76 protein-coding genes, 2 tRNA genes, 2 rRNA genes and 2 pseudogenes are annotated in these 82,716 nt (G+C 41.9%); 18 read left to right on the forward strand and 64 right to left on the reverse strand.

From position 1 onward, the window contains the following. Positions 1 to 212, forward strand: a pseudogene (locus G575_RS11290) (amino acid ABC transporter ATP-binding protein); the annotation flags it as partial. 59 nt (positions 213 to 271) lie between these two features. On the opposite strand, the gene G575_RS12185 reads toward G575_RS11290, so the two are convergent. From G575_RS12185 to G575_RS0107250, 16 genes are all read right to left on the reverse strand, one after another. Continuing rightward, positions 272 to 421 (reverse strand): hypothetical protein, encoded by a 150-nt coding sequence (locus G575_RS12185; protein WP_156874732.1) that lies wholly within the window; start codon positions 419 to 421, stop codon positions 272 to 274. A gap of 110 nt (positions 422 to 531) precedes the next feature. Continuing rightward, entirely contained in the window at positions 532 to 1,422 is an 891-nt protein-coding gene (locus tag G575_RS0107180; RefSeq protein WP_027972137.1) for an SPFH domain-containing protein, read from the reverse strand. 315 nt (positions 1,423 to 1,737) lie between these two features. Then, positions 1,738 to 2,988 (reverse strand): threonine ammonia-lyase IlvA, encoded by a 1,251-nt coding sequence (gene ilvA, locus G575_RS0107185; protein ID WP_027972138.1) that lies wholly within the window; start codon positions 2,986 to 2,988, stop codon positions 1,738 to 1,740. Between the two features lie 83 nt (positions 2,989 to 3,071). After that, positions 3,072 to 4,094 (reverse strand): ketol-acid reductoisomerase, encoded by a 1,023-nt coding sequence (gene ilvC, locus G575_RS0107190; RefSeq protein WP_027972139.1) that lies wholly within the window; start codon positions 4,092 to 4,094, stop codon positions 3,072 to 3,074. Positions 4,095 to 4,141: 47 nt separating this feature from the next. Continuing rightward, positions 4,142 to 4,624, reverse strand: a complete 483-nt coding sequence (ilvN, locus tag G575_RS0107195) for an acetolactate synthase small subunit (RefSeq protein WP_027972140.1) — start codon at positions 4,622 to 4,624, stop codon at positions 4,142 to 4,144. Continuing rightward, a complete protein-coding gene (locus G575_RS0107200) occupies positions 4,617 to 6,323 on the reverse strand; it encodes an acetolactate synthase large subunit (protein WP_027972141.1) in 1,707 nt (568 codons plus the stop codon). Before G575_RS0107200 ends, ilvN begins: the two co-directional genes overlap by 8 nt. Positions 6,324 to 6,478: 155 nt before the next feature. Next, a complete protein-coding gene (locus tag G575_RS0107205; RefSeq protein ID WP_027972142.1) occupies positions 6,479 to 6,859 on the reverse strand; it encodes an HIT family protein in 381 nt (126 codons plus the stop codon). Further along, positions 6,859 to 8,127: a S41 family peptidase gene (locus G575_RS0107210; protein WP_027972143.1), complete on the reverse strand. Its 1,269-nt coding sequence runs from the start codon at positions 8,125 to 8,127 to the stop codon at positions 6,859 to 6,861. The genes G575_RS0107205 and G575_RS0107210 overlap by 1 nt, the downstream gene beginning before the upstream one ends. A gap of 49 nt (positions 8,128 to 8,176) precedes the next feature. Then, positions 8,177 to 9,835 carry a DAK2 domain-containing protein gene (locus G575_RS0107215; protein ID WP_027972144.1) on the reverse strand — a complete coding sequence of 553 codons (1,659 nt, stop codon included), beginning with the start codon at positions 9,833 to 9,835 and terminating at the stop codon, positions 8,177 to 8,179. A 2-nt stretch (positions 9,836 to 9,837) separates the two neighbouring features. Next, positions 9,838 to 10,200 carry an Asp23/Gls24 family envelope stress response protein gene (locus tag G575_RS0107220; protein ID WP_027972145.1) on the reverse strand — a complete coding sequence of 121 codons (363 nt, stop codon included), beginning with the start codon at positions 10,198 to 10,200 and terminating at the stop codon, positions 9,838 to 9,840. Between the two features lie 123 nt (positions 10,201 to 10,323). Next, positions 10,324 to 10,512 (reverse strand): 50S ribosomal protein L28, encoded by a 189-nt coding sequence (rpmB, locus tag G575_RS0107225; protein ID WP_018164578.1) that lies wholly within the window; start codon positions 10,510 to 10,512, stop codon positions 10,324 to 10,326. 237 nt (positions 10,513 to 10,749) lie between these two features. Next, positions 10,750 to 11,631 (reverse strand): class II fructose-bisphosphate aldolase, encoded by an 882-nt coding sequence (locus G575_RS0107230; protein WP_027972146.1) that lies wholly within the window; start codon positions 11,629 to 11,631, stop codon positions 10,750 to 10,752. Between the two features lie 278 nt (positions 11,632 to 11,909). After that, a complete protein-coding gene (gene nagA / locus G575_RS0107235) occupies positions 11,910 to 13,061 on the reverse strand; it encodes an N-acetylglucosamine-6-phosphate deacetylase (RefSeq protein WP_027972147.1) in 1,152 nt (383 codons plus the stop codon). A gap of 81 nt (positions 13,062 to 13,142) precedes the next feature. Next, positions 13,143 to 14,777 (reverse strand): Na/Pi cotransporter family protein, encoded by a 1,635-nt coding sequence (locus G575_RS0107240; RefSeq protein ID WP_027972148.1) that lies wholly within the window; start codon positions 14,775 to 14,777, stop codon positions 13,143 to 13,145. Between the two features lie 114 nt (positions 14,778 to 14,891). Beyond that, positions 14,892 to 16,106: a pyridoxal phosphate-dependent aminotransferase gene (locus tag G575_RS0107245; protein WP_027972149.1), complete on the reverse strand. Its 1,215-nt coding sequence runs from the start codon at positions 16,104 to 16,106 to the stop codon at positions 14,892 to 14,894. An 85-nt stretch (positions 16,107 to 16,191) separates the two neighbouring features. Next, the gene (locus G575_RS0107250) at positions 16,192 to 17,589 is read right to left on the reverse strand and encodes a Cof-type HAD-IIB family hydrolase (protein WP_027972150.1); all 1,398 of its coding nucleotides are present in this window, start codon (positions 17,587 to 17,589) and stop codon (positions 16,192 to 16,194) included. Between the two features lie 95 nt (positions 17,590 to 17,684). Between G575_RS0107250 and G575_RS0107255 the strand changes: the two genes are divergently transcribed. Then, positions 17,685 to 18,650, forward strand: a complete 966-nt coding sequence (locus G575_RS0107255) for an asparaginase (RefSeq protein WP_027972151.1) — start codon at positions 17,685 to 17,687, stop codon at positions 18,648 to 18,650. 127 nt (positions 18,651 to 18,777) lie between these two features. Here the strand turns inward: G575_RS0107255 and G575_RS0107260 are convergent, their stop codons facing one another. The 18 genes from G575_RS0107260 to G575_RS0107345 all read right to left on the reverse strand — a co-directional run bounded on the left by G575_RS0107260 (position 18,778) and on the right by G575_RS0107345 (position 35,984). Further along, positions 18,778 to 19,692 (reverse strand): aldo/keto reductase, encoded by a 915-nt coding sequence (locus G575_RS0107260; RefSeq protein WP_027972152.1) that lies wholly within the window; start codon positions 19,690 to 19,692, stop codon positions 18,778 to 18,780. 191 nt (positions 19,693 to 19,883) lie between these two features. Beyond that, positions 19,884 to 20,240 (reverse strand): cupin domain-containing protein, encoded by a 357-nt coding sequence (locus G575_RS0107265; RefSeq protein ID WP_027972153.1) that lies wholly within the window; start codon positions 20,238 to 20,240, stop codon positions 19,884 to 19,886. 13 nt (positions 20,241 to 20,253) lie between these two features. Continuing rightward, on the reverse strand, positions 20,254 to 21,822 hold the full coding sequence (lsrK, locus tag G575_RS0107270) for an autoinducer-2 kinase (protein WP_027972154.1): 1,569 nt from the start codon (positions 21,820 to 21,822) through the stop codon (positions 20,254 to 20,256). Next, positions 21,815 to 22,756 carry a sugar-binding transcriptional regulator gene (locus tag G575_RS0107275; protein ID WP_027972155.1) on the reverse strand — a complete coding sequence of 314 codons (942 nt, stop codon included), beginning with the start codon at positions 22,754 to 22,756 and terminating at the stop codon, positions 21,815 to 21,817. The genes lsrK and G575_RS0107275 overlap by 8 nt, the downstream gene beginning before the upstream one ends. Positions 22,757 to 22,851: 95 nt before the next feature. Continuing rightward, on the reverse strand, positions 22,852 to 23,733 hold the full coding sequence (gene lsrF, locus G575_RS0107280; RefSeq protein WP_027972156.1) for a 3-hydroxy-5-phosphonooxypentane-2,4-dione thiolase: 882 nt from the start codon (positions 23,731 to 23,733) through the stop codon (positions 22,852 to 22,854). Positions 23,734 to 23,761: 28 nt separating this feature from the next. Beyond that, positions 23,762 to 24,856 carry a substrate-binding domain-containing protein gene (locus tag G575_RS0107285; protein ID WP_037622845.1) on the reverse strand — a complete coding sequence of 365 codons (1,095 nt, stop codon included), beginning with the start codon at positions 24,854 to 24,856 and terminating at the stop codon, positions 23,762 to 23,764. Positions 24,857 to 24,935: 79 nt separating this feature from the next. After that, entirely contained in the window at positions 24,936 to 25,967 is a 1,032-nt protein-coding gene (locus G575_RS0107290) for an ABC transporter permease (RefSeq protein WP_245562390.1), read from the reverse strand. Position 25,968: 1 nt separating this feature from the next. Beyond that, positions 25,969 to 26,958, reverse strand: a complete 990-nt coding sequence (locus tag G575_RS0107295) for an ABC transporter permease (RefSeq protein ID WP_027972159.1) — start codon at positions 26,956 to 26,958, stop codon at positions 25,969 to 25,971. Beyond that, entirely contained in the window at positions 26,955 to 28,457 is a 1,503-nt protein-coding gene (locus tag G575_RS0107300) for a sugar ABC transporter ATP-binding protein (RefSeq protein WP_027972160.1), read from the reverse strand. Before G575_RS0107300 ends, G575_RS0107295 begins: the two co-directional genes overlap by 4 nt. A gap of 442 nt (positions 28,458 to 28,899) precedes the next feature. Further along, on the reverse strand, positions 28,900 to 30,915 hold the full coding sequence (gene recG / locus G575_RS0107305; RefSeq protein WP_027972161.1) for an ATP-dependent DNA helicase RecG: 2,016 nt from the start codon (positions 30,913 to 30,915) through the stop codon (positions 28,900 to 28,902). Positions 30,916 to 31,190: 275 nt separating this feature from the next. After that, the gene (locus tag G575_RS0107310) at positions 31,191 to 32,036 is read right to left on the reverse strand and encodes a transporter substrate-binding domain-containing protein (RefSeq protein ID WP_027972162.1); all 846 of its coding nucleotides are present in this window, start codon (positions 32,034 to 32,036) and stop codon (positions 31,191 to 31,193) included. A 138-nt stretch (positions 32,037 to 32,174) separates the two neighbouring features. Continuing rightward, positions 32,175 to 32,260 (reverse strand) — tRNA-Leu (locus tag G575_RS0107315). Positions 32,261 to 32,362: 102 nt separating this feature from the next. Continuing rightward, complete coding sequence (locus G575_RS0107320) at positions 32,363 to 32,917, reverse strand: cysteine hydrolase family protein (RefSeq protein WP_027972163.1); 555 nt, start codon at positions 32,915 to 32,917, stop codon at positions 32,363 to 32,365. A gap of 44 nt (positions 32,918 to 32,961) precedes the next feature. Next, a complete protein-coding gene (gene codY / locus G575_RS0107325) occupies positions 32,962 to 33,747 on the reverse strand; it encodes a GTP-sensing pleiotropic transcriptional regulator CodY (RefSeq protein WP_027972164.1) in 786 nt (261 codons plus the stop codon). A 142-nt stretch (positions 33,748 to 33,889) separates the two neighbouring features. Then, positions 33,890 to 34,090, reverse strand: a complete 201-nt coding sequence (locus G575_RS0107330; protein ID WP_027972165.1) for a helix-turn-helix transcriptional regulator — start codon at positions 34,088 to 34,090, stop codon at positions 33,890 to 33,892. 284 nt (positions 34,091 to 34,374) lie between these two features. Continuing rightward, entirely contained in the window at positions 34,375 to 34,509 is a 135-nt protein-coding gene (gene rpmH / locus G575_RS0107335; RefSeq protein ID WP_002885866.1) for a 50S ribosomal protein L34, read from the reverse strand. A 144-nt stretch (positions 34,510 to 34,653) separates the two neighbouring features. Then, on the reverse strand, positions 34,654 to 34,980 hold the full coding sequence (locus G575_RS11665) for a VOC family protein (protein ID WP_156874733.1): 327 nt from the start codon (positions 34,978 to 34,980) through the stop codon (positions 34,654 to 34,656). 8 nt (positions 34,981 to 34,988) lie between these two features. Beyond that, positions 34,989 to 35,984, reverse strand: a complete 996-nt coding sequence (locus tag G575_RS0107345; protein ID WP_027972166.1) for a LacI family DNA-binding transcriptional regulator — start codon at positions 35,982 to 35,984, stop codon at positions 34,989 to 34,991. Positions 35,985 to 36,194: 210 nt separating this feature from the next. Between G575_RS0107345 and G575_RS0107350 the strand changes: the two genes are divergently transcribed. Both G575_RS0107350 and G575_RS11305 read left to right on the forward strand, forming a co-directional pair. Beyond that, positions 36,195 to 37,169: a dihydrodipicolinate synthase family protein gene (locus G575_RS0107350; RefSeq protein WP_027972167.1), complete on the forward strand. Its 975-nt coding sequence runs from the start codon at positions 36,195 to 36,197 to the stop codon at positions 37,167 to 37,169. Between the two features lie 23 nt (positions 37,170 to 37,192). Continuing rightward, a complete protein-coding gene (locus G575_RS11305; protein WP_211218386.1) occupies positions 37,193 to 38,374 on the forward strand; it encodes an Nramp family divalent metal transporter in 1,182 nt (393 codons plus the stop codon). 115 nt (positions 38,375 to 38,489) lie between these two features. Here G575_RS11305 and gtfA read toward each other — a convergent pair whose 3' ends face one another. The 5 genes from gtfA to G575_RS0107380 all read right to left on the reverse strand — a co-directional run bounded on the left by gtfA (position 38,490) and on the right by G575_RS0107380 (position 45,268). After that, positions 38,490 to 39,935: a sucrose phosphorylase gene (gene gtfA, locus G575_RS0107360; protein WP_027972168.1), complete on the reverse strand. Its 1,446-nt coding sequence runs from the start codon at positions 39,933 to 39,935 to the stop codon at positions 38,490 to 38,492. A gap of 30 nt (positions 39,936 to 39,965) precedes the next feature. Continuing rightward, a complete protein-coding gene (locus G575_RS0107365; RefSeq protein ID WP_027972169.1) occupies positions 39,966 to 40,793 on the reverse strand; it encodes a carbohydrate ABC transporter permease in 828 nt (275 codons plus the stop codon). 10 nt (positions 40,794 to 40,803) lie between these two features. After that, a complete protein-coding gene (locus tag G575_RS0107370) occupies positions 40,804 to 41,679 on the reverse strand; it encodes a carbohydrate ABC transporter permease (protein WP_027972170.1) in 876 nt (291 codons plus the stop codon). A 165-nt stretch (positions 41,680 to 41,844) separates the two neighbouring features. Then, the gene (locus tag G575_RS0107375; protein ID WP_027972171.1) at positions 41,845 to 43,086 is read right to left on the reverse strand and encodes an extracellular solute-binding protein; all 1,242 of its coding nucleotides are present in this window, start codon (positions 43,084 to 43,086) and stop codon (positions 41,845 to 41,847) included. Between the two features lie 10 nt (positions 43,087 to 43,096). Further along, positions 43,097 to 45,268 (reverse strand): alpha-galactosidase, encoded by a 2,172-nt coding sequence (locus G575_RS0107380; RefSeq protein WP_027972172.1) that lies wholly within the window; start codon positions 45,266 to 45,268, stop codon positions 43,097 to 43,099. A gap of 99 nt (positions 45,269 to 45,367) precedes the next feature. On the opposite strand from G575_RS0107380, the gene G575_RS0107385 reads away from it, so the two are divergent. Next, positions 45,368 to 46,222: an AraC family transcriptional regulator gene (locus tag G575_RS0107385; protein WP_051176991.1), complete on the forward strand. Its 855-nt coding sequence runs from the start codon at positions 45,368 to 45,370 to the stop codon at positions 46,220 to 46,222. 178 nt (positions 46,223 to 46,400) lie between these two features. On the opposite strand, the gene G575_RS0107390 is transcribed toward G575_RS0107385, so the two are convergent. The 9 genes from G575_RS0107390 to tsaB form a co-directional block, all read right to left on the reverse strand. Next, the gene (locus tag G575_RS0107390) at positions 46,401 to 47,432 is read right to left on the reverse strand and encodes an aldose epimerase family protein (RefSeq protein WP_027972174.1); all 1,032 of its coding nucleotides are present in this window, start codon (positions 47,430 to 47,432) and stop codon (positions 46,401 to 46,403) included. A gap of 126 nt (positions 47,433 to 47,558) precedes the next feature. Continuing rightward, positions 47,559 to 48,569, reverse strand: a complete 1,011-nt coding sequence (gap, locus tag G575_RS0107395; protein WP_027972175.1) for a type I glyceraldehyde-3-phosphate dehydrogenase — start codon at positions 48,567 to 48,569, stop codon at positions 47,559 to 47,561. Positions 48,570 to 48,808: 239 nt separating this feature from the next. Continuing rightward, positions 48,809 to 50,887, reverse strand: coding sequence for an elongation factor G (fusA, locus tag G575_RS0107400; RefSeq protein ID WP_027972176.1), 2,079 nt, complete (start codon positions 50,885 to 50,887; stop codon positions 48,809 to 48,811). Positions 50,888 to 51,019: 132 nt separating this feature from the next. Continuing rightward, entirely contained in the window at positions 51,020 to 51,490 is a 471-nt protein-coding gene (gene rpsG, locus G575_RS0107405) for a 30S ribosomal protein S7 (protein ID WP_027972177.1), read from the reverse strand. 20 nt (positions 51,491 to 51,510) lie between these two features. Continuing rightward, on the reverse strand, positions 51,511 to 51,924 hold the full coding sequence (gene rpsL, locus G575_RS0107410) for a 30S ribosomal protein S12 (protein WP_027972178.1): 414 nt from the start codon (positions 51,922 to 51,924) through the stop codon (positions 51,511 to 51,513). Between the two features lie 239 nt (positions 51,925 to 52,163). Further along, positions 52,164 to 52,580, reverse strand: coding sequence for a nucleoside-diphosphate kinase (ndk, locus tag G575_RS0107415; protein ID WP_027972179.1), 417 nt, complete (start codon positions 52,578 to 52,580; stop codon positions 52,164 to 52,166). Positions 52,581 to 52,649: 69 nt separating this feature from the next. Then, positions 52,650 to 53,672 carry a tRNA (adenosine(37)-N6)-threonylcarbamoyltransferase complex transferase subunit TsaD gene (tsaD, locus tag G575_RS0107420; protein WP_027972180.1) on the reverse strand — a complete coding sequence of 341 codons (1,023 nt, stop codon included), beginning with the start codon at positions 53,670 to 53,672 and terminating at the stop codon, positions 52,650 to 52,652. Next, positions 53,662 to 54,078, reverse strand: coding sequence for a ribosomal protein S18-alanine N-acetyltransferase (gene rimI, locus G575_RS0107425; RefSeq protein WP_027972181.1), 417 nt, complete (start codon positions 54,076 to 54,078; stop codon positions 53,662 to 53,664). The genes tsaD and rimI overlap by 11 nt, the downstream gene beginning before the upstream one ends. Before the next feature lie 2 nt (positions 54,079 to 54,080). Further along, positions 54,081 to 54,761 (reverse strand): tRNA (adenosine(37)-N6)-threonylcarbamoyltransferase complex dimerization subunit type 1 TsaB, encoded by a 681-nt coding sequence (tsaB, locus tag G575_RS0107430; protein WP_027972182.1) that lies wholly within the window; start codon positions 54,759 to 54,761, stop codon positions 54,081 to 54,083. Positions 54,762 to 54,979: 218 nt separating this feature from the next. Here tsaB and G575_RS0107435 point away from each other — a divergent pair, with 218 nt between their 5' ends. Together G575_RS0107435 and rnjA are read left to right on the forward strand one after the other, a co-directional pair. Then, positions 54,980 to 55,210 carry an RNA polymerase epsilon subunit gene (locus G575_RS0107435; protein WP_027972183.1) on the forward strand — a complete coding sequence of 77 codons (231 nt, stop codon included), beginning with the start codon at positions 54,980 to 54,982 and terminating at the stop codon, positions 55,208 to 55,210. 1 nt (position 55,211) lies between these two features. Beyond that, positions 55,212 to 56,894 carry a ribonuclease J1 gene (gene rnjA, locus G575_RS0107440; protein WP_027972184.1) on the forward strand — a complete coding sequence of 561 codons (1,683 nt, stop codon included), beginning with the start codon at positions 55,212 to 55,214 and terminating at the stop codon, positions 56,892 to 56,894. Between the two features lie 52 nt (positions 56,895 to 56,946). Here rnjA and G575_RS0107445 read toward each other — a convergent pair whose 3' ends face one another. The 6 genes from G575_RS0107445 to G575_RS0107470 form a co-directional block, all read right to left on the reverse strand. Continuing rightward, on the reverse strand, positions 56,947 to 57,543 hold the full coding sequence (locus G575_RS0107445; RefSeq protein ID WP_027972185.1) for a hypothetical protein: 597 nt from the start codon (positions 57,541 to 57,543) through the stop codon (positions 56,947 to 56,949). A 176-nt stretch (positions 57,544 to 57,719) separates the two neighbouring features. Beyond that, entirely contained in the window at positions 57,720 to 59,066 is a 1,347-nt protein-coding gene (gene glnA / locus G575_RS0107450; protein ID WP_027972186.1) for a type I glutamate--ammonia ligase, read from the reverse strand. Positions 59,067 to 59,101: 35 nt separating this feature from the next. Then, positions 59,102 to 59,470 carry a MerR family transcriptional regulator gene (locus tag G575_RS0107455; RefSeq protein WP_027972187.1) on the reverse strand — a complete coding sequence of 123 codons (369 nt, stop codon included), beginning with the start codon at positions 59,468 to 59,470 and terminating at the stop codon, positions 59,102 to 59,104. Positions 59,471 to 59,548: 78 nt separating this feature from the next. After that, on the reverse strand, positions 59,549 to 60,070 hold the full coding sequence (locus tag G575_RS0107460; protein ID WP_027972188.1) for an FUSC family protein: 522 nt from the start codon (positions 60,068 to 60,070) through the stop codon (positions 59,549 to 59,551). Between the two features lie 94 nt (positions 60,071 to 60,164). Next, the gene (locus tag G575_RS11670) at positions 60,165 to 60,695 is read right to left on the reverse strand and encodes a 2'-5' RNA ligase family protein (RefSeq protein ID WP_051176993.1); all 531 of its coding nucleotides are present in this window, start codon (positions 60,693 to 60,695) and stop codon (positions 60,165 to 60,167) included. Between the two features lie 111 nt (positions 60,696 to 60,806). Then, positions 60,807 to 62,006, reverse strand: coding sequence for a phosphoglycerate kinase (locus G575_RS0107470; protein WP_027972189.1), 1,200 nt, complete (start codon positions 62,004 to 62,006; stop codon positions 60,807 to 60,809). A gap of 218 nt (positions 62,007 to 62,224) precedes the next feature. Between G575_RS0107470 and tgt the strand changes: the two genes are divergently transcribed. From tgt to G575_RS0107485, 3 genes are all read left to right on the forward strand, one after another. Continuing rightward, positions 62,225 to 63,367 carry a tRNA guanosine(34) transglycosylase Tgt gene (tgt, locus tag G575_RS0107475; protein ID WP_027972190.1) on the forward strand — a complete coding sequence of 381 codons (1,143 nt, stop codon included), beginning with the start codon at positions 62,225 to 62,227 and terminating at the stop codon, positions 63,365 to 63,367. Between the two features lie 239 nt (positions 63,368 to 63,606). Beyond that, positions 63,607 to 63,924, forward strand: a complete 318-nt coding sequence (locus G575_RS0107480) for a CHY zinc finger protein (RefSeq protein ID WP_027972191.1) — start codon at positions 63,607 to 63,609, stop codon at positions 63,922 to 63,924. Next, complete coding sequence (locus G575_RS0107485; protein ID WP_027972192.1) at positions 63,914 to 64,456, forward strand: biotin transporter BioY; 543 nt, start codon at positions 63,914 to 63,916, stop codon at positions 64,454 to 64,456. The genes G575_RS0107480 and G575_RS0107485 overlap by 11 nt, the downstream gene beginning before the upstream one ends. 46 nt (positions 64,457 to 64,502) lie before the next feature. On the opposite strand, the gene treC is transcribed toward G575_RS0107485, so the two are convergent. Further along, entirely contained in the window at positions 64,503 to 66,125 is a 1,623-nt protein-coding gene (treC, locus tag G575_RS0107490; RefSeq protein WP_027972193.1) for an alpha,alpha-phosphotrehalase, read from the reverse strand. A gap of 176 nt (positions 66,126 to 66,301) precedes the next feature. Then, positions 66,302 to 68,314 (reverse strand): PTS system trehalose-specific EIIBC component, encoded by a 2,013-nt coding sequence (treP, locus tag G575_RS0107495; RefSeq protein WP_027972194.1) that lies wholly within the window; start codon positions 68,312 to 68,314, stop codon positions 66,302 to 66,304. 160 nt (positions 68,315 to 68,474) lie between these two features. On the opposite strand from treP, the gene treR reads away from it, so the two are divergent. Further along, complete coding sequence (gene treR / locus G575_RS0107500) at positions 68,475 to 69,185, forward strand: trehalose operon repressor (RefSeq protein WP_027972195.1); 711 nt, start codon at positions 68,475 to 68,477, stop codon at positions 69,183 to 69,185. 225 nt (positions 69,186 to 69,410) lie between these two features. Here the strand turns inward: treR and G575_RS0107505 are convergent, their stop codons facing one another. The 3 genes from G575_RS0107505 to G575_RS0107515 all read right to left on the reverse strand — a co-directional run bounded on the left by G575_RS0107505 (position 69,411) and on the right by G575_RS0107515 (position 72,574). Continuing rightward, positions 69,411 to 69,743: a hypothetical protein gene (locus G575_RS0107505; protein WP_245562394.1), complete on the reverse strand. Its 333-nt coding sequence runs from the start codon at positions 69,741 to 69,743 to the stop codon at positions 69,411 to 69,413. A 92-nt stretch (positions 69,744 to 69,835) separates the two neighbouring features. Continuing rightward, positions 69,836 to 70,279, reverse strand: a complete 444-nt coding sequence (gene dtd / locus G575_RS0107510; RefSeq protein ID WP_027972197.1) for a D-aminoacyl-tRNA deacylase — start codon at positions 70,277 to 70,279, stop codon at positions 69,836 to 69,838. A 75-nt stretch (positions 70,280 to 70,354) separates the two neighbouring features. Then, the gene (locus tag G575_RS0107515) at positions 70,355 to 72,574 is read right to left on the reverse strand and encodes a RelA/SpoT family protein (protein WP_027972198.1); all 2,220 of its coding nucleotides are present in this window, start codon (positions 72,572 to 72,574) and stop codon (positions 70,355 to 70,357) included. Positions 72,575 to 72,797: 223 nt separating this feature from the next. On the opposite strand from G575_RS0107515, the gene G575_RS0107520 reads away from it, so the two are divergent. From G575_RS0107520 to G575_RS0107550, 7 genes and pseudogenes are all read left to right on the forward strand, one after another. After that, positions 72,798 to 75,137 carry a bifunctional 2',3'-cyclic-nucleotide 2'-phosphodiesterase/3'-nucleotidase gene (locus G575_RS0107520; protein WP_027972199.1) on the forward strand — a complete coding sequence of 780 codons (2,340 nt, stop codon included), beginning with the start codon at positions 72,798 to 72,800 and terminating at the stop codon, positions 75,135 to 75,137. 402 nt (positions 75,138 to 75,539) lie between these two features. Next, entirely contained in the window at positions 75,540 to 76,409 is an 870-nt protein-coding gene (rsgA, locus tag G575_RS11315) for a ribosome small subunit-dependent GTPase A (protein WP_156874734.1), read from the forward strand. A 60-nt stretch (positions 76,410 to 76,469) separates the two neighbouring features. Then, positions 76,470 to 76,937, forward strand: a complete 468-nt coding sequence (gene nrdI, locus G575_RS0107530) for a class Ib ribonucleoside-diphosphate reductase assembly flavoprotein NrdI (RefSeq protein ID WP_027972200.1) — start codon at positions 76,470 to 76,472, stop codon at positions 76,935 to 76,937. Positions 76,938 to 76,991: 54 nt separating this feature from the next. After that, positions 76,992 to 77,279 (forward strand): annotated as a pseudogene (locus G575_RS12455) (GNAT family N-acetyltransferase); the annotation flags it as partial. Positions 77,280 to 77,429: 150 nt separating this feature from the next. Further along, the gene (locus tag G575_RS0107535) at positions 77,430 to 78,464 is read left to right on the forward strand and encodes a M42 family metallopeptidase (protein ID WP_027972201.1); all 1,035 of its coding nucleotides are present in this window, start codon (positions 77,430 to 77,432) and stop codon (positions 78,462 to 78,464) included. 189 nt (positions 78,465 to 78,653) lie between these two features. Then, a complete protein-coding gene (locus G575_RS0107545; RefSeq protein ID WP_027972202.1) occupies positions 78,654 to 79,196 on the forward strand; it encodes a GNAT family N-acetyltransferase in 543 nt (180 codons plus the stop codon). Then, on the forward strand, positions 79,193 to 79,690 hold the full coding sequence (locus G575_RS0107550) for an AAA family ATPase (RefSeq protein WP_027972203.1): 498 nt from the start codon (positions 79,193 to 79,195) through the stop codon (positions 79,688 to 79,690). Before G575_RS0107545 ends, G575_RS0107550 begins: the two co-directional genes overlap by 4 nt. 22 nt (positions 79,691 to 79,712) lie before the next feature. Here G575_RS0107550 and G575_RS0107555 read toward each other — a convergent pair whose 3' ends face one another. The 5 genes from G575_RS0107555 to G575_RS0107575 form a co-directional block, all read right to left on the reverse strand. Beyond that, positions 79,713 to 81,029: a uracil-xanthine permease family protein gene (locus tag G575_RS0107555; protein ID WP_027972204.1), complete on the reverse strand. Its 1,317-nt coding sequence runs from the start codon at positions 81,027 to 81,029 to the stop codon at positions 79,713 to 79,715. 613 nt (positions 81,030 to 81,642) lie between these two features. Further along, on the reverse strand, positions 81,643 to 82,158 hold the full coding sequence (locus tag G575_RS11320) for a sigma-70 RNA polymerase sigma factor region 4 domain-containing protein (protein WP_051176997.1): 516 nt from the start codon (positions 82,156 to 82,158) through the stop codon (positions 81,643 to 81,645). Positions 82,159 to 82,296: 138 nt separating this feature from the next. Continuing rightward, a tRNA-Asn gene (locus G575_RS0107565) sits at positions 82,297 to 82,369 on the reverse strand. A 5-nt stretch (positions 82,370 to 82,374) separates the two neighbouring features. After that, positions 82,375 to 82,490 (reverse strand): 5S ribosomal RNA (rrf, locus tag G575_RS0107570). Between the two features lie 80 nt (positions 82,491 to 82,570). After that, positions 82,571 to 82,716: ribosomal RNA gene (locus tag G575_RS0107575) — 23S ribosomal RNA — on the reverse strand; the annotation flags it as partial.

Consider the following 82,716-nt stretch of genomic DNA (forward strand, 5'->3'; position numbering starts at 1 on the left):
TAGGCGAAGTTCTCAAAACCATGAAAGCATTAGCCGAATCTGGATTAACCATGCTGATTGTCACCCATGAGATGGAATTTGCTAAGGAAGTATCAGACCGTGTCATTTTTATGGACAAAGGCCTCATCGCCGAGCAAGGCACTCCCGAACAAATCTTTGAAACCCCTCAAGAAGAACGCACCAAAGAATTTTTGAAACGTTTTTTGAAATAGCTAAAGAGCAGGTTCCTAAGAACCCGCTCTTTTAGTTATTGTTTCGCCATTTCCCACATCTAATGTCGAAAGATGTTAGAAGCCGCCATCATAATCAGGAAAACCAGAACCAAGGGATGATTCCCTTCAAAAGCATAAGCTGACAAAATATAAGCTAGAAAAAAGACAACTGCTAGTAAATTCGATGGCGTCACGACTTTCTTCACCATTTCTCCATTTTTTACAGAAGCTCTGACAAAATGACCATCTGAACAAGTCGTGTGATGACTCTTTTACCAGACCATAACCTAACTCCTTTGTCTTGACAGCGTAGCTATCCCTATTTCGCTTTCAAAGCCGACAAGACTTGTGTTCGAATATCTTCCACACCATTTGGGGTATTGGGTAGGAAAATGGTTTGATTGCCCTTAGTGGCAAATTGGTTGAGGGTATCAAGGTATTGGTTCGTCAATAGAATAGACATGATTTGCTCTTCTGTCATACCGACATTAGCTTCTTTGAGTTCAGCGATGGATTCAGCCAAGCCATCCACGATAGCCTTACGTTGTTGGGCGATACCGACACCATGGAGACGGTCTTTTTCTGCTTCGGCTTCAGCGGCAGTGACGATTTTAATCTTATCCGCTTCTGCTAGTTCTTGAGCAGCAACGCGTTTTCGTTGCGCAGCATTGATTTCATTCATAGACTGCTTGACTTCGGCGTCTGGTTCAACCTTGGTAATCAAGGTTTTCACGATAATGTAACCGTAAGTTGACATTTCTTCAGCCACTTGGTGTTGAACTTCAAGTGCGATTTCATCTTTCTTTTCAAACAATTCGTCCAGCGTCAACTTTGGTACTGATGAGCGCAAAGCGTCTTCGATATAAGATTTGATTTGCGCTTCTGGTTTCATGAGTTTGTAATAAGCGTCTGTGACATTTTGCTCATTGACACGGTATTGGGTCGCCACATTCAAGGTCACAAAGACATTGTCCTTGGTCTTGGTCTCAACGACAATCTCACTTTGAAGCATACGTAGTTGCACGCGCGCTGCAATGCGATCAATACCAAAAGGCATGCGCATATGAATACCCGACGCTGCTGTTTTTTGGTACTTACCAAACCGCTCGATGATAGCGACGGATTGCTGACGCACCACATAAAGCGTGCTAATGATAATCAATAAGGTGATAAGAAACAAAAATCCGATAAGTATTAAGACTGGTAACATGGAAAGTCCTCCTTAATTTTTCTTGTTAGCCCAAAAACTACCTGCGATAGCAATAAAAACAAAAATCCAAAAGTAAAATGGCATAGCTGAACTCCTTTGTATTATTTTATTAAGTCAATTTTAGCAAAATCACCTTCCATTGTCAACCGTTTTTCTCAACAGCCTTCTAGCATCTCTTGCAAGAGAAAAGAGTTTGTCCCCGATGTGACAAACTCCTCTAAAGTCATATATGATAAGGTTATTATATCTCTTTTTTTCACACAGTCAAGCTAAAATAGGGTAACCGCTGTTGATTCTCTGACCAATAGTGACCAATCACACCAGCATATTGTATAGGCTCTCATTACCATGGAGGTTAATGTAGGCCGGATCAAAAGCCGATAGGCGTTCAATCAATCCTTGGTAATCCGCCTTATCCGCCAAGGCAATCCCAATCAAAACTGGCCCTGTCCCTTTATTCGCACGCTTGATGTACTCAAAGCGTGTGATATCATCACTTGGACCTAGAATATCATTCACAAACTCTCGTAGTGCACCTGGTCGCTGCGGAAAATTAACCACAAAATAATGCTTGAGACCTGCGTAAATCAGCGCTCGCTCTTCCATCTCCTGCATACGGTTGATGTCGTTGTTGCCACCAGAAATGATGCAAACCAAGGTCTTTCCGACAATATCATCTTTCATCACTTCTAGCGCAGCAATCGTCGCAGCTCCCGCAGGTTCCGCGACAATCCCTTGTTTAGAGTACATGTCAATTAAGGTTTCTGAAATCAACCCCTCATCAACGCCAACCAATTGATCCACATATTTACGAGCCACTTCGTAAGTCTTAGCACCAACTTTTTGTACCGCAATACCGTCTGCAAACTTGTCAATTTCTGCTAATGCTACAGGGTGTCCTTTATCAAAAGCTGCGCGCATAGACCGCGCCCCCGAAGCCTCAACCCCGACAATTTCAAGCTCTGGAGCAACATCTTTTAAATAGGCTGATACCCCTGCAATGAGACCTCCCCCACCAACAGGAACTAAGATCTTATCGAAGCTCACGTTGTGCTCTTGACCTTGTTGATAGATTTCATAGCCCACAGTCCCTTGCCCAGCCTGGACATGCTCATCATCAAAGGGATCGATAAAAGTTTGTCCTTCTGCTTTTGTAAATTCCTGAGCCGCTTTAGCAGAGGCATCAAAGGTATCACCAACCAACTTAATCGTGACATATGCTCCACCAAAAAACTTAACCTGACCGATTTTCTGTTGCGGAGTCGTCACCGGCATAAAAATAGTAGCTGGAATTTTCATTTCATTACAAGTATAAGCCACGCCTTGAGCATGGTTGCCTGCCGAAGCACAAACCACCCCTCGCGCTTTTTCTTCCGCTGTCAATTGGGAAATGGCGTAGTAGGCACCTCGAATTTTAAAAGAGCGTACTTTTTGCATGTTTTCTTTTTTAAGGTAAATCGTAGCCCCGTATTTTTCAGATAAATAGCGGTCAAAATCAAGTGGCGTTTCCACAACAACCTCTTTAAGAACGTCATAGGCTTTACCGATGTCTCTTGCTGTAATCATTTTACACCCTCTTTTTTTGAAATTTTCAGTAAATTCATTATAACAGAAAAAACACTGTTGTAACAGCGTTTTTCACATTTTCATTAGTTATAAATTTTGAAAGCATCATCATCGTTATTTCCAACAAATGGCATTGCTTTACGAAGGTCTGCTCCTACTTTCTCAATGTCAAGGTTTGCAGCTGCTTCACGGTAAGCTGTTAGTTTTGGACGACCATTTTTGTAGTCTGTCACAAAATCATCTGCAAATTTACCTGATTGAATATCAGCAAGGACGGCTTTCATATTTTCTTTCACTTGATCTGTGATGACACGTGGACCAGCTACGTAGTCACCAAACTCAGCAGTGTTTGAAATGGATTGACGCATTTTCTTGAAGCCGCCCTCGTAGATAAGGTCAACAATCAATTTCATTTCATGAAGGGTCTCAAAGTAAGCCAATTCAGGAGCGTAACCTGCTTCAGTAAGCACTTCAAAACCTGCTTGGATAAGGGCAGTCAAACCACCACAAAGTACAGCTTGTTCACCAAAAAGATCTTCTTCTGTTTCTTCTTTAAAGGTTGTCTCAAGCAAGCCAACACGTGCTGAACCTACACCTTTAGCCCATGACATCGCAATATCTTTGGCATGTCCAGTCGCATCTTGATAAACGGCATAAAGTGCTGGCACACCAAAACCTTCAGTATAAGTACGGCGTACAAGGTGACCAGGTCCTTTAGGCGCACACATGAAAACGTCAACGCTTTCTGGTGCTTTAATGTAACCAAAGTGAATGTTAAAGCCGTGTGCAAATCCAAGAGCCGCTCCGTCTTTAAGGTTTGGAGCGATTTCAGTTTCATAGATGTCAGCTTGGATTTCATCTGGAGCAAGAATCATGATGACATCGGCCTGTTTAACAGCTTCTGCCACTTCAAAGGTTTCGAAGCCATCTTCTTTTGCTTTGTCAAATGATTTACCAGCACGCACACCGATAATCACATCCTGACCTGAATCACGCAAGTTTTGTGCATGGGCATGGCCTTGTGAACCATAACCGATAACGGCAATTTTTTTGCCATCAAGAGCTGCTACTGTTACGTCGTTTTCATATTCCATTGTTACTGCCATCGTTTTTTCTCTTTTCTATTTATTATTTTTTAATGAAGTGTCTGGGACTAAGACATGTCTCGTGAGAAACCTGTGGCTCCTGTGCGAGCGATGTTTTGAATGCCATAAGGCTTGATAATTCGAAGCAAGGCCTCAATTTTATCAGCATCACCAGTCATCTGAATGGTGATGGATTTTGGTGCGACATCAACCACGCTTGCTCGGAAGGGTTGAATCATGGCTAAAATTTCTGCTCGTTTGGCAACAGGCGCAGCGATTTTAACCAAAAGCACCTCACGTTCCAAGTGCGGAATATCCGTAATGTCACGAACCCGAACCACATCGATTAGGCGGTTGAGCTGTTTGATGATTTGCTCCGCTTCATCTAGGGTCTCCACATCAATGATAATGGTGATTCGAGAGATTTTGGGATCGTCTGTTGGCCCCACAGAAATCGACTCGATATTGACTTGTCGACGTGAGAGAACACCTGTAAAACGATTGAGCACCCCTGTTGAATTTTGGAGTTTGGCTGTTAACATTCTACGCATTAAACGTCACCCCCAACATCTCATGATTGGCCTTACCGGCAGGCACCATCGGAAGCACATGCTCTCGATTTGAAATACAAATTTCAATCAGCATCGGTTTATTTTCCAAAATAACCTTCAAATCTTCTGCTAAGCTAGCCGGGTCTGTCAAGCGGTAGCTTGCAATCTGATAAGCCTGAGCTAGCAATTGGAAGTTTGGCTCATCGTCAAAGGTAGATTGACTGCGACGTTCCTCATAAAAAGACTCTTGCCACTGACGTACCATCCCAAGAGAGTGGTTATTGAGAAGAACCACCTTTATGGGGACCCCATAACCATTTAGAATAGCCAACTCTTGATTGGTCATCTGGAAGCCACCATCTCCAACAAAGAGAATAACCTCCTTATCAGGATTGGCTAACTTAGCACCTATTGCAGCTGGAATCCCAAAGCCCATAGTCCCCATGCCACCTGAGGTTACTAGCTGACGGCCATGCTTATATGGGTAGAACTGAGCGGCCCACATCTGATGCTGACCCACATCTGTCACAATGATAGCCTCACCATTGGTCAATTGTCCAATAATCTCAATAGCTTCTTGAGGTTTGATAAAATCTTCTGACTTTTCATAGCTAAACGGCGCTCTCCGCTTATTAGAAATGGCTTGCGCTGTCCAATCCTTGTGATTTGTCTTAACCTCTTCAAAGGCTAAAAGCATCTCCAGCGTTTTTCTGGCGTCACCCACAACTGGAATAGCTGTCTTAACAACCTTTCCAACTTCAGCTGGGTCAACGTCAACATGAGCGACCACTGCATTGACGGCAAATTGAGAGACATTTCCAGTCAAACGATCATCAAAGCGAGCTCCGATATTGATGATAAAATCTGCGTCTGTCAAAGCCATATTGGATGCGTAAGAACCATGCATCCCGCCCATACCTAATGATAAGTCATGTTCTATAGGCATGGTTCCAAGCCCTAAAAGGGTTGATACAACAGGAATCTGGTACCTTTCAGCAAAAGCAATTAGCAGGTCACTGGCTTCAGCATAAGCCACGCCTCCACCCGTCAAAATAACCGGACGTTTAGATCGACTTAATTGCGCTAGCAATTTCTTAACTTGTAAGCCATTAGGCTCAATAGTCGGCTGATACGATGGGAGGTGAACCTCTGTATCATAATAGAAATCAACTTCATTTGCTGAAATGTCTTTAGGCAAGTCGATAACTACTGGCCCCGGACGCCCTGTCGTTGCGATGTGCACCGCTTCTGTAATAATGCGCGGAATATCCTCAGTATGGCGAATCTGATAATTGTACTTAGTGATCGGCATAGTCATTCCGATGACATCAGCTTCTTGGAAAGCATCCTTACCAATACCAGGAGTGGCTACTTGACCTGTAAAAACTAGAAGAGGAACACTGTCTGCCATGGCATCCGCAATCCCCGTGATGGCATTGGTTGCCCCTGGACCAGAAGTTACCAAGGCAACTCCTAATTTACCTGTTGATTTAGCATAACCCTCAGCCTCATGAAGAGCTCCCTGCTCATGTCTTGCCAAGACATGAAAGAGCTTATCCTGATACTGGTAAAGGGTGTCATACAAGGGTAAGACTGCGCCACCCGGATAACCAAAAATACGATTTATACCAAGCTCTAACAAAGTATCTAGGACCAATTCAGAACCAGATTTCTTTTTATCTAAGCGAATCTTTCTCACAAAATCCTCCCTTCTCGATATAATTGTCAAAAAATTCAAAATTATTTACTCTATAATACCATTTTTAGAACAGAATGCAACCTCTAAATGACAAAAATGAAGATCCATTCTGTATTCGTCACGTTTTATGGTACAAGACTTCCTGCCTCATCATATCATAACAAAGCGTTAAGAAAGGCTGTTTTCATAAACCCTTTTTTCTCTACATGGATCTTATCCCAAAACCCATCTCCCTGATAGCGTGGAATAAGGTGACAGTGAAAATGCGTCCCTTGATCCATGAGATGCCCATTGTTGATAGCAACGGTCACACCCCAATCAGGCAAAGACTCAACAGTAGCGATTACTTTCTTTTGCAATGCCAATAAATCCCGACCTTCTTCATCCGTTAAATCCAGTAAAGACAAGCGGTGTGCCTTGCTGATTAAGAGCATGTGCCCTTCTTGAATAGGGTCGATATCCCACACCAGGTAAAACTTGTCGGTTTGATAAATCCAATCTTTCTCTGGGATGTGGCAAAATATACAGTCTGCCATTAGCCCTTCTCCTCCTTTTTCTTTAAAAAAGCTAGCGCTTCTGCGATATCCACATCTCTGACAAAATGTTCCGGTGTCCAAGGAATAACAATATCAGGTTCAATCCCCTTATCAGCCTGAACAATCCCATGATCAATAGCCAAGAGACGAGATGTTGGAAAAATAAGGACATAATCATCAAATGACGCTGTGCAACAATTAGAATAATCTAAAATCCCCATCGTTGGACGCCCCATAACGGTTACCTTGGGCAGTTTTTTCATGGTAGCTACAAAATTATCTCCAGACGAACCACAATAAACATCCGACAAAACAATGACATTTTCAGGGCTTGCTTGACCAATAAATTCAGCAAAATAATCGTGCTCATCACTGTCGACAGGAGTCACATACCCCATTCCCCGATACTTCTTCAACTCCTCCGAAAAAACACCCAAGAGCTCCCTGGTCTCGGCACTTACATCTGGATTAGCCAACTCTTCAGCAAATCGTTGTAAACGCAGATCAACATTACGCTCGGTATATAAAAATTCCTGACCAAAGCCATCATCTGGTATCTCCTTCATGGTCTGCCCCTGACCAAGAGCGTAGTTAAAGAGTGGCCAATAAAGAGAGTCAGACCCTCCATGATTAACGCGAACATCTATGATGAGGTTTTTGCTCCTGGATATGGCAGCGCCAGACTCCTGATAAAGATTAGAGATAGCTGATTCATCCGAAAAATTCTCCATCTTCAGATAAACCGTGTCCTCATCAAGCTGGGACCAAGCAAAGGCTTCCGTCGGCAATGCATCTGCCTGCTTATACGAAATCTCCTGCCTCACGCCTGAACGCTCGATAGTAAGCACAGCCGTGTGACTGACAAAACCCGCCCAGTCCATGTACTGACGTTCTGGGGTTTTACTAACAAAGAACCCCTTGTGCTGCTCATAAAAATCTGCCACTGAAATATTATCCAAAGCTATAATCACATCTCCCACCTGCAAATGTGTCTCAGGATTTGCCTCAATCACATAAAGTTTTTCCTTTTCCGTACGTAATCGAAACCCCTTAGCTTTCAAAAGTTTAGGACTGTAGAAGCAAACATGACTCAAGACACCAAATGAAGCCAAATAATGATTAACAACGAAAATAAACTCCGCATCAGACATGTCCTCTGAGATTTGTTGACGAAAAGGCTCTGGATCAGTACCTAACTTGTCCTTTTTGGTAGACGAATCGTTCAACATGATAGCCACGACTTGATTGAAAATGTCTAACTTTGTCATCCCTTACTTCCTTTCTAAAAAATCGCTGCACCATTGCAACGATTTTTTGCTATTCAACACTCATCAAGTAAGGGTAGACTGGTTGATCTCCTTGATGGATCTCAACTTCCACATCGTCGTAAGTTTCTTCTAGATACTCGGCAATTTCTTCTGCAAGTTCTTGGGAACCCTCTTCACCAACATAGATGGTAACGATTTCGCTATCCTCATCAATCATCTTGGCAAAGGTGTCTTTCAAGGCCTCAACCATATCTGGCGTTGATACTAAGATCTTACCATCCACCATACCTAGGAAATCATTTTCGTGAATCTCGAGTCCATCAATAGTCGTGTCACGTACTGCCAGCGTAATGCTTCCACTCACCACATCTGATAGACTAGCTGTCATTGCAGCGATATTGTCTTCCAGTGATTTGCTATCATCAAAAGCAAGTAAGCTTGTAAAGCCTTGTGAAACGGTGCGAGTCTCAACAACCGCTGCAGACACTTCCGCCACTTCAGCTGCAGATTGTGCCGCCATAAAAATGTTCTTATTGTTTGGGAGGATGATGACATTTTTAGCATTGACTGCTTCAATTGCTTTTACGATATCCTCTGTCGAAGGGTTCATGGTCTGACCGCCAGAGATGATATAATCAACACCTTGTGAGGTAAAGATATTAGCCAAGCCATCACCCGCAACTACTGCAATTAAACCGTATTCTTTGGCTTCTTGCTTCGTAGCTTGTGCTTTTTCAAGTTGCGCTTCATGTTGACCACGCATATTGTCCACTTTGACTTTGACAAGAGCCCCGTACTTGAGACCTTCTTGCATGACAAGTCCTGGGTCTTCGGTGTGGACGTGTACTTTAACAACCTCATCGTCATTAACAACTAACAGCGAGTCTCCAAGCCCTGAAAGGTAGCCTTGGAACTCTTCATAGTTGAACTCTTTGACATAAGTTGGACCTTGCCCAAGAGCTACCATGATTTCAGTACAGTAACCGAATGTGATGTCCTCTGTTGCAACGTGACCTGCCACTGACTTATGATGCTCAGCATTGATCATCTCAGTCATGACAGCAGGAGTTGCCTTAAAATCTTCAGAGGCAATATACTCACCCGTCAAAGCCGATAAGAAACCTTCATAGATATAAACAAGACCTTGACCACCTGAGTCAACAACTCCAACTTCTTTAAGGACTGGAAGTAGCTCTGGGGTTTTAGCCAAGGCACGTTTTGCCCCTTCAAGCGCTGCACGCATGACCTCGATGGCATCATCTGTTTCTTCAGCCTTTTTCAAAGCACCTGTAGCCCCACCGCGAGAAACAGTCAAAATTGTCCCTTCAACAGGCTTCATAACGGCCTTATAAGCCACCTCAACCCCTGATTGAAAGGCTTGTGCCAAGTCCTTACCATCAAGCTCAGTCTTTCCTTTGATCGACTGACCAAAACCACGGAAAAGTTGAGAGGTGATAACTCCAGAGTTACCACGCGCACCCATAAGAAGCCCTTTAGATAAGATTTGACCCACTTCACCGACTGTGTTAGCAGGTTTGTCCGCTACTTCTTTAGCACCATTGTCCATGGTCATGCTCATATTTGTTCCCGTATCCCCATCTGGTACTGGGAAAACATTGAGCGAGTTGACATACTCAGCTTGGCTACCTAAACGGCTTGCTGCCGCCTGGACCATTTCTTGCAATAAACTTGTTGTAATTGTTGACACGATTATTCTCCCTCGACTTTAACATTTTGGATATAGACATTGACCGCGTTTGCTGTAATGCCTAACTGGCTTTCCAAGTTAAAGGCTACTCGTTCTTGAATATTTTTTGATACCTCGCTGATTTTGACACCGTAGCTCATAACAGTGTAAACATCAACAGCAATTCCTTCGTCGGTTGCTTTGACAACAACTCCCTTAGCATAGTTTTCCTTACGAAGGAGGGCTTGGAAGTTGTCCTTAATAGCACTTTTACTTGCCATTCCAACAACACCAAAAATCTCAGTGGTTGCACCACCAACAACAGTGGCAATAACCTCATCAGCTAGTTCGATTTGACCATCTTTTGTATTAATTTTTACAGTCATTGTTCCTACCTCGATCTTATTATCACTCTATTTTAGCATATTTAGCCCATCTTGTAAAAATATAAAAGCTGAGCGGAAAAAGGGCAAAAAAAATGGCCTTCTCAGACCACTTTTCATATTAAATTAAACGCGCTCAACTTTGCCTGATTTTAGGGCACGAGCTGAAGCCCAAACTTTTTTAGGTTTACCATCGATAAGAACAGTAACTTTTTGAAGGTTTGGTTTAACTGTACGTTTTGTTTGGTTCATCGCGTGTGAACGGTTGTTTCCAGAAACAGTTTTACGTCCTGTAAAGTAACATACTTTAGCCATCTTGTTTTCCTCCTACGTAGAATATGTTCGGATGTGCTAGCACCACATACCCTACTAGTCTATCAGAAAAAGGTAGACTTGGCAAGGATTATTTTCTCTTTTTTCCTAACTTTCTCCTATCTTCTATCCACGATTGCTGTTTACTCCTTTCATCATCAGTCTCTAAAAACTCTCTCAAATGCAACATAAAAAGGACTTTCTTTCGAAAATCCTTTTTTTATTAATTCTAAAAATAGATTAAGCTTTACCTGCTGATCCAAATACGTCGATACGCTCTTCAACAGCACCTTGTACAGCTTTGAAACCGTCAGCAAGGAATTTACGTGGGTCGAAGAGTTTTTTCTTGTCGTATTCTGCTTCGTTTGCATCGTAGTTACGTGCAAATTCGCGAGTTGCGTTTGAGAACGCGATTTGGCTTTCAGTATTTACGTTGATCTTAGCAACACCAAGTTTGATAGCTGCTTTAACTTGATCATCAGGGATACCTGAACCACCGTGCAATACGATTGGGAAACCTGGTACAGCTGCTGCCAATTTTTCAAGGTGATCCAATGCAAGACCTTCCCAGTTTTCTGGGTATGGACCGTGGATGTTACCGATACCTGCTGCCAAGAAGTCGATACCAGTTGCAACCATTGCTACTGCATCTTCGATTGGAGCCAATTCACCTTTACCAACGATACCGTCTTCTTCACCACCGATAGTACCTACTTCAGCTTCAACTGAGATACCTTTAGCGTGAGCTTTTTCTACTACTTCTTTAGCCAAACGAAGGTTTTCTTCAACTGGAAGGTGTGAACCGTCAAACATGATTGAAGTGTAACCAACTTCGATACACTCAAGTGCATCTTCGTAGTGACCATGGTCAAGGTGGATCGCAACTGGAACAGTGATGTTCATTGACTCGATCAAGTTAGCAATCATTGATTGACACACTTTGTAACCACCCATGTACTTAGCCGCACCCATAGAAGTTTGGATAAGAACTGGAGCTTTTTTCGCTTCTGCTGCACGCAAGATAGCTTGAGTCCACTCAAGGTTGTTTGTGTTAAATCCACCAACTGCATAACCGTTGTCACGCGCTGCTTGGACAAATTTTTCTGCTGAAACTAATGGCATTAGAATCGCCTCCTATAAATTTTTAAAGGGTAAACCCATTACTCGTCTATTTTATCACAATCTTTTGGAGAATGCTAGTGCTAGAGATATTTTTGAAATGGGCTTCCTCCAAATTGTCAGGATATAGATTCTGTACCATTATCATGGCAACAAACACTTCATTCTAATGCCATTAACTGAAACAGTCTAGACACAGAGTACTACACCCCTGTGAGAGTTGGTAGAGGAACTTTCTACTTTTTCCACTGACTGCCTACTCCTAGAGGACCGACTCTTTTTCAGGCAGATGTCCAAACCCTTTTTCCATCTATAAAAGTAGCCATAAGCTCTAGTTTTTTATCTAGAACAATAAAATCAGCTGCATGACCTTCTTTTAGTTGTCCACAGACATGATCTATATTGACAGATTTTGCAGGAACAAAGCTTGCCATTTTAATAGCCTCTTCTGGACTAGCAAGTCCCCAATCCACCACGTTTTTTAGCCCGTCCTTAAGTTTCAAAATCGACCCTGCTAGACTGCCGTTAGACTTGAGTCTTGCTGTGCCATTTTCCACAGTAACTGGAAATTCCCCTAACATGTAGTCCCCATCAGAACACCCGCCTGCCCGCATACAGTCCGTAATCAAAGCAACATGGTCAATTCCTTTTTGCCTCATCAGAATATCCCCCGCCTCTGGAACAGAATGATGCCCATCACAAATCCATTCGGCATAGGTATTTGGAAGATGATATGCTGCGCCCACCATACCTAGCTCTCTATGAGTCAAACCACGCATACCATTGTACACATGGACCCAAACGGATGCACCCGCAGCAACTGCTTCCTTGGCTTGAGCATAGGTAGCGTTAGAATGCCCCAAGGCTGTTGTTACCCCGCGCGCGGTCATCCCTTCAATGAAGTCCTTTACCCCGTCACGCTCTGGAGCTAGAGCGATTTTATTGATTAGTCCCTTGGCAGCATCTTGCCAACTATCAAACTCCTCTAAACTAGGATTTTTCATATAAGCTGGATTTTGAGCGCCTTTATATTCCTCAGTAAAATATGGCCCTTCAAAGTAAATGCCTCTAATTTTAGCACCTTTTTCTTGACCAGCTACTTGAGCAATGGCTGTCGCTGCTGCTTTCAATCGATCAAAAGAAGACGTCAAGGTCGTTGGCAAAAACGAAGTCACTCCTGTCGATAATAATTCCCAACTCATTTTTAAAATGCCTTCTGGATCAGCATCCATAACGTCCACTCCGGCAAAGCCATGGATATGTGTATCGACTAAACCAGGAGCAATCTGATACCCTGAGTAATCAAGCACTTCTTCTCCTTCTGGCAAATCGCTTCGCCATTGACCAAAACAGCCATCGATAAGCTCCAGGTAACCTCCAGACTTTGTTCCATCTGTAAAGTAAAAAGTATCTGCTTTTAGGTACGTCCTCATAACAACCTCCTTGTTTTATCTATATTAACATTATAAACCTTTGCTGGTAAATGTAAATACAAAAAGCGGTGAATCCCGCTTTTAGATTTGATTTTCAAGAATTTTATGCGCAAGGTTGACAGCGTGGTCGGTCATTCGTGTGTAATGAGATAGAATATCCACAAACGTCATGCCAGCCTGAGCAGTACAGACACCTTCATTCAAACGATGCACATGGTTTTTACGAATCTGTCTCTCCAAGGATTGGATATGACGGTGACGTTCAACTAAAGTGCTTGCCATAACTTTATCTCTCTTTTCAACAGCATGAATTGTATCTGTAATCAAATGGTAAGTAAGGTCATACATTTGCTTAACTTCTTGAACGGCTGTTTCTGAAAAGACTGTTTCTTTGTCGTGAAGATTACTAATTAAGGAAACCAAATTTTCCGAGTGATCTCCAATACGTTCCAAGTCACGTGTTGCATCTAAGATGCCTGCCAAAACTTCATTCTCCGAAGGATTTAAGGCTTCATTAGAAATAGCGATAAGATAGGTGGTTAATTCCTCATCAATGCTATTAACAGCCTTCTCATAAGCATGCACTTGACCAGCGTATTTCTCATCGGCATACGCCCAATAGTGATAAGAAGCTTCTAGCGCCTGTATGGCATAAGAAGCTAAATGCAACAATTCTTTCTTGGCATTTCCAAGTGCAATAGCTGGCGCTTGCGTTACCAGAATACGATCTAAATAGAGAGAGCCATAGGTCGTCACTGCTTCATCTTGACCTGGAATCAATTTTGTCACTAAAAAGGCCAGCAAACTGATAAACGGCAACAATATAATAGTATTTGTAATATTGAAGGCACCATGAGCAAAAGCCACTGCCATCTCAGGAGTTAGCGATAGTTGTTCCTGCAAAAAACTAATAAAGGCTGTAAAAGGACTCAGGAAGACCATAAAGATGACCGTCCCAATAACATTAAAGAGGACATGTGCCCAGGCCACCCGCTTAGCAGCAACATTAGTGCCTATAGAGGCTAAGACCGCTGTAATACACGTGCCAATATTTGACCCTAAAAGAATTGGAATAGCCCCCTGCAAATCCAGCAAATCACTCCCGTGAAGACCTTGAACAATGCCGATAATGGCTGACGATGCTTGGACCATACAAGTCAGAACAGTTCCTATCAACACCCCCATCAAAGGTTTATCCCCTAAGGTAGCCAGATAATCCCGAAAAGCAGCCACTGATTTAAGAGGTTCTACAGCATCCCCCATAAGATTTAAGGAAAAAAAGATACCTCCAACCCCAAAAATCACACGCCCAATATTATTTAATTGTCGATTTGAGGTGAAAAATAGCAGAGCTGCTCCTAAGGCAATCATTGGCAGAGCGTAATCTCCTAATTTGAAACCAATCATAAAAGACGTAATGGTCGTGCCAATATTAGCTCCCATCACTATACCGATAGCCTGTCTCAGATTTAGCAAACCTGCGGATACCAAACCTACGGTTATCACGGTTACTCCTGACGATGACTGGATCAAGGCAGACATGGCGAGCCCCACGATAATCCCCAAAAAAGGATTGCTGGTATACTTGTCAATATAATACCGTAGCCTATCTCCTGCAGCTTGTTGAAGGCCATCCCCCATGTACTTGATACTAAAGAGGAATAAGCCCAACCCACCAATAAAATTAAAAACAATATCTTGCCAATTTAATGCCATTATTGTTCTCCATTGTAACCAAATACTTCCCTTTTATTTTAGCCCTTTTCCCCTTTCGATACAAGAGGTTTTCCATAATTTATGAACGAAAAAAGAGCCTTACGGCTCTTGTTATTAACGTCTGTACTGATGCAGAACTCGGGTAATCTTTTCTTGTAACGTTGCCAACTCCTCTACTCGTGGCAAATAAACAATACGGAAATGATCAGGCTCTTTCCAGTTAAATCCTTTACCTGGTACTAACATCACCTTCTCTTGTTTCAAGAGTTGGAGGCAGAATTCTTCATCGTCATCTATCTGGTACATGTCCCGATCGATTTTAGGGAAAATGTAGAGACCTGCTTCAGGTTTTACCGCTGATAATCCCGGAATGTCATTGACGGCTTTTGTGATAAATTCACGTTGTTCATAGATGCGTCCGCCAGGAACTAAGAGCTCGTCAATGGATTGGTAACCACCTAAGGATGTCTGCACCACATGTTGAGCTAGGACGTTTGAACACAATCGCATATTGGCAAGCATATTGAGCCCTTCAATATACCCCTTAGCATGGCGCTTAGGCCCTGACAAGACCATCCAACCTACACGGAAACCACAGATACGATGGGATTTTGACAATCCGTTCATAGAGACACAAAAAACATCTGGGGCCAGACTAGCAATGGCAATATGTTCTTTCCCATCCATGACCATACGATCATAAATCTCATCTGCAAAAATAATCAAATGATGTTGTCTCGCAATTTCGACAATCTCTTCTAATAGTTCTCTTGGATAGAGGGCTCCTGTCGGGTTGTTCGGGTTGATGACTACGATAGCCTTTGTATTAGCTGTTATTTTTGACTTGATGTCCTCAATATCAGGGTACCAGTTAGCTGATTCATCACAAAGGTAATGCACCGCATTTCCTCCCGCTAAGCTGACACAGGCCGTCCAAAGCGGGTAATCTGGCATAGGAACTAAGACTTCATCGTTAGTATCAAGGAGGGCCTGCATCGAGATAGAGATCATTTCTGAAACACCATTTCCGATATAAATATCATCGATATCGACACCTTTGATGCCCTTAGTTTGACAATATTGCATCACTGCCTTACGAGCTGAAAAAATCCCTTTGCTATTTGAGTAACCTTCGCTCTTACGAACATTATGAATCAAATCGCGGATAACTTCATCTGGTGCAGTAAAGCCAAATTCTGCAGGATTTCCAGTGTTTAGGCGCAAGATTTTTTCACCATTAGCAATCATGCGCTCTGCTTCATCCAGAATCGGTCCTCGAATGTCATAAGCCACGTGGTCTAACTTTGAAGATTTGTTAAAAGTTTTCATGATCAGATACCTGAGTAAACTACTCAACCTTTCTGTACTGTTCTATATTATAACGTAAAATTGGACAAATGAAAAGAAAGAGAAGTTAACGCTCCTCCTTCTTGACTTGCTTCATCTTTGCTTTTTGAATCTGCCTGTCTAGCTCTCGTTTGATGGCAGGTTCTGGAGCAAAGCGTTCTTCCCAATCATCTGGCTTGAGAATTTTATGGCTGATTGGATCAAAATGCGCTTTCCCATCAGGGAAAATTTTTCCCATATTGGCCTCATGTACAGTGTCAAAGAAGGGTTTTGGGTCAACTCCCATCAAGACAAAAGAGCCGTAAGTCAAATACAGTAAGTCTGTCAGAGCATCCACCTGCCCAACCAATGCATTCCCCATCTCGCCTTGTTTATTTGTCATTTTTAAAGCAGCCTTGTCAACAGCTTCATGCAATCTCTCAATAGCCGTTTGAAAATCCTGCACATCACCTTGACTTGTCGCGTAGAGAAATTCAACAATTTCTTCCACCTTAAAATCAGAACGGTGACAGGCTTCATCAAGGGGATAAATCCGTGGCATTTCGCAGGTCTCGCCATCCATCAGTTGATGGAAATCCTTTACTCGGTTAAAGTTATCGTCACGACTACCAAAGACTTTTTCTTGCTCAACGTGAATCAGCCCAAAATGCGCAAGTGCCTTTGCGATACCGTCCTTGTTGTTGGTTTCAGTGATGTAATGAGCGGTCTTTTTCAGGTCATCACTAGCATTTCCCATAGCAACAGCTACTCCGACACCTGAAAGCATTTCCTTATCGTTTTCAGAATCGCCAAAAGCCATGACCTCAGACAACTCAAAGCCAAAAACTTGACCCAAACGCTCAATCCCTTTTAATTTTGACTGATTAAGCGAGATGACATCCGCAGAATAAGGACTACTTCTCGTCACACTAGCATAGGGAAATTCTTGCCTCAGCAATTCGGTTTTCGTTGTGATAAGCACAATTTGATAAACTGGCTGACGCATCATGGTCATTAAATGCCTGCTATTTTGTGGTTTGATGCGACGCACCAAATGTTTAAAGCTACGCTCCACAGATTTTGCCCATTTTCTTGGCACCAGTCGGCTAACAACCTGACCGATGGGGCTCGTTCCCATACTGATAATATTTGACCCCAAAAGCCCATCAGCTGTCCCTAAAGAAATCTCCATGCGACTTTGGGAGGCAAACTTAATTGCCTTATAAATTAAGGATTTGGGCAACTGATTCTGGTAGATGATTTTGTCCCTTGTGATGATATACTGACCATTGTAGGTGACTGCAAAATCCAAGCCTAGATTTTCCATAAAAGGAGCAACAAACCCTGGCCCACGGCCAGTTGCTAAACCAACTAGGATCCCTTGCTTTTTCATCTCAGCGATAGCTTTTTGAGTGGAACGTTGCACTTTCTTCATATCATTTAAAAGGGTGCCATCAATATCAAAAAAAACAGCCTTAATTGCCATGACATGCTCCTTTCTAAAAAAGTACGAATACCAGCATCCGTGTAAATTTATGTTACAATGATTATATCACAGTTTGAAAAGGAAGTTTAGCTCCAATGCCTAAAAAAATCCTTGTCCTGCATACTGGCGGGACCATTTCCATGACGTCAGATGATGTCGGAAAAGTCTCTACTTCTGCTAGAAACCCTATGGTCGAAGTAGGGCTCAATCTCCCCGACTTGGAGATTGAAGTTCTTGACTTTTTTAACCTCCCAAGTCCCCACATTAAACCCAAACACATGCTTGAGCTCTACCATAAGATTCGTGAAGCTTCCCATCGGTTCGATGGTATTGTCATCACACACGGCACGGATACTCTGGAGGAGACCGCTTATTTTTTGGACACCATGGCTGTGCCACAGATCCCAATTGTTATCACAGGAGCCATGCGTTCGTCTAACGAACTAGGTAGCGATGGCATCTACAACTACCTCTCTGCCCTGCGTGTCGCTAGTCATGATAAGGCAGCCGATAAAGGGGTTTTGGTGGTAATGAACGATGAAATACATGCCGCCAAATACGTGACCAAAACTCATACTACAAATGTTTCCACCTTTCAAACCCCCACTCACGGACCTCTCGGTATTGTCATGAAAAATGACCTGCTCTTTTTCAAAACAGCAGAGCCTCGCGTACGATTTGACCTAGAAAAGGTATCAGGAACAATCCCAATCATAAAGGCTTATGCAGGAATGGGAGACGGCTCAATCATTAGCTTGCTCAATCCTGATAATGTGCAAGGCGTTGTGATTGAAGCTTTAGGAGCAGGAAACATTCCTCCTAGCGCAGCCTTAGAACTTAAACAACTTATCCACCAAGGGGTCCCAGTCGTTCTGGTCTCTCGTTGTTTCAATGGTATCGCAGAACCTGTTTATGCTTATGACGGAGGAGGAATGGCTCTTCAGGAAATGGGAGTTATGTTTGTCAAAGAACTCAATGCCCAAAAAGCTAGGCTAAAACTCCTGATTTCCCTTAATGCCGGACTCAGCGGGTCAGAACTGGTCGAGTATATTGAAGGGTGAGCCGGGAAGGACTAAAATTTCTCACTACGATTTCCATTTGAGTAATTAAAAATAGCTTAGAAGTAACGTTTCTGATGACGTCATTCTAAGCTATTTTCTACTTTTTAAGACTTTTTGTTCGGCATCATTACGGCAATTGATTGCCTGCGCTGCGGTAAATTTCATACCATTCTGGACGTGTGAGTTGAACATCTGCTGCGCGTGAAATCTTGCGAATCCGCTCAGGGGTCATTGAACCCACAATAGCTTGCATCTTGGCCGGATGCCGTAGTATCCATGCAATAATAATGGCTTCATCCGACACACCATACTGATCAGCATAGTTGCGAATAGTGGTGTTTAAGGCCGTGTAGTCTGGATGATCCGCAAAAAGTCCTTTTCCTAAATCTATTTGGAAAGGCGACCAAGCCTGAATGGTCACTTGATGAAGTCGACAATAATCAATAATCCCACTATCACGATTTGTGGCAGCCTCATTTTTCATATTGACATTGACACCAAAATCAAACATGGGAGTATGAGCAGGAGATAATTGAAGCTGATTGACAGCCAAAGGCTCCTCCAGATAATGCTGTAAGAGTTCCATTTGATAGCGATTTTGATTGCTGACCCCAAAGTGTTTGACTTTTCCTTGTCTTTTGAGTTTTGAAAAAGCTTCCGCGACTTCTTCAGGCTCTACCAGAATATCAGGACGATGTAAGACCAGAAAATCTAAATAGTCGGTCCCCAGTCTCTTTAAAATCCCATCAACAGAAGCTAAAATATGCTCCTTAGAAAAATCAAAATAGCCTTTTTGAATACCACACTTGGATTGTAGAATAAGTTGGTCCCGTGCAATCCCTAGATTTTTCACCGCATCGCGAAAACGCTCCTCCGATTGACCACCTCCATAAATATCAGCGTGGTCAATAAAGTTAATGCCTTCTTCAAGACTAGTAGCGATAACTGCTTCTGCTGCTTTAGTATCTAAGGCAGCCATTCGCATACAGCCCAGCGAAATCCTAGACCCTTCTACACCTGTTTGTCCGATTAACTGTTTCATCATGTTTCTCCTATGCTCTAGTAAGCTTATTATAGCACAAAATGACGGACACAGAAGCCTTAATCCACGCACCCGTGTAGAAGATACAATAAACACTCTATTGTCGTGACTACTAGACATGTCAATTAAATCTTGTCAAGGATGGTTATTCTAAAACTCACCTTTACATGTCATCGAAACAAAGGCAATCACTACTCGTCAATCTTATAATCAGGAACTTCCACTTTATCAACTTCTTGATATGGTGCTAATGTCGATATCATTAAAATCGGCTCATCGTAAGGATTAGCCACATAATGCACTTCACCCGGCTCAATATGAATAAATTGACCTTCACTGAGCGTATGCTTTGTTCCATCAACATAAATGTCAATTTTTCCTTCTAAAATATAGAAGTTTTCTTCCATAACATTATGATAGTGAGCAGGGAAGTCCTCCTTAGGATTAAAACGAACAAGCGCAAAATTTGACCGTGGTCCCTTCATCAAATATTTAGGACCACTGTCTCCAAAACGATATGCCTCATCTTTTTCATTTACAATATACATGATATTCCTCTTTCTATTTAGCCCCAGCTGCTTTCCACATGTAATGGGTAAGCCCTCTATCTGACAACTCTAACTGTGCTTGATAGATGGTTTTCCATTGCTCATAGATGTCTAAATACTGCTTGTGTTTTTCTAAATCCGGCTCATAGACGCTGTCAATTTCAACATGTTGAATGGCTTCATCAAGAGAAGCATAAACACCACTACCAACTCCAGCCAAGAAGGCAGCCCCTAGAGCCGTGGCTTCTTTTTCTTTTGGCGTAATCAATCTTACCCCAAGAATGTCTGCAATAATTTGGCTCCAAAGCTTGCTATAAGCAGAGCCTCCTGCAAAATAAATTTCCTCTGGTTTATTCCCAGTAATTTCTTGAACCATTTTAAGGTGACCTAGGGTAATCAAACCTGCATTTTCCATGATGGCACGGTAGAAAGTATACTTGTTAAACCGCTCCGGATCAATCGTAAAGTTGGTAAAGGTCGGTGAGGCGTGTTTCAAGTTTCTAAAGTTCATGACATCTGCAAAGGTTGCAATTAAACCATAAGAGCCTACCGGGATATCTTTTGCTTTATCATCCATCAAAGCATATACCGAAGTTCCTAGGCTTTTGGCGAGCTCTTTATCCAAATCTAAAAACGCGTCTCTAAACCATCTCATCACAAGCCCTGCACTCCAAGCAATGGCTTCCTGTTGCCAGATATTCTTAACGGCATGGCAATTGACACGAATACGCCCTTGAGCATCTACTAGGGGAGCATCTGTATTGTATTCATACTGCCAAAAACTACCACCAAAAAGTGCTGCTTGATTATGTTTGATAGAGCCTAATCCAATACAACCCAATTGCGAATCCCCGCCTCCACAAACAACTATAGTTGACGTGGATAATCCAGTCTCTCTAGCCACTTCGTCAGTAACATGACCAACAGGCTCCCCACTCTCAAAAACTGGAGGAAAAATATCAGATTTCAGACCGCATTTTTCAGCCACTTCAGGAAGCCACTTTCTTTCCTTGAGATTGAACAAACCGCTCGTCGAGGCATTGCTAGGTTCAGAAACAATTTTACCAGTTAGCTTGGTAATAATCCAATCATTAATCATGTTGATATACCTGGTTTTTGCATAAATGTCAGGCTCATGATTTTTTACCCAGAGCAATCGTGGCAAGGCACTTAAAGCAAAGGTCTGACCGGTTTCTAGATAAATAGCCATTTCCAAATCAGGATCACTGGTTTTTAAAAAAGTTGCTTCATCAACAGCCCTAGCATCCACATTTGAAAAACCAATCAGTTCTTTGTGGTTGTCGTCGTATAGGATAAAACCCTCTCTCATAGAATCAGAAGATATGCCTCGAATAGCATCAGGGGCAATCCCTGATTTATCCAGCAGACTTCTGATACAACTTTTAATCGTCTCCCAACCTGATTCAAAATCAAATCCAATACTTCCTGGATACCTAGAGTCTGTCGGATGTTCCCACTCAACTTGCTCAATCGCTACCTGTTGTCCTGATTTATCAAATAAGATAGCCCGAAAACTGCCTGTCCCTCCATCTAAAGCTAATAGATAGTCCTTTTTACTCATAATCTACTCCTTCTAAAAGCGCCTCTGCCGTATCTTCATCGGTAATAAGGACATTAACAAGACCAATCGTCAACGCTGTATGAATCGCTTTTCGCTTAGAGATTCCTCCAGCAGCGGCAATAATATTATCCTTCTTCTTGACATCATCAAGGTTCATGCTAATGATTCTATTTTCGATGTCGTCATCAACCAGATTCCCTTTCTCATCAATAAAGTGCATCAACACATCTCCAACAGCACCTCTGCTTTTCAACCCTTCAAATTCTTCTGGTGTCAAAATTCCCTCACTCAATACGGTGGAGTTGTCAGACATGCCTCCGATGCCTGTCACGACAACTTTTGTATCTTGTGCTTGCTTCATGACATCCCTGACAGCTTTTTCATAAATGAAAGCTTCCGCAATTTCTTTTTTGCTGACTATGAGCGGTGCTGGGATTAAAAAAGGGTTTAACTCAAACAAACCTGTACCTACTTGCCTCAAATAAGGCATGACCCCTCCTGTCATCGAAACAATCGAATACTTTTTATTTGATATTTTGGCTAAATTTTTCAATATCGAACCTATGGTTACCCCGTAACCAATGCCTATCGAAGCCCCATCAGGTAAAAAATCATTGAGATACATGGCTGTCGCTTGACCTAAGTTTTCAGCTAAATTTTCTTTGGCATTCCAAGGCACCACTAAAACATCACGTAAGCCATACTTTGTCATCAAAGCCTGCTCTAAATGATTTTTATGCCTAAAGTAGGTCGAGAAATGAAAACGAACGACTTTTCGCTTTCTTGCTTCTTCTAATAGCTTGATGACTTTAATACGTGTCAATGACAGTTGCTCTGCAATTTCCTTTTGAGTCAACTCATCTATGTAATAAAGCCAAGCCACTTTGTAAAGTAAGGCTTCTCGGTAATCTGCTTCATGTTTTGAGAAAGCCATTTTACTCCCTCCCATCTTCATACACTTTACTCAAAAGAAAGCAGGGAAATAATACCTTATTTCCCCGAATCTTACTATCCTTAACAATAGATTGCTTAGCGATTGATTAAATCTGTGTAGTATTCGAAGGCTTCTTTGTCCGTATATTTTTCATGAACAATTTTAGCAATACTTTTTGCCATTTCTGTTGGATGCTGGCTCTGGAAGATATTTCGACCCATATCAAGACCTTTAGCACCACCACTCATAGACTTATAGGCAAGTGTCATCGCATCTTTTTCAGATAACTTCTTACCACCAGCAACAACAATCGGAACTGGGCAAGATGCCACTACTTCTTCAAAATTATCACAGTAGTAAGATTTAACCAAGTTAGCTCCCAACTCCGCCACAATACGTGTCGCCAGTTTGAAGAAGCGGTCTGTTCTTTCCATATCCTTACCAACAGCTACAACTCCCATTGTTGGGATGCTATAACGGTTACCAATATTGACAGCTTTAGATAAATTCTCCAAACTTGACAATTGCCCATCAGCACCGATAAAAGTTTGTACTGCTAAACAGTCTGCATTGAGTCGAATCGACTCCTCAATATCAACCGCTAGTATCTCATGACTGAGATCGTCATTTAGCATGCTTGAACCAGAAGTTACTCGCAAAGCCGTCCCTTTACCCCAACTAGGGTCTACACTTGTCCTAATAGCGCCGCGTGTCCCCATTAAGCAATCCACTTCTGGAGCAATTTTTGGAAGAATGAGATCCAACCGCTCTAGTCCAGATGTCGAGCCCATGAAATAGCCATGGTCAAAAGCAAACATGACTGTATTCCCACTTTTTGGGTTGAAAATATTAGACAAACGTTTTTTCATGCCATAATCAAGATTATGGGCACCCTTAACATAGAATTGTTCTAATGTTTTTACTGGTGTGTCAATGTGATAATTTTTTGCAACTTTTACTCCGTCTAAATCTGCCATATTAGCTTCTCCCTTTTCTTATTAGATGTTAAAAATCGTAGTTGTCCATGTTTTCTGTTGTAAAGACGGTACGTTCTGGAAGGAGAACAACACCACTGTCTTCACTATCTTTATAGTTAGCATCAAGAACAGAGTTATTTTGTACTTCTACTTTTCCGATACCTGGGACATCGATGCTATCTCCAACTTTAACAGTGTTACCTGAAGCGAGATAGTTGGCAATATAAACTGCAAGAGCTCCTTGAACTTTAACATCCCAAAGTCCCCATTCTTCAATAATGCCGTCAGTTGCATATTTCTTAATAGAGTTAGGTGTTGAGAAGCCTGTTACCGTAATATCTTCTTTTGTTTTACCTGCATTTTGAACTGCTTGTAATTGACCTGGCAAGGCTGTGGAGTCATTACAGATAATCAAATCGATGTCTTCATGCGCAGATAAGATGGATTGCCCTACGTTTAAAGCTGTTTGAGCATCTTGATTGCTGTAATAGTTTGAAGGGTTTACATTTTCCCAATTTGGGTAGTTTTTCTTAATAAACTCCTCACCTACTTTTTGCCAAGAGTTTTGGTCCTGTACGGTAGAAGATGAGTAATGCCATGCGTATTTGATGGTGTCTTTCGATGGATCTTTACCACGTTTTGTAAGGGCATCGACACTCATGTCAACCAACATTTCCCCAAGTTGTTCTGGTGTTCCTTGAGCAACCATAATCGAACGAGCATCTGGTGATACATCTGAATCCCAAGTCACAATCTTCAACCCAGCCTCTTGTGCTTTTTTAAGAGCATTGTCCAAACCAGTTGGGTCTACAGATGAGATGGCAATCGCAGATGCGCCAGTCTGTACAGCATTGTTGATAATGGTTACTTGGTTGGCAACAGAAGCTGTCGCATTTCCATTGTATTCTACGGTAAAGCCTTCTTTTTTAGCCATTTCTTGCGCGCCTACATTTCCAGATTCAAAGAATGAATTTCCAGTTACTTTTGGCACAAAAACAACGGTATTATTGCTGCCTCCACTTGACGTGGTTGAAGAGCCTTCTTTCTTAGAAGTTCCACAAGCAACTAATCCTAAAGCAAGTGTCGCAACAAGAGTACTCGTAACTATTTTTTTAAAGTTCATAATATTTTCTCCTTTACTATAAATGCTCCTGTGACAATTTTCTACCATAAGTGCTATGACTGCTACGAACTATTCATCATCAACTTCCTTTCTTTATTTTTTTAGTCATTTTTTTGAACACATTGTCATTAATCATAAAGTTTATGATAAGAGAAATAATCAGAAGAATGCCTACAGGAATATCCTGATACTGGGCATTGATCCCCACAAGGGTTAATCCAAACTTCATAAAACCAATAATCAAAGCCGCTAACGCTGTTCCTAGAACATTTCCTTTGCCTCCATAGATTGATGTTCCTCCCAAAACAACTGCTGTGATAATCGGTAGCGTCAAATCTGCCCCGAAATCCACCTTAGCCGTTCCTAAATAGGAAGTCAATAGAATACCTGCAACAGACGCTGCGATTCCTGATAAAACATAAGTACTGAGAATCAATCGTGTGGTGGCAATTCCTGAATATTCAGCAGTATTACGATTAACACCGACTAAAAATATTTTTCGTCCATATTTTGACTTATGCAAAAGAACATAGGCACCGATAGTCATCAAGATAAAAATCAAAACTTGGTTCGGCAAACCAAACATATCTCCATTAGCAATTGCCTGAAATTCCGCGGGAAAATTCGTTATCCCTTGATATGAGACAACCCCTGTCAAAGATGGTACCACAAGCGCTAATCCTGAATAAAGGAAAGAACCCCCTAAAGTAATCACCATTGGTTGTACCTTTGTATAAGCGATTAAGGCCCCACTAAGGAAACCGCATAGCGCCCCAACCAACAGCCCCATGACTAGTGCTATCCAAATGTTCATGCCCATTTTTTGCCAAAACACACCGACACAAATCGAGGTCAACCCAATAATAGAACCTGCCTGAATATCCATCCCACCTGTAATAATCACATAGGTAATGAAGAGAGATACAATGCAAACGGGAATAAAGTTGTTAATCGAACTGAGCAGAACAACTGGGTTGAGAAATCGAGGATTTAACCCTCCAAAGATAACAAATTCAGCCAGCAACAGCACCAGTAAAAAATACTCCCAACGCCATTTGAAAGGTAATCCCCTTTTAGAATGTGACATTTTTTCCTGTATCGTTTTCACCATCTTACGAACCTCCTTGCTCTACCCTAGCACGAAGTCTTGCCTTACGCATTTTTTCAGAAGACCTCTGATTTGATAGTGCACCTATGACCACAATAGCAATCAATATACCACCTGTAATGGTATTGTTGAAGGTTGATGGAAAATTAAGGAAGACCAAGATACTACTAATAGAGGTCATTAAGATAGAGCCGATAATTGCTCCAAAAGTAGACCCCTGTCCGCCCTCAAGAGCAATCCCTCCAATAACACAAGCTGCAATAGCAGTCATTTCATAGCCAGTGCCATCAATAGGAGTCACAAAACCAATACGACTCGCGTACAGAACACCCCCTAGAGCTGCAAACACACCACAAATGATATAGCTAATGAATTTAATTTTACCAACAGAAATACCGATTAAACGAGCACCGTCAATATTGTCTCCCACAGCTTTAAAACTTTTTCCTAGCATGGTTGTTTTTGTAAAAAGATAGAGTAAAAAAGTGATTAAAACCGTTACAATAAAAGTTACACTGACCGTATCTCCTAGCTTCATCTGAGAAAGGCCTAAAAATTCATTCGGAAAGTTTTGAAGCCACTGTCCATTCGTATAGATATACTGACTTCCTCGAATAATTCCCATCATTCCTAAAGTCATGATAATCGACGGAATTTTAAAGAATACTACACCAATGGCATTGATTAAACCGATAAGGGTTCCAATAAGCCCTGCAATTAAAAACACAAGCGGTATTGGCATGCCACTATTTACTAGTGTTCCCGTCACTGCTGCTACAAAACCGACTGTTGCCCCTATCGACACATCAATCTCTCCTGTAAAGAGTACAAAACACATTCCCAATGCTACTAGTCCGTAAATAGAACTGTTATTGATAATTTGGAAAATATTGCTAGTCTCTAAAAATTTAGGATTTAACAAACCAACAATGACAAATAACCCAATAATTAAAGATAAGGAAATCATTTCCCGTTGTTTTAAAATCGTTTTCATCCCATTTGACCCTCCTTAACAACACCAAAGGACGAACTCATCAAATTTTCTTGGGTGATATCTTTTCCAATGTATTCAGCGTTCAAACGACCGTGATACATCGTTATGGCGCGATCAGATAACTGAACAACTTCTTCCATATCGGATGAGATCATCAAAATAGCAAGACCTCGTTCTTTCAGCTCATGAATAATCTTATACACATCTCCACGAGCTCCAGCATCAATCCCTCTGGTTGGTTCATCTAGAATCAGTAATTTCGGCATTGAAGCTATCGCTTTAGCAATCACAATTTTTTGTTGATTCCCTCCCGAAAGGCTTCCAATTTCATCATCCACGCTCATACTTTTAATGTTAAAAGACTTCTTAAAGTAATCATAAATCTCAGTTTCTCGCGTTTTATTGATAAAATAGTGCCCGACAGCCTGAAGAGACGACGCGGTTATATTCATTCCCAAATCACTAATCCGGAAAATTCCATTCTTAAAGCGATCTTCAGGAACATAATTTAACCCTAGTTGAATCACTTCACTGGTTGATTTTCCAGTAATATCAATCTCTCCAAGGTAAACCTTACCTCCTAATACCTCATCTTTACCAAATATCGTTTCTGCTAGCTCTGTTCTTCCAGCTCCTACAACACCTGCTAAACCAAGTATCTCTCCTGCATGAACTTCAAAAGAGACATCTTTGAAGCCATTGCCACTAAACTGTTCAACTTTAAGAGCAACAGGAGCCTTTAAAAATTCCTTGGATGCTTCCTCACTTTTACCGCTGTGACTCAATTCTGCACCATCAGGTAATAAGGCCCTAATCAACATGTCATTGGTAAATTCACTTGTCGGACCTGACAAACTAATCTTCCCATCGCGCATGATAATAATGTCTGTACCAATCTCAAAGACTTCAGATAAGCGGTGAGTAATGTAGATAATACCAACCCCATCTGCCTTGAGCCTTTCAATCAATACAAAGAGAGATTGAATCTCATTAAAGGTTAACGAACTCGTCGGCTCATCCATAATGAGAATTTTCACTTCACGAATTAAGCCCTTTAGGATTTCAACCAACTGCTGTTCCGCAATCGTTAAGGTATCAGCTTTACGGTCTAGTCCGATATTCCACTGAAGTTCTGACAAGATACTCTTCAACTTGGTGCGCTGTTCATTTTTATTACCAGGAAGACCCAATAAAATATTTTCTAGAACAGTCATGTTTTTAAAGAGCATCGGTTCTTGTGGAACAAGGTAAATACCATTAGCAAGTGCTTGAGCAGGTGTAATAGATTTTAAGCAGTTTCCATGGACAACCATTTCGCCATCATCTGCCTTGTAGATTCCCATGATGATTTTCATCAAGGTACTCTTTCCTGCTCCATTACCTCCAATAATGGCAGTAACTTCACCTTCTCTGAGTGTCATGTTAATCCCTTTTAACACATGGTTCTCATTGAAAGATTTGTAGATATCTCTACACTCAAATAATATTTTTGCATCCATAGCTTCACCTCTGATACAAATGTTATCGATTAAAACTTATGTTAACATCTTGAATTTTACATCTTTTTGTAAGCGCTGTCAACACTTTTGATTGAATTTTTTTGACTTGTTAAAATTAGTCTCTTTACCAAATAAAAAAAGACAAACTTCATTAGAAATTTGTCTTAGACTGAAAAAACGTCCTTTTGATGCTTTTTTTAAGTCGTATGAGGCGGTAGCAACTTCCTTAGGAAGCCCATACCTCATTTTTGATCCTGAGGTCTCAAAAATATCGAGTACTGTAACGACGGGGACCTCCACCACTTTTACCGATCGAAAAGTAGTTGTTAGGGCTCGCTTTCGCTCGCAAAATGGGTCATCACATCTTAAGCTAGCAGAGCTTTTTAGTTTGTTTGAGTGAAAAATGAGGTCTGTCAACAATCTTCATCCGACCTATCCGAAATCAATCAAACTCTCCCTTGTCCGTCATATGCTCTGCTATGATTGACCAAGTAGGAGATTGTTTCCAATCCTTATCTTGAACGATTTCGGAGGCCACACGTCTTGCTTCTTCCAAGATAGGGTAATCTTCAACAATATCTGCTGTTTTAAATTCAGGAATTCCTGATTGCCTTGTTCCAAAAATTTCCCCTGAACCACGCATTTTTAGGTCCTCTTCCGCTAAAACAAAACCATCCGTGGTATCACACATGGCTTGCATGCGTTTTTTTCCGACTTCATTTTTAGGATTAGAGACTAAGATGCAGTAGGACTGCTTATCGCCACGCCCGACTCGCCCCCGCAACTGATGAAGCTGACTAAGGCCAAAGCGATCAGCATCCATAATGATCATGACCGTAGCATTTGGCACATTGACACCAACCTCAATAACCGTCGTAGACACCAAAATCTGAGAGTTATTGGCCTTAAAATCTTGCATGACCTGCTCTTTTTCATCAGCCTTCATACGGCCATGCATGAGAGCAACTCTAGCTGATTGCCCAAAAAAGTCTGTTAATTCTTGATGGAGAGCCACAGCATTTTTTAAGTCCATCGCCTCAGACTCTTCAATCAGCGGAGAGATAACATAGACTTGAGCTTCCCTTTCCAATTCACCTTGCAACCACTTAAGAACCGTATCTAGTTGTTGATGTTTGACCCAGCGTGTAATGATAGGCTTTCGACCAGCTGGCATTTCATCAATGATAGAAACATCCATTTCCCCAAAAGCAGTGATAGCTAATGTTCTTGGAATAGGGGTTGCTGTCATCATGAGGACATCCGGATTATTCCCTTTTTCACGAAAAACACGGCGTTGATTGACACCAAAGCGATGCTGTTCATCCGTGATAACTAGTCCTAGATTATGATAAGTCACCCCATCTTGAATCAACGAATGAGTACCTACAATCATATCGACAGAACCATCAGCAATTGCTGATAAGGCAATTTTTTTGTCAGCTGCCTTCATGCTAGAGGTTAGCAGAGCGATGTTGAGTTCAGGGAAAAGGCTCGTCAAACTTTCAAAATGTTGCTCCGCCAAAATTTCTGTCGGTACCATAAGAGCCGACTGGAGTCCAGCTGTATGAGCTGCATACATAGCAAGACTGGCAATAACAGTCTTCCCTGACCCAACATCTCCCTGCAAGAGACGATTCATGTGAGCCCCCGAGCTCATATCTGCAAGGATTTCTGATAGGCTACGCTCTTGAGCTTTTGTCAAGGGAAACGGCAGATGAGCCATCTTAGCCCTAAGCTTTTCTTCGTCGTAATCAATGACAATACCATTTGTCTCAGATTTATGCTCTGCTTTCAACACTTGCAACTGCATTTGAAAATAAAAAAGTTCTTCAAATTTGACACGCCTCAAAGCCTGCCTATACTCTTCCAAATTTTTCGGGAAATGCATCGCACGCACCGCATCGTGTCGAGCTAGTAGGCGGTAGCGTTCCAATAAAACTTCTGGTAAATTCTCAGGGACGTGTAAAAGGGCTCCACTATCAAAAGCAGCCTTTATCGCTTTTACCAATGCCGCTTGCGAAATCCCTTGCGCCACATGATAGACCGGTTGCATATCATCTTCAACCTGAGCCAAGATTTTCATACCCGTGATTGCAGACTTGGCAGCCTCCCATTTACCAAAAATAGCCACTTCTGCTCCCATGTCAATCTTATCCACTAGGTAGGGTTGATTGAAGAAATTCACCGCAATAACTACCTCTCCCTGCTTTATTTTAAAGGATAAGCGATTACGTTTATAACCGTAGTATTGGACATTGGCAGGCGTCACAACCATTCCTGTAACAACAGCTTTTTCTCCATCTTGAAGCTCAAAAACGGATTTACTCTTGAAGTCTTCATATCGAAAAGGGTAATAAAGTAGCAGGTCCTCGATTGAAAACAGACCTAATTTCTCAAATTTCTCAGCTGATTTTGGACCAAAACCTTTGAGGCTTGCAATAGAATCGTGTAAGTTCATAATGTCATTATAGCAAAAAGCAGAGCTAAAATCAGCTCTGCTTAGAGTGTAGACACACTTTATTTTCCACTTAAGCAAACTGAAAAGCTCTGCTAGCTTAAGATGTGATTGCAGTTTTTGCGAGCACCATCAAATACTTTTCAACCCGAGAAAAGTGACGAAGACAGCCGTCATTACACCACTCGAAATTTTTGAGTCCTAGGCTCAAAAAAGAAGTAGGGACGGAAAAACTACCGTCCCTACTTCTTCAGAAAAGTATTACAAAGAACTTTTTCTTATTTAACTTCCATATCAGATTCTTTTGGGAGGTAGCTGCCCCCTAAGAATTTCTGAGATAAGGTTTCAAGCGTTCCATCTGCGTAGAGCTCTGCAATACGTTTGTTCACAAAGGTTTGAAGCTCATCTTCACCGTCTGCAAAGATAAAGTAAACATATGGATTAGCATCCACACCTAAATCTGCCGTATCAAACTCAATCAATTCAATATTTTGCAAGTCTTGATCCTGGATGATTTGTTTGACAGATTGTGTTTCAAAAATTTTATAGTCAAAACGCCCACTATCCACACTCGTCAACATTTGAGTGATATCCTCATCAGTGTAGTTGATTTCAGTTGCTTTATCTGGGTTCGCTTCGTTAAAGCTATTTAGCATAGAAGCTGTCGATGTTCCCTGAACCACTTGTGTTTTCTTACCAGCAATATCAGCAATTTTTGAAATCTTACTGTCTTTATTGACTGCCAAAATCAATGGATTGCTAGCTGTTGGTAAAGAATAGAGATATTTTTCCGCACGCTCAGCGCTATAAGAAAAATTATTCCCAGCCATTTGGAATTTCCCTGCGTCTAGCCCAGTAAAAATTGATGACCATGCAATCTTTTGAAACTCGATTTCATATTTGTCAGAACCTTCAAAAACAGCCTTTGCCACTTCGACGTCATAGCCAGTCAAGTCACCATCTGCATCATAGGAGAAGGGTTTTGTGGTGCCGACTGTCGCCATAACCACTTTCTCTTTACTAGATTCTGCTGTCTCTGTTGATGTTTTCTCAGCATTTGAACCACACGCCACCAAGACGGCTGATGAAAGCAAGGCTAGAAAAGCAACTGTTATCTTTTTCATATTAGTCCTCCATTTTGTTAGTAATACCATCATACCATTTCCAAACACACTTGACTAATAATAAAAACCTATCATTTTGATAGGTTGATGCTATCGTCAGTGATAAAATAAAAAACCAGTCCTGAGACTAGTTTCATTTGCGGAGAGTGGGACTTGAACCCACACGACCTAAAGCGGTCACAGGATCCTTAGTCCTGCGCGTCTGCCAATTCCGCCATCCCCGCTTGGCAACATAATCAATTATATCAGAAAGTTACCAAGCATGTCAATACTTTTTTCAATATTTTTCAGATTTTTCATTCTTCAGCTAAAGGATCATATGAGGCCTACTCCAAAATAGTTGCCCCCAAAACCGCTTTAAAGTGATTCAAAGCGAATTGATGTGCTTCTTCCGTTAAGGAAGCAATTGCAGAGCTGACGACTTCAATCTCGTAGCCTAGATTATAAGCATCAATAGCCGTATGTAGAACACAAATATCAGACAGAACACCCGTCAGAACGACGGTGCTTACCTTTCGCTCACGTAGCCTGATATCTAAATCAGTCCCTGAAAAGGCAGAGTAGTGACGCTTATCCATCCAGAATACCTTTGAATCTGTTTGATAATTTGCATAAAAGTCCGCCAAAGGACCATAAAGATGGCGTCCTTGCGTGCCTAAAATATTATGTGGTGGAAACAGCTTACTCTCAGGGTGGAAGTTATCATCTTCCTTATGTCCATCGATGGCAAAAAAGATATAATCTCCCCTATCGTAAGCCTCTTGAGTAACTGCTGCTATGCGCTCTGATATGGCTTGGGCTGGTTTTCCAGCGGTTAATTTGCCATCATCAGCGACAAAGTCATAGGTATAATCAATCGAAATAAGTGCTTTTTTTGTCATAGCTCTCCTTTAATAAAAAATCCTACCTGAGGCAGGATTTTGTGTTATTGGTATTCTTTCAACTTATCAAAAATACCTTCGTTAATCACTTTGAGATAAGTTCCTTTCATGCCTAGCGAACGACTTTCGATAATCCCTGCAGACTCTAGCTTCCGAAGGGCATTGACAATCACCGAGCGAGTAATGCCGATACGATCGGCAATTACAGAAGCTGTCAGACGACCTTCATTGCCATCAAGCTCTGATAAAATCGCTGCAACCGCACGCATTTCAGAATAAGAAAGGGTGCTAATCGCCATGTTAATAGCGGTTTGCTTACGAATAACTTCTTCCAAGTTTTCCGTTTGAAGATTCAAGAGCTGTATCCCAACTACTGTTGCTGCCATCTCAACCAAGACCAAATCATCTTCCTCAAAAGCCTTGTCATTACGCCAAATGACAAATGATCCTAGGCGCATACCACCTCCATAAATCGGAGCTAAAGTGGTCAATCCATTGGGATAAATATCTTGAGATTCAACAGGGAAAATGGTTAAAGGATTGTCAACAGGAATGTTGGCTTCGGTATCGTAAACTCGGCTCACCGAACGCACATACTCATCTGGAAAAACATGGCTATCAAAAAACTCTTCTGTGCGATTGTTATTCGTTTTGTACTTGATAGAATACCCCAAAAGGTGGCCACCACCGTTAATGATACAAGCATTACAGTCAATGATATCAGCTAATTGTGCAGACATCGCATTATAAGGCAACTCTCCATCTAAGCTATCTACAGAGCGTTGCAAAATAGCGGTAATTTTACGCGTTTTTTCTAGTAAGTTTGCCATTTTCTTATTTCCTTTTTTTAGTCGCCAATATTATAACAGAAAAATGATGATTTGACAACAATTTTCAGAAAATTTTGCCTGTTATAAACAATTTTACCCATAAAAGTTTTTAAGCCCCTCGTTTTGCTTTCGAAAAAAGCAATCACCCCCTAGTTTCTGGCCAAAAAAGATCATCCAGCCTCTTGTCCACAACCTTACAAGTGGCAATATAAAGGTTGATGGTGGGGTTGTAATCCCTTTTTTCAATAGCGTTTATGGTCTGACGAGACACACCAACCAAGTCAGCTAGCGCTTGCTGGGATAAATCCTTGCCTGCACTTCCAACCAAAGCCATCCAAAACATAAAATCTACCGACACTATCCCATACCAAAAGCGTCCAAAAACAACCTGTAACCATAAAATTAACACGGCAAAGGCAAGCCCAAAGATATAACTTCATTGCAAACTGACGCTGCGCTCATCAATAACAATAGGTATTTTTCATCTGATGAGCCTCTTTCTTTTTCTGAGATTATTTCAGTATGTACACGACTTTTTATCAACTATATTTTACACATTTATTTTTTTGGTAAAAGAAAAAACCAAGAGTCTCGAGCACTCTTGGTTCTTGTCATATAGCTTTCTCATTAAGCAGAAAGCACTTTACGTCCTTTACGACGACGAGCTGCAAGCACGCGGCGTCCGTTTTTAGTAGACATACGGTGACGGAATCCGTGTTTACGTTGACGACGGATTTTACTTGGTTGATAAGTACGTTTCACAGTGAATACCTCCTCATAGATTTTCGTATTCGTTTAGCCGGCTATTGTGATATCAGTTACTAAACATACCATATTATTTTATAAAAAATAACACATCCTGTCAAGGATTATTTCTGATTGAATACACTTGGCTTCGATAGGACTTTATTTTTCTAAGCATTCAATTAGCAAGCCATCGGGCAATCTTAACCAACACCCCTCTTTATCCAACTGTTCAACGCCATATTTCGTAATTTTTGATAGAATGTCTTTCTCATCCGAGATCGACAGCGCGAGATGGTCTAACCGCCCAGTTCCACCCAAATCTCCGATAACTTCATTAATTTGAATGCCTTCTTTAAACCAGCATTTTCGTCGACCTTTATCACCTATAGATTTCACTTCATTCATCAAAAAAAGTGTTCGACAAAGATCCACATACCAATCATAGTGAGTAGTTGCAATAGCAACATGATTTAAACTGACAAACATTTCGCACCTCATGTACTTTCTCTTTCAACAAGCATAGAATTATAAACTAGATGCTTTGCCACTCTTGGATATGACGATTTGCTTTTTAAAGACTCTATCAACATCTGAGCCGCTTTAACACCAATTTCTACAGCTGGTATCTCCATAGCAGTCATCGAAGTCTCTAACATCGCACCAATCTCTTGTCCAGTCAAACTAATTAGCCTCACATCCTTCGGAACCCTCTTCCCTCTCTCTTTCAAGGCTCTCAAAGCTCCTATCCCTTGCATATCCACCGCCGCAATGATAGCATCTAACTCTGGATTCTTTTCCAACAACTCTAGAGTACAGGAATAACCATAAGTCATCGTATTGAATGCCCCTTCTTGCTCAGTTATCGTTTCTAGCAACCCTCTTGATCGGATTTCTTTTTTATATCCCTCATAACGCTCCCTATAAGGTGCTAGTCGCAACTCACCGTTGATTAAACCTATGTGACGACAGCCTTTATTCACAAAATACCTTACCGCTTCACGCGCACTACTACGATAATCAACTGTCACACTACTAATCTCTGCAATTTGTTTACGCATAATCTGCATCACAGGCAAGCCGCTGGCTTGAATATCACAGATAAGCTTTTTATTCTGTCCTGTAGCGGCAATAATAATACCATCTACAAAGCCATTACGTAATCGATTTAAGTACTCTTTTTCGAACAATTCCGAATCTTCGGTATGACAAATGAGTGTCGCAAACCCTTCTTTGGTTGCCATCTCCTCAATGCCTTTAATAATCTCTGCAAATGCTGTCAAATGCAAGTGGGGCACTAACACCCCAATGGTATTCCTTTTCCCTTGTCGTAAACCTTTCGCTAAAATATTCGGCTGGTAACTAAGCTCTTTAACAGCCTCTAGAATTCTAGCTTTTGTCTCAGGGTGAACGTAAGAAGAATTGTTTAATGCTCTAGATACCGTACTAACGTCCACACAGGCTAATTTAGCAACATCTTTTAAAGTAGCCATAAACGCCCCTTTCTACAATCGATTGTTTTTCTTGATTATATCTCTTCTAAAAATAAAAGGCAATATTTTTTAGAAAAAATACTAATATATCAACTTTTCCGCAATTTATTGCAGAAAAGAAAAAATATGTTGACAGCGCTTTCTTTGGGAGGTATACTCATTTCGTAAACAAACGTTTGTATAAAATATTAATCTAAAGGAGTCTGTTTTATGGCTAAAGCAAAAAATTTTAAAACCATCTTTCCTGCTGTATCTGTTCCACTAAACGATGATTATAGCATAAATGAACCCGAATTCCGTGCCTATCTTCGGTGGATAAAGACATTTTATGGCAAAGGAATGGACGGCCTAGTCTGTAACGGTCACACAGGGGAAATCACTGGTCTAACGCGCGCAGAACGCAAACGCGTCGTTGAGATTTGTGCCGAAGAGTGTGGGGATGTGATGACTATCGTGTCTGGTGTCAATTGCGAAAATACCACCGAATCCATCGAAATGGCTAAAGAAGCTAAAGAAGCTGGAGCTGATGCTATCCTTCTGATGCCACCTCACATGTGGCTACGCTTTGGCATGCACGCTGATGCCCCATTTGAATATGTCAAAGATGTTGCCGAAGGGGCTGATATCGATATTGTCATTCACCTCTATCCTGCAACAAGTAAAGCATTTTATCCTGTTGAAACCCTCATCAAAATGTGTAAAGAAATCGATCACGTCAAATCTATCAAGATGGGGACTCGTATTACTTCTATCTACGAACACGATGTGCGCCTATTGCGCCAGGAATGCCCTGATATTTCGCTCATCACTTGCCATGATGAAACACTCTGTGTTAGCTGGTTCCCTGGCATGGATGGCGCCTTAATTGGATTTGCAGGATGTGTCCCTGAAATCATTTGCCCTGCTCGCGAAGTATTCGCTAATCCTGAACAACACACCTTAAAGGAAGCTCAAGACTGGTCTGACCGTATCTACCATATCTCTCAAGCAATCTACGGTGGCGGACAACCTTCCGGAGAAGCGCATGCTCGCTTGAAGGAAGCTCTTGTTCAACGTGGTATTTTCAGCTCTGGTCTCATGAGAAAACCAGTTTTACCTTTAAATCAAGAGGAAAAAGATTGGATAAAACTTGGTCTTGAAAGAAGCAACCTTCCTGAAGTAGACATGTCTCAGTTTGCTCAATAAAGTCTAAAATATGAGGTAATCTTATGCCTAAAGACACACAACTGGACCACAATTCAGTCAAGAAACTAACTTTCCGTGAAATTTTAAAACGCATCGGCCCAGGACTAATCTTAACAGGTGTGGTCATCGGTCCAGGAAATATTACCACCTCTGCTATGTTAGGCGCTAACTACGGATATCAACTTCTTTGGCTAGTTATTCCTATCATTTTCATGGGGACCACTTTTATGCTGACCTCCTACCGTATTTCGATGCTCACCGGTCGGCCAATTCTCCATGCTATTCGGTACTATTATGGTTCTGTAGTAGCAGCCTTCGTTGGTATAGCTCTCTTTCTTTCCTGCCTCTTTTTTACACTGGGAAATATTACCGGTACCGGAGCCGGAATGAGCTTAATTTTCGGCATTGATTGGAAATTAGGGGCACTTATCATGTTGGCGATTCTTCTGTATTGCTACTTCAGTAAGGGCGTTTACTCAAAAGTCGAAAAAGGAATTCTTATTTGCATTCTAGGTATGATCCTTGCTTTCTACGCTACTTTAGTCGCATCAGGTGGCCCTAACTTAGGTGAAATGACTAAGGGATTCGTCACATGGAAACTACCTACTGGTAGCTTAACCACTGCTCTAGCCTATATCTCCACCAACGCAGCTGTTACAGCTGGTATCTATGGCACCTATCTGGGCTGTGAAAAAAAATGGAAAAAAGAAGATTTATTTAATGGTGCCATGTTTTGGGATGCAATCGCTCATGTCGTAACAGTTGTTCTCATTTCGGGAGCAATTATTCTCGTCGGCGCTATCGTACTCCACCCTCAACATATCGCCATTAAAGCACCTGCCCAATTAGCTGATTTATTAGTGCCATTTTTAGGACAAACCGCTAAATATGTTATGGGAATCGCTCTGTTGGGCGCGGGATTTTCTTCCTTATTAGGGAATACTCAACGTGGTATGGTACTATTAAACGCTGGATTAAACAAAGATGTTTCTTTGGAATCAAAATTAATCCGTTGGGGATGTTTAGCTTGTTTAGCATTTGCCTGTATTATCTGTTTCACCTATAACGGTTCTCCAACACAATTAATTTTTTTAGCTAATGTTGCCACTGCTATCGCAACTCCTACAGCCGGCCTATTTGTCACCTTGATGATTTGGCGTAAGGACTGCACCAAGATGTCAAAGCCCCTTTGCTACTGCAAATAGCCATGACTATTAGCTATTGCTTTGTTCTTGTTATGACTTTTTCAGCTTTATCAAAGCTCTTCGGTCAATAATAATCCAAAAATCCTCCCATTAAGGAGGATTTTTCTTGTCAGCCTTAGTCAAAAGAGACAACTTGCCCATTTTCTGTCACTGAATAGGTTAGACCTGCTAGGTCTAAGTGTGCTTCTGCGATGACGCTACGGTCAGCATTATAACGGCGGATAATAATGGTTGTGTCACTCGGTGTGTCAACCTCGATACCACCATCAAGATCAAAAGCTGCGCTCTTATTACGATAAGTGAAGAGATTGAGAAGTGCCTTAACGACTGGACGTTCCACTTCTTGGGCAATTTCCTCCTCCGTGTAATAATGACGGTTAATATTGCGCCCTTCTTTGGTATTTTCAAGTAATTCCAAATCATTCTTGCCAGCCAAGAAACCAACGTAGTAAACCTGCGGGATACCTGGTGCAAAAGCTTGAATCAGACGCGCCAAGAAATACTTCTTGTCGTTATCACCAAGAGCCGAATAATAAGTAGAGTTTATCTGGTAAATATCTAAATTGTTGTATTCTGCAGATGAATATTTACGTTTAACATTAGCCCCCACTTTATAGAGCTCATTTGATGCAAAATCAATCTCCTCATCAGTCAGGATATCTTTCACATCAACAACACCAATGCCATCATGTGTATCAAGTGTCGTGAACTGCTTCATCGGACTCATCGTCAACCATTTGGCCAATTGATTGGTATGGGTCGAGTAAAGCGCATGAAGGGTTACCATCGGAAGGGCAAAATCATAGACGTAGTAATCATGTTCGGCAATCTTAAACTGGATGGTGTAATGCTCATGAATTTCTGGCAAAAGCTCCGCTCCGTATTCCGCAGCCATATCACGTACCTTGTCAAGCAAATCCCAAATTTCTGGCTCTACAAAGAAATCATTGGTGTCTAACTTCTTGATCGCATAAGCAAAAGCATCTAAACGAATAAGATCACAACCATTTGATGCCAAGTGCTCAATAGTGCGACGAATAAAGTTCATTGTGACTTCTTTCGTCACATCAAGGTCAATTTGCTCTTCACCAAAAGTATTCCAAAGGTGTTCTGTAGTCCCATCTGCAAATGTAATCTCTTGCTTAGGGGCACGATCTTTGCGCTTATAAATCAAATCCACATCAGCTTGGGTTGGTCGATTTTCAGGCCAAAATTTATCCCAATTCAAGAACAAGTCCTTGTACTCACTGGCTTCATGCTTTTCTTGATAATCTTTATAGTACTTAGACTGACGAGAAATATGGTTAATCATAAAATCAAACATGAGGTAGTATTTTTCACCCAATCGTTTGATATCGTCCCAATCTCCAAACGCAGGATCAACATCTTCATAATCCACTGGGGCAAAGCCTCGATCGCCAGTTGACGGGAAAAATGGCAGAAGGTGTACACCGCCTACAGCCTCACCAAAATAGCGTTCTAAAATCAGGTCAAGCTCTTTTAAGTTTTTACCCATACTATCTGAGTAAGTAATTAACATGGTTTTATTTTGAATGCCCATTGTAAGTCCTCTATGTCTTTTATTGATAGCTTATTTAACCGCTCCACTTGTCATACCAGAAATGATATTTTTCTGGAAGATTAAGTAGACGATTAGTATCGGGATGATACCGACAACGTAGGAAGCAAAGCTTGGTCCGTAGTCACTAAAATACATGCCTTGGTAGTTATATTGGAAAAGAGGCATTGTCCACATGCTTTGATCTCGATTCAAGACTAACAGAGGCAAAAGGAAGTCATTCCACACCCAGAGAGCATTGATGATTAAGACGGTTGCATGCATAGGTTTCATCAACGGGAAGATGATTTTCCAATACATGGTAAATTTTCCAGCCCCATCAATTTCTGCAGCCTCATCCATGCCACGCGGCACAATCGTTTTGATATAACCAACATAGAGAAAGAGTGTCTGAGGCACAGCATAGGCAAGGTATAAGATAATCAACCCTACTGTATTGCTTAGGCCCAAATTAGACATCAGCTTAGTCATTGGAATCATGATAACTTGGAAGGGCACAAAAATCCCCAAAATCAATAAGATATACATGATCGCAAAAGATTTCCGACTGTCCATATGGCGTGCAATAGCAAAGGCAGCCATAGGGATGGCAGCAATGATTAAGGCGACGCTGACCACCGTGATAAGCGCCGAATTGGTAAAGTACTGAACGACACCATCTTCAAAGAGACGCGTGTAATTGTCTAGGGTGAATTCTTCTGGTAAACCGAAGAAATTTCCTGTGATTTCACGAGTCGGCTTAAAGGAGCTGATGATGGTCATCACTAAAGGAACCAACATCAAAAGAATGCCTGAAAAGAGAATGAGGTAAACCCACCAGTTTCGTTGTTTATGTTGCATCTTAATCACCTCACACTTCAAATTTTCGAGAGACAGAAATCTGGATAATCGACATGATAGCGATAATGACAAACAAGATAACTGCCAAAGCGTTAGCATAAGAGAACTTGTTGTCTGTAAAGGCGTAGTTATACACGAGAAGTCCTAGGGATTCTGTTTTCCCATCTGGACCACCGCTGGTCAGTGAGAAAATCAAATCAAATGCTGTCAATCCTGATTTTAAAGCCATGATAAAGACCATTGAAATTGATGGCAATAAGTAAGGCAACTCAATATTAAAGAATCTTTGACTCTTATTTGCCCCATCAATTTCTGCAGCTTCCACAATTTCAGACGGAATACTCTGAAGTCCCGCAAGGAAAATGATAATCGGCATAGCCAACCCTTGCCAGAGAGCTACAAAAATAACAGCTGGAATAACAGTCTTTTCTTGCACCAAGAGGTTTTCCTTTAGCCATTCAATACCAAGCACTTCACCAATTTGTGGCAATCCATAGTTGAAAATCTGCGTAAAAATCAATCCTAAAGTGACTGTTGATAGCACTGCTGGGAAGAAATACCAGGTCCTAAAGAAACCCAGTGCTTTGATTTTACGATTAAGAAGATTGGCCATAAAAATGCCGATCACAATTTCCCCGACCACTAAGCCGATAGTGAATAGAATCGTAAAGAAAATACTGGTATAAAAATGCTTGTCCTGCAAAACATCAACGTAATTTTGAAGACCAATGATACGGTAGCTAGAGGTTAAGCCATTCCAGTCAGTCAAACTGTAAAATATCCCGTTAAATAATGGGTAAAAGAAGAAGACCAACTGTAACACTAGCGGTACAAGAACAAAGATATAAGGCCAATATTTGGCAATAAAACCTTTATTTTTTGACATAAAAGACTCCTTTAATGCGTTATTAATTTCATTATATCATTTTCTGAAAATTCCATGAAATCAATAATGATTTCTACCGCCTCTGATAACCAAGAGACGATCCTAGCTAAGAAATAAAAGACTAGAGCAACCAGTAACGCTGTATGCCCTAGTCTCTTTTCTTATCTATTTTTTCATTGGGTCAAAGAAGGCATTCAAATCAGTTGCCAATTCTTTTGCATCTGGATTTTTAACCGTTTCAACTGTGATGTTCCAGAACTCGTCTTCTGATTCCCATTCAGATTGCAACCATACAACGTGTTGAGGGGTGAAGGCAAATTGAGTTACCCCTTCAATTTCAGTAAATTTACCTTCTGTATCCACACCGTTAACAGATGTTGGAGAACCGTCTACATCATAATATTTTTGGAATACTTTTGGACTAGAGAGGTAAGCCAAGAATTTTTTAGCCTCTTCTGGGTGTTTTGTGCTTTTCGCAATTGAAAGAGCCATATCTGCTGCACCGATGGTGTACTCTTTACCTGCTTCATCACTTGGGAAGGCAAACATGCCGTACTCGAAGTCTGGTTTTTGCTGGTTAATCACTGCAGCTGCCCAAGTTCCTTGAGGCATCATCAACGCATCTCCAGAGGCAAATGCTGCAACTGCGTCAGCATATTTAGCGCCCGCAAATCCTTTTTGACCATTGTCTGTCAATAAGCTCAAACGCGCAGTGACGTCTTCAGTTGTCTTAGCAGAACCATCGATAGCACCTTTTCCACTACGAATAAGAAGATCTTCTGCGCCATCAAAGCCACCAGCTACTGTTACCCATGCCAACTGGTGGTAACCATTCAATGACCATGAATCATTAAGAGAAAGGGCAAATGGTGCAGCTGAGTCTTTTTCTTTGATGGTCTTCACAAGTGCTTCAAATTCTGCATAAGTTGTTGGCACCTTCAAACCAAGCTCTTCAAATTTTGTTTTGTTATAGTAAATACCGTAAGCATTGGCATTGAGCGGTAGCGAGTACAGTTTACCATCTACGGCATAAGTCTCCGCAGCGCCGTCCTTCAAGTTTGATAGCCCAGCATCTGCATCAATTTCAAGGAAACGTCCATCTGCTGCATAACCTTTGAAATCCGCATTTTGTGGATAGATGTTAATAATATCTGGTGCTTCATTGTTTGCCATACGTGTTTTGAGAACGGTTCCTGAATCTGGTACACTGACAAAATCAATATCAATATTTGGATTCTCTTTTTCAAAATCAGCAACAATTTCTTTCAAAGTTGCTTGCATTTCAGGTTTTTGAGAAAAGAACTCCAATTTCACGGCATCACTACTTTGACCACCATTGCCACAAGCAACTAGGAAAGAAGCAAAGCTACATACCGCTGCACATTTTAAAACTGTTTTGAATTTCATAAGTAATCTCCTAAATTTTATTGAAAATATATTGTACACTAAAGTAATCTTTTTGAACATAAGGCATCACTAAGCCAATATTCATTAACTCATCGCCACCAAAGGTCGCATCAAGTTTATCACAGTAATACGTGGCTTTTTCATCCAAACCTTTTAACTTGACTGTGATAAAGGGAGCTTCTGGTTGCGATAATACCTTCACATAGGTAAAGACTGCCTGACTCTTATCAGCATTGACATAGGTGTAGGCCTTCGTATTATCTGTTTTCTTCACTCGATAAAGATTTCCAAACTGAATCGTCTCACGAATGGCTTTATAGGTTGAGACCTGCTGAGAAATCGCTGCGATATCTTCTTCCGGAAGTTTTGTCAAATCCAATTCGTAACCCAAGTTCCCCAACATGGCAACATTTCCTCGCGTCTCAAGAGGAGTTATTCGACCTGTCTGATGGTTAGGAACCGCCGAGACGTGTGAACCCATACTGATTGTCGGAAACATGAGACTTGTCCCTTCTTGAATCGATAGGCGGCCAATTGCATCGGTGTTATCACTCGCCCACGCCTGAGGCATGTAATAAAGCAAGCCTAAATCATTGCGCCCACCGCCTCCTGAGCAAGACTCAAAAAGCACATTTGGAAAAGCTTGAACTAGCGTCTCCAAAACTCGGTAAAGACCAAGCATGTAACGATGATAAAATTCATGACGCTCATGATTCGCTAGACCTTCAGGAATATTGGTGATATTCCGATTCATGTCCCACTTCACATAAGTGATATTGGCTGATTTTAAAATCGTTGAAACACTGTCAATAATGTAGTCTTGAACAGCCTTCTGCGACAAATCTAGCACCAATTGCTCACGGCTGTAAGTATGTCCGTAACCTGTCGTCTGAATAGTCCATTCAGGATGCATTCGGTAGAGGTCACTATCTTCTGAAACCATTTCTGGTTCAAACCACAAGCCAAATTGCATTCCTAAATCATTGACCGTTTTAGCGAGACCTTCAAGGCCATTTGGTAACTTATCGCGATTGACCACCCAATCTCCTAAGGAGCAAGTATCTGAATCACGCTTGCCAAACCAACCGTCATCAAGCACTAAAAGCTCAATACCTGCCTTGGCAGAAACGGTTGCCAGCTCTGCTATTTTTTCCTCAGTAAAGTCAAAATAAGTTGCTTCCCAGTTGTTGATGAGGATTGGCCTTGCTTTATTTGCCCATGGCCCTCTGACCAGATGTTTCTGCAAGAAGCGATGACTCTGATGCGTCATCTCCGTCAAGCCCTTAGCAGTATAGGTCACTAGAGCCTCCGGCGTTTGAAAACTTCTCCCTGCTTCTAAGACCCAGTTAAACTTCTCATCATTGATACCTATTCCTAGACGCGTCGTATGAATCGCTGTCGTTTCTGCAAAAGCTGTAAAGTTACCACTGTAAATCAGCTGTGTTGCATAAATCTCTCCTGCATCTTCTGTCACATCAGGGCTTGCTAATGCCATAAATGGTGTCCGCGAATGACTCGATGCTCCACGGATGCTTCCGATGCTATACTTGCCTTGCGTCAGAGGTGTCCGTGTCCATTCTTTCTCATAACCATAACGTCCCGTTAAGGTATGCACTTCAAAATCTTTATGAGGAAAGTCTAGAGTAACACTCAACGCTTTTTCCAAGTGCACTGTGTGCTTTCCAGCGTGAATTTCTGCCGAACGAGCCAGGTAATTGGCTTCTTCAAAGACACTATAAGATAAAGTAACCGTCACATCCGTCACAGCATCATAGAGATCAATCTCTAAAGTGTCAACATCTTCTTCGTCTCCAAAGGTTGCCGGAAGACCAACCAAGGCTTTTTTCCCTTTGAAGATGCGGTGGTCACGATACTTCAAGTCAGCTAGCGTTCCAAAAGGACTTCTTACCTCAAGAGCAGAGGTCCTAAAATCACCCAAACCATTACTACTGTATTCCAGAGCTAAAGTATCTAGGGAAAATGTACGGTCCTTACTGGTCGGATTTGGTGAAAAAGCTCTATCTTGATACGTGATCGCATGGTCAACACTAAAACCTTCAACACACTTTCCAAAATAACGGTGCACAAGCAAGCCATTATCAAGGATCTGCATGATATAGGAAAATTGGCTACTCTTCAAATGGAAAATACGATTCGTTTCTTGAACAATAATCACTGCCATCTCCTTTTCTTTTATGTTTATAGTTTATAAAATGAATGCGATTTCATAAATAGAATTTTGTCACCTGTATATGGTAAAATGTTAAGTAAGGAGAAACATATGATCTTTTCTGAATTCCACAACGATACTTTTGATTTGACGATTGATTTCTATGGTTTTGAGCAGTGTGCCCCTAAATACGGTTTTGGACCAGCAATCCGAGAAAACTTTGTCCTACATTACATCGAAAAAGGACAAGGATTCTTTTGCTACAAAGGAAAGACGATCACACTCAAGGCTGGCGACCTTTTTTTACTGAAACCTAATGAGTTAACCTATTACGAGGCAGATAAGGATGACCCTTGGGCCTACTACTGGTTAGGCATCAGTGGCAGTAAATCCTTAGATTATTTCCGTCTATCCAGCCTCTACCAAGATGGTTATCTCAAATCCTCACCATCTGTGAAAACAGATACTATCGGAAAACTCGCCAAAGATATCATCGAGAAAAACGAGAAACTTGATTCTTCGCCTGCAAGCATCCTACACCTTTTAGGGGGAATCTATGAACTCCTCTCCCAGTTCGCGATGATTTCTCCCGAAAATAAAAAACGTAATCTCCAAAGCAGTGAAAAACTTTGCTCTGATTGTCGCCGTATTATCGAGACAACCTATACATCTCCAAAACTCTCTATCCATCATATTGCTGACAAGCTATCCGTCAGTCGCAATTACCTCAGCTCAAAATTCAGCGAAAGATACCAAATTTCCCCAAAAGAATACCTCCAAAAAATTCGCATGAACCGCGCCAAATACCTCTTGGAAAACAGCGAAGAACCAATCAAAGTCATTGCTTATTCCGTGGGATTTTCAGATCCTCTTTATTTTTCCAAAGCCTTCAAACACTATTTCAATACCGCTCCTAGTGACATTAGAAAAATGCCGGACACGTCAAAAAGCGTTCAAAAAATTTGAACGCTTCTATCCCAAATTCTCATAGGCAAGTCATCTCTTTTGCATGCCTATTTTAGCCTTAAATTCCTAGAATGTGATGATTTCCTTTCTAGGAATTTTTAATGCACCGACAAAGAAAACAGGTGATGGAATACCTAATATAGACGTCTTAAACCTAATCACCCAAACCTTTTTAACCTTATGTCACATTAGCATATGCAAAAATGATTTGATAAGACTTTTCCTCACCCTGCCGCATCACAATGTCATCAAAGTGCTCATGATGCACGGCATCTGGAAGGTGTTGGGGCTCAATAGCCACCCCTTCCTGTGCTCTCCCTTCTAATCCCTTATCCCTAGCAAAATACACACCATCCTCAAGACTATTCATTGTATAAATCACAACCCCCTGCCGATCTGAATAGACACTCAGTTGATCTCCACTATCTTCATCTCTTAAGACAAGAACAGGCGCATCTGCTGTCTTATCAACTACAAAAGCATCGTCAAAGCCACCACTCTTGGTAATAGCTGCTCCAAGATTCTGCCCTTTTCTGAAGTCATAAGCAGTCTCCTGAACCTTGATAAAGTCCCCTGACGGAATCAAATCCGCATCCGTTTCTAAATAACTGTTAGCCTCAATCTGCAAAGTATGACTATGTAAATCCTGATAGCAACTAAGGTTAAAATAAGGGTGAATGGTCGGATTAAATAAAGTACTTGCTGTGGCATCACTCCCTTTGAAAATCAGACTGAGGCGATTGTCATCATCCAGCATAACTTCTAAACTAACCTCTAAATCACCAGGAAAACCATCCCACTCTGATCTTATCCGTTGAGAAAAGACAACCTTGGTAAAATCTGAGCCTTCCTCTAATCGATAAGACCAGTTTAGGGTGTGAAAACCTCCTGGACCACCATGTAAACAGTGTCCATTATTATTCATTGGCAACTGCACAAGCTGGCCATCAATAACTGCCTGCCCTTTTGCAATACGACCAGCTACACGGCCAATAACTTGGCTAGCATACAGAGTATTTTTAAAATAATCACTCGGCTGTTCAAATCCCAACAAAAGATTTTTTTCCCCTGAGTCTGTTGGTACTAAAAATTCTTGCCAGGTAGCACCTAAGGTTAAAAAACTAGCTATAATCCCGTTTTTATTTTTTAGGCGGATCTGGACAACTTCTTTGCCATCGATGTTTTCCAAAATCTTAGTCTCAATACCCATTTCTTCGCTCCTTGTCTTTTTATTCTTATTTTACAACTTAATATACTATATGTAAAGATAAAATATCGACGATTTATCTTCCAAGAAGCAAAAAAAGCTAGAAAATGATTCTAGCTTTTTAAAATCTTATTTAGCGATTTTTGCGAAGTACTCAAGTGTACGAACAAGTTGAGAAGTGTAAGACATTTCGTTGTCGTACCATGAAACAACTTTAACCAATTGTTTACCATCAACTGTTTGAACGTTAGTTTGAGTTGCGTCAAACAATGAACCGTAAGAGATACCTACGATATCTGAAGAAACAACTTGATCTTCAGTGTAACCGTAAGATTCGTTAGCAGCAGCTTTCATTGCAGCGTTAACAGCTTCAACAGTAACTTCTTTTTCAAGAACAGCTACCAATTCAGTTACAGATCCTGTTGGAACTGGAACACGTTGTGCAGCACCGTCAAGTTTACCGTTCAATTCTGGGATAACAAGACCGATAGCTTTAGCCGCACCAGTTGAGTTAGGAACGATGTTAGCTGCAGCCGCACGAGCACGACGAAGGTCTCCACCACGGTGTGGTCCGTCAAGAACCATTTGGTCACCAGTGTAACCGTGGATTGTTGTCATCAAACCTTGTTTGATACCGAAGTTGTCATGAAGAGCTTTAGCCATTGGAGCCAAGCAGTTTGTAGTACATGAAGCACCTGAGATAACTGTTTCAGTACCATCAAGGATGTCGTGGTTAGTGTTGAAAACAACAGTTTTAACGTCGTTTCCACCAGGAGCAGTGATCACAACTTTTTTCGCACCGTTAGCGTGGATGTGTTGCTCTGCAGCAGCTTTAGAAGCAAAGAAACCAGTAGCTTCAAGAACGATTTCTACACCGTCAGTAGCCCAGTCGATGTTTCCTGGCTCACGCTCAGCAGAAACTTTAACGAATTTACCGTTAACTTCAAAACCACCATCTTTAACTTCAACAGTACCGTCGAAACGACCTTGAGTTGTGTCATATTTCAACAAGTGCGCAAGCATTTTAGGATCTGTAAGGTCGTTGATACGAGTAACTTCAACACCTTCTACGTTTTGGATACGACGGAATGCAAGACGACCGATACGACCGAAACCGTTAATACCAACTTTAACTGTCATTTGTGATTTCCTCCTTATGAAAATCAAATAAGTATTTTAGTAAGGGCAAGCCCTTCGAATATTGTGAAATGTTTAACTTGACAAGATACAAGAAACTTTCAACGTAACTATTATATAACTTATAAGGTGAAAATGCAAATCTGTAAACCGCTTTCTACAATATTTTTGTTATGATTTTCACAACAGTTCTAGATTATTGAAATCAAAAAGACATCTGCATAGCAGATGTCTCTGGAGACTTACTCTCCTTTGTTTTTCTTGATGATTTCTTCCTGAACTGACTTAGGAACATCTTCATAGTGGTCAAATACCATCATGAAAGTACCGCGTCCTTGAGTTGCAGAACGAAGAACAGTTGCATAACCAAACATTTCAGCAAGTGGCACATAAGCACGAACCACTTGAGTGTTACCGCGTGCTTCCATACCATCAACGCGACCACGACGTGCAGTCACGTGACCCATAACGTCACCAAGGTTATCTTCTGGTGCAGTGATAGTTACAAGCATCATAGGCTCAAGGATAGCTGGTTGTGCTGATTTAGCTGCTTCTTTAAGAGCAAGAGATGCTGCAATCTTGAAGGCAGTCTCAGATGAGTCGACATCATGGTATGAACCATCGTAAAGCTTCGCTTTAACGTCAACCATTGGGTAACCTGCAAGAACACCGTTAGCCATAGATTCAATCAAACCTTTTTCAACCGCTGGGATGAATTCACGTGGAACCACACCACCGACGATAGCGTTCTCGAACTCGAAACCTTTACCTTCTTCGTTTGGTGTGAATTCGATCCAAACGTCACCGAATTGACCTTTACCACCAGACTGGCGTTTGAAGAAACCACGAGCTTGTGTAGAAGCGCGGAAGGTTTCACGGTAAGATACTTGAGGAGCACCTACGTTTGCTTCAACCTTGAATTCACGACGCATACGGTCAACAAGGACATCCAAGTGCAACTCACCCATACCAGAGATAACTGTTTCACCAGTTTCAACGTTTGTTTCAACGCGGAATGTTGGATCTTCTTCAGCCAATTTAGAAAGGGCGATACCCATCTTGTCTTGGTCAGCTTTAGACTTAGGCTCAACCATCAATTGGATAACCGGTTCTGGAACGTGGATTGACTCAAGGATGATTTTTGCTTTTTCATCTGTCAATGAGTCACCAGTTGTCGTATCTTTCAAACCAACAGCTGCTGCGATATCTCCTGCGTAAACCGTTTGGATTTCTTCACGAGAGTTAGCGTGCATCTGAAGGATACGTCCGATACGCTCACGTTTACCTTTAGACGTGTTCAATACATATGAACCGCTGTTAAGAACACCTGAGTAAACACGGAAGAAAGTCAAACGACCTACGAATGGGTCAGTCATGATCTTGAAGGCAAGAGCTGCAAATGGCTCTTCATCAGAAGCATGACGCTCTTCTTCAGCATCTGTATCTGGGTTAACCCCTTTAATCGCTGGAATATCAAGTGGGCTTGGAAGGTAGTCAATAACCGCATCAAGCATCAATTGAACACCTTTATTCTTGAAAGCAGAACCACACAATACTGGGAAGAATTCAACGTTGATTGTCGCCTTACGGATACCAGCTTTCAATTCTTCGTTAGTGATTTCTTCACCTTCAAGGTATTTCATCATCAATTCTTCATCAGTTTCAGCAACTGCTTCAACCAATTTCTCACGGTATTCTTGAGCTTGCTCAGCATATTCAGCTGGAATGTCTTCTTCAAGAATGTCTGTACCAAGGTCGTTGGTATAGATTTCAGCCTTCATCTTGATCAAGTCAATGATTCCACGGAAGTCATCTTCTGAACCGATTGGCAATTGGATTGGGTGTGCGTTTGCTTGAAGACGGTCATGAAGTGTGCTTACTGAGTAAAGGAAGTCAGCACCGATTTTATCCATTTTGTTGGCAAATACGATACGAGGAACTCCGTACTCAGTTGCTTGACGCCATACTGTTTCAGTTTGTGGCTCAACACCTGATTGTGAGTCAAGAACGGTAACTGCACCGTCAAGAACGCGGAGTGAGCGTTGAACTTCGATAGTGAAGTCCACGTGTCCTGGTGTATCGATAATGTTTACACGGTGACCATCCCATTGCGCTGTTGTCGCAGCTGATGTGATAGTGATACCACGCTCTTGCTCCTGCTCCATCCAGTCCATTTGTGACGCACCCTCGTGAGTTTCACCGATTTTATGAATTTTACCAGTGTAGTAAAGGATACGCTCAGTTGTTGTTGTTTTACCAGCATCAACGTGAGCCATGATACCGATATTACGAGTTTTTGCAAGTGAAAATTCGCGTGCCATTGTTTTCTCCTATAAAAAATTTTTTACGTTTTATTATAACATATTTTAAGAAAAACGGATAGGCAGAGGCCCACCCGTTTTCTATAGATATATGTTTTAAATTGAAATAATTTCTCGCTTTGCTCGAAATTATTACCAGCGGAAGTGTGCAAATGCACGGTTTGCTTCTGCCATTTTGTGTGTGTCTTCACGTTTTTTAACTGAAGCACCTGTATTGTTAGCTGCATCCATGATTTCTTTTGCAAGACGGTCAACCATAGTGTGTTCACCACGAGCACGTGAAGCATTTACCAACCAACGAAGACCTAAAGTTGTACGACGCTCTGGACGAACTTCAACTGGAACTTGGTAGTTAGAACCACCGACACGGCGTGCACGAACTTCAAGAACAGGCATGATGTTCTCCATCGCTGTTTCAAATACTTCGTTTGCATCATTACCAGTAGCTTCTTTAATTGCATCAAAAGCACCATAAACGATTGACGCAGCAGTACCGCGTTTACCGTCAAGCATAACACGGTTGATAAGACGTGTTACAAGCTTAGAATTATATAATGGATCTGGCAAAACTTCACGTTTTGGAGCACGATTTTTACGACTCATATTAACTTATCCCCCTTCTATTATCCTTTAGGACGTTTCGCACCGTATTTAGAACGGCCTTGTTTACGATCAGCAACACCTGCGGTATCAAGCGCACCACGAACGATATGGTAACGTACCCCTGGAAGGTCTTTTACACGTCCACCACGAATAAGAACAACACTGTGCTCTTGCAAGTTGTGTCCGATACCTGGAATGTATGCTGTTACTTCGATCAAGTTGCTCAAGCGAACACGGGCAAATTTACGAAGGGCTGAGTTAGGTTTTTTAGGTGTCATTGTTCCAACACGTGTTGCAACACCACGTTTTTGTGGTGAAGAAACATTTGTTTGAACTTTACGGTGACTGTTATAACCAACGTTAAGCGCTGGTGATTTAGATTTTTCAACTTTTGATTGACGTGGTTTACGTACCAATTGGTTGATAGTAGGCATCTACAATTTCTCCTGTGTTTTTTTAATTTTGGTTGGATGAGCGACTGGTGACATCCTCTATCCTGTGTGCACTTTTGCAACATTTGTCAGCACGTCTCTGTACACTTTTGAGAGACCAAAAGTAAAAAGTACCGTCTAATATAATACCATAGACGATACTCCTAGTCAACTCTTTTTTCTTGTTAAAGCAAGGAATTTTATTCCTAAATGTTAGCAGTTGCGCCTTTCAAGCATTTGGCTCACTCACCGAACCAAAGCGCAATTTCTTTTTTGGCAGATTCTGTCGAGTCGGACCCATGGACAACATTGAAAATACCACCAGAATCACCCGGAGCCTGCCCATAATCACCTCTAATAGTTCCTGGTAGAGCATCTTTTGGGTTGGTAGCCCCCATCATTGTCCTCCAAGAGGAAATCACACGATTTCCAGAAATAACTCCTGCTAAAAGCGGTCCAGAGGTCATGTAAGACTCAATTTCTGGAAAGAAAGCCTTGTCCACCAAAGCAGAATAGTGCTCTCTTAAAAGTTCTGGAGTTGCTCTGCGTAGCTCTAGACGCTCTATGATAAAACCTCGACGTTCAATCCGATGGAGAACATCTCCAATAAGACCTCGACTCACGCCATCTGGTTTAATGATAAAAAAGGTTTTTTCCATATGAATCCGCCTCCATATTTTTCTTTTATTATAACAAATAGCAGACACATTAACAATAGTAGCCGTAGATTACTGTTCTACTTCTTGTTTGATTGGAAAGGCCAGACTCGGTTTTGCATTCAGGTCTAAGGTTGCAAAATTAGCATGGTCATATTCAACCGCTGCAGCGTAAGCAATCATGCCGGCATTGTCTCCGCAAAGCCTCAAAGGCGGAATCACCACCTTGGTATCTATGATTTCTTCAGATAACCGTTTCCTTAATCCTTGATTAGCCGCAACGCCACCGGCAACAACAAGCATTTTCACAGGGTATTGCTCCAAGGCTTTTGTCGTCTTGGCCAACAATATGTCCATAACTGCCGCTTGAAAGGAGGCGCATAAATCTTCTACCCTCAAATGCTCTCCTTTTTGTGATGCATTGTGATGAAGGTTGATAAAAGCTGATTTAAGCCCTGAAAAAGAGAAATCTAGATTATTTTCCTTAATCATCGCACGAGGAAAGTGATAACAATCCTGTCCCTTATGGGCAAGTTCATCAATCTCACGACCAGCCGGATAGGCCAACCCCATCACTCTTCCTACCTTATCATAAGCCTCCCCAACAGCATCATCTCGAGTTTCTCCAACAATATGATACTGACCAGGTTCAGCGACGTAAACTAACTCGGTATGCCCACCTGATACCAAAAGCGCCAAAAGCGGATATTCCAACTCTTCAACTTCCCTTGCAGCCATCAGATGTCCTGCCATGTGATTAACAGGAATTAAAGGCAAACCGTGCGCCCAAGCAAAAGCTTTAGCAGCAGCCATCCCGACAAGAAGAGCGCCAACTAAACCTGGACCATAAGTGACTGCTACAGCAGTTAAATCGTTTCCTTGTATACCTGCCTCCTCAAGAGCTTCTTCGATGCAAGCAGTAATAACTTCAACATGATGACGACTGGCCACTTCAGGCACCACACCACCAAAACGTTTATGACTTTCAACTTGACTGGCAATGATATTCGTCAAAAGTTCTTTTTCATTCTTCAATATCGCTACACTGGTTTCGTCACACGACGACTCGATAGCTAAAATGTACCTATCTTTCATACCCTACCCTCTGCATCAAAATGGCATCCTCCACTGGTTGTCGGTAATAATCTCTTCTCCTGCCAACAACTTCAAATCCATGACTTTCGTACAAGGCTTGTGCCACAGCATTACTCGCTCTCACTTCTAAAAAAATAGTTTCTAAACGTTCCTCTAGATTTGTCATCAACCGCTTAGCCACACCTCGACCTTGATGAGACTTTCGAACTGCAATATTGGTAATTTCCAGCTCACCCACTAAATTTTGAATCGCCAAAAAGCCCACTAATTGCCCATTTTGGTAATCAAAAAAATAGTCTGTATTCCCCTGAGCTAGATCGGTCTCTATCTGTTCAAATGTCCAGGGGGATTCCCCGTAGACATCCGTCAAAAGGTCAAACACTTCTTGTACCTTATCTCTTTGCATTGCTAAACTCGCTTAATGTAACTCTCGTCAACTTCCTGATGACTTTTTAGCCAAATCTCTTCAGCCTCTACCTTTTTGAGATACTGGGGAACAAAATGATGCACAGAAACAGGTGGTAAATCCTGTCCTAGCCTTCCAATAAACTTTGCCGAAGGTAGCGTCATTTTTATCTTTGCTTGCGGTAAAACTTGTTTAATCTGTTCAGAAAAGTGAGCCACTTCGCCAACAAAAGTTATGTTTTCCTGATCTTTTAGAAAATCCAAAACTTCTGAAAAGTCCGCATGCCGCTCTGGCTTAATAGCTCTGCCATTTTCATAAAACCCAACATAAACCGTATTACGACGAGCATCAATCAAGGGAACCACCAGTCCCTTCTGCTGAGGGCACAGCGCTAAAAGACTCGATACACCTACTAAATCAATGCCTAAAGTATAAGCAAGGGTTTTAGCTGTCGCCACCGCCACACGAAGCCCTGTATAAGACCCTGGTCCTTCTGCTACGACTATACGCTCCAAGTCAGCCGGCTGCCACCCTACCTGGTCTGTCAAAAAATCAATGACCGGCATGAGGCTGATACTGTGATTTTTTTTTACCGCTAAGGTCTGTTCAGCAAGTAGTTCTTCACCATCTAAAAGCGCCACCGACAAGGCTTGATTTGAGGTATCAAAGGCTAGTACTTTCATCGTTTTTCCTTCACTAGATATTTTCTCTCCATTATAACATAAATCATGGTCACGAACATTATCGAAGATTTCCAAACCTTTTTTTTACTCTGGCGTGACTTTATGATATAATTGAAATAATTGTAAATTCGGGTGAAAAATTGAATAAGACTTGTCAAAGGAATATGGTCTTTGACGCATTTTCGTGTGCTAACCCGCCATAAAAAGAAAGGAATCATATGATTTATAAAGTATTTTATCAAGAAAACAAAGAACGCAGCCCTCGACGTGAAACCACTAAAGTGCTCTATGTTGAAGTAGAGGCTTCTGACGAACGCGAAGGCCGAATCAAGACTCGTAAGCTAGTCGAAAGCAAAAAAGAATATAACATCGAGTTCATCACACTGTTAGATGAGAAGTCACTCGCTTATGAAAAAGAGACTGGCGTTTTTAAATTAGCGGAGTTGTAATATGGCAACAAATATCAATCTTAAACCACACGAGGTTGGGGTTTATGCGATTGGTGGTCTGGGCGAAATCGGTAAAAACACCTACGGTATCGAGTATCAAGACGAGATCATTATCGTCGATGCAGGAATTAAATTCCCAGAAGATGATTTACTCGGTATCGACTATGTTATCCCAGATTATTCCTACATCGTTGAAAATCTCGATCGCGTCAAAGCGCTTGTTATCACTCACGGACACGAGGACCACATCGGAGGCATTCCTTTTCTACTCAAGCAGGCAAATGTCCCAATTTATGCTGGACCTCTTGCCTTAGCACTCATTAAAGGGAAACTCGAGGAACACGGACTCCTTCGTGATGCTACACTTTACGAAATCAACCACAATACTGAGTTGACCTTTAAAAACCTTAAGGTGACCTTTTTCCGTACCACCCACTCTATCCCAGAGCCATTAGGAATCGTCATCCACACCCCACAAGGTAGGGTCGTGTGTACTGGAGACTTCAAGTTCGACTGGACACCTGTCGGAGAACCTGCGGATATTCACCGCATGGCAGCTCTTGGTGAATCGGGCGTTCTCTGCCTCCTCTCTGATTCTACCAACGCTGAAGTCCCTACTTTTACCAACTCCGAAAAAGTTGTTGGTCAATCAATCATGAAGATTATCGAAGATATTGATGGACGTATTATTTTCGCCTCATTTGCTTCAAATATCTTCCGTTTGCAACAAGCAGCTGAAGCAGCTGTCAAAACTGGTCGAAAAATCGTTGTCTTTGGCCGTTCAATGGAAAAAGCCATTGTTAATGGAGTTGAACTCGGCTACATCAAGGTACCTAAAGGCACCATCATTGATCCTAGCGAGATGAAAAATTACCATGCCAGCGAAATTCTTGTCATGTGTACAGGATCACAGGGAGAATCAATGGCTGCGCTTGCTCGTATTGCTAACGGTATGCACCGTCAAGTGACTTTACAGCCTGGTGATACCGTCATCTTCTCGTCTAGCCCAATTCCAGGAAACACTACCAGTGTCAACAAACTGATCAATACTATTCAAGAAGCTGGCGTTGATGTTATCCATGGTAAAATCAACAACATTCATACTTCTGGACACGGTGGTCAACAGGAACAAAAACTGATGCTTCGCCTCATGAAACCAAAATATTTCATGCCTGTACACGGCGAATACCGTATGCAAAAAGTCCACGCAGGACTTGCAGAAGATACCGGTGTTCCTAAAGAAAACATCTTCATTATGGAGAATGGTGACGTGCTTGCCTTGACTGCTGATTCCGCTCGTATCTCAGGAAAATTCAACGCTCAAGATATTTACGTGGATGGCAATCGTATCGGTGAAATCGGTGCTGCGGTCCTCCGAGATCGCAAAGAACTGTCTGATGACGGTGTTGTTCTTGCCGTTGCGACCGTTGACTTCAAATCGAAGATGATTTTAGCAGGACCTGATATTCTCAGTCGCGGGTTCATCTACATGCGCGAATCTGGCGATTTAATCCGAGAAAGTCAACGCGTTCTGTTTAACGCTATTCGTATCGCACTGAAAAACAAAGATGCTAACATTCAAACCGTAAGCGGTGCTGCAGTCAACGCTCTTCGTCCTTTCCTCTATGAAAAGACCGAACGAGAGCCTATTATCATTCCAATGATTCTAACACCAGATGACTAAAAAAACTCGAACGACATGTTCGAGTTTTTTTGTTCACTTGATACTGTTATATTTACTCAGTTTCTTCAGCTTCAGAAGCTACTTCAGAAACCATCTCTTCAGAAGTTACTACTTCAGTGGTTTCAGTCTCGCTTGTAGACGTTTCACTAACTGTTGTCGTCTTTTCCTGCACCGTTTGGACGGTTTCTTTTACTTTCGCAGCCGTCTGATTATAAGCTGATACAAAATCAGCTTTATCTAGTTTTGTTCCCAAAACAAAATTGCTGACAATAACTGCCACCGAAGAAAGGAGGCTAAGCCAGATACCGATGCCAAGAGACGCAGAGACACCAAAGTTAGAGAAGTATTCACCACCAAACTGATTAAGAACGTTTTGAAAATTGAGCACATTAATCAGAACAAATAGGCCACTAATTGCACCTAAAATAATGGTCGCTACGCGAAGATTCTTGGTAAACGACTCTGCGGTATTGCCTACAAAAACCAAGCCCGCAATTACCCCGAAGAACACAAGCGTAAATTTACCATCACCATGTAAACCATTGACAGATTGTTCCATCCCCCAAGCACCTACAGTCGCCCAAGGCAGAAATGCTGATAGCACACCAACTATTGCTGAAATTAAAATCGCTAAACGTTGTTTATCCATTTTTCATCCTCCTTTTGCTTTTATCATAACGCAATTAGCTATTACTGTCAATCAATCTTAATAAAAACTTAGGAAAGACAGCACTTCTAGATAAAGAAAGCTTTACACTTCAAAGAGACTGTGATCTGCTTTTCTGTTTTCCATCTCATCAAAAAATGGTCCGCTGGACCATTTTTTTAATATAAATCTAAGTAGTTATCAATTTCCCATTGAGACACAAAGGTTGCGTAACTTGCCCACTCAATCTTCTTAGCCTCAACAAAATTAGTGTAAATATGCTCTCCTAAGGCGGATTTAATCACGTCATCTTCTTGCAGTGCTTTCAGCGCATTATGCAATGTGGATGGTAAATCAATAATGCCTGCCTCACGACGCTCCTCAGCTGTCATGGCATAAATGTTTGTTTCAACTGGCTCTGGAGCATCAATTTTATTTTCAATGCCGTCTAGACCAGCCTCAAGAAGAACGGCTAAAGCAAGGTAAGGGTTTGCCATCGGATCAACCGAACGCAATTCCAAACGCGTTCCCATTCCACGAGAAGCAGGCACACGAATGAGGGGCGAGCGATTACGTCCAGCCCATGCAATGTAAACGGGAGCTTCAAACCCTGGTACCAATCGTTTATAAGAGTTAACCGTTGGGTTGATAATAGCCGTATAGTTATAGGCGTGCTTCATCAAACCACCCAAGAAATAGTAGGCTGTTTCTGACAACTGCATGCCACAGGGGTCGTTAACATCGTAAAAAGCATTGTTGCCATCTTGATCAAATAATGACATGTTACAATGCATACCACTTCCAGCAATACCGTACTTAGGTTTAGCCATAAAGGTGGCATATAAACCGTGTTTTCGAGCGATTGTTTTAACAACTAATTTAAAAATTTGAATATTATCGCAAGCTTTTAGAACGTCTGCGTATTTGAAGTCAATCTCATGCTGACCTACGGCAACTTCGTGATGGCTAGCTTCTACTTCAAAGCCCATTTGCGTTAGGACATTAACAATCTCGCGGCGAGTATTATCAGCCAAGTCAGTTGGAGCAAGGTCGAAATACCCTCCCTTATCATTAACTTCAAGAGTTGGGTTGCCTTGTTCGTCTAACTTGAAAAGGAAAAACTCTGGCTCTGGCCCTAAATTGAAAGATTTATAACCAACCTTTTCCATATGTTTTAGAGCGCGTTTTAAATTCCCACGAGGATCGCCCGCAAAAGGCTCTCCTTCAGCCGTGTAGATATCACAAATTAGACCTGCCACAGCTCCGTTTTCATCCCCCCAAGGGAAAACAGTCCAAGTATCAAAATCCGGATAGAGGTACATATCAGATTCATTGATACGTACAAACCCTTCAATCGAAGAACCATCAAACATTACCTTATTTGATAATACTTTCTCTAGCTGTTCTTCTGTTGCAGGAATTTCAACGTTTTTCATCACTCCTAAAATGTCTGAAAACATCAATCTTAGAAAAGTTACATTTTTCTCTTTAACTTCGCGACGAATATCCGCTGCTGTAATTGTCATGTGATTTTCTCCATTTAAATCTATAAACCAATGCATCAAAGACGCATGCCGCCAATATGTGTGCTAGGAGAACCGAACCGCGCTTGGTTACGAAGCTCATCTTGTAAAAGCCGTCGAATCTCAGCGTCAGATAGAGCCTTTTTCTGCTCTGTTTTCCGCTGACGCGCAGCATATTCTTGCTTGATAGCTGCCATATTCAGACCTGCAGATAAAAAATCTTTAATTTCTAACAAACGATCCATATCGTTCAACGAATACATGCGGCGATTGCCCTCGCTACGATCCGGTAAAATCAAACCTTGATCTTCATAGTAGCGAATTTGGCGCGCTGTCAAATCCGTTAATTTCATAACAGCTCCGATAGGAAAGATAGATAGATTACGTCTTAATTCTTTTTCTTTCACAAGATACTCCTATACAAATATCATTATAAATCTAATAGTTTTCAATGTCAAGTATTCATGTCACATTTTGTGACATAGTCATTTTTTCTCTTTGACCAGTTTCGCCTTTATTCTATCCACATCAGCATTGACCAATATGGCTATAAAGACACCAATAAAGGTTTCAAATACCCTAACTAAGGCATATTGAATGGAGCTACCTATGGGATTTGACAAGGTAATGATGAGCAAGGCTGAAACACTGCCGATAATACCATTTTTATTATCCATAGAAACATTTGTCATAATTGTTAACATGGTGACGATAGGAATGAAAATCAACGCTATCAGGTAATGGCTAGGGAATATCCAATCAATAATGAAATAAATAATAGCATAGAGGCCTCCTATGGTATTGCCCAAGATTCTAGAGCTTCCAAAATCTAGACTTTTACCGAAATCCTCACGCAAACTAAAAACAGCTGTCAGGGCCGCAATATTGGTCCCTTCCCATCCAAATAACTGAAATAGTAAAATCACGAGAAACACAGCAATACCAGTCTTTAAGGTCCGCATCCCTAGTTTGAATTTTTTAGGGTCAAATCGATACTTTTTCCACATATGCTTATTGTAACACGAAGTTTGCATTTTGGGGCATTCAAAATCAAATAACTTTGACAAAGATGACTCTCTCTTACCTCTAAGCTAACTAGTCTTATAACAGGTATTCAAAGATTGTTTCGACCTGCTTATTTTCTTTTATTTTGATGACTTTTACAGCAATCATTTGAGCTGATAAGGGCCTTAACCTTTCTAGACAATAAGCATAAGCCCTTGCAAACTTTTCTTCTGGGACACGATTAGCCAGGGTCAGATGAGGAATCCAATTGTCAGGGTGATAAAGTGAAGCACTTGACACCGCCTCAGCCAAAACCTGATGTATCGCCAAATGAAATTGCGATAATTCAAGTGTTTTAATGGGATTCAAAGTCAGTATTCGAGCTCCCAAAAAAGAAGATAATTGGTTGAAATGAAGGGACAATCGCGAGTAACTAGATAAACACAACCTCAACTTTTCTACCCAAACGTTGATATCCTCCGTTTCAAAGGAGGCTAGAGTCACATGAGGCTCTCTATTTTCCACCTCATCAGCATAGTGGGACAGATTTTCAGCTCTTAGCCCCTTCCAAATCTCGTTAATCTGATCAACTAACTCCTGCTCAAAGATACCTATCACAGCATACATTTCTCTTTCTCCCTTGTATTGTTATTAAATCTCACCACACCAATCATCTCCGCAAACTGGTCAATGATACGACAAAAGAGTTGCTTTCACAACCCTTTTCATCGTCATATATTACTTTTCAGTCAATGCTGCAAGTCCTGGAAGAACCTTACCTTCAAGGAGTTCCATTGATGCACCACCACCTGTTGAGATCCATGAGAATTTATCTGCACGACCAAGGTTAATAGCAGCCGCTGCTGAGTCACCACCACCGATGATTGATTTCACGCCTGGTTGTTTCACGATAGCGTCCATTACACCGATTGTACCAGCTTGGAAGTCTGGATTTTCAAATACACCCATAGGACCGTTCCAAACAACTGTTTTGGCACCAGTCAATTCTGCATCGAATTTAGCGATTGACTTAGGACCGATGTCAAGACCAAGGAAGCCTTCTGACACTGCTTCGCCTTCTGTATCGCGAACTTCAGTGTAACCTGCAAACGCGTTTGCTTCTTTTGAGTCAACTGGCAAGATCAATTTGCCGTTTGATTTTTCAAGCAATTCTTTTGCAACATCAAGCTTGTCTTCTTCTACAAGAGAGTTACCGATTTCGATACCTTGAGCCTTGTAGAACGTGTAAGTCATACCACCACCGATAAGAACTTTATCCGCTTTTTCAAGAAGGTTTTCGATAACACCAATTTTGTCAGATACTTTTGAACCACCAAGGATAGCGATAAATGGACGCTCTGGTGTTTCAACAGCTTCTTGGATGTAAGCAATTTCGTTTTCCAAAAGGAAACCAGCTACTGCTTTTTCTACGTTTGCTGAGATACCAACGTTTGATGCGTGGGCACGGTGTGCAGTACCAAATGCGTCGTTAACGAAGATTCCGTCACCAAGTGAAGCCCAGTATTGACCAAGCTCAGCATCGTTTTTAGATTCTTTCTTACCGTCAACATCTTCGAAACGAGTGTTTTCAACAAGAAGAACTTGTCCGTCTTCCAAAGCGTTGATAGCAGCTTCCAATTCAGCACCACGAGTTGCACCAGCAACGAAAGCAACCTCTTGACCCAATTTAGCTGCCAAGTCAGCTGCCACTGGAGCCAATGATTTACCTTCTTTGTCAGCTTCTTCTTTTACACGACCAAGGTGTGAGAAGAGGATTGCACGTCCACCTTGCTCAAGGATATACTTGATGGTTGGAAGAGCCGCAGTGATACGGTTGTCGTTTGTGATAACGCCGTCTTTCAAAGGTACGTTAAAGTCCACGCGGACAAGAACTTTTTTACCCTTCAATTCAACGTCTTTAACAGTCAATTTTGCCATGAGATAAAAACTCCTTAAAATTTAATACTTGTTTATTATATCACAATTTTTTTGACTTACCAATCATTTTATACCAGTTATAGAAGCTCTTGAGAACCTCATCCTATCTGCTCTGCTATTTTCCAATAGCCAAAAATGACTGACAAATGGGGACTTTTTTGATAGAATGGTAGGGCTAAAACTCAGGACTGTTTTTCCTGAAGTAAAGGAGATTTTTAATGACAGATGTACCAATCAAGTATCGCTTGATTAAAAAAGAAAAGCACACAGGAGCTCGTTTGGGGGAGATTATCACCCCTCACGGAACCTTTCCGACACCTATGTTTATGCCTGTAGGGACACAGGCAACAGTCAAGACCATGTCGCCTGAAGAGTTGAAGGAAATGGGCTCAGGCATTATCCTGTCCAACACCTATCACCTCTGGCTCCGTCCGGGTGATGAATTGATTGCCCAAGCAGGTGGCTTGCATAAGTTTATGAACTGGGACCAGCCTATCCTGACCGATTCGGGTGGTTTTCAGGTTTATTCCTTGGCGGATAGCCGTAATATCTCAGAAGAAGGAGTGACCTTCAAGAACCACCTCAACGGCAGCAAGATGTTCCTGTCACCTGAGAAGGCTATTTCCATTCAAAACAATCTTGGCTCAGACATCATGATGAGCTTTGATGAGTGTCCTCAGTTCTATCAGCCCTATGACTATGTGAAAAAATCCATTGAAAGAACGAGCCGTTGGGCAGAGCGTGGTCTCAAGGCACACCGACGTCCGCATGACCAGGGATTATTTGGAATCGTGCAAGGGGCTGGATTTGAAGACCTCCGTCGTCAGTCTGCTCAGGACCTGGTCAGCATGGATTTCCCTGGCTACTCTATCGGTGGTCTGGCAGTCGGAGAAACTCATGATGAAATGAATGCTGTGCTAGACTTCACAACACCTCTTCTTCCTGAGAATAAACCGCGTTATCTGATGGGTGTCGGAGCTCCAGATAGCTTGATTGATGGGGTAATCCGTGGCGTTGATATGTTTGACTGTGTCTTGCCGACCCGCATCGCTAGAAATGGCACCTGCATGACCAGCCAAGGTCGCTTGGTAGTGAAAAATGCCCAGTTTGCTGAGGATTTTACCCCTCTAGACCATGACTGTGATTGCTACACTTGTAAGAATTACAGCCGTGCCTACATTCGCCACTTGCTCAAGGCAGATGAAACCTTTGGAATCCGCCTGACTAGCTACCACAATCTCTACTTCCTTGTCAATCTCATGAAGAAAGTCCGTCAGGCTATCATGGACGATAACCTGCTGGAATTCCGTCAGGACTTTATGGAACGGTATGGTTATGGGAAGAATGGACGAAATTTCTAGAATAGGCAAAAATCGAGTGTTCGCTCGATTTTTTGATGCCTTACTACCACCAAAAACGGCTATTCCTAAGAATAACCTAAAAGATAGCCAAAATTCATTAAACCGCGCAGAAATAGCTGTTTGCAATAACTGTTAGAACAAAGCACCTTGTTTTTTTAATGTGTTTTCCGTACTGACTGTATCTGGAAATATTGACAAGCTTTCGTCTGCTTATTATACTATCTTTAGAGGAGATTGAGATGTTGATTAAAGGACTTGAGCTTGATTCAGCTGGCCGTTGCCTACATTACCACACTGATTTAGATATTGTGGCTTTACAGTGCCAGATTTGTCAAGCCTTCTATGCTTGCTATCTTTGCCACGACGCCTTAGAAGAACATCCTTTTGAACCTCATGATATTGATAATACGAAACCTATTTTTTGCGGTAACTGTAAGACCTATTTGAGCTTTGAAGACTACCACCAGGGCTCTTGCCCTTCTTGTCAGCACCGCTTTAACCCAAATTGTAAAAAACATTATTCTATTTACTTCAAAGGAGTTAAAAATGAACCTTAAAGCAAAAGATTTAGTTGCTATCGCGATGATGGCTGCCTTCATCATCGCTCTAGGCAGTATTCCTGCTATCCCTCTAACTTTTCTACCTGCACCAATCATTCTGCAAAACATCGGAATTATGCTAGCAGGCGTTGTCCTAGGCGCTAGAAAAGGTACCATCGCTGTTCTTTTATTCTTACTTCTAGGGATTTTTATCCCAGCTTTTGGTGGGGGAAATAATACGATTCCTGTCCTTATGGGGGTTACTGCTGGTTATGTTATTTCTTGGATTTTTGTTCCAGCATTGATTGGTTGGGGGCTTTCTAAAGTACCTACCAAAAACTTCCCTCTTTCGTTTGCTGTTATCTGGCTCTTCGGCGTTCTCTTTATCGATACAGTTGGCGCAATTTGGATGGCACAGTTCTTAAATAAACCTCTTGTTCCAATTTTAATCTCAAGTCTCATTTACATCCCTGGCGACACGCTTAAAGCCTTGGTAGCAACCATTATATCTGTTCGCTACCAACACCTTTTCCGACAATTCAAAAACTAAATCATGATTAAACTCCCCTCGTCGTTCAAGGGGAGCTTTTTTGATTTTAGACTTTAATCGCCAATGCTTGGTAAGGTTTGAGAATGATTTTCTTACCGAGTTTCCTGTCAGGATAGTTGCTGATGAGGACTTGGCCGTGGGCGTAATCGTCTGCCAGGTCTAGTTCAACCTCTTCTGCAAAGAAATTGTTGAGAACTAGCAATTTTTCGCCGTTAAGCAAGCGTTCAAAGGCATAAACTTTCTGGCTATCCTTGTAGGCGGCCTTGTAGTCCCCTTCTGAGATCAGTGGGAGTTCTTTCCGCAATCGGATCAGTTCTTGATAGAAGGTAAAGATTGGGCCTGTTTTTTCTTGCTCAACGTTAATTGTTTGGTAGGATTTGCCAGCTTTCAGCCAAGGAGTTCCTGTTGTGAAGCCTGCATTGTCAGAAGCGTCCCATTGCATCGGAGTGCGGGAATTGTCACGGGACTTGGCCTGGATAATCTTGAAGGCTTGATCAGGCGTGTGTCCTTGGTCCAAGAGCATCTGATAGGCATTGATAGATTCCACGTCCACGTAGTCGTCCATGCTGTCGTAATCGGGGTCAATCATGCCGATTTCCTCGCCCATGTAGATGTAAGGTGTGCCGCGTGACAGGTGGATAGAGGCAGCCAGCATGGTTGCTCCTTCGCTGCGGAAATTCTCCACATCGACAAAGCGGTTGAGGGCACGAGGTTGGTCATGGTTGTTGTAGAAAAGAGCATTCCAGCCATTTCCGACGGACATTTCTTCACCCCAAGTGTGGAAGAGGCGTTTGAGTTCCTCAAAGTCAAAGTCCATAATGGTCCATTTTTGCCCATCCTTGTAATCCACTTTCAAGTGGTGGAAGTTGAAGGCCATGGACAATTCTTCCCGCTCAGGAGCTGTGTAGAGAATGCAGTTTTCAATGGTGGTAGCAGACATTTCCCCAACGGTCATGAAGCCTTTTTCTGCTCCAAAAGTGGCGTTGTTCATCATCTTGAGGTAGTTGTGGGTGATCGGGCGGTCGGTGTAAGCAGGCTTACCGTCATTGATTGGGCAGTCTTTGAGGACTTCGTCCTTACCAATCAGGTTAATGACATCGAAGCGGAAGCCTTTGACACCCTTGTCTTTCCAGAAGTTGACCACCTTGAACAGTTCGTCACGAACATGAGGGTTTCGCCAGTTGAGGTCGGCTTGGGTCACGTCAAAGAGATGGAGATAGTATTTTCCAGTCTCTCCAAAGGGAGCCCAGGCATTGCCGCCAAACTTAGACACCCAGTCAGTTGGCTGGTCACGTAGGATAAAGAAATCTTGGTAGTATTTGTCGCCTGCTAGGGCTTTTTGGAACCATTCGTGGTCGGTTGAGCAGTGATTGAGAACCATATCCAGCATGAATTCAATGCCCAGCTCTTTACCGACAGTAACCATTTCTTCAAAGTCAGCCATGGTGCCAAAATCAGGATTGACAGCTGTGTAATCAGAAATGTCATAGCCGTTGTCCCGCTGTGGACTTGGGTAGAAGGGGTTGAGCCAGATCATGTCAATTCCTAGCTCCTTCAGATAAGGGAGTTTTTCGATAATCCCACGCAGATCACCGACACCATTTCCAGTTGTGTCCTTGTAAGATTTGGGGTAGATTTGATAGACAACTTTTCGCTTGTCAATGGTCATGATTGTCTCACTTTCTAATGGTTGATAAAAAACAAGCATAGGAGGGGCAGGAAACCCGCACCTCCTAGTTGTTGTACTCAATGAAAATCGAAATCAGGCTAGGCGACGCAGACGCAGATAGAACTTAAGTTCATCAAGTCAAGTCAACAACGCCTGAGTTTGATTTTCGAAGAGTATTAGATCTTGCTTGCAGTAAGGAGGCCTTGTCCGCGTTCTACTGAGCGTGGTAATTCTCCGATGACATCTGGTTGGAAGTCGTTTTGGTTGGTGATGATAACAGGAGTTTCTGTTACAAGACCAGCTTCTTTGATGACATTGATATCAAAGCTAATCAACTTATCACCAGCTTTAACCTTAGCACCTTGTTCAACGTGGGCTGTAAAGCCATTTCCTTCAAGGTTAACGGTATCCATACCGATGTGGATAAGGATTTCTGCACCTTGGTCAGAAACAAGACCAACAGCGTGTTTTGTAGGGAAGAGAACAGATACAACACCGTCAACTGGTGATACCAATTCACCTTCGGTTGGCTCAATGAGGACACCTTGTCCCATAACGCCTGCCGAGAAGACGGGGTCAGTTGCTTCAGAAAGAGGTTTTGCTTGGCCAGTTAAGGGGCTGATCAATTCAACAACAGTTCCAACTTCAGTTGCCGCTTCTTCAGCAGCTGCGATAGCTTCGACTTGAGGAGCCTTTACAGTCTCATCTTCCGTCTTGATCAAGATACCAGCCTTGCGGAAGAAGATTGTCAACGCAAATGGTACGACGATTGCAACAGCCATTGCAAGAGTAAATGGCAACCAGTATTGTGCTTTAATCGCCAAGATACCTGGAAGTCCACCAACACCGATGGCATTTGCTGTGATGTTGAGTGTCGTTGATAGAAGACCAGCAATACCTGAACCGATCAAACCCGCAACGAATGGGTAAACGTATTTGACGTTGACACCGAAGAGGGCAGGCTCAGTTACACCAAGGTAGGCAGAGATAGCAGCTGGGAGTGAGATTTGCGCTTCGCGTTCGCTCTTACGGTTCATCCAGTAGTAAGCCAATACAGCAGAGCCTTGGGCGATATTAGAGAGGGCAATCATTGGCCATAGACCAGTTCCGTCAGCATCGGCAATCAATTGTGTATCGATGGCGTTGGTCATGTGGTGCAGACCAGTGATAACGAATGGGGCATAGAGTGATCCAAAGACAGCACCGAACAACCATTTTACAGGTCCAGTCAAACCGGCTAAAACAATAGTTGAAATCCATTGACCGATTGTCCAACCAATAGGTCCTAAGATTGTGTGTGCCAAGATGATAGCAGGAATTAAGGAAAGGAATGGCACTAGAATCATTGAAACTACTTCTGGAATGCGTTTGCGCCAGAAGATTTCAAGATAGGATAGAGATAAACCAGCTAAGAGGGCAGGGATAACCTGTGCTTGGTAACCAATACGGTTTACAGTGAAGAAACCAAAGTCCCAAACCCAGTTTTTAGCAATTTCTTCTGCCGCAGTACCAGGAACAGCATAAGCATTAAGGAGCTGTGGTGACACCAAACAGATACCAAGTACAATACCTAAAATTTGGGACGTTCCCATTTTACGTGTCACAGACCAAACAATTCCAACTGGTAGATAGTGGAAAATTGCTTCACCAGGTAACCACAAGAAATGGTTAACCCCATTCCAAAATGGAGAGACTTGAACAATGGTATTCCAAACAGGATTGCCATCTGTGTCAAAAACTAATTTGCCATCAGACATAGCCTGTCCAAGCCACGGCATTCCTACTTGCTCCAAGACATTACGGAAGCCAAGGATCAATCCTCCTACGATGATAGCAGGAATGATTGGCGTGAAGATTTCAGCTAGCATCGTCATCACTCGCTGGATAGCATTTTGATTTGATTTGGCCGCTGATTTGGCCGCTTCTTTCGATACGCCTTCAATACCAGATACAGCTGTGAAATCATTATAGAAGATTGGCACTTCATTGCCAATAATCACTTGGAACTGACCAGCATTGGTGAACGTGCCCTTAACAGGATCAAGATTCTCAATAGCCTTAGCGTCTGCCTTACTTTGATCATTTAGGACAAATCGCATGCGCGTCGCACAGTGCGTTACGGCCATAACATTGTCTTTACCGCCAACTAACTCCAAGAGCTCTTTGGCATCTTTTTCAAATTTCCCCATTATTATCTCCTTGGGATTTATTTTTTACACTGTCATTGTAACCGATGTCAAAGTTGTCTGCAACTTGTTCGGTCTAAAAAATGATTTTTTGATCATTTTTTGAGAACTTGTATGGTAAAATAAAGACATCTTCCCCCATAAACCCTGGAAAGGCTAAAAAATGAAAAAATACCAAGAAATTTTCAAACAACTAGAAGCCGATATTTTAGCTGGACACTACCCTGCCGAACATTTTCTCCCATCAGAAATCGAACTGTGTCAGCAATTTTCTGCTAGCCGTGATACCATTCGGAAAGCTTTGGCTCTCCTGAGCAAAGAAGGTTATATTGAAAAAAGTCAGGGACGTGGTTCTCAAATCAAAAAAAGAGGGCAGATTAACTTCCCCGTCTCAGAGTTATCTAGTTATCAAGAATTGGTTAACTTACATGATATGGCTTCTAAAACAAATGTTATCAGCATTGACAACCTTCTCGTCGATAAAGAATTAAGTCAAAAGACTGGTTTCCCTATCCATTCTCAAACCTTTCGAGTTACCCGTCAACGTGTTGTCGATAATATCGCCTCTGTTTTAGATATAGATTATTTGCTCAAGCCCCTGACACCTTTTCTATCTCGAGAAATTGCAGAGCAGTCCATTTATCGGTACTTGGAAAAAGAAGTCGGGCTCCAAATCGCCTATGCCCAAAAAGAGATTACCATTGACTCTGCTAGCGAACAAGACAAAATCCTCCTTGATTTAGGAAGCGATAAGCACGTTGTCTGTGTCAGGTCCAAGGTCTATTTAGCAGATAATCGCCAGTTCCAGTTTACAGAAAGCAGGCATAAACTCAGTAAATTTAAGTTCATCGACTTTGCACGACGAAAATTATAAAAGCGCCAAAAGGCGCTCAGATTGAGGACAACGTCCATTTTGGACGATTTTATTCACTCTTTTACTTTATGGTTTTATGGTGAAACCAAAAACTCCCAGAAACATTGAAATATCAGCGGTGCTAAGCGTTTTATATCTTGCAGTTTTATCAAAAACGGTTCAATTTTTTATGTTTTTAGGAGTTTGTCTACGTTCTGAAGGGCTTTAAAGCCCTATCTTACTCTGTTATTTTGCCCAATAAATCAACAGCAAAAATATCACATTGATCAGCATACGAATTGTATGGTGCTTAAGATTAGGACGTTGACGCATGTGAGAAGCATTACTAAGCGCGATAGCTGATAAGCCAAAAAGCCCTCCTGCTATCCCATAAATACCTGTTCCTTTTGCTAAACCAATATAAATATAAGTAAAGACGATGACAACAGCTACCATAAAAAGCGTCATCAGCAAATTTCGACCGGTGATTATTTTGGCAACAAAATGCCCCATGATAGCCGAAAAGCTAACCATAAAGAGATAAATTCCCAATAATATTAAAACAAAAATCAACATCATCATATCTCCTCTTAGACTTCTTTCTTCTAGTATAGCACAAAAGACCCATTTCAAACGGGCCTTTTTGATTTTTTTAGAAATAGTAGAACAGGCTAGACATTTTTAGTATCTAAGATAATCGTCACTGGTCCATCGTTAACCAATGACACTTGCATATCTGCACCAAATTCCCCTTTTGCGACAGGCACATATTGTGCCAACGCCTGGTTAAAAGCATCATACATCTGACTAGCTAGGTCAGGCTTTGCTGCTCCTGTAAAGGCAGGGCGATTTCCCTTTTTTATATCTGCAAAAAGCGTAAATTGAGAGATGGATAAGATACTACCTGCCACATCTTCCACAGACAAATTCATTTTTCCTGAGGCATCAGAAAAAATCCGCATGTTGATAATTTTACGCACAGCATAATCTAGGTCGACCCGATTATCATCAGGCCCAATTCCTACAAGAAGCAAAAGCCCCTGACCAATCTGTCCAACAATCTCTCCATCAATGCTGACAGAAGCCTTTGACACGCGCTGAATCACAACCTTCATAAGCCCTGCTCCTTTCTCAAAAAATATTTAGACAAACACTTCTATAGCCACTTAAACTTCTAACATTTGAAGCGGTTAGCCATTTGTTCGTTTAACACTGTAAACATCTGGAATAATTTTTATTTTATCAACAACTGTTGTTAAACTTGCAAGATTTGGAATGCTAAATGACACATGGATGTTGGCAAATTTCATGTCCTTGGTTGGCTGAGCATTTACCATTGAAATATTTTTAGTCTGGTTGGACAAAATCGTCAAAACATCGTTAAGAAGGCCAGAACGATTAAGACCATAAATATCAATTTCCGCTAGATAATCCTTGCCTGTATTATCATCATCCCATTCAACCTCTATCAATCGCTGATCGTAGCCTTCCTGAGACTTGATGTTGTTACAATCAAAGCGATGAATCGCAACACCTCTCCCCTTAGTGATGTAGCCTTCAATCAAATCTCCTGGAACTGGGTTACAACATTTAGCAATACGCATGAGCAGTCCCGATGCCCCTTGAATAATGACACCATTCTCACTTTTTACTTTCAACACATCGCGATTGCTTAGATTGATTTCACCGCCGTTAATCAACTCATCGGCCTCAGCTTTAGCCTTGGCACGTTCTTCCTCACGGCGTTCTTTTTCCGTTAGCTTATTGAAGACACTAATAGCAGAAATTTCACCAAATCCAATAGCAGCATAAAGAGCTTCTTCATTGCGGGCACCGACACGAGGTAAAATAGCATCAATATGGCGTTTGTCCAAATATTTATTTGGAACCAAATCATTTTCTTGGAAGATAGCAATCAGCAGCTCCCGTCCTTTATTGACTGATAGCTCCTTGTCTTGATTTTTGAAAAACTGTCGAATCTTGCTACGTGCCTTGGCTGTTTTAACAATTTTAATCCAGTCACGACTTGGACCAAAGGAATTATTATTGGTGACAATCTCAACAACATCACCTGTTTTTAGCTTAGCTGTCAGAGGAACCATACGTCCATTGACCTTGGCACCTGTCGCCTTTTCTCCCACTTGAGTATGAATGGCATAGGCAAAATCAATAGGACCAGAATCCTTAGGCAATTCCTGAACAGCACCATTGGGAGTGAAGACATAAATTCTCTCAGAGAAAATATCTTCTTTAACAGAATCCACAAAAGCCTTAGCACTGCCATTTGACGAATCCTGTAGTTCGACCAAATCCTTAATCCAATTCATGCCAAGAGCCGTTTCTTTGCTATCAACTTTACCGGTCTGACCTTTTTTATAGGCCCAATGAGCCGCCACCCCATACTCAGCCACCTGATGCATGTCCTTGGTGCGAATCTGAATTTCAATTGGTCCTTTTGGCCCATAAACGGTGGTATGGATTGACTGATAACCGTTCGCCTTTGGCGCTGCGATATAGTCTTTGAATCGTCCTGGCATCGGACGCCAGAGTTCATGAATGTAGCCGACCATAGCATAGACATCACTTGGCGTCTCCATGATGCAACGAATAGCAATTAAATCAAAAATCTGATCAAAACGCTTTTTCTTATCACGCATCTTACGGTAGATCGAGTAAATGTGTTTCGGACGTCCGTACACCTCACCATAAAGCCCTTGCTCATGAGTATAAGTCATGATTTTGCTGACAATCTCATCCACCAGCTTTTCCCGTTCTCGACGCTTCTCACTCATCATGTGAGAAATTTTATAGAACTCGGACTCTTCTAAATACCTAAACGATAAATCTTCTAATTCCCATTTGATACGACTAATCCCTAGCCTGTGAGACAGTGGCGCATAAATCTCCAAGGTCTCTCGAGAAATCCGTTTTTGCTTATCAGCAGGCAAATGCTTAAGCGTGCGCATATTGTGCAAACGATCCGCCAGTTTAACCAAAATCACACGGATATCCTTAGACATGGCCATAAGCATCTTGCGATGATTTTCAGCTAATTGTTCCTCATGAGATTTGTACTCAACTTTACCAAGTTTAGTGACGCCATCCACAATATCACGCACAGCTGTGCCAAACTCAGCCTCAATCTCATCTAAAGTAATATCGGTGTCTTCCACGACATCATGCAAAAAACCACAGGCCACTGTTGCAGCATCCAAATGAAGCTGAGCTAAAATTCCCGCTACCTGAATGGGATGAATGATATAAGGTTCTCCTGATTTTCTAGTCTGATGAGCATGTGCTGCACTGGCATAATCCAAAGCTTTTTGCACAAAGGCAACATCTTCCTTTGGAAGATATTCCGCAGCTAATGCCACTACTTCTTCTCCTGTTAAATCTACTTCTTTTGGCATTTTATTCCCTACTCTCAAGTCATTTCCCTCTATTTTATCACTTTTCAACCAAAAATCATAGCAAGTCAAATAGGGTGGATTTTTCTTGATGTTTTATGTTTTTTGAAAGAAAATCATTCGTTTATTACAGGAAATATTGCAATCCGACACTCATAATTGTATAATATTAGAGTAATATCCAATCCTAAGTTGCTTAGGAAAAACAAAAAAGGAGTTTCTTTAGATGTCAAAACATTACCTTTCTAAGAGCGCTATCGCACTCTCCCTCATCCTTGCCACCCTCGGCAGTGCCAATCTTGTCTCTGCTAACGAAACAACTCCTACTGATCAGCCAGTTACAGGAACTTCTCCTGAAACTGTGGCGACCGGAGCAGAAAACGGATCAACAGCTACTGCTCCTGCTGAAGTAACGACTCCTACTATTATCACGCCAGTTGAAGGGCAAACCGTCGACGTCCGTATCGCTTCAACAACTGACCTTCATACCAACCTTGTCAACTATGATTATTATCAAGACAAAGAGTCTCAAAATGTCGGACTCGCTAAAACAGCTGTTCTCCTTGAGCAAGCCAAAACAGAGAATCCTAACATCGTTACCGTAGATAATGGCGATCTTATTCAAGGAACACCCCTTGGTACTTACAAAGCCATCGTCGATCCAGTAGAGGTCAACGAGCAACATCCTATGTATGCCGCACTTGAAGCTCTTGGCTTTGATGCTAGCACACTTGGTAACCACGAATTTAACTACGGGCTTGATTATCTCAATAAAGTCATTAGCACTGCTGATATCGCGGTTCTTAATGCCAATGTTCGAGACGCCAAAACAAATGAACGCCTCTTTACGCCATATATTGTCATTCCAAAAAACTTTACCGATGTTAGTGGCAATCTTGTGACCGTCAATGTGGGCATCACAGGTATCGTCCCTCCACAAATCATGAATTGGGATAAGGCAAACCTTGAAGGGAAAGTAGTTGTTCAAGATGCCGTTGAAGCTGTTAAAGAACTTCTACCTGAAATTCGAAACGCTGGCGCAGATATCGTCCTTGTCCTCTCACACTCTGGAATTGGAGATGACCAATATGATATTGGCGAAGAAAATGTCGGCTATCAAATCGCTAGCCTTCCTGGTGTCGATGCTGTTGTCACAGGACATTCTCATGCAGAATTCCCAGGAACTAGCGCCAAACCAAGTTTCTATGCCAAATACAGTGGCGTTGATGATATCAATGGCCTTATTAATGGCACACCAGTCACAATGGCAGGTAAATACGGAGACCACTTGGGTATCATTGATTTGAACATTACTTATTCAAACGGTAAGTGGACAGTCAATAAAGATAAGAGCAAAGGCTCCATCCGTAAAATTGACACCAAGTCGAACGTCGCTAGTGAGATTGTAAAAGAAATCGCTAAAGAAGCTCATGCTGGAACAGTTGACTACGTCCGTCAGCAAGTGGGAACAACTACTGCACCAATCACTAGCTACTTTGCCCTGGTTAAAGATGACCCATCTGTCCAAATCGTTAATAACGCACAGCTCTGGTACGCTCAACAGGAGTTAGCAGGTACGCCATACGCAAACCTCCCACTCCTATCTGCAGCTGCTCCATTTAAAGCAGGGACCAGAAATGACCCAACAGCCTACACAGACATCGCAGCTGGACCAATCGCCATTAAAAACGTGGCTGACCTCTATCTCTATGATAACGTCACAGCTATCCTAAAAATCACAGGCGCTGACTTAAAAGAATGGCTAGAAATGTCAGCAGGGCAGTTTAACACCATCGACCCTAATAATACCCAACCACAAAACCTAGTCAATACTGACTACCGTACTTATAATTTCGATGTTATTGACGGTATCACCTACGAATACGATGTGACTCAACCTAATAAGTACGATCGAAACGGACAAGTGGTTAACGAAAACGCTAGCCGTGTCCGCAATTTGAAATACCAAGGTCAAGAAGTCAGTGATACACAAGAATTTATGGTTGTGACCAACAATTACCGTGCAAGTGGCAACTTCCCTGGTGTTCGCAATGCTACCGTAAACTATCTCCTTAACCTTGAAAATCGCCAAGCTATTATCAACTATATTCTTTCAGAAAAGACTATCAACCCATCTGCTGATAATAACTGGTACTTCACAGATAGCATTGCAGGTTTAGATCTTCGCTTCTTGAGCGCAACCAAAGCTAAAGACCTAGTAGGAGATGCGAAAGACATTGCTTATGTCGGAGCTTCAACCGTAGAAGGTTTCGCGGACTTCAAATTCACTTATGTCAAACCAGAAACAACACCAGAAACAACACCAGAGACAGCACCAGGTACTGCAATTCCGCAGCCAGGTTCAATGCCAAAAGGTAGTGTTTCTGGCTTAACCGAAAAAGAACGTCAAGACATTCGTCAACTGGTTGCTGAAACTTATCAGTCACAAAAAGACAACTCAAAAGGTACACTGCCAAAAACAGGGGAAGAAAGCACTTCTCTCCTAACACTTCTTGGCTTTAGCTTCCTAACTAGCCTAGCCGTTCGTCGTCGTAAACAAAACTAAGTATAACAAGGACTGATAGGCAAACAATCAAAAGAGACTCTTAACAAAGAGTTTAAATCATATGTTACCCCTGAAACACTATTTTCAGGGGTTTTCTGATAAAAAACTTTAATGAGCTGTACTTCACTATCATAAAATGACGTGAACCTTTTGAGAGACACCCTCTACATCTTATCCACTTCATATCATAAGAAACAACAAATCTCACTTCACTGCCACCTAGGAATATCCTGATTTTTGTGATATCATATCATCATGAAAGGAGTGATACCTATGACTGCAAATATTGGACATCTTGATAAGCGAGGTCTGACTGGTTAGACAAGGAAAACGGACTTGTCAGCTCCTTATCAGATAATTTTTCCATCCCAAACTGTCGTGCGTTTTCCTAGAAAATGGTTTATGACACAAACTTATCGCATTATTTCAGAAACACGTTCTTCTTACCTCTTGGAAGAGGCTGGCACAGAAGTCGCTATCTCCAAAAAGCTCTGCAAAAACCAGTTCTATGTTGGTGATTTCGTCACTTATGACGCAAACGGGCTCAAACTCCTCAAACGCGTCAATACCGTTTCAAAATCTAGCAATGTGACTGTCAAAAATTTCAATAATCAAGCTAAAGAACAGGTTATGGCAAGTAACGTTGATCAGATTTTTATTTTGATTGCCCTAGATCAAAATTGCTCACTGGCAAAATTAGAACGCTACTATCTGGTTTTTTACCAAGAAGGCATTGATCTCCACCTCATCTTGAGCAAAAAAGACTTAGTGCCTGACTACGTTCATTTTGTAGAAAGGGTGACAGACCTATACCCGCAAATGCAGGTGCTAGCTATCAGTCAAGATGATGGGACTTCTCTAGAGCAGGTCAAAAAATGCCTCAACCCCAATAGTACCGGACTTCTTCTTGGAGCTTCCGGCGCTGGTAAGTCAACCTTGCTCAATTACCTCACAGGCCATAAGATAGCCAAGGTCAACCAAACTAGGTCTGACGGCAAAGGCAAGCACACAACGACCAGTAGCCATCTTATAAAGCTCCCTAGCCTTGACTATCACCTTATCGATACTCCTGGTTTTAAAGGCATTGACAAGGTTAAAAAGCTCGATTTAGCCCCCCTATTTTCAGAGATTCTCAATTTAGCAAAGCTCTGCCATTTCCCAAATTGCCAACACGACAGCGAGCCTAAATGTGCTATAAAAACTGCCCTAGCTGATGGCACACTTTCCCAAACCCTATGGCAGCGCTATGTGTATCTGAAAAATAAAGGTTAAAGACCATCAAAAGCTGACTCCGGTCAGCTTTTTTCATCTTCAAAATGTTATAATAGAGGCATGGAAAATTCAGCACTTACCCTTGTTTACATCAGCCTTAGTGGTAACACCCAATCTTTTGTCAAACGCTTAAGCGACTACCTTAGCTTCAACCACGGCATCATCCCTCGTCAGATAAACATCAAAGAACTGAACCACCAGACCTTTGAAGTCTCATCACCCTTTGTCGCCCTACTGCCGACCTATCTAGAAGGTGGCAATGGCATTGATCATGGCGATGTGGAAATTTTGACCAATCCGCTTGGTGACTTTATTGCCGCTCACGATAATTACAAGCGTTGTATGGGCATTATTGGTTCTGGTAACAAAAATTTCAACCACCAGTATATCTTGACCGCCAAACAATACAGCCAACGCTTCGGTTTTCCCCTCTTAGGTGATTTTGAACTGAGAGGCATGCCCGATGACGTGGAACGCCTAGCAAAAGTCATTTTAGAGCGCATGAAAACAGTTGAGATCAAAGCATGATTAACTACTTGCCACTCTCTCATTTTCCTGCTCAAGCCGTCGAAAGCTTTTTCCGTGAGCATTGGCAGGACACCGTCATGGCTATCCCGTGGGCAGCTGATTGATCTACGGTCTCTTGACGGTTTTGTCGCCCTAAAAGATGACCAACTGATTGGCCTCATCAGCTACCAAATAAACCCTGGCTATCTAGAAATCGTATCCCTAGATAGCTTGCTGGAAGGACAAGGCATTGCCAGTACCCTTATAGATTTAGTGGAAAGCCTAGCGCATCAAAAAGGTCTAACGACCATCCGCTTGATAAGCACCAACGACAACTTAAAAGCCTTAGCTTTTTACCAAAAACGCGGTTACTATCTCCACAAGCTTTTCCCAGATACCTTGGTAAAAGCTAGAGAACTAAAACCCTCCATTCCACTCGTATCTGACAAGGGCATTCCCATACGAGATGAACTTGAATTGATTAAACACCTCACAATAGAAAAGGAGACAAACATGTCATCTACCATTAACTACATCACCACCCTCTGCAACATCCCTTCACCAACTGGATTTACCACTCAAATCATGGACTACGTCCAAAATGAGGTGGAGAGTTTCGGCTACAGCACCTATCGCACACCAAAAGGTGGACTTATGGTCACGGTCAAAGGACTCGACGATAGTAAACACCGCGTGGTGACTGCTCACCTAGACACACTTGGTGCTATGGTTCGTGCCATCAAACCAGACGGTCGCCTCAAGATGGACTTGGTCGGCGGTTTTGTCTACAACGCTATTGAAGGGGAAAATTGTACCATCCATGTAGCTAAAAATGGGAAAACCATTAGCGGAACCATGCTCATGCACCAAACCTCTGTCCACGTCTATCGCGATGCAGGATCTGCAGAGCGCAATCAAGCTAATATGGAAGTGCGCCTAGACGAAAAAGTCACAACAGCTGAAGAAACACGCGCACTTGGTATTGAGGTAGGAGACTTTATTTCCTTTGACCCGCGCGTCGTCGTGACAGATAATGGCTTTATCAAGTCACGTCACCTTGATGATAAAGTCAGCGCAGCCATTCTCCTCAACCTCCTAAAAGTCTATAAAGAAGAAAAGGTCCAACTCCCACACACCACACACTTCTACTTCTCAGCCTTTGAAGAAGTGGGACATGGAGCCAACTCTAGCTTACCTGCCCAAACAGTCGAATACCTAGCTGTTGATATGGGAGCAATGGGGGACGATCAGCAAACAGACGAATACACTGTATCCATCTGTGTAAAAGATGGCTCGGGTCCTTATCACTATGAATTACGCCAGCATCTGGTCGCTTTAGCCGAAACCAATGCTATCCCCTACAAACTCGACATCTACCCTTACTATGGTTCCGACGCATCTGCTGCCATGCGAGCAGGTGCAGACGTTAAACACGCCTTACTTGGAGCAGGTATTGAATCTAGCCATTCCTACGAACGTACTCACACTGACAGCGTAATTGCAACTGAACAATTGGTAGATGCTTATCTGAAATCAGAAGTAATTTAATAGAAGGTCATCCTTACAAGCACAAAGCAAGGACTGACATCCTTGGCATTGCCAATCAGATTAATGAAGGCTTCCCAAAAAACTGGGAAGTCTCTCATTTTTTCCTTGGCAATATTGAAGGCATCGCCTTTTCTGAAAATGAACCATGGTCGGAGGCAACGTTACCACTCTTAAACGAAAGGAAATCCTATGATATTATCTGACTTAGGCTATCATTTACGCCCCTTAGAAAAAACGGATGCCGAAACCTTCTATCAAGACAGTTTTACCTTCCCAACCCCTGAGGTAGACGATTTGACAGGCTCTTCAGCTACCTTTACCCGCGAACAAATTGTGAACCACTACCTAACCTGTCCTGACAAGACCGACCGCTACGATTTTGTCATCATCTCCCCAGATGGAAAACTAATTGGCGAGACGGTTATTAATGATTACGAGCCAGAAGCAAATGCTGCTAATTTTCGTATTGCCATCTTCCACAAAGACCATTGGGGCAAAGGTAGCGGTAGCTGGGCCACTAAGGAAACTATCCGCTATGCTTTTGAAACGGTCAAACTCAACCGCCTATCTCTAGAAGTCTTTGACTTCAACCCGCGTGCGCAGAAAACCTATGAAAAGGCAGGCTTCGTCTACGAAGGTCGCCTCAGACAAGCACACAAAACAAAAAAGGGCTATGCTGATATTATTCTCATGAGCATACTTGCTGAAGACTATTGGAAAGGACAATTATGACAAGCTGCATCATCATTCGGGGAAACTCTGGCTCTGGTAAGTCTACGTTAGCACAGCGACTCCAGCAAGCTATCGATAAAAACACCCTCTTACTTCCCCAAGACACCCTACGTAGACAACTACTCAATGCCAAAGATGGCTATAAAACACCCACTCTGCCACTTTATCTGACCTTGCTAGAGCACGCCTACCATCATCGGCAAGTCCTCATCATCGAAGGCATTTTACACGCAGACTGGTACGCTCCTCTATGGGACAAAATAGCAGAGCTTTATGGGGAAAATGCCTATGCCTACTATTATGATTTGCCCTTTGAAGAAACGGTCAAACGCCACCAAACACGCGATAAAGTTAATGACTTCTCCGTTTCTGATATGCAGCGCTGGTGGCTAGAAAAAGACTATCTCAACCGCTTTCACGAGAAAATATTTGACCAAAGCATCACTCTCGACAAAGCGCTCAACACTATCTTAAAAGACGCAAAAATCCGCTGACACCTGTCAACGGATTTTCATCTTATTCGTTAGATTCTTTCGGTAAGATAAGATTCAAAGCAACACCAACGATAGCTGCTAGGGCAGTTCCTGAAAGGTTTACCGCACCGAGATCAAGGATCGCACCACCAAGACCAAGAACCAACATAGAACTTGCAATAATGAGGTTACGAACCTGACCAAAGTCCACTTGACGTTCGATAAGAACTTTCAAACCATTTGAAGCGATAACACCATATAAAAGGATAGACATCCCACCTAAAACCGCATTTGGAATTGTAGAGATAAGCGCCGTGAATTTTCCAAGGAAAGAGAAGGCAATAGCAATCAAAGCGGCATTTCTTATAACTGATACCGACGCCACACGTGTCATGCCGATAACCCCTGTATTTTCACCATAGGTCGTATTAGCAGGACCACCCAGAAAAGCTGATACTGATGTCGCGACCCCGTCACCAATCAATGTGCGTTGAAGACCTGGCTCTTTCAAAAATTGGCGTCCTGTTATCTGCCCAAGAACCGTATGATCTCCGATATGCTCTGCAATTGTCACCACTGCAATTGGTAAGATGGCAATCATCTCTGGACCAAAGTAGAACTTGTAAGATTCAAAGACCCCTGTTTTAAACGGCAAGTAAAAAGCTGGCAATTCTAGCCACTTGGCCTTAAGAACTGGCGTGAAATCCACTAGGCCTAGAAAGATAGCCAAGATATAGCCACCAATAATGGCAAAGAGGAAGGGGATAATTTTGACAAAACCTTTACCACTTGTATTGATAAATGCTGCAATCAAGAAAGTTGCTGCAGCAACCACGATATTGCGCCAATCTGCATCAGCTACAAAACCAGCTGAAGTGACAGCAGAATTAGCCAAGCCAAGACCAATAACGATAATCATAGGTCCAATGACAATAGGTGGCAATACCTTGTCAATCCATTTTGTACCAAGGACGCTGATTAAACCAGCAATCGCCACATAGATCAATCCGACGAAGAAAACCCCTGTCTGAGAGGCTGAAACATCTCCCCCCATCGCTTCATTGGCAGTCGCCATCGCCGTGATGTAGGCAAATGAAGACCCTAGATAAACAGGAACTTTGAACTTAGTTGCCACTTGATAGATCAACGTTCCAACACCTGAAGCAAAGAGAGCCACTGAAACTGGCATGCCTAAGATAAGTGGTACCAAGATCGTTGCACCAAACATGGCAAAGACGTGCTGGTAACTAAGCAGAAGCCCTGGTACCAACTCAGGCTTTTCCTCAACGTCCAAAAGCAAGTCAACCCTTGAAACATCTAAGTCAAGCGCTGTGTGCTGCTCATGCTCGGCAACATGCATTTTCAATTCCATGATTCCTCCGTCTGGGCACACAAAAAGAGCCCAGTTCTAATATAAAGTAGTCATAGGCTCTCGTTTATCCGATATGTCGTCTTTCTCACCTCACGGGATGAGTTTAAAAACCTACGCTTCAATTAGTTTACCATATTATCAAACAGATTACTAGTATTTTGAAATATTTTTTCTAACCAAATTGTAGCGTCACAATTGATGTGAGACTTCTAGAAGTCAAAAAGAAGATTCCCTGATATGATAAGAGCACCACCTACTCACCAAAAAGGAAATCTCTTATGACTAGAATACCACAAAATCTTCGCTATTTGCCACACACTCTGGATACTCGCCACGCCTTACGCATGAAGAAAATGCATGTAACTGCTTTCTAGCCACATGCATTTTTTTTAATTCATTTTCACGAAATTTACATATTTATATTGGCTTATCCTTGTTTTCACCTAAATTATAACAAAATTTCATGATGAATATATAACTTTTTAATGAAAAAACACTTTCTGAAATCGAAATTTTCTTCAGCGTTCGGCGTGGCTATACGCTGCTACTCAATTAAGCCCTACCAGAATAGCCTCTCTATTTCCTTAGTCTTAGCAACACACTAAGTCCTATTCCACCTATCCTGAGGCCTCCACCCCATGGACTCCATCTTAGCACGTAACTTACGCTGAAAAGCTCGCTTCCCCCTAAAGCACTCCCCACTAATCAAATAGGTTACCCACTCCCGCTCCTGTGCACTCAACTCCTTATCTAAACTTTCCATAGCCTCTCCATATGCCACCAAATCTGCCAAATTCAGCCCCTTATCCGAAACAGAATGTGCGACCTCACCAACTTCCTCATAGGCCATACGATCAAATCCTCGCTTAATACTCTCTTGCTTCCTCAAGGCATCTTTGACCCGATTAGAAAACTTCGTCTTAAAGTATACACATAGACGATTAGTATCATAAACCAGCTCCGAGTCCTTACGCAACAGCTCAAACAAAACTATCCTCCCCTCCTGCTCCCAATCATCCAAATCCCACATCTTGATAAAATACTCTTGACGAAGCTTCAATATAATCGGCCTAACCGTCCTATAAATATCTATAAATTCTTTCCCTAAAGTTTCCAATGTAGTACCTCCTTATTAATATTATTTGGGGATACATACATTCTACGCAAATTCCTACCAAAAGAACATGACATTAATGTCATGTTCTTAACTGTCTCATTGAAAAATAAAAAAACCTTGATAAACAAGGTCACAACACTCCGCCAACAGGGCTCGAACCTGTGACATCATGATTAACAGTCATGCGCTCTACCAACTGAGCTATGGCGGATTAAAGCTAAGCAACTTCCTTATCTCACAGGGGGAAACCCCCAACTACTTCCGGCGTTCTAGGGCTTAACTACTGTGTTCGGCATGGGTACAGGTGTATCTCCTAGGCTATCGTCACTTAACTTCTCTCTGGGTTTTGTCCACCCAAAATTGAATACCTATAGTCTAACAAAAATTTCTAACGCTGTCAATATCGACTCTCTAGGATAAGTCCTCGAGCTATTAGTATTAGTCCGCTTCACATGTCACCACGCTTCCACTCCTAACCTATCTACCTGATCTTCTCTCAGGGCTCTTACTGATATAAAATCATGGGAAATCTCATCTTGAGGGGGGCTTCGCACTTAG

It is taken from the genome of Streptococcus plurextorum DSM 22810 (assembly GCF_000423745.1).
Lineage (GTDB): Bacteria > Bacillota > Bacilli > Lactobacillales > Streptococcaceae > Streptococcus > Streptococcus plurextorum.

Excerpts from the sequence above, each read along its gene's own strand:
- tgt (WP_027972190.1), top strand. The coding sequence starts at position 62,225 with ATGACAGATGTACCAATCAAGTATCGCTTGATTAAAAAAGAAAAGCAC.
- G575_RS0107370 (WP_027972170.1), bottom strand. The coding sequence starts at position 41,679 with ATGTCAAAAAATAAAGGTTTTATTGCCAAATATTGGCCTTATATCTTT.
- treR (WP_027972195.1), top strand. The coding sequence starts at position 68,475 with ATGAAAAAATACCAAGAAATTTTCAAACAACTAGAAGCCGATATTTTA.
- gtfA (WP_027972168.1), bottom strand. The coding sequence starts at position 39,935 with ATGGGCATTCAAAATAAAACCATGTTAATTACTTACTCAGATAGTATG.
- G575_RS0107345 (WP_027972166.1), bottom strand. The coding sequence starts at position 35,984 with ATGGCTACTTTAAAAGATGTTGCTAAATTAGCCTGTGTGGACGTTAGT.
- nrdI (WP_027972200.1), top strand. The coding sequence starts at position 76,470 with ATGGAAAATTCAGCACTTACCCTTGTTTACATCAGCCTTAGTGGTAAC.
- G575_RS11665 (WP_156874733.1), bottom strand. The coding sequence starts at position 34,980 with ATGTTTGTCAGTTTAAATCATGTTGCTATTGCAACTACTCACTATGAT.
- G575_RS12185 (WP_156874732.1), bottom strand. The coding sequence starts at position 421 with ATGGTGAAGAAAGTCGTGACGCCATCGAATTTACTAGCAGTTGTCTTT.
- G575_RS0107520 (WP_027972199.1), top strand. The coding sequence starts at position 72,798 with ATGTCAAAACATTACCTTTCTAAGAGCGCTATCGCACTCTCCCTCATC.
- G575_RS0107485 (WP_027972192.1), top strand. The coding sequence starts at position 63,914 with ATGAACCTTAAAGCAAAAGATTTAGTTGCTATCGCGATGATGGCTGCC.
- G575_RS0107470 (WP_027972189.1), bottom strand. The coding sequence starts at position 62,006 with ATGGCAAAATTGACTGTTAAAGACGTTGAATTGAAGGGTAAAAAAGTT.
- G575_RS0107295 (WP_027972159.1), bottom strand. The coding sequence starts at position 26,958 with ATGAAAACGATTTTAAAACAACGGGAAATGATTTCCTTATCTTTAATT.
- G575_RS0107310 (WP_027972162.1), bottom strand. The coding sequence starts at position 32,036 with ATGAAAAAGATAACAGTTGCTTTTCTAGCCTTGCTTTCATCAGCCGTC.
- G575_RS0107445 (WP_027972185.1), bottom strand. The coding sequence starts at position 57,543 with ATGGATAAACAACGTTTAGCGATTTTAATTTCAGCAATAGTTGGTGTG.
- G575_RS0107555 (WP_027972204.1), bottom strand. The coding sequence starts at position 81,029 with ATGCATGTTGCCGAGCATGAGCAGCACACAGCGCTTGACTTAGATGTT.
- G575_RS0107545 (WP_027972202.1), top strand. The coding sequence starts at position 78,654 with ATGATATTATCTGACTTAGGCTATCATTTACGCCCCTTAGAAAAAACG.
- G575_RS0107205 (WP_027972142.1), bottom strand. The coding sequence starts at position 6,859 with ATGGCAGACTGTATATTTTGCCACATCCCAGAGAAAGATTGGATTTAT.
- G575_RS11305 (WP_211218386.1), top strand. The coding sequence starts at position 37,193 with ATGCCTAAAGACACACAACTGGACCACAATTCAGTCAAGAAACTAACT.
- G575_RS0107240 (WP_027972148.1), bottom strand. The coding sequence starts at position 14,777 with ATGGCATTAAATTGGCAAGATATTGTTTTTAATTTTATTGGTGGGTTG.
- recG (WP_027972161.1), bottom strand. The coding sequence starts at position 30,915 with ATGAACTTACACGATTCTATTGCAAGCCTCAAAGGTTTTGGTCCAAAA.
- G575_RS0107535 (WP_027972201.1), top strand. The coding sequence starts at position 77,430 with ATGTCATCTACCATTAACTACATCACCACCCTCTGCAACATCCCTTCA.
- G575_RS0107385 (WP_051176991.1), top strand. The coding sequence starts at position 45,368 with ATGATCTTTTCTGAATTCCACAACGATACTTTTGATTTGACGATTGAT.
- G575_RS0107265 (WP_027972153.1), bottom strand. The coding sequence starts at position 20,240 with ATGTATATTGTAAATGAAAAAGATGAGGCATATCGTTTTGGAGACAGT.
- ilvC (WP_027972139.1), bottom strand. The coding sequence starts at position 4,094 with ATGGCAGTAACAATGGAATATGAAAACGACGTAACAGTAGCAGCTCTT.
- treC (WP_027972193.1), bottom strand. The coding sequence starts at position 66,125 with ATGACCATTGACAAGCGAAAAGTTGTCTATCAAATCTACCCCAAATCT.
- lsrF (WP_027972156.1), bottom strand. The coding sequence starts at position 23,733 with ATGGCAGATTTAGACGGAGTAAAAGTTGCAAAAAATTATCACATTGAC.
- G575_RS0107290 (WP_245562390.1), bottom strand. The coding sequence starts at position 25,967 with ATGGTGAAAACGATACAGGAAAAAATGTCACATTCTAAAAGGGGATTA.
- fusA (WP_027972176.1), bottom strand. The coding sequence starts at position 50,887 with ATGGCACGCGAATTTTCACTTGCAAAAACTCGTAATATCGGTATCATG.
- G575_RS0107375 (WP_027972171.1), bottom strand. The coding sequence starts at position 43,086 with ATGAAATTCAAAACAGTTTTAAAATGTGCAGCGGTATGTAGCTTTGCT.
- G575_RS0107285 (WP_037622845.1), bottom strand. The coding sequence starts at position 24,856 with ATGAACTTTAAAAAAATAGTTACGAGTACTCTTGTTGCGACACTTGCT.
- G575_RS0107245 (WP_027972149.1), bottom strand. The coding sequence starts at position 16,106 with ATGAAAACTTTTAACAAATCTTCAAAGTTAGACCACGTGGCTTATGAC.
- tsaD (WP_027972180.1), bottom strand. The coding sequence starts at position 53,672 with ATGAAAGATAGGTACATTTTAGCTATCGAGTCGTCGTGTGACGAAACC.
- rpmB (WP_018164578.1), bottom strand. The coding sequence starts at position 10,512 with ATGGCTAAAGTATGTTACTTTACAGGACGTAAAACTGTTTCTGGAAAC.
- G575_RS0107390 (WP_027972174.1), bottom strand. The coding sequence starts at position 47,432 with ATGGGTATTGAGACTAAGATTTTGGAAAACATCGATGGCAAAGAAGTT.
- G575_RS0107180 (WP_027972137.1), bottom strand. The coding sequence starts at position 1,422 with ATGTTACCAGTCTTAATACTTATCGGATTTTTGTTTCTTATCACCTTA.
- dtd (WP_027972197.1), bottom strand. The coding sequence starts at position 70,279 with ATGAAGGTTGTGATTCAGCGCGTGTCAAAGGCTTCTGTCAGCATTGAT.
- treP (WP_027972194.1), bottom strand. The coding sequence starts at position 68,314 with ATGGGGAAATTTGAAAAAGATGCCAAAGAGCTCTTGGAGTTAGTTGGC.
- rsgA (WP_156874734.1), top strand. The coding sequence starts at position 75,540 with ATGACACAAACTTATCGCATTATTTCAGAAACACGTTCTTCTTACCTC.
- G575_RS0107250 (WP_027972150.1), bottom strand. The coding sequence starts at position 17,589 with ATGGCAATTAAGGCTGTTTTTTTTGATATTGATGGCACCCTTTTAAAT.
- G575_RS0107380 (WP_027972172.1), bottom strand. The coding sequence starts at position 45,268 with ATGGCAGTGATTATTGTTCAAGAAACGAATCGTATTTTCCATTTGAAG.
- rnjA (WP_027972184.1), top strand. The coding sequence starts at position 55,212 with ATGGCAACAAATATCAATCTTAAACCACACGAGGTTGGGGTTTATGCG.
- nagA (WP_027972147.1), bottom strand. The coding sequence starts at position 13,061 with ATGAGGACGTACCTAAAAGCAGATACTTTTTACTTTACAGATGGAACA.
- ilvA (WP_027972138.1), bottom strand. The coding sequence starts at position 2,988 with ATGATTACAGCAAGAGACATCGGTAAAGCCTATGACGTTCTTAAAGAG.
- G575_RS0107550 (WP_027972203.1), top strand. The coding sequence starts at position 79,193 with ATGACAAGCTGCATCATCATTCGGGGAAACTCTGGCTCTGGTAAGTCT.
- G575_RS0107350 (WP_027972167.1), top strand. The coding sequence starts at position 36,195 with ATGGCTAAAGCAAAAAATTTTAAAACCATCTTTCCTGCTGTATCTGTT.
- tsaB (WP_027972182.1), bottom strand. The coding sequence starts at position 54,761 with ATGAAAGTACTAGCCTTTGATACCTCAAATCAAGCCTTGTCGGTGGCG.
- G575_RS11670 (WP_051176993.1), bottom strand. The coding sequence starts at position 60,695 with ATGTATGCTGTGATAGGTATCTTTGAGCAGGAGTTAGTTGATCAGATT.
- rpsL (WP_027972178.1), bottom strand. The coding sequence starts at position 51,924 with ATGCCTACTATCAACCAATTGGTACGTAAACCACGTCAATCAAAAGTT.
- ndk (WP_027972179.1), bottom strand. The coding sequence starts at position 52,580 with ATGGAAAAAACCTTTTTTATCATTAAACCAGATGGCGTGAGTCGAGGT.
- rimI (WP_027972181.1), bottom strand. The coding sequence starts at position 54,078 with ATGCAAAGAGATAAGGTACAAGAAGTGTTTGACCTTTTGACGGATGTC.
- G575_RS0107260 (WP_027972152.1), bottom strand. The coding sequence starts at position 19,692 with ATGAAACAGTTAATCGGACAAACAGGTGTAGAAGGGTCTAGGATTTCG.
- G575_RS0107515 (WP_027972198.1), bottom strand. The coding sequence starts at position 72,574 with ATGCCAAAAGAAGTAGATTTAACAGGAGAAGAAGTAGTGGCATTAGCT.
- G575_RS0107210 (WP_027972143.1), bottom strand. The coding sequence starts at position 8,127 with ATGACAAAGTTAGACATTTTCAATCAAGTCGTGGCTATCATGTTGAAC.
- G575_RS0107220 (WP_027972145.1), bottom strand. The coding sequence starts at position 10,200 with ATGACTGTAAAAATTAATACAAAAGATGGTCAAATCGAACTAGCTGAT.
- G575_RS0107330 (WP_027972165.1), bottom strand. The coding sequence starts at position 34,090 with ATGTTTTGGATGGCTTTGGTTGGAAGTGCAGGCAAGGATTTATCCCAG.
- gap (WP_027972175.1), bottom strand. The coding sequence starts at position 48,569 with ATGACAGTTAAAGTTGGTATTAACGGTTTCGGTCGTATCGGTCGTCTT.
- G575_RS0107230 (WP_027972146.1), bottom strand. The coding sequence starts at position 11,631 with ATGCCATTAGTTTCAGCAGAAAAATTTGTCCAAGCAGCGCGTGACAAC.
- G575_RS0107480 (WP_027972191.1), top strand. The coding sequence starts at position 63,607 with ATGTTGATTAAAGGACTTGAGCTTGATTCAGCTGGCCGTTGCCTACAT.
- G575_RS0107365 (WP_027972169.1), bottom strand. The coding sequence starts at position 40,793 with ATGCAACATAAACAACGAAACTGGTGGGTTTACCTCATTCTCTTTTCA.
- codY (WP_027972164.1), bottom strand. The coding sequence starts at position 33,747 with ATGGCAAACTTACTAGAAAAAACGCGTAAAATTACCGCTATTTTGCAA.
- ilvN (WP_027972140.1), bottom strand. The coding sequence starts at position 4,624 with ATGCGTAGAATGTTAACAGCCAAACTCCAAAATTCAACAGGGGTGCTC.
- G575_RS0107275 (WP_027972155.1), bottom strand. The coding sequence starts at position 22,756 with ATGGCTTTCTCAAAACATGAAGCAGATTACCGAGAAGCCTTACTTTAC.
- G575_RS0107300 (WP_027972160.1), bottom strand. The coding sequence starts at position 28,457 with ATGGATGCAAAAATATTATTTGAGTGTAGAGATATCTACAAATCTTTC.
- lsrK (WP_027972154.1), bottom strand. The coding sequence starts at position 21,822 with ATGAGTAAAAAGGACTATCTATTAGCTTTAGATGGAGGGACAGGCAGT.
- G575_RS0107460 (WP_027972188.1), bottom strand. The coding sequence starts at position 60,070 with ATGTGGAAAAAGTATCGATTTGACCCTAAAAAATTCAAACTAGGGATG.
- G575_RS0107255 (WP_027972151.1), top strand. The coding sequence starts at position 17,685 with ATGCCTAAAAAAATCCTTGTCCTGCATACTGGCGGGACCATTTCCATG.
- G575_RS0107435 (WP_027972183.1), top strand. The coding sequence starts at position 54,980 with ATGATTTATAAAGTATTTTATCAAGAAAACAAAGAACGCAGCCCTCGA.
- glnA (WP_027972186.1), bottom strand. The coding sequence starts at position 59,066 with ATGACAATTACAGCAGCGGATATTCGTCGCGAAGTTAAAGAGAAAAAT.
- G575_RS0107320 (WP_027972163.1), bottom strand. The coding sequence starts at position 32,917 with ATGACAAAAAAAGCACTTATTTCGATTGATTATACCTATGACTTTGTC.
- rpsG (WP_027972177.1), bottom strand. The coding sequence starts at position 51,490 with ATGAGTCGTAAAAATCGTGCTCCAAAACGTGAAGTTTTGCCAGATCCA.
- G575_RS0107505 (WP_245562394.1), bottom strand. The coding sequence starts at position 69,743 with ATGATGTTGATTTTTGTTTTAATATTATTGGGAATTTATCTCTTTATG.